The organism is Streptomyces sp. NBC_01508 (genome assembly GCF_045040315.1).
Taxonomy (GTDB): Bacteria; Actinomycetota; Actinomycetes; order Streptomycetales; family Streptomycetaceae; genus Streptomyces.
Genome location: NZ_CP109419.1, coordinates 7,540,125 through 7,655,467, shown reverse-complemented (window position 1 = coordinate 7,655,467; position 115,343 = coordinate 7,540,125). Strand labels below are relative to the sequence as shown.

General features: G+C 70.5%; 86 protein-coding genes and 7 pseudogenes (2 of these 93 cut by a window edge). 35 read left to right on the top strand and 58 right to left on the bottom strand.

The genetic code is table 11. The features are described from left to right. The 9 genes and pseudogenes from OG700_RS35325 to OG700_RS35285 form a co-directional block, all read right to left on the bottom strand. Window positions 1-502 carry the 5' portion of an AMP-binding protein gene (locus OG700_RS35325; protein WP_405620808.1) on the bottom strand. The gene continues 41 nt to the left of window position 1, outside the view, so only the first 502 of its 543 coding nucleotides appear in the window; the start codon lies at window positions 500-502; its stop codon lies beyond the left edge, outside the window. A gap of 50 nt (window positions 503-552) precedes the next feature. Beyond that, a pseudogene (locus OG700_RS35320) lies at window positions 553-891 on the bottom strand (AMP-binding protein); the annotation flags it as partial. A 250-nt stretch (window positions 892-1,141) separates the two neighbouring features. Further along, a pseudogene (locus OG700_RS35315) lies at window positions 1,142-6,130 on the bottom strand (amino acid adenylation domain-containing protein); the annotation flags it as partial. Window positions 6,131-6,253: 123 nt separating this feature from the next. Further along, entirely contained in the window at window positions 6,254-6,700 is a 447-nt protein-coding gene (locus OG700_RS35310) for an AMP-binding protein (protein WP_405620806.1), read from the bottom strand. A gap of 53 nt (window positions 6,701-6,753) precedes the next feature. Further along, window positions 6,754-18,516, bottom strand: a complete 11,763-nt coding sequence (locus OG700_RS35305; protein WP_405620804.1) for an amino acid adenylation domain-containing protein — start codon at window positions 18,514-18,516, stop codon at window positions 6,754-6,756. 267 nt (window positions 18,517-18,783) lie between these two features. After that, window positions 18,784-19,269, bottom strand: a complete 486-nt coding sequence (locus tag OG700_RS35300; protein WP_405620802.1) for a hypothetical protein — start codon at window positions 19,267-19,269, stop codon at window positions 18,784-18,786. 170 nt (window positions 19,270-19,439) lie between these two features. Further along, window positions 19,440-20,633 (bottom strand): ABC transporter permease, encoded by a 1,194-nt coding sequence (locus OG700_RS35295; protein WP_405620800.1) that lies wholly within the window; start codon window positions 20,631-20,633, stop codon window positions 19,440-19,442. Then, window positions 20,630-21,340, bottom strand: a complete 711-nt coding sequence (locus OG700_RS35290) for an ABC transporter ATP-binding protein (RefSeq protein WP_405620798.1) — start codon at window positions 21,338-21,340, stop codon at window positions 20,630-20,632. The genes OG700_RS35295 and OG700_RS35290 overlap by 4 nt, the downstream gene beginning before the upstream one ends. After that, window positions 21,337-22,365: an efflux RND transporter periplasmic adaptor subunit gene (locus tag OG700_RS35285; RefSeq protein WP_405620796.1), complete on the bottom strand. Its 1,029-nt coding sequence runs from the start codon at window positions 22,363-22,365 to the stop codon at window positions 21,337-21,339. Before OG700_RS35285 ends, OG700_RS35290 begins: the two co-directional genes overlap by 4 nt. A 569-nt stretch (window positions 22,366-22,934) precedes the next feature. Between OG700_RS35285 and OG700_RS35280 the strand changes: the two genes are divergently transcribed. Both OG700_RS35280 and OG700_RS35275 read left to right on the top strand, forming a co-directional pair. Beyond that, window positions 22,935-24,854, top strand: a complete 1,920-nt coding sequence (locus OG700_RS35280) for an ABC transporter ATP-binding protein (protein ID WP_405622203.1) — start codon at window positions 22,935-22,937, stop codon at window positions 24,852-24,854. A gap of 30 nt (window positions 24,855-24,884) precedes the next feature. Then, window positions 24,885-25,832 (top strand): TauD/TfdA family dioxygenase, encoded by a 948-nt coding sequence (locus tag OG700_RS35275; RefSeq protein WP_405622201.1) that lies wholly within the window; start codon window positions 24,885-24,887, stop codon window positions 25,830-25,832. 48 nt (window positions 25,833-25,880) lie between these two features. On the opposite strand, the gene OG700_RS35270 is transcribed toward OG700_RS35275, so the two are convergent. After that, window positions 25,881-32,336, bottom strand: coding sequence for an amino acid adenylation domain-containing protein (locus OG700_RS35270; RefSeq protein WP_405620794.1), 6,456 nt, complete (start codon window positions 32,334-32,336; stop codon window positions 25,881-25,883). A gap of 285 nt (window positions 32,337-32,621) precedes the next feature. Between OG700_RS35270 and OG700_RS35265 the strand changes: the two genes are divergently transcribed. From OG700_RS35265 to OG700_RS35255, 3 genes are read left to right on the top strand one after another with little or no spacing between them, the layout of a single operon-like run. After that, a complete protein-coding gene (locus tag OG700_RS35265) occupies window positions 32,622-33,872 on the top strand; it encodes a cytochrome P450 (RefSeq protein ID WP_405620792.1) in 1,251 nt (416 codons plus the stop codon). A gap of 48 nt (window positions 33,873-33,920) precedes the next feature. Beyond that, a complete protein-coding gene (locus tag OG700_RS35260; protein ID WP_405620790.1) occupies window positions 33,921-35,642 on the top strand; it encodes a fatty acyl-AMP ligase in 1,722 nt (573 codons plus the stop codon). Window positions 35,643-35,680: 38 nt separating this feature from the next. Next, entirely contained in the window at window positions 35,681-35,959 is a 279-nt protein-coding gene (locus tag OG700_RS35255; RefSeq protein WP_405620788.1) for an acyl carrier protein, read from the top strand. An 84-nt stretch (window positions 35,960-36,043) separates the two neighbouring features. Here the strand turns inward: OG700_RS35255 and OG700_RS35250 are convergent, their stop codons facing one another. Then, the gene (locus tag OG700_RS35250) at window positions 36,044-36,721 is read right to left on the bottom strand and encodes a uracil-DNA glycosylase (RefSeq protein ID WP_405620786.1); all 678 of its coding nucleotides are present in this window, start codon (window positions 36,719-36,721) and stop codon (window positions 36,044-36,046) included. Between the two features lie 245 nt (window positions 36,722-36,966). Between OG700_RS35250 and OG700_RS35245 the strand changes: the two are divergent. The 3 genes and pseudogenes from OG700_RS35245 to OG700_RS35235 form a co-directional block, all read left to right on the top strand. Then, window positions 36,967-37,128 (top strand): annotated as a pseudogene (locus tag OG700_RS35245) (uracil-DNA glycosylase); the annotation flags it as partial. Continuing rightward, the gene (locus OG700_RS35240) at window positions 37,125-38,123 is read left to right on the top strand and encodes an N-acetylglucosamine kinase (RefSeq protein ID WP_405620784.1); all 999 of its coding nucleotides are present in this window, start codon (window positions 37,125-37,127) and stop codon (window positions 38,121-38,123) included. The pseudogene OG700_RS35245 and the gene OG700_RS35240, both read left to right, overlap by 4 nt. Before the next feature lie 95 nt (window positions 38,124-38,218). Next, window positions 38,219-39,136, top strand: a complete 918-nt coding sequence (locus tag OG700_RS35235; RefSeq protein ID WP_405620782.1) for a sirohydrochlorin chelatase — start codon at window positions 38,219-38,221, stop codon at window positions 39,134-39,136. A gap of 73 nt (window positions 39,137-39,209) precedes the next feature. On the opposite strand, the gene OG700_RS35230 is transcribed toward OG700_RS35235, so the two are convergent. Beyond that, on the bottom strand, window positions 39,210-40,283 hold the full coding sequence (locus tag OG700_RS35230) for a lactonase family protein (protein WP_405620780.1): 1,074 nt from the start codon (window positions 40,281-40,283) through the stop codon (window positions 39,210-39,212). Window positions 40,284-40,587: 304 nt separating this feature from the next. Here OG700_RS35230 and OG700_RS35225 point away from each other — a divergent pair, with 304 nt between their 5' ends. Further along, complete coding sequence (locus tag OG700_RS35225; protein ID WP_405620778.1) at window positions 40,588-41,319, top strand: HAD family hydrolase; 732 nt, start codon at window positions 40,588-40,590, stop codon at window positions 41,317-41,319. Here the strand turns inward: OG700_RS35225 and OG700_RS35220 are convergent. Together OG700_RS35220 and OG700_RS35215 are read right to left on the bottom strand one after the other, a co-directional pair. Then, window positions 41,264-42,610 (bottom strand): sensor histidine kinase, encoded by a 1,347-nt coding sequence (locus OG700_RS35220; protein WP_405620776.1) that lies wholly within the window; start codon window positions 42,608-42,610, stop codon window positions 41,264-41,266. The two genes, OG700_RS35225 and OG700_RS35220, sit on opposite strands and share 56 nt — an antisense overlap. Then, window positions 42,591-43,244, bottom strand: coding sequence for a response regulator transcription factor (locus tag OG700_RS35215; RefSeq protein WP_405620774.1), 654 nt, complete (start codon window positions 43,242-43,244; stop codon window positions 42,591-42,593). The genes OG700_RS35220 and OG700_RS35215 overlap by 20 nt, the downstream gene beginning before the upstream one ends. Window positions 43,245-43,332: 88 nt before the next feature. Between OG700_RS35215 and OG700_RS35210 the strand changes: the two genes are divergently transcribed. The 4 genes from OG700_RS35210 to OG700_RS35195 are packed head-to-tail and all read left to right on the top strand — an operon-like array spanning window position 43,333 to window position 47,175. Continuing rightward, window positions 43,333-43,884, top strand: a complete 552-nt coding sequence (locus tag OG700_RS35210; RefSeq protein ID WP_405620772.1) for a hypothetical protein — start codon at window positions 43,333-43,335, stop codon at window positions 43,882-43,884. After that, window positions 43,881-45,209 (top strand): peptidoglycan-binding protein, encoded by a 1,329-nt coding sequence (locus tag OG700_RS35205; protein ID WP_405620770.1) that lies wholly within the window; start codon window positions 43,881-43,883, stop codon window positions 45,207-45,209. Before OG700_RS35210 ends, OG700_RS35205 begins: the two co-directional genes overlap by 4 nt. Next, window positions 45,206-45,943, top strand: a complete 738-nt coding sequence (locus OG700_RS35200; protein WP_405620768.1) for an ABC transporter ATP-binding protein — start codon at window positions 45,206-45,208, stop codon at window positions 45,941-45,943. The genes OG700_RS35205 and OG700_RS35200 overlap by 4 nt, the downstream gene beginning before the upstream one ends. Then, entirely contained in the window at window positions 45,940-47,175 is a 1,236-nt protein-coding gene (locus OG700_RS35195; RefSeq protein ID WP_405620766.1) for an ABC transporter permease, read from the top strand. Before OG700_RS35200 ends, OG700_RS35195 begins: the two co-directional genes overlap by 4 nt. A 108-nt stretch (window positions 47,176-47,283) precedes the next feature. Here the strand turns inward: OG700_RS35195 and OG700_RS35190 are convergent, their stop codons facing one another. The 7 genes from OG700_RS35190 to OG700_RS35160 form a co-directional block, all read right to left on the bottom strand. Then, the gene (locus OG700_RS35190; protein ID WP_405620764.1) at window positions 47,284-47,763 is read right to left on the bottom strand and encodes an SRPBCC family protein; all 480 of its coding nucleotides are present in this window, start codon (window positions 47,761-47,763) and stop codon (window positions 47,284-47,286) included. Next, a complete protein-coding gene (locus tag OG700_RS35185; RefSeq protein ID WP_405620762.1) occupies window positions 47,760-48,128 on the bottom strand; it encodes an ArsR/SmtB family transcription factor in 369 nt (122 codons plus the stop codon). Before OG700_RS35185 ends, OG700_RS35190 begins: the two co-directional genes overlap by 4 nt. Window positions 48,129-48,179: 51 nt before the next feature. Continuing rightward, complete coding sequence (locus OG700_RS35180; RefSeq protein ID WP_405620760.1) at window positions 48,180-48,656, bottom strand: VOC family protein; 477 nt, start codon at window positions 48,654-48,656, stop codon at window positions 48,180-48,182. Between the two features lie 120 nt (window positions 48,657-48,776). Continuing rightward, complete coding sequence (locus OG700_RS35175) at window positions 48,777-49,625, bottom strand: carbohydrate ABC transporter permease (RefSeq protein ID WP_405620758.1); 849 nt, start codon at window positions 49,623-49,625, stop codon at window positions 48,777-48,779. After that, window positions 49,622-50,497 carry a carbohydrate ABC transporter permease gene (locus tag OG700_RS35170; RefSeq protein ID WP_405620756.1) on the bottom strand — a complete coding sequence of 292 codons (876 nt, stop codon included), beginning with the start codon at window positions 50,495-50,497 and terminating at the stop codon, window positions 49,622-49,624. The genes OG700_RS35175 and OG700_RS35170 overlap by 4 nt, the downstream gene beginning before the upstream one ends. After that, window positions 50,487-51,842, bottom strand: a complete 1,356-nt coding sequence (locus OG700_RS35165) for an extracellular solute-binding protein (protein WP_405620754.1) — start codon at window positions 51,840-51,842, stop codon at window positions 50,487-50,489. The genes OG700_RS35170 and OG700_RS35165 overlap by 11 nt, the downstream gene beginning before the upstream one ends. A 146-nt stretch (window positions 51,843-51,988) precedes the next feature. Beyond that, window positions 51,989-52,408 carry a molybdopterin-binding protein gene (locus OG700_RS35160; RefSeq protein WP_405620752.1) on the bottom strand — a complete coding sequence of 140 codons (420 nt, stop codon included), beginning with the start codon at window positions 52,406-52,408 and terminating at the stop codon, window positions 51,989-51,991. Window positions 52,409-52,547: 139 nt separating this feature from the next. Here OG700_RS35160 and OG700_RS35155 point away from each other — a divergent pair. Then, a pseudogene (locus OG700_RS35155) lies at window positions 52,548-53,175 on the top strand (Dyp-type peroxidase); the annotation flags it as partial. Continuing rightward, window positions 53,170-53,658 (top strand): annotated as a pseudogene (locus tag OG700_RS35150) (FTR1 family protein); the annotation flags it as partial. The pseudogenes OG700_RS35155 and OG700_RS35150, both read left to right, overlap by 6 nt. On the opposite strand, the gene OG700_RS35145 reads toward OG700_RS35150, so the two are convergent. From OG700_RS35145 to OG700_RS35135, 3 genes and pseudogenes are all read right to left on the bottom strand, one after another. Next, window positions 53,592-54,014 (bottom strand): cold-shock protein, encoded by a 423-nt coding sequence (locus OG700_RS35145; RefSeq protein WP_405620750.1) that lies wholly within the window; start codon window positions 54,012-54,014, stop codon window positions 53,592-53,594. The pseudogene OG700_RS35150 and the gene OG700_RS35145 overlap by 67 nt on opposite strands. Before the next feature lie 144 nt (window positions 54,015-54,158). Further along, window positions 54,159-54,700, bottom strand: a pseudogene (locus OG700_RS35140) (dihydroxy-acid dehydratase); the annotation flags it as partial. Window positions 54,701-55,221: 521 nt separating this feature from the next. Continuing rightward, a complete protein-coding gene (locus OG700_RS35135) occupies window positions 55,222-55,797 on the bottom strand; it encodes a TerD family protein (RefSeq protein ID WP_405620748.1) in 576 nt (191 codons plus the stop codon). A 274-nt stretch (window positions 55,798-56,071) separates the two neighbouring features. On the opposite strand from OG700_RS35135, the gene OG700_RS35130 reads away from it, so the two are divergent. Further along, window positions 56,072-56,530 (top strand): ATP-binding protein, encoded by a 459-nt coding sequence (locus OG700_RS35130; RefSeq protein ID WP_405620746.1) that lies wholly within the window; start codon window positions 56,072-56,074, stop codon window positions 56,528-56,530. 136 nt (window positions 56,531-56,666) lie between these two features. Next, complete coding sequence (locus OG700_RS35125) at window positions 56,667-58,163, top strand: phosphoesterase (protein WP_405620744.1); 1,497 nt, start codon at window positions 56,667-56,669, stop codon at window positions 58,161-58,163. Window positions 58,164-58,228: 65 nt separating this feature from the next. On the opposite strand, the gene OG700_RS35120 is transcribed toward OG700_RS35125, so the two are convergent. From OG700_RS35120 to OG700_RS35100, 5 genes and pseudogenes are all read right to left on the bottom strand, one after another. Then, the gene (locus OG700_RS35120; protein WP_405620742.1) at window positions 58,229-60,142 is read right to left on the bottom strand and encodes a helix-turn-helix domain-containing protein; all 1,914 of its coding nucleotides are present in this window, start codon (window positions 60,140-60,142) and stop codon (window positions 58,229-58,231) included. Window positions 60,143-60,205: 63 nt separating this feature from the next. After that, window positions 60,206-61,654 carry an MFS transporter gene (locus tag OG700_RS35115; RefSeq protein ID WP_405620740.1) on the bottom strand — a complete coding sequence of 483 codons (1,449 nt, stop codon included), beginning with the start codon at window positions 61,652-61,654 and terminating at the stop codon, window positions 60,206-60,208. A gap of 93 nt (window positions 61,655-61,747) precedes the next feature. Continuing rightward, a complete protein-coding gene (locus OG700_RS35110) occupies window positions 61,748-62,500 on the bottom strand; it encodes a 3-hydroxybutyrate dehydrogenase (protein WP_405620738.1) in 753 nt (250 codons plus the stop codon). Between the two features lie 128 nt (window positions 62,501-62,628). Continuing rightward, complete coding sequence (locus tag OG700_RS35105) at window positions 62,629-63,987, bottom strand: 3-hydroxybutyrate oligomer hydrolase family protein (protein ID WP_405622199.1); 1,359 nt, start codon at window positions 63,985-63,987, stop codon at window positions 62,629-62,631. Between the two features lie 196 nt (window positions 63,988-64,183). Continuing rightward, window positions 64,184-64,365: pseudogene (locus tag OG700_RS35100) on the bottom strand (hypothetical protein); the annotation flags it as partial. 453 nt (window positions 64,366-64,818) lie between these two features. Here OG700_RS35100 and OG700_RS35095 point away from each other — a divergent pair. Beyond that, the gene (locus OG700_RS35095) at window positions 64,819-65,520 is read left to right on the top strand and encodes a beta-glucanase (protein WP_405620736.1); all 702 of its coding nucleotides are present in this window, start codon (window positions 64,819-64,821) and stop codon (window positions 65,518-65,520) included. A 38-nt stretch (window positions 65,521-65,558) separates the two neighbouring features. On the opposite strand, the gene OG700_RS35090 is transcribed toward OG700_RS35095, so the two are convergent. From OG700_RS35090 to OG700_RS35080, 3 genes are all read right to left on the bottom strand, one after another. Further along, complete coding sequence (locus tag OG700_RS35090; RefSeq protein WP_405620734.1) at window positions 65,559-66,413, bottom strand: hypothetical protein; 855 nt, start codon at window positions 66,411-66,413, stop codon at window positions 65,559-65,561. 63 nt (window positions 66,414-66,476) lie between these two features. Further along, entirely contained in the window at window positions 66,477-67,457 is a 981-nt protein-coding gene (locus tag OG700_RS35085) for a serine hydrolase (RefSeq protein ID WP_405620732.1), read from the bottom strand. Continuing rightward, on the bottom strand, window positions 67,454-68,410 hold the full coding sequence (locus OG700_RS35080) for a LysR family transcriptional regulator (RefSeq protein ID WP_405620730.1): 957 nt from the start codon (window positions 68,408-68,410) through the stop codon (window positions 67,454-67,456). The genes OG700_RS35085 and OG700_RS35080 overlap by 4 nt, the downstream gene beginning before the upstream one ends. 102 nt (window positions 68,411-68,512) lie before the next feature. Between OG700_RS35080 and OG700_RS35075 the strand changes: the two genes are divergently transcribed. Together OG700_RS35075 and bla are read left to right on the top strand one after the other, a co-directional pair. Further along, entirely contained in the window at window positions 68,513-69,607 is a 1,095-nt protein-coding gene (locus OG700_RS35075; protein WP_405620728.1) for a D-alanyl-D-alanine carboxypeptidase family protein, read from the top strand. Window positions 69,608-69,961: 354 nt separating this feature from the next. Further along, on the top strand, window positions 69,962-70,921 hold the full coding sequence (gene bla / locus OG700_RS35070; protein WP_405620726.1) for a class A beta-lactamase: 960 nt from the start codon (window positions 69,962-69,964) through the stop codon (window positions 70,919-70,921). On the opposite strand, the gene OG700_RS35065 is transcribed toward bla, so the two are convergent. The 14 genes from OG700_RS35065 to OG700_RS35000 all read right to left on the bottom strand — a co-directional run bounded on the left by OG700_RS35065 (window position 70,905) and on the right by OG700_RS35000 (window position 84,785). Next, the gene (locus tag OG700_RS35065; protein ID WP_405620724.1) at window positions 70,905-71,639 is read right to left on the bottom strand and encodes a DUF6390 family protein; all 735 of its coding nucleotides are present in this window, start codon (window positions 71,637-71,639) and stop codon (window positions 70,905-70,907) included. The genes bla and OG700_RS35065 overlap by 17 nt on opposite strands. Beyond that, a complete protein-coding gene (hypE, locus tag OG700_RS35060; protein ID WP_405622197.1) occupies window positions 71,640-72,632 on the bottom strand; it encodes a hydrogenase expression/formation protein HypE in 993 nt (330 codons plus the stop codon). Window positions 72,633-72,829: 197 nt separating this feature from the next. Further along, window positions 72,830-73,933: a hydrogenase formation protein HypD gene (gene hypD, locus OG700_RS35055; protein WP_405620722.1), complete on the bottom strand. Its 1,104-nt coding sequence runs from the start codon at window positions 73,931-73,933 to the stop codon at window positions 72,830-72,832. Next, window positions 73,930-74,226 (bottom strand): HypC/HybG/HupF family hydrogenase formation chaperone, encoded by a 297-nt coding sequence (locus OG700_RS35050; RefSeq protein ID WP_405620720.1) that lies wholly within the window; start codon window positions 74,224-74,226, stop codon window positions 73,930-73,932. Before OG700_RS35050 ends, hypD begins: the two co-directional genes overlap by 4 nt. 69 nt (window positions 74,227-74,295) lie before the next feature. Further along, complete coding sequence (gene hypF / locus OG700_RS35045) at window positions 74,296-77,001, bottom strand: carbamoyltransferase HypF (protein WP_405620718.1); 2,706 nt, start codon at window positions 76,999-77,001, stop codon at window positions 74,296-74,298. Continuing rightward, entirely contained in the window at window positions 76,947-77,486 is a 540-nt protein-coding gene (locus OG700_RS35040; protein WP_405620716.1) for a hydrogenase maturation protease, read from the bottom strand. The genes hypF and OG700_RS35040 overlap by 55 nt, the downstream gene beginning before the upstream one ends. A gap of 6 nt (window positions 77,487-77,492) precedes the next feature. After that, window positions 77,493-77,735: a hypothetical protein gene (locus OG700_RS35035; protein ID WP_405620714.1), complete on the bottom strand. Its 243-nt coding sequence runs from the start codon at window positions 77,733-77,735 to the stop codon at window positions 77,493-77,495. Window positions 77,736-77,764: 29 nt separating this feature from the next. Beyond that, window positions 77,765-77,884: a DUF6893 family small protein gene (locus OG700_RS35030; RefSeq protein ID WP_405620712.1), complete on the bottom strand. Its 120-nt coding sequence runs from the start codon at window positions 77,882-77,884 to the stop codon at window positions 77,765-77,767. Then, on the bottom strand, window positions 77,881-79,371 hold the full coding sequence (locus tag OG700_RS35025) for a hypothetical protein (protein ID WP_405620710.1): 1,491 nt from the start codon (window positions 79,369-79,371) through the stop codon (window positions 77,881-77,883). The genes OG700_RS35030 and OG700_RS35025 overlap by 4 nt, the downstream gene beginning before the upstream one ends. Continuing rightward, window positions 79,368-80,066: a DUF6084 family protein gene (locus OG700_RS35020; protein ID WP_405620708.1), complete on the bottom strand. Its 699-nt coding sequence runs from the start codon at window positions 80,064-80,066 to the stop codon at window positions 79,368-79,370. Before OG700_RS35020 ends, OG700_RS35025 begins: the two co-directional genes overlap by 4 nt. Continuing rightward, window positions 80,063-80,827, bottom strand: coding sequence for a DUF5947 family protein (locus OG700_RS35015; protein WP_405620706.1), 765 nt, complete (start codon window positions 80,825-80,827; stop codon window positions 80,063-80,065). Before OG700_RS35015 ends, OG700_RS35020 begins: the two co-directional genes overlap by 4 nt. Further along, complete coding sequence (locus tag OG700_RS35010; RefSeq protein WP_405620704.1) at window positions 80,824-81,837, bottom strand: NifU family protein; 1,014 nt, start codon at window positions 81,835-81,837, stop codon at window positions 80,824-80,826. The genes OG700_RS35015 and OG700_RS35010 overlap by 4 nt, the downstream gene beginning before the upstream one ends. Before the next feature lies 1 nt (window position 81,838). Continuing rightward, entirely contained in the window at window positions 81,839-83,611 is a 1,773-nt protein-coding gene (locus OG700_RS35005; protein WP_405620702.1) for a nickel-dependent hydrogenase large subunit, read from the bottom strand. 118 nt (window positions 83,612-83,729) lie between these two features. Then, window positions 83,730-84,785, bottom strand: coding sequence for a hydrogenase expression protein HypE (locus OG700_RS35000; protein ID WP_405620700.1), 1,056 nt, complete (start codon window positions 84,783-84,785; stop codon window positions 83,730-83,732). Window positions 84,786-84,975: 190 nt separating this feature from the next. Here OG700_RS35000 and OG700_RS34995 point away from each other — a divergent pair, with 190 nt between their 5' ends. Together OG700_RS34995 and hypB are read left to right on the top strand one after the other, a co-directional pair. Further along, window positions 84,976-85,305, top strand: coding sequence for a hydrogenase maturation nickel metallochaperone HypA (locus OG700_RS34995; RefSeq protein WP_405620698.1), 330 nt, complete (start codon window positions 84,976-84,978; stop codon window positions 85,303-85,305). 142 nt (window positions 85,306-85,447) lie between these two features. Beyond that, window positions 85,448-86,104, top strand: coding sequence for a hydrogenase nickel incorporation protein HypB (gene hypB, locus OG700_RS34990; RefSeq protein WP_405620696.1), 657 nt, complete (start codon window positions 85,448-85,450; stop codon window positions 86,102-86,104). Between the two features lie 57 nt (window positions 86,105-86,161). Here hypB and OG700_RS34985 read toward each other — a convergent pair whose 3' ends face one another. After that, window positions 86,162-88,669: an alpha-L-fucosidase gene (locus OG700_RS34985; RefSeq protein ID WP_405620694.1), complete on the bottom strand. Its 2,508-nt coding sequence runs from the start codon at window positions 88,667-88,669 to the stop codon at window positions 86,162-86,164. A gap of 383 nt (window positions 88,670-89,052) precedes the next feature. On the opposite strand from OG700_RS34985, the gene OG700_RS34980 reads away from it, so the two are divergent. The 4 genes from OG700_RS34980 (at window position 89,053) to OG700_RS34965 (ending at window position 93,958) form a co-directional block, all read left to right on the top strand. Continuing rightward, on the top strand, window positions 89,053-89,673 hold the full coding sequence (locus tag OG700_RS34980; protein WP_405620692.1) for a hypothetical protein: 621 nt from the start codon (window positions 89,053-89,055) through the stop codon (window positions 89,671-89,673). 166 nt (window positions 89,674-89,839) lie between these two features. Beyond that, the gene (locus tag OG700_RS34975) at window positions 89,840-90,682 is read left to right on the top strand and encodes an SAM-dependent methyltransferase (RefSeq protein ID WP_405620690.1); all 843 of its coding nucleotides are present in this window, start codon (window positions 89,840-89,842) and stop codon (window positions 90,680-90,682) included. Between the two features lie 398 nt (window positions 90,683-91,080). After that, entirely contained in the window at window positions 91,081-92,247 is a 1,167-nt protein-coding gene (locus tag OG700_RS34970; protein WP_405621376.1) for an IS701 family transposase, read from the top strand. A gap of 289 nt (window positions 92,248-92,536) precedes the next feature. Beyond that, a complete protein-coding gene (locus OG700_RS34965) occupies window positions 92,537-93,958 on the top strand; it encodes an IS1380 family transposase (protein ID WP_405608350.1) in 1,422 nt (473 codons plus the stop codon). 137 nt (window positions 93,959-94,095) lie between these two features. Here OG700_RS34965 and OG700_RS34960 read toward each other — a convergent pair whose 3' ends face one another. Together OG700_RS34960 and OG700_RS34955 are read right to left on the bottom strand one after the other, a co-directional pair. Beyond that, window positions 94,096-95,004 (bottom strand): helix-turn-helix domain-containing protein, encoded by a 909-nt coding sequence (locus OG700_RS34960; protein ID WP_405620688.1) that lies wholly within the window; start codon window positions 95,002-95,004, stop codon window positions 94,096-94,098. A 92-nt stretch (window positions 95,005-95,096) separates the two neighbouring features. Continuing rightward, window positions 95,097-95,324 carry a DUF397 domain-containing protein gene (locus tag OG700_RS34955; protein ID WP_405620686.1) on the bottom strand — a complete coding sequence of 76 codons (228 nt, stop codon included), beginning with the start codon at window positions 95,322-95,324 and terminating at the stop codon, window positions 95,097-95,099. A 259-nt stretch (window positions 95,325-95,583) separates the two neighbouring features. On the opposite strand from OG700_RS34955, the gene OG700_RS34950 reads away from it, so the two are divergent. The 3 genes from OG700_RS34950 (at window position 95,584) to secD (ending at window position 98,886) form a co-directional block, all read left to right on the top strand. Continuing rightward, window positions 95,584-95,844 carry a hypothetical protein gene (locus OG700_RS34950; RefSeq protein WP_405620684.1) on the top strand — a complete coding sequence of 87 codons (261 nt, stop codon included), beginning with the start codon at window positions 95,584-95,586 and terminating at the stop codon, window positions 95,842-95,844. 133 nt (window positions 95,845-95,977) lie between these two features. Beyond that, window positions 95,978-96,475: a hypothetical protein gene (locus OG700_RS34945; RefSeq protein ID WP_405620682.1), complete on the top strand. Its 498-nt coding sequence runs from the start codon at window positions 95,978-95,980 to the stop codon at window positions 96,473-96,475. 74 nt (window positions 96,476-96,549) lie between these two features. Continuing rightward, on the top strand, window positions 96,550-98,886 hold the full coding sequence (secD, locus tag OG700_RS34940; protein WP_405620680.1) for a protein translocase subunit SecD: 2,337 nt from the start codon (window positions 96,550-96,552) through the stop codon (window positions 98,884-98,886). A 90-nt stretch (window positions 98,887-98,976) separates the two neighbouring features. Here secD and OG700_RS34935 read toward each other — a convergent pair whose 3' ends face one another. The 3 genes from OG700_RS34935 to OG700_RS34925 form a co-directional block, all read right to left on the bottom strand. Continuing rightward, a complete protein-coding gene (locus tag OG700_RS34935) occupies window positions 98,977-100,188 on the bottom strand; it encodes a S8 family peptidase (protein ID WP_405620678.1) in 1,212 nt (403 codons plus the stop codon). A 478-nt stretch (window positions 100,189-100,666) separates the two neighbouring features. Next, window positions 100,667-101,497 carry an endo alpha-1,4 polygalactosaminidase gene (locus tag OG700_RS34930; RefSeq protein WP_405620676.1) on the bottom strand — a complete coding sequence of 277 codons (831 nt, stop codon included), beginning with the start codon at window positions 101,495-101,497 and terminating at the stop codon, window positions 100,667-100,669. Between the two features lie 263 nt (window positions 101,498-101,760). Beyond that, on the bottom strand, window positions 101,761-102,768 hold the full coding sequence (locus OG700_RS34925) for an aldo/keto reductase (RefSeq protein WP_405620674.1): 1,008 nt from the start codon (window positions 102,766-102,768) through the stop codon (window positions 101,761-101,763). A 90-nt stretch (window positions 102,769-102,858) separates the two neighbouring features. On the opposite strand from OG700_RS34925, the gene OG700_RS34920 reads away from it, so the two are divergent. The 4 genes from OG700_RS34920 to OG700_RS34905 all read left to right on the top strand — a co-directional run bounded on the left by OG700_RS34920 (window position 102,859) and on the right by OG700_RS34905 (window position 108,158). Continuing rightward, complete coding sequence (locus OG700_RS34920; protein ID WP_405620672.1) at window positions 102,859-103,749, top strand: AraC family transcriptional regulator N-terminal domain-containing protein; 891 nt, start codon at window positions 102,859-102,861, stop codon at window positions 103,747-103,749. Window positions 103,750-103,928: 179 nt separating this feature from the next. Beyond that, the gene (locus tag OG700_RS34915; RefSeq protein WP_405620670.1) at window positions 103,929-105,377 is read left to right on the top strand and encodes a hypothetical protein; all 1,449 of its coding nucleotides are present in this window, start codon (window positions 103,929-103,931) and stop codon (window positions 105,375-105,377) included. A gap of 172 nt (window positions 105,378-105,549) precedes the next feature. Next, a complete protein-coding gene (locus OG700_RS34910) occupies window positions 105,550-106,848 on the top strand; it encodes an AAA family ATPase (RefSeq protein WP_405620668.1) in 1,299 nt (432 codons plus the stop codon). Then, window positions 106,845-108,158 carry a DUF2201 family putative metallopeptidase gene (locus tag OG700_RS34905; RefSeq protein ID WP_405620666.1) on the top strand — a complete coding sequence of 438 codons (1,314 nt, stop codon included), beginning with the start codon at window positions 106,845-106,847 and terminating at the stop codon, window positions 108,156-108,158. Before OG700_RS34910 ends, OG700_RS34905 begins: the two co-directional genes overlap by 4 nt. A gap of 64 nt (window positions 108,159-108,222) precedes the next feature. Here the strand turns inward: OG700_RS34905 and OG700_RS34900 are convergent, their stop codons facing one another. The 3 genes from OG700_RS34900 to OG700_RS34890 all read right to left on the bottom strand — a co-directional run bounded on the left by OG700_RS34900 (window position 108,223) and on the right by OG700_RS34890 (window position 111,722). Beyond that, window positions 108,223-108,837 (bottom strand): hypothetical protein, encoded by a 615-nt coding sequence (locus tag OG700_RS34900; protein WP_405620664.1) that lies wholly within the window; start codon window positions 108,835-108,837, stop codon window positions 108,223-108,225. A gap of 570 nt (window positions 108,838-109,407) precedes the next feature. Then, window positions 109,408-110,406 carry a type I glyceraldehyde-3-phosphate dehydrogenase gene (gap, locus tag OG700_RS34895; protein WP_405620662.1) on the bottom strand — a complete coding sequence of 333 codons (999 nt, stop codon included), beginning with the start codon at window positions 110,404-110,406 and terminating at the stop codon, window positions 109,408-109,410. Window positions 110,407-110,747: 341 nt separating this feature from the next. Continuing rightward, the gene (locus OG700_RS34890; protein WP_405620660.1) at window positions 110,748-111,722 is read right to left on the bottom strand and encodes a GlxA family transcriptional regulator; all 975 of its coding nucleotides are present in this window, start codon (window positions 111,720-111,722) and stop codon (window positions 110,748-110,750) included. Between the two features lie 34 nt (window positions 111,723-111,756). Between OG700_RS34890 and OG700_RS34885 the strand changes: the two genes are divergently transcribed. Continuing rightward, complete coding sequence (locus OG700_RS34885) at window positions 111,757-112,320, top strand: hypothetical protein (RefSeq protein WP_405620658.1); 564 nt, start codon at window positions 111,757-111,759, stop codon at window positions 112,318-112,320. Here OG700_RS34885 and OG700_RS34880 read toward each other — a convergent pair. Beyond that, window positions 112,304-112,726, bottom strand: a complete 423-nt coding sequence (locus OG700_RS34880) for a YjbQ family protein (protein WP_405620656.1) — start codon at window positions 112,724-112,726, stop codon at window positions 112,304-112,306. The two genes, OG700_RS34885 and OG700_RS34880, sit on opposite strands and share 17 nt — an antisense overlap. 83 nt (window positions 112,727-112,809) lie before the next feature. Between OG700_RS34880 and OG700_RS34875 the strand changes: the two genes are divergently transcribed. Next, window positions 112,810-113,910 carry an NAD(P)-binding domain-containing protein gene (locus OG700_RS34875; protein WP_405620654.1) on the top strand — a complete coding sequence of 367 codons (1,101 nt, stop codon included), beginning with the start codon at window positions 112,810-112,812 and terminating at the stop codon, window positions 113,908-113,910. Window positions 113,911-113,997: 87 nt separating this feature from the next. Here the strand turns inward: OG700_RS34875 and mltG are convergent, their stop codons facing one another. Both mltG and OG700_RS34865 read right to left on the bottom strand, forming a co-directional pair. Continuing rightward, complete coding sequence (mltG, locus tag OG700_RS34870) at window positions 113,998-114,843, bottom strand: endolytic transglycosylase MltG (protein ID WP_405620652.1); 846 nt, start codon at window positions 114,841-114,843, stop codon at window positions 113,998-114,000. A gap of 391 nt (window positions 114,844-115,234) precedes the next feature. After that, window positions 115,235-115,343, bottom strand: partial view of a NovA family novobiocin export ABC transporter gene (locus OG700_RS34865; RefSeq protein WP_405620650.1) — the final stretch only. The gene runs 1,733 nt beyond the window's last position; the window shows 109 of its 1,842 coding nt (coding positions 1,734-1,842); its start codon lies beyond the right edge, outside the window; it ends in the stop codon at window positions 115,235-115,237.

Sequence of the window (115,343 nt, the reverse complement as noted above, 5' to 3'; positions counted from 1 at the left end):
CCCCACACCCGCCGACATACAACTCCCCCACCACACCCACCGGCACCGGCCGCAACACCTCATCCACCACAAACACCGACACCCCCGCCAACCCCCGACCCACCACACTGCCCAACACCCCATCACCCACACCCACCCGCCGATGCGACACATGCACCGTCGCCTCCGTAATCCCATACATATTCACCAACGCCACCCCACCAGCACCCTCCCGACCCCACCAACCCGACAACCGCACCACATCCAACGCCTCCCCACCAAACACCACCAGCCGCAACACCCCCACCACAAACCCCTCCACCGCCAACAGCTGATACATCGCCGACGGCGTCTGACTCAACACCGTCACCCCCTCCCGCACCAACAACTCCGCAAACCGCCCCGGCGAACGCGAATCCTCAAACGACACCACCACCACCCGCGCCCCGAACACCAACGCACCCCACAACTCCCACACCGACGCATCAAAATCGAACGCCACGCGAACTGAAAACAACTCCACACATCCCCGGCCCCAGACCCATCACAGGACCCACCCGCCGACCCCAACAGCCCCACCACATTCCGATGACTGACCACAACCCCCTTCGGCCGCCCCGTCGAACCCGACGTATAAATCACATACGCCGCCTCATCCACCGACACCACACACCCCACCACCGAACCATCCAACCCCGCCAACACCCCCTCCACCACCGGATCATCCACCACCACCAACACCACACCCCCAGACACACACCCCTCAACCCACCCAACACACGCCACCGACGTCACCACACCCACCACCCCAGCATCCGCCAGCACAAACCCCACCCGCTCCACCGGATACCGCGGATCCACCGGCACATACCCCGCCCCCGCCTTCAACACCCCCAACAACGCCACCACCATATCCACACCACGCTCCAACACCACCCCCACCAACGACCCCACGACCCACACCCCGACCCATCAAATACCGCGCCAACCGATTCGCCCGCACATCCAACTCCCCATACGACAACTCCACACCCTCACACACCACCGCCACCACACCCGGACCAGCCACCACCCGCTCCTCAAACAACCCCACCAACGACCCACCCAACACACCCAACCCCGGCTCATTCCACCCCAACAACCGAACCCGCTCACCCACACCCAACACATCCACCACATGCAGCCGGACATCAGGCACAGCCGTCACCTGCTCCAACACCCGCACCAACCAGCCCATCAACCGCTCAGCAGTCCCCACATCGAACAGATCGGCAGACGCGATCAACGACCCCCGCAACCCGGCCGGACGCGCCTGATCGTCCAGCACCTCCGACAACGACACATCGAGGTCGAACTTCGCCGAGCCGGTGGCCGATCGATCCGCGACCTGCGAATCCCCTCCCACAGGCTCCACGTTCTGCAGGGTCAGCATCACCTGGAACAGCGGATGCCGCGCCAGCGACCGCTCCGGCGCCAACTCCTCCACCAGCCGCTCGAACGGCACATCCTGATGCGCCAACGCCCCCAGACTCGCCTCCCGCACCCGCCCCAACACCTCCCGGAACACCGGATCACCCGACAGATCCGTCCGGACCACCAACGTATTCACAAAGAACCCGACCAGATCGTCCAACGCCTCATCAGTACGACCCGCAACCGCCACACCCACCGGAACATCCGACCCGGCCCCCAGCCGCGACAACGTCACCACCAGCGCCGCCTGCACCACCATGAACACCGTCACACCCTCGACCCGCGCCAGCTCCACCATCCGCCGATGCACCTCAGCCGACACCCGCAACGGCACCCGATGACCAAGGTGCCCAGACGTCGCCGGCCGTGTCCGGTCCACCGGCAACGCCAGCTCCTCCGGAACCCCGGCCAGCACCCCGCGCCAGTAACCCACCTGTGCCGCCATCAAACTGTCCGGATCCGACTCCTCCCCCAGCAACTCCCGCTGCCACAGGGTGTAGTCCGCATACTGCACCGGCAACGGCACCCAACCCGGGGCCTCACCACGCGACCGAGCCGCATACGCCACCGAGAACTCACGCCGCAGCACACCCAACGACCACCCATCGCCGGCAATGTGATGCACCACCACGACCAGCACCCGCTCATCCGGCCCGGCCTCGAACAACCACGCCCGAACCGGCAACTCCACCGACAGATCAAACGCATACCGCGTCGCCTGTCCCACAGCCGCGCCCAGCTCGCTCAGCCTCGCGACCTGCGACACCTGCAGGTCCCAGTCGAGCTCGCGCGCATCCATGATCTGCTGATACGGCTCACCGTCCACCGCCGGGAACACCGTCCGCAGCGACTCATGCCGGACGATCACATCACGCAACGCCGCACCCAACGCGGAGACATCCACCTCGCCGCCCAGCGACACCACCATGGGAATGTTGTACGTCGGACTCGGCCCCTCCAACTGCCCCAGGAACCACAACCGCCGCTGCGCGAACGACAACGGCACCCGCCCCGGACGCACCTCCACCGCCCGCAACGGCATCCGAGCCCGCCCCACACCCTCATCCAGACGGGCCGCCAACCCGGCCACCGTCGGCGCCTCGAACAACGCCCGCAACGACAGCTCCACGCCGAGCACGACACGGATCCTCGACACGAGCCGGACCGCGAGCAGCGAATGCCCACCCAGCTGGAAGAAGTCACCGTTCACCCCCACCGACTCCAGCCCGAGGACATCGGCGAACAGTCCGCACAGGATCTCCTCCCGCACCGTCGCCGGACCCCGACCCCCACCCGTGGCGTACTCCGGCGCGGGCAGCGCCTTACGGTCGAGCTTCCCGTTGACCGTCAGCGGCAACTCATCCAGCGTCACGAACGCGGCCGGCACCATATAGTCCGGCAACCGCGCCCCCGCGAAGCTCCGCAGAGCCTCAAGATCCAGACCACCATCACCACCGGCCGCGACCACATACGCGGCCAGCCGCACATCTCCCGGCGTGTCCTCACGCGCCACCACCGCGACCCGCGCAACGCCCGGATGATCCGCCAACACCGCCTCGACCTCACCCGGCTCGATCCGGAAACCCCGAACCTTCACCTGATCATCCGCACGCCCGACAAACACCAACTGACCATCCGCCGTCCACCGCGCCAGGTCCCCCGTCCGGTACATCCGCTCACCACCCGACCCGAACGGGCACGCCACGAACCGCTCACCCGTCAAACCCGCACGACCCACATACCCCCGCGCCACCCCCACACCCGCCACATACAACTCCCCCACCACACCCACCGGCACCGGCCGCAACACCTCATCCACCACAAACACCGACACCCCCGCCAACCCCCGACCCACCACACTGCCCAACACCCCATCACCCACACCCACCCGCCGATGCGACACATGCACCGTCGCCTCCGTAATCCCATACATATTCACCAACGCCACCCCACCAGCACCCTCCCGACCCCACCAACCCGACAACCGCACCACATCCAACGCCTCCCCACCAAACACCACCAGCCGCAACACCCCCACCACAAACCCCTCCACCGCCAACAGCTGATACATCGCCGACGGCGTCTGACTCAACACCGTCACCCCCTCCCGCACCAACAACTCCGCAAACCGCCCCGGCGAACGCGAATCCTCAAACGACACCACCACCACCCGCGCCCCGAACACCAACGCACCCCACAACTCCCACACCGAAAAATCGAACGCCACCGAATGAAAACAACTCCACACATCCCCCGGACCCAGACCAAACAACCCACCCGCCGACCCCAACAGCCCCACCACATTCCGATGACTGACCACAACCCCCTTCGGCCGCCCCGTCGAACCCGACGTATAAATCACATACGCCGCCTCATCCACCGACACCACACACCCCACCACCGAACCATCCAACCCCGCCAACACCCCCTCCACCACCGGATCATCCACCACCACCAACACCACACCCCCAGACACACACCCCTCAACCCACCCAACACACGCCACCGACGTCACCACACCCACCACCCCAGCATCCGCCAGCACAAACCCCACCCGCTCCACCGGATACCGCGGATCCACCGGCACATACCCCGCCCCCGCCTTCAACACCCCCAACAACGCCACCACCATATCCACACCACGCTCCAACACCACCCCCACCAACGACCCCACACCCACACCCCGACCCATCAAATACCGCGCCAACCGATTCGCCCGCACATCCAACTCCCCATACGACAACTCCACACCCTCACACACCACCGCCACCACACCCGGACCAGCCACCACCCGCTCCTCAAACAACCCCACCAACGACCCACCCAACACACCCAACCCCGGCTCATTCCACCCCAACAACCGAACCCGCTCACCCACACCCAACACATCCACCACACCCAACGCCACATCCACCCCACCGCCCAGCACGCCGGCGAACGCGTCGACCACGTTCTCCATCGCGGTGCACAGCAACTGGATGATCGCCTGCGGATCGAGCGTGTCGACCGTCTGCACGCTCAGGCTCAGACCGCCCAACCCACGATCGTTGACCGACACCACCACCGGATAGTTGGTCCGGTCCTGGACGGTGATTCTCTGGATGCCCTCGATCCGCCGCTGAGCGTCCTCTTCCTCACTTATCAGGCTCTCGGCGGCGCCGGTGATGTGCCGGTAGTTGAACAGCGAGGTGAACAGCGGCGCATTGTCGGTGATCCCGCTGGCCTGCTGCGCCACCGCCAGCGGCGCATGCTCATGCTCCAGCAACCCCGCCAGCTGATCCCGCATCCCCTCGACCGCAGCACGTATCCCCACCTGGCCGATCCGCACCCGCACCGGAAGCGTGTTGATGAACGGGCCCAGCACCCGGACAGCACCCTCACCGGCATTCATCCGGCCGAACAGCACCGTCCCGAACACCACATCATCCCGACCCGACACTGCCGCCAGCACGCGCGCCCACACCACATGAAGCACCGTCGCCGCGCTGACCCCCAACTCCCGCGCCACCCGCCGCAAACCCTCTGCAACCTCATCGGCGACAGGCAATGCCGCCGATTTCACGGCACCGCCGTCGCCGCGTACATCGAGCACCCCGTACGGGGCGGTCGGCTCGGTCACATCAGACAGCAGCTCGGCGAAGTACCGCTCATGCTCCGCCCGAGGCACCGCCCGCGTCTGTGCCACGAAATTTCGGAACGGCAACGCCGGCGCCAACCGATCCGCCTGGCCTGTGAGCACCGCTCTGAGCTCGTCCAGCAGCACGTCCATGCCCATGTGGTCATGCAACATGTGATGCATCCGCACCACAGCCAGCCAACGCCCCTCCGGCACCTCGGCCGCATGCACATCCACCAACGGCGCACGCCCCAGATCCATCACCGACCCCGCCAGGGCGGTCAAGCCCTCCACCCGCTGCGCAGACTCGCCGGAATCAACCTCAAGCACGTGCTCGACGACCGGCAGTACGGCCCGACGCCACACCACCTGCACCGGCTCGCGCAACCCCTCCCACACCACACCCGTGCGGTAGATGTCATGCCGGTCCATCACCTGCTGCAACGCCCCGGTGAACGTCTCCAGCCGGGCCCGCGAGTCGAACTCCACCACACGCGCGGTCAGATAGACATCCCCACCCTCACCCGCCATGAGGTGATGAAAGAACAAACCCTCCTGCAGCGGAGCCAGCGGATAGACGTCCGCCACATTCACCGCTCCGCCGTCGACCGCCGCAACCACCCGGTCGACCTCCGCCTGCGACAACTCCACCAGCGGCAGCATCCCCGGCGTGATCCGCTCCGCACCAACCGGAATCAGATTCTCCGGCACCTCCACAGAACCGACACCCGCCGCCGCCCTCGCCAACCCGGCCGGCGTCGACGCCTCGAACAGTGTTCTGATCTTGACTTCTGTACCCAGCCTGGCCCGGATCCGGGAGAGCAGCCGGATCGCGAGCAGGGAGTGCCCGCCCAGCTCGAAGAAGTTGTCGTCGACCCCGACCGTGTCCAGGCCGAGGACCTGGGCGAAGATCTCGCAGAGCGCGGCCTCGGTCTCGTCCGCCGGCTCTCGGCCGGGGTCGGTGCCCGTGGCATCGCTGGGCGCGGGCAGGGCCTTGCGGTCGAGCTTGCCGTTGGCGGTCAGCGGCAGCTCGTCCAGCGTGACGAACGCGGCCGGGACCATGTGCTCGGGCAGCCGCCGCATGCGGCGAACGTCCCGTAGCGCCGCCACGTGTCCGCATCCTCGGCAGTCGGCAGCCGCCGGGACCAGGTAGGCGACCAGCCGCTTGTCGCCCTCGGCGTGTCCTCACGCGCGATCACCACAGCCCGGGCCACCTCCGACGATGCGCCGACAAGCACCGCCTCGACCTCGCCCGAGCTCGACACGGAACCCGCGGATCTTCACCTGCTCATCCGCACGGCCGGCGAACAGCAACTGCCCGTCCGCCGTCCACTTGGCCACATCCCCGGTCCGGTACATCCGCTCCCCCGAACCGGTCCCGAACGGGCACGCCACGAACCGCTCACCGGTCAGCGACGCACGCCCCACATAGCCACGCGCAAGCTGCGCACCCGCCACATACAACTCCCCCGCCACACCCACCGGAACCGGCCGCAACACCTCATCCAGCACATACAGACGGGAGTTGGCGATCGGCCGCCCGAACGGCACCTGACCCCCGCCGCCGCATCCGCAGTCCAGCTCACCCCGATCGCCACGATCGACCGTCGCCTCGGTCGGCCCATAATGCATTGAACACCAACCGACCGCCACCAGCCGACCACCACCAACGCGCGCACCCAGCCTCACCGATCGGCCTCAGCACCCACCACGATCGCCTCAACCCGCGCCAGATCCCCCGGCTCCAGCACCCCCAGCAACGACGGCACCACACTCGCCGCCCGCACCCCCTCCAACTCCCCAAGCCGCCGCGGCTGCTCCCGCTGCCCCTCAGACGCCACCCACAACACCGCCCCCGACGACAACGCCACCGCCACATCCAACACCGACGCATCAAAACCAAACGACGCAAACTGCAACACCCCAACACCCGGACCCACACCCATCACAGGACCAAACACCGACACCAAATTCACCAACGACCCATGCGACACCCCCACACCCTTCGGCCACCCCGTCGACCCCGACGTATAAATCACATACGCCAACCCCACCGGATCAACCACCACCCCCGGCGACACATCCGAACACCCCGCAGACAGCACCAACTCCTCAGACCCCACCACCACACCCACACCAGCATCCGCCAGCATGAACTCCACCCGCTCCACCGGCAGCCCACCATCCACCGGCACATACGCAGCCCCCGCCTTCCACACACCCACAATCCCAACCACCATCTCCACACCACGCGGCAGACGAAGCCCCACCACCGACTCACGGCCCACACCCCGACCCATCAAATAGCGCGCCAACCGATTCGCCGACGCGTCCAACTCCCCATACGACAACTCCACACCCTCAAACACCACCGCCACCCCACCCGGATCAGCCACCACCCACTCCTCGAACAACCCCAGCACCGACGAGCCAACTACCTCCAACCCCGTGTCATTCCACTCCGACAGAACCCGATCCCGCTCTCGTGGATCGAGGATGTCCACCTCGCGCAAAGCGACCCCCGGGGCGGCACCGTCGAGTGTCTCGGCGAGCGTGGTGACGGTGTTCTCCACGGCGGTCCGCATCAGACGGGCTACCGCACCGGGGTCGATGGAGCCGTACGACTGGACGCTGATGATCATCTCCTCGCGGGTGATGTCGTCCACCGACACGGCCAGGGGATAGTTGGTCCGTTCCTGGACGAGCACACTGCGGACGCCCTCAAGCGCCTGCCGTCCGGCGTTGTCTGCTCCTCGCCATAAATGCCGATAGTTGAACAGCGAGGTGAACAGGGGTGCGTCGCCCGCGATACCGCTGGCGCGCTGGGCGATCGCCAGCGGAGCGTGCTCGTGCTCCAGCAGCGCCGCCAGTTGCCGGCGCATGTGCTCGACCGCCGTCCGAACGCCCAGCCGACCGGTCTGGACGCGTACGGGCAGGGTGTTGATGAACGGGCCCAGCACCCGGTCGGCGCCCTCACCGGCGTTCAGCCGTCCGAGCAGCACGGTCCCGAAGACCACGTCGTCGCGGCCGGACAGCACTCCGAGGACCCGCGCCCAGGCCACGTGCAGCACCGTGGCCGGGCTGACTCCGAGACGTTGTGCGACGTCCCGCAGCCGAAGGACGACCTCGCCATCCACAGGGGCCAGCTCAGTGATCGCGTCGGTGCCGCTGCTCCGCACGTCGAGCTGCCCGTACGGTGCGGTCGGCTCGGTGACGTCGCTGAGCAGTTCAGCGAAGAAGCGCTCGTGATCGGACCTGGGGATGCCCCGGGTCTTGGCGACGACATCGCGGAAGGGCATCGGCGGGTCGAGCCGGTCCGCCCGCCCGGACAGCATCGTCCGCAGCTCCTGGAGCAGCATGTCCAGGCTCAGGCGGTCTTGAACGAGGTGATGCATCCGCACCAGGCCCAGCCACCGGCCCTGCGGCAGCGCGGCCACATGCAGGTCCATCAACGGAGCACGGCCCAGGCTCAGCACCGAGCCGGCCGCGGCGAGCAGAGCGGCGGCCGGGTCGCCGTCGGCCGGGTCCAGGGCATGCTCGACAACGGGCAGGACGGCGCGGCGCGACACCACCTGTACGGGCTCGCGCAAGCCTTCCCACACCACCGCTGTGCGATAGATGTCATGGCGGTCCACGACCTGCTGCAACGCGCGCGCGACCGAGTCCAGCCGGTCGCGTGTGTCGAACTCCACCACCTGTGCGGTGACGTACACGTCGATGCCGTCATCAGCCAGCAGATGGTGGAAGAGCATGCCTTCCTGCAACGGCGTCAGCGGGTACACATCGGCGACGTTGACCGCGCCGCCCTCCACCGCCGTGACCACTCGATCGATTTCCACCTGGGAGAGCTCGACCAGCGACAGCATGTCCGGCGTGATCTGCTCGGCGTCAGCCGGGATGAGGTTCGCCGGCGTCACGAATGCCTCGACATCGGCCGCGCCGGCCAGGCCCGCCGGGGTCGGCGTCTCGAACAGCGCCCGCACCGGTATGGTCACGCCCCGCGCTCGCAGCCGCTCGACCAGCCGTATCGCCAGGAGTGAGTGTCCACCCAGCCGGAAGAAGTCGTCGTCCATACCGACCGCGTCCAGCCCCAGCACCTGCGCGAAGGCCCCGCACAGGATCTCCTCCCGCACCGACGCCGGACCCCGGCCCCCACCCGTGGCGTACTCCGGAGCCGGCAGCGCCTTACGGTCCAACTTCCCGTTCACCGTCAAAGGCAGTTCCGCCAGCGTCACGAACGCGGCCGGCACCATGTACTCCGGCAACCGCGACGCGGCGAACTCCCTCAGTCCCCCGGCCTCCTGGCCAGTGGGAACCACATACGCGGCCAGCCGCACATCTCCCGGCACGTCCTCACGCGCCACCACCGCGACCCGAGCAACGCCCGGATGATCCGCCAGCACCGCCTCGACCTCACCCGGCTCGATCCGGAAACCCCGAACCTTCACCTGATCATCCACCCGCCCGACAAACACCAACTGACCACCCGCCGTCCACCGCGCCAGGTCCCCGGTCCGGTACATCCGCTCCCCGGAACCGCTCCCGAACGGGCACGCCACGAACCGCTCACCCGTCAAACCCGCACGACCCACATACCCACGCGCCAACTGCACCCCGGCCAGATACAACTCCCCCACCACACCCACCGCCACCGGCGCCAGACACCCGTCCAGAACAAACACCCGGGTATTGGCCACCGGCACCCCGATCGGCACCGGCCCCTCCACCTGCCCCCGATCACACACCCACGCCGTAACATCCACCGCCGCCTCCGTCGGCCCATACAAATTATGCAACTCCACCCCCCCGAACACCTCGAAGAACCGGACCTGCGTCTGCAGCGACAACACCTCACCACTGCACACCACATGCCGCACACACCCCACACCACCCGGATCCGACAACAAGAACGCATCCAGCATCGACGGCACAAAATGCAGCACACTCACACCCTGCTCACGCACCACCCCCGCCAGATAACCCGGATCCCGATGCCCCCCCGGCCGCGCCACCACCAACGCCGCCCCCCACACCAACGTCCCGAGCAACTCCCACACCGACACATCAAAAACAACCGGCGTCTTGTGCAACACCCGATCCCCCGCACCCACCCCCAAACGATCCCCCATCCACACCAGCCGATTCACAACACTCCGATGCGAAACCACCACACCCTTCGGAACCCCCGTCGACCCCGACGTATAAATCACATACGCCGCCTGCCCCGGATCCACCACCGGCAACGACACCTCACCCCCAACACCAACACCAACACCGTCACCATCAACAGCCGACAACCGCGCCACCAACCCGGCATCGTCCAGCACCACCACCGACCCCGCATCCTCCAACAACCATGCGATCCGCTCCGCCGGATACCCCGGATCCACCGGCAGATACGCCGCCCCCGCCTTCAACACCCCCCACAACGCCACCACCAACTCAACACCACGATCCAGCACCACCCCCACCACCGAACCCACACCCACACCCCGACCCACCAAATACCGCGCCAACCGATTCGCCCGCGCGTCCAACTCCCCATACGACAACTCCACCCCCTCAAACACCACCGCCACCCCACCCGGATCAGCCACCACCCGCTCCTCGAACAACCTCACCAACGACGCACCAGCCATACCCGAGGCCGTGTCATTCCACTCCACCAAAACCCGATCCCGCTCACCCGCACCCAGCACATCCACCCCATGCAGCCGGACATCAGGCACAGCCGTCACCTGCTCCAACACCCGCACCAACCGCCACACGATCGCCTCGACCGAACCCACATCGAACAGATCCACCGACGCGACCAACGAACCCCGCAACCCAGCAGCAAGCCCCCGATCGTCGAAGACCTCGCGCAGGTGAACTTCCAAGTCGAACCGTGCCGCGTTCCCTGACCCGTCGAGCGCCTCGGCGTGGACGCCGGGCAGGTCGAGGGTGGCGCTCTGAACGTTCTGCAGGGTCAGCATCACCTGGAACAGGGGATGCCGGGCCAGCGACCGCTCCGGAGCCAGCTCCTCCACCAGCCGCTCGAACGGCACATCCTGATGCGCCAACGCACCCAGACTCGCCTCCCGCACCCGCCCCAACACCTCCCGGAACACCGGATCACCCGACAGATCCGTCCGGACCACCAACGTGTTCACGAAGAACCCGACCAGATCGTCCAACGCCTCATCAGTACGACCCGCGGCGGCCGAACCGATCGGAACGTCGGTTCCCGCACCCAGACGGGAGAGCAGCACCGCCAGGGCAGCCTGCACCACCATGAACACCGTCACACCCTCGGCCCGCGCGAGATCGACGACCCGCTGATGCACCTCAGCCGGCACCCGCAACGGCACCCGATGACCGGCCTGCCCAGCCACCGCCGGACGCACCCGGTCCACCGGCAACGCCAGTTCCTCCGGCGCACCGGCCAACACCCCGCGCCAGTACCCCACCTGCTCCGACAGCAGACTCCCCGGATCCGACTCCTCCCCCAACAACTCCCGCTGCCACAGGGCGTAGTCCGCATACTGCACCGGCAACGGCGCGAACACCGGAACCTCACCACGCAACCGCGCCGCATACGCCACCGACAGATCCCGGCCCAGCGGGGCATGGGACCAGCCGTCGGTAGCAATGTGATGTACGACCAGTACCAGGGCCCGCTCGTCGGCTCCCAGATCGAACAGCCATGCCCGGATCGGCAGCTCCGCCGACAGATCGAACGCATAGCTCGCTGCCTGCGCGGTGGCGTCGGCCAAGGCATCGGGCTGCACGTCGGTCACCGTGAGGTGCCAGTCGAGTCCGTCCGGATCGAGGATCTCCTGGTACGGCTCGCCGTCGGCGGAGCGGTAGACGGTGTGCAGCGGCTCGTGGCGGGCGATGACGTCCCGCAGCGCCGCCGTCAGCACGGGGACGTCCAGCGCGCCCGTCAATCGGATGGCGAGGGGAATGTTGTACGTCGGGCCAGGTCCCGCTATCTGGCCCAGGAACCACAGGCGTTGTTGCGCGAACGACAGCGGAACGCGCTCGGGGCGCGGCCCCGCCCGGAGCGGGAGGCGGGCCCGGTCGTGCCGGGGTCCGGCGATCCGTGCCGCCAGGTCCGCCACCGCCGGCGCCTCGAACAGCGTCCTGATCTTTACTTCCGCGCCCAGCCTGGAGCGGATCCGGGAGAGCAGCCGGATCGCGAGCAGGGAGTGCCCGCCCAGGTCGAAGAAGCTGTCGTGCACTGCGACCTGGTCCAGATCGAGGACCTCGGCGTAGATCTCGCAGAGGGCGGCCTCGGTGGCGCTCGCCGGTTCCCGGCCGGGGTTGGTGGCCGTGATGTCGTCGGGGTCGGGCAGCGCCGCACGGTCCAGCTTGCCGTTCGCGGTCAGCGGCAGCTCGGGGAGCACCACCTCGGCCGCGGGCACCATGTACTGCGGCAGCCGCGCCGCCACGAACTCCCGCAAGTCTCCGTCGACGGACTGGCCTTCGGCGAGCACGACATAGGCGACGAGCCGGTCACCGCCCGCGCCTTCCTCACGGGCGACCACTGCGGCGCGGGAGACGGCCGGGTGCTCCACCAGGACGGCCTCGATCTCGCCGGGTTCGACACGGTAGCCGCGGATCTTCACCTGGGCATCGGCACGGCCGACGAACACCAGATTGCCGTCGGCGATCCTCTTGACCAGGTCGCCGGTGCGGTACATCCGCTCCCCGGGTGCGTCGCCGAAGGGGCACGCCACGAAGCGTTCTCCGGTCAGCCCGGGCCGTCCCAGGAAGCCGCGCGCCAGCGGGGCACCGGCGACGTACAGCTCGCCGACGACGCCCGTCGGGGCTGCGGCCAGCACGTCGTCGAGCACGAACAGGCGGGTGTTGGCGATGGGCGTCCCGATCGGGACCACGCCCTCGGCGACGGCCGCGGGCGAAAGCTCGGCGGTGGCCACTCCGATGGTGGTCTCTGTCGGTCCGTAGTGGTTGAACACGCGTCGGTCCCCGGCCGCCCCGACCAGGTCACGTATCCAGGCGGCCGGTGCGGCCTCCCCGCCGAGCACCAGGGAGCGGGTGGGCAGCACGGCGTTCAGCCCGGCGTCCGCGGACAACGCGGCGAGGTGTGACGGCACCGCCTTCACGTAGTCGATCCGCTGCTCACGCAGATACTCGGACACGGCGACCGGATCGGTCACCGCCTCGCTGTCCAGGACGTGCAGTTGCCCGCCGGTGGCCAAGCTGATGAAGACCACGGTGTTGCCCAGGTCGGTCACCTGCGGCTGCAGCAGGCCGAACCGCGAGCCCTCGCCGGCCCAGTCCAGCCGCCCGGAGACTGAGGCCACGTAGTTGGCCAGCGACCCGTGGGTGACCGCGACGCCCTTCGGCGTGCCCGTCGAACCCGAGGTGTACATCACGTAGGCCAGGCCCGCGGGATCCGCCACAACCGAGACGGCGGGCTCAAGCTCGGCGAGCTCCCCGGCGTGCCGTGCCTCGTCGATCCACACCACCGGCACACCCGCCGATCCGCCGGCGGTCCCGGAATCCGATTCGTGGTCCGCCAGCACCGCCTGCGCACCGCTGTCGGCGAGCATGAACGCCACCCGGTCGGGAGGCAGATGACCGTCGATGGGCAGATAGGCCGCGCCGGCCTTCCACACACCCAGAATCGCCGTGATCATCTGGATGCCGCGCGGCAGGCACAACCCCACCACGGACTCGAGCCCCACGCCCAGGTCGCGCAGGTATCGGGACAGCCGGCGGGCAGCCGCGTCCAGCTCCCGATAGGTCACCTCGGCGCCGTCGGCCACGAGGGCCGTCGCGTCCGGGGTCGCGGCCACCTGGTCCTCGAACAGGCGGATGACGGCCGGGCGCGCGTCGGGCACCGTGGTGTCGTTCCACTGGTGGAGCGCCCGGTCCCGCTCGTCGGCGTCGAGTACCTGAATCGCGTGCAGCCGTACGTCCGCGGTCTCGGTCACCGTCTCCAGCACTCGGACGAACCAGGCAGCCATCCGTTCCGCCGTCTCGGCGTGGAACAGGTCGTCGGACAGGGTCACCAGCGCGCGGAGTCCTGCGGGGCGACCCTGGTCGTCGAAGGTCTCTCCGACGGTGAAGTGCAGGTCGTAGCGCGCCGCAGGCGCTGCCGCCGCGTCCACGTCGCTCGTGCCGGCACTCACGTGCACGCCGGGCAGGTCCAGTTCGGCGCGCTCGACGTTCTGCACGGTGAGCATCACTTGGAACAGCGGGTGTCGACCGAGTGATCGGGTCACGGTCAGTTCCTCGACCAGCCGCTCGAACGGCACGTCCTGATGCGCGAGGGCCCCGAGGCTCGCCTCCCGGACCTGCGCCAGGAGCTCCCGGAACTCCGGATCCCCGGACAGATCGGTGCGGATCACGAGGGTGTTGACGAAACTTCCGACCAGATCCTCCAACGCCGCGTCGGCGCGGCCGGCGACCGGAATGCCGATCGGGATGTCATGGCCGGCGCCGAGCCGGGAGAGCAGTACCGCCAGGGCGGTCTGCAAGGCCATGAACGAGGTGACGCCCTCGGCACGGGCGAGATCCACCAGCCGTTGGTGGACGTCGGTCGGCACCCGGAAGGGCACCCGGTGCCCGCGGCGGCTCGGCACCGCCGGGCGCGGCCGGTCCGTCGGCAGCGTCAGCTCTTCCGGAGCGCCGGCGAGGGTTCGCCGCCAGTACTCGATCTGCGTCGCCAGCAGGCTGTCCGGGTCGGACTCGTCCCCCAGCAGGTCGCGTTGCCACAGCGCGTAGTCGACGTACTGCACCGGCAGCGGCTCCCACAACGGCGTCTCGCCCCGCACCCGCGCCGCGTAGGCCGCCGACACGTCACGCCCGAGCGGCGCCAGCGACCATCCGTCGCTGGCGATGTGGTGAACGACGAGTACCAGCACGTGGTCGTCGTCCGAGGTCTGGAACAGCCAGGCCCGGAAGGGCATCTCTTCGGCCAGGTCGAACGCGTGCCGGGTCGCCCGCGCCACGGCCGCGGCAACGTCGTCCGGGTCGACCTGACGCACCGCCAGGTCCCAGGACTCCACCTCCCGCGTGTCGAGGATCTGCTGGTACGGCTCGCCGTCGGCGGTCGGATACACGGTGTGCAGCGGCTCGTGGCGCACGATGACGTCCCGCAGCGCCGCCGTCAGCGCGGGGACGTCCAGCGCGCCCGCGAGGCGGATCGCGGCGGTGGTGTTGTAGGTCGGGCTGGGGCCTTCGAGCTGGCCGAGGAACCACAACCGGCGCTGCGCGAACGACAGCGGCGGCCGTTGTGGACGGGCACCCGCCGACAACTCCAGCCGCACCCGGTCCGTGTGCGTCCCGGCGAGCCACTCGGCGAGCCCGGCCACCGTGGCCTGTTCGAACAACACCGACAGCGGCAGCTCCGCACCCAGCAGGACACGGATGCGCGACAACAGCCGAACGCCGAGCAGGGAGTGCCCGCCGAGCTCGAAGAAGCTGTCGTCCAACCCCACCGTCTCAATACCCAGCACCTCGGCGAACGCCCCGCACAGGAGCTCCTCCTGGACAGTCGTCGCCGTACGCCCGGCACCGGCGCCACTCGCGTAGTCGGGGGCCATAAGCGCCTTGCGGTCGAGCTTGCCGTTGTCGGTCAGCGGCAGGTCGTGCAGGACCACCACGGCCGTCGGCACCATGTAGTCCGGCAGCTGCCGCGCGACCGTCTCCCGCAGGGCATCGCCGTCGAGTGCGTCGCCACCGACGCCGTCGTCGGGGACGCCGTCGTCGGGGACGACATAGGCCACCAGTCGCACGTCTCCGGGGGTGTCCTCCCGCGCGATGACCGCGACCCGCCCCACTCCGGGGTGGGTGTGCAGGACCGCTTCCACCTCGCCGGGCTCGATCCGGAACCCGCGGATCTTCATCTGGTCGTCGGCGCGGCCCAGGAACACCAACTCGCCGTCCGCGGTCCACTTGGCCATGTCCCCGGTCCGGTACATCCGCTCACCGGCACCGGGCCCGAAGGGGCAGGCCACGAACCGCTCACCCGTCAGCCCCGCCCGGCCCACGTAGCCACGCGCCAGGCCCGATCCTGCGACATAGAGTTCTCCTGGCACCCCGACCGGCGCCGGGGCGAGCCCGTCGTCCAGCACGTACAGACGAGTGTTGGCGATCGGCCGCCCGATCGGCACCGCGCCTTCGACTCGCTGACCGGACCGCACCTCGTGGATCGAGCAGCCCACCACCGTTTCGGTCGGACCGTACTCGTTCACCACCACCGCGTCCGGCGCCGCCTCCAGCCAGGACGAGACCTGCTGCCCCGACAGCGCCTCCCCGCCGACCACCCAGCGCCGCGCCGCTCCCGCCAGCCGCTCGGCGGGCAGCAACTGCGCCAGCATCGGAAGGTGCGCCGGGACGACCTTCACCAGGTCGAACCCGCCGCCCGAGCGCAGTACCTCGGCCAGCCCTTCGACACCGCCGTCGTTGCTGACCGTGACCGCCGCGCCTGCCACGAGCGGCACCAGCAGGCTGGTCACCGTCAGGTCGAACGCCGGCGACGAGTACAGCACGGCACCGCCGCGCCCCACCTCATAGGCCCCGGCCGCCCAGTTCACGTAGTTGGCGAGCCCGCCGTGCGTGACCGCGACGCCCTTCGGCCGACCCGTCGACCCTGACGTGTACATCACATACGCCAGTTCCGTGATGCCTGGCGAGACAGGCCCGACGTCGCCCACGACCGACGTGTCGAGGCCGTCGACGGCGATCACGGGCACGCGCACCACCGGCAGGGCGTCGAGAATGTCCTCGGTGCCGACCAATGCCACCGCCCGGCTGTCGGCCAGCATGAACCCGACCCGCTCGGCCGGATTGGCCGGATCGATCGGGAGGTAGGCGGCTCCTACCTTCCACACCGCCAGGACGCCCGCCACCGCATCAACGCTCCGCGGCAGACACAGCCCCACCACGGCGCCGGAGCCGACGCCGAGCCCGGCCAGCACTCCCGCCAACTGCCTGGCACGCGCGTCCAGTTCCGCGTAGGTGACCGTGCGGTCGTCGTCGACGACGGCGTCGGCGTCGGGTGCGTCCACGACCTGCCGCTCGAACGACGCGAGGACCGAGCCGCCCGGCAGGTCCGTCGCGGTGTCGTTCCACTCGACGAGAAGGCGGTCGCGCTCCTCGGCGTCGAGCACGTCCACCGCGTGCAGGGGGACGGCCGGGTCGGCGGCAACCGTCCGCAGCACCCGCTGGAGCCGATCCGCGATCCTGGCCACCGTCGACGCTTCGAACAGGGTGTCCGCTCCGATGACGACGCCGGCCAGCCCGTCGGGGCGGCCACGCTCGTCGAATACCTCCTCGATCATCACATCGAGGTCGAACCTGGCCACCGACATGCTCGACGGCAGCAGCTCGACGGCGACTCCGGGCAGATCCAGCACGGCGTCGGCCGTGTTCTGCACGGTCAGCATGACCTGGAACAGCGGGTGCCGGGTCAGCGACCGCTCCGGCGCCAGCTCCTCCACCAGCCGCTCGAACGGCACGTCCTGATGCGCGAACGCGTCCAGGCTCGTTCGGCGGACCCGGGCCAGCACCTGCCGGAAGTCCGGGTCGTCCGACAGATCCGTGCGTATGACGAGGCTGTTGACGAAGAACCCGACCAGATCGTTCAGCGCCTCGTCGGTGCGCCCGGCCACCGCCGCACCAATGGGAATGTCGTATCCGGCGCCCAGCCGGGACAGTGTCACCGCCAGCGCGGCCTGCACCACCATGAACGCCGTCACGCCCTCGCCGAGCGCCAGGTCCGCCAGGCGCGCGTGCGTCCGCGCCGGAACCCGCAGCGGGATCCGGTGGCCCAACTGGCCCGGCGCCACCGGACGCGGCCGATCCGCGGGCAACGCCAGTTCCTCCGGCGCCCCCGCCAACGTCCGCCGCCAGTAGTCCAGCTGGACCGAGAGACGGCTGCTCGGGTCGGCGCTCTCGCCGAGCAACTCCCGTTGCCACACGGCGTAGTCGGCGTACTGCACCGGCAGTGGTTCCCACAGCGGCGCCTCGCCACGCGCCCGCGCCGCGTACGCCGTCGACAGGTCGCGCCCCAGCGGACGATGGGACGAGGCATCGGTGGCGATGTGATGCACGACCATGATCAGCACATGCTCGTCCGGCGCCACGGCGAGCAGCGACGCGCGGATGGGCACTTCCGACGACAGGTCAAAGGCGGATCGGGCCGCCTCCGCCCGGGCCTCGGCCACATCCTCGGGCGCTGCCCGGCGTACGTCCAGCTTCCATTCAAGCTTCCTCGGATCGAGGATGCGCTGATACGGTTCGCCCCCCACGGAGGGAAACACGGTGCGCAGCGACTCGTGGCGCCCCAGTAGATCCCGTAAAGCCGCGCTCAGCGCCGCGACATCCAACGGGCCACGTATCGCCAAGGCGATGACGTTGTTATAGGTGAGGCCCGAATTCTCCAGCTTGGCCAAGAACCAGAGCCGACGCTGCGCGAACGACAACGGGATCATCGATGCCTCTCCCCAGGTGTTCGAATTCCACGCCGTACCTCCACCCAGGCGCATGCCCCGCCCCAGCCGGCTCGGCCATTCCAACTCATCCGCGGAATATGGGCAAGGTATGTCCGAATGGGCCCTGCGGCCTTTGTTCAACCGAGCGGAATCCGCAGTTGAACAGACCCGCGCCGGGCGCGGCGCCGAGTGGGGATGTGGCGGCTCGATGCCGGACATGGCGACGCTCCGCCCGGTCGGTTCGGGCGGAGCAGTGGCCGTCGAGGGTCAGCCCTGGGCGGCCCCGACCTTCTTGTTGCAAGTGGCGAAGGCCTTGACGAGCTTGTCGTTGTCCACGGCGCCTTCGACGGAGACGTCAAGTGTCCCGGGCTTGGGATCCTTGGCATTGATGCCTTGCTCGCGCAGGCACTCAGCCTTCTTCAGCGCCAGGTCCTTGTCGGCTTCCGTGATGTCCTCGTTGAGGTCGTCGCTGGGGGCGTACTTCGCGCAGGCCGCCCGTGCCGCTTCGGCCGCCGCCTGGGAGCCGCCTTCGGGCTTCTCGACGCTGCTGTCCCCGCCCCCGTCCGCGGGAGGCTCCGGAACGTCGAGTCCCTGCTTCTTCATGCACTCGATGAACTGCTGCATCCGGTCGTAATCGGCGTCACCGTTCGAGGGCGCAGCCTTATTCGGTGACTCCTCGTCAGAGCACGCGGTCATTCCGAACATGGCGGCGGCCGTCAGAGTCACCACGGCGGCGAAAGTGAGTTTCTTCATGCTCACCAGCATGGCCGCCGAGAGGTTTCCACCCGGTGACCGTCGCCGTTAACCGAACTCTTACAGAGGTTGGTGGGACCCGGGGAAACACACGGAAATGAGGTGCCTCCGCGCCCATGAGCGGACGCGGAGGCACCCCTGACGACCAGCCGGGGGTAGCGGGTCGCCGGTCAGGTGGTGGCGAGGGCCTCGGTGGGGGTGAGGCGGGCGGCGCGGCGGGCGGGGTAGATGCCTGCGACGGCGCCGATCGCGACGGCGGCCAGCGCGCCTCCGGCGATGGCCTGGCCGGGCAGGGTCAGGGGCCAGTCCCGGTAGAGGGCGTAGCCGAGGCAGGTGCCCAGCCCGATGAGTACGCCGGCGGCCCCGCCGAGTGTCGACAGGCTCACCGACTCGGTGAGGAACTGGAGCCGGATCTGTCCGCGGGTCGCGCCCAGCGACCGTCGCAGCCCGATCTCCTGCCGGCGCTCCAGCACCGAGATCACCATGATGTTGGCGATACCGACGCCGCCGGCCAGCAGCGCGATGGCACCGAGGCCGAAGAACAGCGCGTTGAATGTCTCCTCCGCGGCGGCCTGCGCGGTGAGCGCGTCAGAGGGGCGGCTGACCTGTACCTCCTCCGGGTTCTTGGGGTTGATGGTGCGCCCCAGCACTTCGCGCACCGACGACACCGCCGCATCCGTGGACCGCTCGTAGAGAGCGGTGGTGTGCCCGTCGAACCCGAGACGCTCGGCGTAGGACCAGCCGATCAGGGCCGAGCGGTCGATCTCGGGGGCGAGCGGCAGCTGATCGAGGACGCCGACGACCAGGAACCACTGACCGCCGATGAAGACACTCACGTCGGCGCGGTCGACGCCGAGCCGGGCAGCGGCGTCGGAGCCGAGCACCACCGCCGGGTACTGGCTGGTGGCGGCATTGAGGAAGGCGCCGGATCGCACCGTGCCGCTGAGCGTGTGCAGCAGGTCGGTTCGGGTGGCCTGCACGGCGACGCCGCTGGTCTTCGACGAGGGGATCCTGTCCGTGCGGCGGACGGTCGCGTCCGCCACCAGGCCGGTCCCTGACACGCCGGTCACGCCGGGGATGCGGGAGACCATGCCCTCCGCGTCCGTGGGTAGCTTCGCGGTGTCACCGGACAGCGTCGTACCGGGCTTGGCGGTGAGCAGATTGGTGCCCATCTGCTCGATCTCGGCCATCAGCCCGGCCCTGCTGGCGCTGCTGAGGCCCACCAGCGCGACCATGGCGGCCACCCCGATGGCGATGCCCAGCGCGGACAGCACGGCCCGCAGCGGCCGGCCACGCAGTCCGTCCAGGCCGACCGCGGCCAGGTCGGTCCCGCGAAGCCGGGACGGGTCCGGTAGCGCTCTCATGTCAACACCCCTGTATCGGCGTGAACCTTGCCGTCGCGGATCTCCAAACGCCGCGGCAGCGCGGCCGCGACATCCAGATCATGGGTGATCACCACGACCGCTGTGCCATCGCGGTTCAGTTCGCCCAGCAGCTCAAGTACCCCCGCGCCGGATTTCGAGTCGAGGTTGCCGGTCGGCTCGTCGGCGAGCAGCAGCGGCGGATTCCCCACCACCGCCCGGGCGATCGCGGCTCGCTGCTTCTCTCCGCCCGACATCTGCTGCGGACGATGGTCCAGGCGGTGGCCGAGGCCCACACGCTCCAGCGCCACCTTCGCCCGCCGGCGGCGCTCCCGGGGCGGCAGGCCGTGATAGAGCAGGCCGGTCGCGACGTTGTCCAGGGCGGACAGGTGCGCGGTCAGGAAGAACTGCTGGAAGACAAACCCGATCCAGTGCGCCCGTACCGCGGACAGCCGCCGATCAGGCAACTTGGCCACGTCGTGCCCGTGGATCAGGACCCGTCCGGAGCTCGGCTTGTCCAGCGTCCCCATCAGGTTCAACAGCGTCGACTTGCCCGATCCCGAGGGACCCACGATCGCGACCAGCTCACCGGCCTGGATGGAGAGCGAGGCCCGGCGCAGTGCCCACACACTGCCGGCGTAGACCTTGCTCGCCTCCTCCACCGCGATCACCGCGACCGGCTCATCCGCGGCCTCGCTCCCAGCGGTCATGAGCGCGGCACCTGTACTTTCATGCCCTCGCGGAGGTCGCCCTTCACCTCGACGTCGTCTCCGTCGAAAATGCCGAGCTCGACCCGCACCGAGCGCGTCTCCCCCTGGGCACTCACCACTATCACCCGGTAGCCGCTGCCGGCGGCCAGCAGCGCGTTGATCGGCACCGTCAGCACGTTCTTGTGCTCGGTGCTGGTGAACCCGACCGTCGCCGGAGCGCGGTCCAGGTCCCCCGCACTGCTCTGTTTGTCCAGCTCGATGTAGACCGGAATGGTGGCGTCCTGTGTGCCCTGCCCGGTCTGCGACTGGGAGTTGCTGGTGCCCGCGGTCGCCACCTTGCCGACCGCGACGATGTGCCCTTCGGTGGTCTTCTTGCCCGGCAGCGTCACCCGCACCTTCGCGCCCTTCTTGGCGATGTCTTGATCGCTGACCGGCACGTCCACCGTGATCCGCCGCTCGGTGCTACTCGCGGTCAGCACGTTGCCCGAGGCCGGGGCACCCAGGAGCGCCTTGACCTCGGTCACCCGGATCGCCTTCCGCTGCACCACCACGTCACCCGGCTTGACCACGCCGTTCTCGGTGACGTTCAGGGCGTCCTGCCACGCCTTCACAGCCGTCCTGGTCGCCGTGCTGAACGTCTGATCCACCGTCAGGTAGCTGCCGTAGCCCAGTGCTTGCAGATTGCGCTCCAACTGCAGCACGTCGCGTCCGTCGGACATCCCGAGCTTCAGCTCCCGCCACAGCGGCACCGACCCGTAGAAGAGCGGAACAGCACGGCCGTTCACCTCGAACACCCGCTTGCCCTGCCTGATCACATCGCCACTTCCGGGCAGCCACGTGAGCCGTCCGGAACTCTCGGCGAGCACCGTGTAACTGCCTCGATAGCTCAATGCCCCATCGATCTCAGTGGTGTTGACCACATCCGTACGGACCACCGACTTCGTCGGCAACGACGACTGCTGTTCTGCCTGCGGCGTGGTGCCGTCATCGTGCTGCACCGCATACACCGCGCCCGCGGAGCCCACTGCCAGCACCACAGCCCCGCTCAGCAGCTTCCAGGGCCGACGTCGGCGCGCGGCCGGCGCTACCGGCGTCTCCTCGTCCCCCTGATCCGGCTCCTGGTCCGGCTCCTGTTCCGGAACCCGCGCCTGGGCCGTGCTCTCAGTCTCAGACTCGAACATGACTCAGCCTCCACGTGTGCCCCTCGACGCCGCACGTCGGGCCGGGGCACGGGACGACGGGCGTCGTGGCCACGGGAATTGAAAGTATCTGCATGCCATACAGAGTGGATTACGGCAGGTTTCCCGACGGTTAGCGGGAACCTTAACCGCCGCCTTATCCGGCGGCGCTCAGCCTCGGTTCCTGGTGTTCAACTGTGGCCGCGCCGAAGTTGAACAGCGCCGGCGACCGAGGCACTGACCGGTACCCGGCCTCCGCACAGGCTTTCACACGCTTCGGCTTCACGGGTACGGTCACTGACGCATTGGCCCCTGCCCCTCAGCGCGTATTCCACCAGCGCTGGATTTCCCCAGACGCCCGAGCGGCTCGGGACGGCGGCAACTCGGGACGGCGACAAGAGGAGGAATTCGTGGCCATGATGGGCGGCCCGCGCATGGGTCCGATGTCGCTCGGCGCAGACAGGTCGATCACCAAACAGAAGATCAAACCGGGCACGGTACGGCGCATCATTCCCTATGCCCTGCGATATCGCTGGTCACTGACGGTGGTCATGCTGACGACGGTCGCGGGTTCGGCCATCACGGCGGCGAGCCCGCTGGTGCTCAAGATGATCATCGACGACGGGATCGTACCGCGCGAGGAAGGGACCGTGGTGGGCCTCGCCCTGCTCGTGGCCGCCCTGGCGCTGGTGGAAGTAGTGGCCGCGTTCACCCAGACCTGGTTCTCCGGGCGGGTCGGCCAGGGCATCGTCTACGACCTGCGCTGCCAGGTGTTCGAACATGTTCAGCGGCAGCCACTGGCATTCTTCACCCGTACGCAGACCGGAGCCCTGGTCAGCAGGCTCAACACCGACGTGGTCGGCGCACAACGAGCGATCACGACGCTGCTGTCGCAGACGGTGTCGACCCTGCTGACCCTGGTGCTCGTGCTCGCCACGATGATCTTCCTGTCATGGCAGATCACCCTCGCGGCGCTGGTGATGATCCCGTTCTTCCTGGCTCCCGCCATATTCGTCGGCCGCAGGCTGCAGCGGCTCACCCGCGAGGGCATGGTCCTCAACGCCGACATGGGCTCGATGATGAACGAGCGGTTCAACGTGTCCGGCGCGATGCTGGCCAAGCTCTACGGCCGGCCGGACGAGGAGTCCGAGGGGTTCGCGCACAAGGCGGCCGAGGTCCGGGACGTGGCGATCAGGACAGGGGTCTGGGGGCGCGTGCTCGTCCTCATCGCCACGCTGATCGCCGGGATGACCACCGCGCTGGTCTACGGCCTCGGCGGCGTGCTGACCATCAACGGCACGCTCCAGATCGGCACCCTCGTCGCCATGGTCGCGCTGCTGCTGCGGCTGTACGGGCCGATCAACCAGCTGTCGACCATGCAGGTCAATATCATGATCGCGCTCGTCAGCTTCGACCGCGTCTTCGAGGTGCTCGATCTCAAGCCGCTCATCGCCGAACGACCCGCCGCCCGACCGCTCCCCGCCGTCGACGGCACCTCCCCGGACATCGAGTTCGACCGGGTCTCCTTCCGGTATCCGGCCGCCGAAGAGGTGTCCCTGGCCTCCCTCGAATCGATCGCGCGGCGCGCGCCGGCCAAGGGTGACAACGCCATGGTCCTGGACGAGGTGAGTTTCCAAGCTCCGGCCGGAAAGCTCACCGCGCTGGTGGGCCCTTCGGGCGCCGGCAAGACCACGATCACCAACCTGGTCCCCCGGCTCTACGACACCACCTCCGGGACAGTGCGCGTCGGCGACCACGACATACGCGATCTGACCATACGTTCCGTGCACGACACGATCGGCGTCGTCACCCAGGACGCGCACCTGTTCCACGACACGATTCGGACCAACCTGCTGTACGCCCGGCCGGGCGCCAGTGAGAAGGAACTGGTCGAGGCATGCGACGCGGCCCGGATCTGGGAGTTGATCTCGTCGCTCCCCGACGGCCTCGACACCGTGGTCGGCGACCGCGGCCACCGCCTCTCCGGTGGCGAGAAGCAACGCATCAGCCTCGCCCGGCTCCTGCTCAAGTCACCGCCGGTCGTCATCCTCGACGAGGCCACCGCGCACCTGGACTCGGAGTCCGAGGCGGCGATCCAGCGCGCGCTGAAGATCACGCTGGCGGGCCGTACATCCCTGGTCATCGCCCACCGTCTTTCGACCATCCTGGAAGCCGACCAGATCCTCGTTCTCGACGGCGGCCGGATCCGTGAACGCGGCACCCACCTGGACCTGCTCGAAGCCGGCGGCCTCTACAGCGAGCTCTACCGCACTCAATTCGCCACCCAGAACACCAACGGCACGCGCGTGAATGTCACCAAAGAGGCGAGCGGCTGACCCTGCCCGCAGCCCGGATCGGAGGACGTGTTGGACACCGTTGAGTCAGGCAGTGGCACCTGGCGGCCACACGAGACAGCCGGCGACGGGGCCGGTACGCCCGGCCTCGTCGACTGGCTCGACGAACTGGGCCCGCAAGGGCTGGCCGACCTGCTCACCGAGCGCAAAGCGCTCGTCTTCAGGGGCTTCGGCGTCTCGCCCGAGGCCATCGAGCCGGTACTCGCCCGGCTGGTGCCGGACCGCCTGCCGTACGTGCACGGCAACTCGCCGCGCACCAAGGTGGGCGGGAACCTCTACACCTCGACCGAGTACCCGCAGAAGTACACCATTTCCATGCACAACGAGCTCAGCTACGCCTATCGCTGGCCGACCCGGCTCACCTTCTACTGCGAGAAGGCGGCCGAGACGGGCGGCGCCACTCCGGTGCTCGACGGCCAACTCTGGCTCGACGCACTCGACGCCGAGGTCCGCGAAGCGTTCGCCGGCGGCATCCGCTACGTCCAGAACCTGCACGACGGGTACGGCTTCGGAAAGAGCTGGCAGGACACGTTCGAAACCGACGACCGTACGGCGGTCGAGGAGTTTCTCCGGGAGTCGCGGGCCGAGTGGGAGTGGGGCACGGACGGCCTGCGCGTCATCCAAGTCCGGCCCGCGACCACCAAGCACCCGGTCACCGGTGCCGAGGTCTGGTTCAACCAGGCCGACCAGTGGCACCCGGCCGGGCTGGGGGACGAAGCCTCGGCCGAGCTGTACGACATCCTCACGCCCGACGAGTTCCCGCAGTACGTGACGCTTGCCGACGGCACCCCGATCCCTGACGCCTACGTCGAGCAGATCATCAGCCGTGGGCTGGAGAGCGCCGTCGATGTCGACTGGCGCGGCGGCGACGTGCTGCTCATCGACAACGTCCTGCTCGCCCACGGCCGGCGCCCCTTCGAAGGGACCCGGCGCGTCCTGGTGGCGATGTCCGACACCTGACCAAAATCCCCGGACCCGACCGGGCCGCGGCCCGACCGACTGCCCGCGCTATCGCGCCCGCATCGGTCGCAGCCGCGGCCTGGTCTGCTTCTCGTCGTCGGCCCGGGTCGCCAGCCAGGCGGCGAGGGCGGCGGGGGTGGGCTTGTCGAACAGCTCGTGGATCGGAAGTTCCTCGCCCAGCACCACCCGCACCCGGCTGACCAGTTGGGTCGCCAGCAGCGAGTGCCCGCCGAGGACGAAGAAGTCGTCCCGCACGCCGACCGCGGGCAGGTCGAGGATCTCCGCGAACGCCCTGCACAGCGCCGCCTCCCGCTCGTTGGCCGGTTGCGGTCCCGCCCCCGCGGCTGCCGCCCGGTCCGGCTCCGGCAACGCACCGCGATCGAGCTTCCCGTTGCCGGTCAGCGGCAGCCCGGCCAGTGGTACCACCACGTCGGGCACCATGTGCCGCGGCAGGTTCTCCTGGGCGAAGCGCCGCACCGCCTCGGTCAGCGCACCGGCGGCGCCGGCACTCTGATCCGCCGGCACGACGTACGCGGCCAGGCGCTTGTCACCCGGCGTATCCTCTCGGACGATCACCGCGGCCTGCGTCACGGCCGGGTGTCTGGCAAGCACCGACCGGACCTCGCCGGGTTCCACCCGGAACCCGCGAATCTTGACCTGCTCGTCCGCCCGCCCCAGGTACTCCAGGAATCCGCCGTCGGACCAGCGGGCGCGGTCCCCCGTCCGGTACATCCGCGTCCCGTCCCCGAACGGGCTGGCCACAAAGCGCTCCGAGGTCTGGCCGGGGTGGCCCATGTAGCCGCGCGCCACCTGCGCCCCGGCCACGTACAGCTCCCCTGCCACCCCCGCGGGCACCGGCCGCAGCGCGTCGTCGAGCACATGCACCGCCGTGTTGGCCACCGGCGTCCCGATCGGTACCGTGCCGGCGATCACGGGCGCGCGGTCGAGCCGTGCGGTCACGACACCGATCGTGGTCTCCGTGGGGCCGTAGTGATTGAACACCGGCAGGTCCCCGGCCGCCTTGAGCAGCTGCGCGACCCAGTCGGTGGTGGCCGCCTCGCCACCCAGCACCAGCGCGCTCCGCGGCAGCAGCCAGCTCAGGTCGCCGCTGGCGCCGAGCGCGGCCAGATGTGAGGGCACCATCTTCACGAAGTCGATCCCGTGCCTGGCCAGATACCCGGCGACCGCGACCGGGTCCGTCGCCGCCCCGGCGTCCAGGATGTGCAGCTCACCGCCGGTGGTCAGGCTGGCGAACATCACCGTGTTCCCCAGGTCCGTCACGGCCGGCTGCATCAGCGCGTACCGCCCGCCGGCGGCTCCGAACCCCACCCGCCGCGGCACGTGGATCACATAGTTGGCCAGGTTCCCGTGAGTGACAGCGACGCCCTTCGGCCGCCCGGTGGATCCGGAGGTGTAGATCACGTACGCCAGTTGGTCGGGCCGCACGCCGGTCTCGGGGGCCGTCGCGGGCTGCGCCGCCAGTGCCGACACCACCGCCGGGTCGTCCAGGTCGAGGGTGCGGACCCTCCCCGTCGCTGGCATGTCGTCAAGGACCTCGGTGGTGCCGACCACCACCGATGCCCGGCTGTCGGCGAGCATGTAGGCGATTCTGGCCGCAGGATGGGCCGGGTCCAGCGGCAGGTAGGCCGCCCCGGCCTGCCACACGGCGAGGATCGCGGTCACCATCTCGATGCCGCGCGGCAGGCACAGGGCCACCACCGACTCGGCTCCGACACCGATGTCGCGCAGCTGGCGGGCCAGCCGGGCGGATCGCGCCCGCAGCTCCAGGTATCCGACCTCGACGCCTGAGCAGACCAGGGCGACGTTCTCCGGGGTACGCGCCACCTGTGCGGCAAACAGCCCCGGCACCGTCCGGCCCGACGCCGTCCGGCCCGGTACCGGCGCCGCGGTCCGGTTCAACTCGTCGAGGAGTTGCCGTCGCTCGGCCGGGTCGAGGGTGTCCACCGCGGCGAACGGGGTACCCGGGGCATTGGTCAGTGCCGTGACCAGGTTGTCCAGGCAGGTGTGCAGCAGTGCGCTGATCCGGGTCGCGTCGGCAGGCGCCAGCGCGTCGACGGTGACGTCGAACGCGGACCCGGTGTCGCGGACGATCAGCGTCACCGGGTAGTTGGTGCGTTCCCTGGCGGAGCGCAGTGTGACTCCTTCAAGACCGATGTCGGACTCGTCGGCGGACAGGTCGCGCCGGTAGTTGACGATGGAGGTGAACAGCGGTCTGCCGGCGGGCACGGCGCTCGCCTTCTGTGCGAGTGCCAGCGGCGCCTGTTCATGCTCCAGCAGCTCGGCCAGCTGGCGCCGCAGCCCGGCCAGCGCGTCGGCCGCACCACGCCCGTCGACACCCACCCGCACGGGCAGGGTGTTGAGGAACAGGCCGGGCACCCGGTCGGCACCGGCCCCCGCGTTCATCCGGCCGGCCAGCACCGTGCCGAACACGACGTCATCGCTCCCCGACATCGCCGCGAGCAGGCGGGCCCAGGCCAGGTGGAAGATCGTCGCCGGGCTCACCGCGGACGTCGACGCCACGTCGCGTATCCGCCCGCCGAGCCGGTCTTCGACCGGTCCGCCCGCGCGTACCACCGCGGCGCCGTCACCGTGCACGTCGAGGAGTCCGAAAGGAGCGGTCGTCTCCGTGACGTCACCGAGCAGAGCGGCGAAGTGGCGCGCGTGTTGCGCCGCGGGCGTGCCCAGTCGCGCCTGGACCACGAAGTTCCGGTACGGCAGCGGCGCCGGCAGCCGGTCGCCCCGCCCCGCCAGGAACTCGCGGATCTCCTGGATGAGCACCCGCAGCGTCGTGAGGTCCTGCACCATGTGATGGATGCGCAGTACGGCCAGCCAGCACCCGTCGCTCGGCTCGGTGAGGACGTGCGCCCTCAGCAGCGGTGCCCGGTCAAGATCCATCCACGATCCGGCCGCGGCCAGCAACTGCTCCACCGGGTCCTGGCCGGGATCTCCCACGACCTTCTCGACCGGCAGCCCGACCCGGCGCGAGACCACCTGCACCGGCTCGCGCAGACCGTCCGACACGAACGCGGTGCGGTAGATGTCGTGTCGGTCCATCACCTGCCGCAACGCGTCGAAGAACCCGTCGCGTCGCTCCTGTGAGTCGAACTCCAGCACCGCCGACCGCAGGTAGACGTCGGGGTCGCCCTCGGCCCGCGCCAGATGGTGGAAGAGGATCCCTTCCTGCAACGGGGCCAGGGGGTACACATCCGCGACGTTGGCCGCTCCGCCCTCGACATGGGCAAGCACACGCGCGAGCTCCGTCTCGTCAAGGTCGACGAGCGGCAGCATGCCGGGAGTGATCCCGGTCGCCCCCTCGGGTATCCGGTTCGCCGGCACCGCCACCTGCTCCGGGCCGGAGACCTCGGCCAGCCTCGCCGGAGTCGGGGTGAGGAACAGGGCGCGTACCGAGAGGGAAATCCCGCGCGTGCGCAGGTCCTCCACCAGGGCCACGGCCACGAGCGAGTTGCCGCCGAGGGCGAAGAAGTCCTCGTCCGGTCCGACCGTGGCCCGGCCGAGCACGCGGGCGAACGCCTCGCAGAGGAACTCCTCCTCCGCACTCGCCGGTGCGCGGCCCGCGCCCGGCACGCGGTCCGTCGCCGGCAGCGCCTTGCGGTCCAGCTTCCCGTTCCCGGTCAGCGGCAGTTCGCCGAGCACGACGACCGCGGCGGGGACCATGTGGTCGGGCAGCCGGCCCGCCAGGTGTTCCCGTACCCGGTCCGCGAGTCCGTCCTCGGCCATCGGGTCGTGGGGGACGACGTACGCGACCAGATCCGCCGCTCCGGGCACACCCTGCCCGCCGCCGGGCGCGTGCTGCCGGACGACGACGGCGGCCCCGGCCACCTCGCGATGGGCGGCGAGGGCGCTCTCGATCTCGCCGGGTTCGACCCGAAAGCCCCGGATCTTGACCTGGTCGTCCGCGCGGCCCGCGAACACCAGCCGCCCGTCGCGGCGCCAGCGGGCCCGGTCTCCCGTCCGGTACATCCGCGTCCCGTTCTCGAACGGGCAGGCCACGAACCGCTCGCCGGTGAGCCCGGGCCGGTTCACGTAGCCTCGTGCCAGTGCGTCGCCCGCCACGTACAGCTCACCGGTCACTCCCACCGGTACCGGACGCAGCGAACCGTCGAGGACGTAGACCCGTGCGCCGTCGATGGGCGCGCCGATCGGGACGTCGCCGTCCGCGACGTCGTCGAAGGACAGCCGAGTGGTGGTGACCCCGATGGTGGTCTCGGTGGGGCCGTAGTGATTGAACACCCCCTGCTCCCCTGCCGCGTCCAGCACGGCGCGGACCCAGTCCGGCGCCGCCGCCTCGCCGCCGAGGACCAGCGAGCGGGCCGGCAGTACGCCTTCGGGACCCACCTGTGCCGTGAGCGCCGCCAGATGCGACGGGACGGCCTTGAGGTGGTCGATCCGGTGGTCGGCGAGGTAGCCGGAGACCGCGGCCGGGTCGAGCACGGTGTCGGGGTCGAGGACGTGCAGTTCCCCGCCGGTGGCCAGCGAGCAGAAGACCATCGTGTATCCCAGGTCGGTCACCTGTGGCTGGAGCACCGCGTACCGGGCGCCCTCGCCGCCGAGATCGAGCCGCTCGCGCACCGATGCCACGTAGTTCGCCAGGGAGCGGTGGGTCACGGCGACGCCCTTGGGCGTGCCGGTCGAGCCCGAGGTGTAGATGACATACGCAAGACCGTCCGGTTCCGGCACGGTCGCGGCAAAGGGGGCGCCGGACGTGGTCAGGTCGTCCACCGAGACGGTGCGTACGCGTCCGGCCGGCAGGTCCTCCAGCAGCTCGTCGTTGGCCACGAGCAGGGCGGCTCGGGCGTCGGCGAGCTGGAACGCGGTCCGCTCGACCGGCTGCCGCGGATCGATGGGCAGGTAGGCGGCGCCGGTCCGCCAGACGCCCAGGATCGCCGCGATCATCTCCGGGCCCGACGGCAGGCAGAGCCCGATCACCGACTCCGGGCCCACCCCCGACGCGGCCAGGTGCCGTGCGAGCCGTTCGGCACGGGCGTCCAGTTCCGCGTACGCCATCGCGCCGTCGGCCGAGACGACCGCGGTGCCATCCGGGGTACGCGCCGCCTGCGCGTCGATCAGCCGCGGTACGGTCACCCGCGGCAGGTCGGTCGCGGTGTCGTTCCAGCCGCGCACGACCTGCGACCACTCGTCCTCATCGAGGATTTCCGCGTCGCCGACCGGGGTCCGCGGCGCCGCCGTCACCATCCAGTCCAGGATCCGGCGGAAGCGGAGCAACAGATCGCCGGCGGCGGTCGGCCCGTTCCGGCCGCGGTCGGCGTCCACGTCGATCTGGACCGGCGACCGGTCCGAGCGGTCGTAGACCGCCAACCGCCGGTCCGTGGTCGGCCCTTGGGTGAGATTGCGGACCGTCGCCTCCGCGTCGCCGAACCGCGTGGGGTAGCCGAAGCTCATGACGTCGACGATCAGTGCGCACAGCGGGGTTCCGTCGCTGATCTGCAGGTCCCGGATCATGTCCGCGTAGCGGTACCGGTGGTGCCGCAGTCCTCGGCCGATCGACCGTCCGGTGCGGCGGATGATCTCCGCGACGGACGTCTCGGGCGTGACATCCAGCCGCACCGGCATGACGTTCGCGGTCATGCCCGGGGCCTGCCGTTCGCGCCGCCCGACGCGGCCGGGTACGGACACCCCGAGGACGATGTCCCGGGCCCCGGTGGTCCGATGCTCGTGGACGGCCGCCGCCGCGATGACAAGGACGGCGAGGCTCGTCTTCAACCGGCGGGCGGCGTCCCTGAGTTCGGCGCCGCGATCCAGGTCGAGTTCGGCACTGGCGCGCGACGGCGTCCCCGATCCCCCCTGGCCGTCCGATCCCCCCCGGCCGTCCGGTCCGGCCGGGTCGGCCCGATCCGGCAGACCGTCCAGGGCGGCGAGCCAGTACGCCTGGTCCGAGCCGAGGTCCGGAGACATCCGGTACTCCCGATCCGCCTCAACCAACGCCGAGAACGGCTCGACCGCGTCGCCCCCGCCGGGGTCCGCACCCGCCGACAGCGAGGAGTACGCGGCAGCCACCCGGGTGGCGATCAGCGCCCCACTGTGCGCGTCCATGATCAGGTGGTGGGCACGGTGATACCAGAGCAGGTGACCCTCTCCCAGGGAGAGTACGGCGCAGGCGAACAGGGGTTCCTGGCCCGCCAGTTCGACCGGCCGGCGCAGCTCCGCCCGCATCCATCGTTCCGCGGTGGCCCTCGGGTCGGACTCGGCACTGACGTCGATGACGCGAACGGGGACATCGGCGGTGATGTCGACGTAGTGCCGCGGCTGCCCGTCCACCACGCGGAAACGCAGACGGTACGCGTCGACGTCGGCAAGCACCTGCCGCACGGCCCGCACGAATACGTCCAGATCCACGCCGCCGTCGATCTCAAGACATTCGGCAATGTTGTACGGAGTGTCATCCGGCGCAATCTGCTGGGAATACCAGATGCCGAGCTGAGCCGATGTCAACTCTCCCAGCACGGCATCTCCATCGGATTCTCCGTCGGAACCGACCAGCGAAATGGACACAGTCCGTTCCCCTTCGGAGGATGAATGAGCCTCGGCCGCAGCGGTGTTCCGGATCATTTCGGTACGCCATCCTCACCAGTCGCCGAACGGGCGTCAAATGACAGTCCACACCGTTCAGGTGCGGGGCCGACTGTTCAACTGCGGCATTTCAGCGGTTAAACGCCGCACGACATTCCCGGGTTTCCGGCGCACGGGTACTGTCGGCGATCGTCGGTCTCTATGAGAATGGATTCGGTGATGGTCTCAACCGCCGGTGAGAATGAGGAATCGACACGGTCGGGCCGTCCCGCGCTGCCGGCGGAGATCGCCGACCTGACCGATCCGGGCAACCGGGAGAACCCGTACCCCTCTCTGGAGAAACTGCGCCGGCGCTCGCCCTACGCGCCTTTCGACGGTCTCCTCGTGGTGGGGCGGCACGACCAGTGCTCGGCCCTGCTCCGTGACCAGACGATGAGCGCGGCGCGGGACCGGGCCCCGCTCTCCCCGACTCCGCGAGGGCCGCGGACGCGGAACTTCCTCCATCTCGACCCGCCGGACCACACCCGCTACCGCCGGTTGGTGACCGGCGCGTTCACGCGGCGGAAGGTCGACGGCATGGCGCCGTGGATCCGAGAGATCGCGACGGACCTGTTCCGGGCCGCCGCCGAGACCGGCACTCTCGAAGTCGTCGACGACCTCGCCTATCCGCTGCCGCTGCGGGTCATCTGCGAACTGCTGGGCGTCCCGTACGAGGATCGCCGGCTCCTGCAGGACTGGTCGTCCGAGCTCGCGACGGTGCTGGATCCGCCGCTGGGCACCATCGGACAGATGACGAGGGAGGCCGCGCGGGCCCGCGCCGGATTCGTCCACTACTTCAGGCGTCTGATCGAGGAGCGCCAGAGCACTCCCGGGCAGGACCTCATCTCGCACCTCCTGCGGGTCGAGGAGGACGGGCACCGTCTCGACGAGGACGACGTCCTGGCAACCTGCGTGCTCCTGCTCAACGCCGGTCACGAGACGACCGTGAACCTGATCGGCAACGCGGTTCTCGCCCTGTTGCGTCATCCCGGGCAGTTCGACCGGCTGCGGGCCGACACCACACTGGCACCGGCGGTCGTCGAAGAGGTTCTGCGCTACGACGCACCCGTGCAGATGACCACCCGGGTGGCCCGTGAGCACGGCGCGATCGGCGACGCCGAGGTCCGGCCGGGCGACACGGTGCTGTTCCTGCTGGGGGCCGCCAACCGGGATCCCTCCGTGTATCGCGACCCGGACCGGTTCGACATCGACCGTTCCCCTGCCGCCGCCCATCTGGCGTTCTCGGCCGGCGCGCACTTCTGCCTCGGCGCCGGTCTGGCGCGCCTGGAGGTGGCCATCGCCCTTGAGCTCTTCAGTACTTTCCTGGTGCGACCGCGGCTTCGGCCTGGCGGCGTCACCTACAAACGCAACCTGAACCTGCGCGGGCCGTCGCACCTCCTGGTCGACTTCGACGGCGTCCGCACCGGTTGAGGAGTCCGTCACCGTCCCGATCCCAAGCCAGTCGCGGAGGACGCTCTCATGTCGCAATCCCTGGCCGACGCACCCGACCTGGTGGCGCTGTTCCGTGAGCGGGTGGCGGCCCAGCCGGCCGCCGAGGCGGTCGCGTTCCTCGCCGACCCCGACGACCTCACCGGCGGCATGGTGCGCTGGTCGTACGCCCAGCTCGACGAGGAGGCGCGCAGCCGCGCCGCGTGGCTGCAGGGGAACGTCCCCCCGGGCTCCCGTGTGCTCCTGCTCCACCCCAACGGCCTTGAGTTCGCCGCAGCACTCTTCGGCTGCCTGTACGCCGGGATGATCGCTGTCCCGGCCCCACTCCCGGGCCGCCATCCGCACCATCGCAAGCGGCTCGCCGCGGTCGCCACCGACTCCGGCGCCGCCGCCGCGCTGACCACGTCCCGCAATCTGGACGAGGTTCACACGTGGATGAAGGACATGGACGTCACCACGATCCGCACCGCCGCCGGCGACGAGCCCGGATTCGGCGATCCACAGGGCTGGGCGCCCCCGCGGCTGGACCGGTCGACGACAGCCCTGCTGCAGTACACATCGGGATCGACCGGCACCCCCAAAGGCGCGGTGATCCAGCACGACCATCTCCTGTTCAACGCCGACGAGGGAATGCGAGCGCTCCGGTGGCACGGGCCTTCGGGCGGATGGCTGCCGCTGTACCACGACATGGGGCTCAATCTGTTCCTGTGGCCGCTGCTGGGCGGCGACAGAAGCGTGCTGATGGAACCGCTGGCGTTCATCCGCCGGCCCCTGCGCTGGCTGCAGCTGATCGAGAGCGAGGGTCTGACCATGTCGTTCGCTCCCAACTTCGCCTTCGAGCTGTGCACGCGAAAGGTCAGCGAGGAGCAGGCGGCCGCGCTGGACCTGTCTGGCTGGAGCCTGGCCGGCTGCGCCTCGGAGCCCATCGCTCCGGATATCCTCACCAGCTTCACCGCCAAGTTCGCGGCCTCGGGATTCCGCCCGGAGGCCCTGGTCCCCAGCTACGGACTCGCGGAGGCGACCGTGTTCGTCTGCGGGCAGCCGGGCCGGCCACCTGTGACCCGCGAAGTGGACCTCGACGCGCTCGCACGGGGCACCTTCACTCCTGCCGCCGGAGCGGCCCGGACACGCGCGATCGTCAGTTGCGGTATCCCCACCACCGCGGCGGAGCTCCGCGTGGTCGACCCGACGTCCCGGGAGGTGCTCCCGGAGGGCTCCCTGGGAGAGATCTGGCTGCGTGGCCGCAGCATCTCCCCCGGCTACTGGCAGCGGGACGACAACGCGGGGACCTTCGACGCCGTCACCGCGAACGGCGACGGCGGCTACCTCCGCACCGGCGATATCGGCGTGCTGCACGAGGGTGAGCTCTACGTGCACGGACGGCTCAAGGACGTGATCATCGTGCACGGGCGCAACGTCTACCCCCAGGACGTGGAGCAAGAACTGCGCGCCCAGCACCCGGAGTTGGGCAGCGTCGGCGTCGTGTTCGGCGGTCCTGGCTACGCCCAGGGTGACGAATCCATGGTCGTCGTCACGCACGAGGTGCGCCGCGTGCAGCACGACGGGTTGCCCGCTCTCGCGGCCGGCATCCGGCACACGGTGGGGCGCGAGTTCGGCATCAGCGTCGACAGAGTGGCTCTGCTCAAGCCCGGCAGTGTCCCGCGCACCACGAGCGGCAAGGTTCGCCGCGCGGCGATGCGGGATCTCTTCCACCAGGGTCTACTGACTCCCCTTTACCAGGACCCTCGTTAGGGCCACGAGGTACTGGTCCACACACCCGAAGGACTCACATGCGGAACACCGGAGCCGACGAGCACTACACCGAACTCCAGGACTGGCTCTGCGCCCGGCTGGCCGAGGAGCTGAGGCTGCCGCGGGGGGCAGTCGATCCGACTGAGCCGATGTCCGCCTACGGCCTGGATTCGATCAGGGCCATCACCCTTCTCACCACGATCGAAGACCACGTGGGCTTCGCGATCGACCCCAACGCCCTCTGGGAGTTCCCCACCGTGGCCTCCCTGGCCGAGTCGCTGGTCGGCCAGCTGGCCACCCGGTCCACGCAGAGTTGAAGTCAGCGGTCGAGTGTCTTGCGGGGCCGGTCACCGCCACCGCGGGCAACTCGAAACAGAAGTCACGCACCGCGGTAGCCGTGGCTACGGCAGTCGCCAGTCCACCAGTTCGGCCCCCTGCCGCGCCAGCAGGTCGTTGGCCCGGCTGAACGGGCGCGAGCCGAAGAAACCACGGTCCGCCGACATCGGCGAGGGATGCGAGGACTCGATCGACGGGAGATCCCCGAGGAGGGGCCGCAGGTTACGCGCGTCACGCCCCCACAGAATGGATACCAGTGGCTTTCCCCGCGCGGCCAGCGCCCGGATCGCCTGCTCGGTGACCTCCTCCCAACCCTTGCCGCGGTGCGCGCCCGGATTGCGCGGGGCCGTGGTCAATGCTCTGTTGAGCAGCAGCACACCCTGCTGAGTCCACGGCGTCAGATCCCCGTTGGACGGCCGGGGCAGCCCCAAGTCGGCGTGCATCTCCCGGAAGATGTTCTCCAAGCTCCCCGGCAACGACCGCACCTCCGGCGCCACCGCGAAACTCAACCCGATGGCCATCCCCGGCGTCGGGTAGGGATCCTGACCGACAATCAGGACACGGACGTCATCGAACGGCTGCTGGAAGGCCCGCAGGACATTCGCCCCGGCCGGAAGGTAGGTCCGGCCGGCTGCTATCTCGGCTCGGAGGAAGTCCCCCATGGCCGCGATGCGTTCGGCCGCAGGTTCGAGAGCCTTCGCCCAGCCTGCTTCAACGAGTTCATTCAAGGGTCGTGGTGCCACGGCGTCACCCTACCGGCACATAGCGGCACCCCGCACAAGCAGGGACGCCCCCGCACACGGGCCGCCCTCCGGCGCTACTCTTCTTCCTCGTCAAGGTCCTGTAGTCGGTCGAGCAGATCGCACAGCCGGTCACCTGGAAGGAGGGGAGCTTGTTGCGTTCAGTGGTCAAGCCACTCGGCCGTGGTCATCGTGCCTGGTCAGCCTTCCGCTCCCGATACCTGGAGCACGGAACTCCCGCGCATCCCCGTAATCTGCGCCCGCTCCTTCGCCCGTTGCCCGCGATCGAGTCGTCGCGCCCCTCCCCCATGTCGGCGGACCGGGGCTTCTTCGGCTCGCGCCCGTTCAGCCGTGCCGACGAACTCCTCGTCCAGCAGGGCGCGCGGCCGGTCGAACGGCGGCTGCCGTGAGCTGGGTGCTCGGCGTGGACTCGGGCGGGTCCGGCCTGCGGATCGCCCTCGGGTCGACGGACGTGGCCGGTTCGTCAGGCGGCGCCGCGTCGGTGCGGACGGCCGGCACCGCCGTGTCCACCGAGCCGGTCCGCACCGGCGGTTCGGGTATCGACCCCGAGCATCTGCTGAAGCAGTTGCTGCCCGCCGTCGAGACGCTGCTCGCACGCGCGGACACGCGGGCGCCGGAGGCGGTCGCGATCGGTGCCGCCGGCATGGCGACACTGGGCGACGGGCTCCGCGCCGAACTGCCGGCCGCGCTGGAAAGGGCTCTGGGGGTAAGGCGGTTGGCGCTCGCCGCTGACGGGGTCACCGCGTACGCGGGGGCGCTCGGCCAGCGTCCGGGCGCCGTCGTCGCCGCCGGTACGGGCATGATCGCGCTCGGCACCGACCTGGCGGGCTGGCAGCGTGCGGACGGCTGGGGGCACCTGCTGGGTGACTGCGGCGGCGGGGCCTGGATCGGCCGGGCGGGGCTGGAGGCGGCGATGCGCGCGTACGACGGCCGGCGTGGCGGTTCGGCCGCACTGCTGTCCCGGATGGAAGTCGTGTTCGGCCCCGGACCGGAGATGCCCGGCCTGGTCTATCCGCGTACCGACCGGCCCGCGGTGCTGGCCTCCTTCGCCCCCGAGGTGGCCCGCTGCGCGGCCCACGACCCGGTCGCAGCGGAGATCGTCAACGAGGCCGCGCGGCATGTCGCGGACGCGGCCGTCGCGGTGTGTCCGCAGGTCGATAGGTGTGAAGTCGCCCTGACCGGTGGGCTGTTCAAGATGGGCGATCCGCTGCTCGTACCGCTGCGGGCCGAGTTGGCCGACCGGCTGCCGCACGCCGTAACGGTGTCGGCTGAGGGTGATCCGCTGGCCGGGGCGCTGCGCATCGCGGCGGCCCTGGCGACCGGTTCGCTGCGACTGCCGCGCGACGGGCGGCTGTTGTCCGTTCCGACAGAGCGGGATGAATAAGCAGTAAGCAACATATCGAAAAAATATGGACAGATGACGCAGGAACGGACCCTCCCCGAACAGCCGACCCCACAAAACCAGTAACATTCGGCGCCATGAGCTCCCCCACTGGGCCGGCACCCGGCCTGCCTGTACGAATGCCCCGACCTCGACAGTCGGGGCGGCACCGCCGACCCGAGCCCGTGGCGGCGCCCGAGGGCGCGCCCACGCTTGTGCTGGCCATGCCCGGCAACCCGAGCGCGGAGGTGCGGAGCCTCGGCGAGGAAGTCGTCAGCATCGCCCGCTCCGAACTACCGGGCCTCGACGCCCGGATCGGCTATCTGGACGGCGACGACGAGTACCCCGCGCTGGACACCGTCCTGGCCCAGACCGCCGACCACCGGGTCGAGCGCTACGAGCTGGCGAAGGCCGCCGGCCGTGAGGTCAACGAGCCCGAGGGCATCTCGGCGATTGTCGTGCCGCTGCTCGCGGGTCCCGACAACTCCCTGATCAGGCGCATACGTCAGGCCGTTGTGGACAGCAAGGCCGTGGCGGAGATGACCGAGGTCCTGGGTCCGCACCCGTTGCTCGCCGAAGCGCTGCACGTGCGTCTGTCGGAGGCCGGTCTGGCCCGCGCCGACCGCGCGAGGCTCTTCACGGTGGCCACGGCCGCCGACGGCATCGTCCTCGCCACGGTGGGCGGCGAGGAGGCCGTCCAGGCCGCGGGGATCACCGGGATGCTGCTGGCCGCGCGCCTCGCCGTGCCGGTGATGGCGGCGGCGCTCGACGACGAGGGCGCGGTGGCGGCCATCGCCGAGCAGCTGCGGGACTCCGGTTCGACGCAGCTGGCGCTCGCTCCGTATCTGATCGGACCCGAGCTGCCCGAGGGCCTGCTCGACGTCGCGCTCAAGGAGGCCGACTGCGCCGCGTCCGAGGCGCTGGGCGCGTATCCGGCCGTCGGCAAGCTGGTGCTCTCGCAGTACACGAGCGCGCTGGGCATCTCGGCGCAGACGCAGGGGTCGCCGGCGCGCTGAGCGCCGTCCGCAGGCCGGTTCGCCCCGCCGCCGGACGGGCTGTCGGCCCGTCCGGCACAGCCCGGTGACCAGGTCAGCCGAAGATCACGCAGGAGGCGGCGGGCGCCTCGAACGAGCCCGCGCGGGACGGGACGCCGGTCGCCGGATCGATGTCGAACCAGGTCACGTCCCCGGAGTGCTCGTTGGCCGCGTAGAGCCTGCGTCCCGCCGGGTCCAGCGCGAGGTCGCGCGGCCAGCGTCCGCCGCAGTCCACCGTGGTGACCAGGACGGCCTTCTCGCGCGTCTCGTCGAGCGTCAGGACGGCGATGCTGTCGTCCCCGCGCACGGCGGCCCAGAGATACCTGCCGTCGTGCGAGACGACGATCTCGGAGGCGTAGCTCTTCTCCTCGGCGCCGTCCGGGAGGACGGGCGCCTCGCCGACCGGCTCCAGCGCGCCCTTGTCGGCGTCCCAGCGGCAGACCGTGAGGGTCGCCTCCAGTTCGTTGAGCACGTACGCGTGGGTGCCCGCCGGGTGGAAGGCGAGATGGCGCGGTCCCGTGCCGGGGCGCAGCACGGCCTCGGCATGCGGTGTGATGTCGCCGCTCCCGGCGTCGACGGTGCTCGTCCGTACGGAGTCGGTACCCAGGTCGACGGCGAGCAGCCATCGGCCGCTGGGGTCGGGCAGCACCTGATGGGCGTGCGGGCCCTCCTGCCGGTCGGCGTGCGGCCCGGTGCCCTCGTGCTGGAGGATTCCGGCGGCGGCGCCGAGGGTGCCGTCCGCGCGGACGGGCAGGACGGTGACGCTGCCGGAGCCGTAATTGGCGGTCACCAAGTGCCCGGCGGCGAGGGTGAGATGGGTGGGGCCGGATCCGCAGACCGGGACGGGCTCGCCGATCAGGCGCGGCGCCGAGGTGCCGCCCGACGCGCGGGGGGTGACCGCGAAGGCGGCGGCCGTGCCTTCCTCGCCCTCGGAGACGGCGTAGAGCACCGAGCCGTCGGGTGCGAGGGCCAGGTAGGAGGGGTCCGCCAGGGCGTCGGTGGCGCCGAGTTCCGTCAGCGCGCCGGTGTCCGCGTCGACGGTGGCGGCGATGATGCCGCGTCCGCCCGCCGAGGTGAACGATCCGATGAAGACCCGCCCGTCGCTCCTGCCGTGGCTTCTGCCGTCCACTGCTGTCCCCTTGTCGCTCGTTCGATCGCGCTGTACGTCCGGGAGTGGTGCGCGTGCCCCGCTCGCGGCTCTGTCGGGCCGACGGTAGCAGGCGGTCTAGACCAGCCGGCCGCGTCGGGTGCTGCCGCCTGAACTACCCAATCCGACGGCCGGTTCACCCTTTCGGACGAGGTGGAAGCACTTCGCCGCTCGGACAGCGTGCGCGGGGAGCGCGACGCCGGTGAGGTGGCGGGTCCCGTACGGCACTTGGCGGCGACGCGGGCCGCCCCGGCGGCAACGGGCGGGGCTTGGCATGCTGGAACCCATGAGCACCACGCGCACCGACTCCGACTCCGCCCTCTCCTCCACCACCGCCCCCTCCGTCATCTTCGATCTCGACGGCACCCTCGTGGACAGCGAGCCGAACTACTACGAGGCCGGCCGGCGGCTGCTCGCCCAGCACGGTGTGCCCGACTTCAGCTGGGACCATCACACCCGGTACATCGGTATCAGCACCCGGGAGACGCTGGAGGCGCTGCGCGCGGAGTACGGGATCGGGGCGCCGGTCGATGAGCTGCTGGTCACGAAGGACCGTCTCTATCTGGAGCTGGCGCGCGCCTCGACGGAGGTCTTTTGGGAGATGCGGACGTTCGTGGAGACGCTGTACGCGCGGGAGGTGCCCATGGCGGTGGCCTCCGGCTCGTCCCGCGCCGCCATCGAGGCGGTGCTCGGCGGCACGGGGCTGGCCCCGTACTTCACCGTCGTCGTCTCGGCCGAGGAGGTCCCGCACGGCAAGCCCGAGCCCGATGTCTTCCTGGAGGCGGCGCGGCGCCTCGGCGCCGACCCGGCCGACTGCGTGGTACTGGAGGACGCGGCGCCGGGTGTGGCGGCGGCACGCGCGGCCGGTATGCGGTGCGTCGCCGTGCCGTATGTGCCGGGCACCGCCGACGATCCGGCGTTTCGCGGGGCGGAGCTGCTGTTCCCGCGCGGCCAGGGCGAGTTCACTGCGCGGGCGGCCTACGCCTGGCTGACCGGGACGGAGCCGGGGGCGCGGTAGCCGCCGCTCGGGGTGCGCGGGCTCCGGACCGGCCCCGCGCGGGGAACGCCACCGCGATGTCCAGCCCGCCCTCCGGTCCCGGTACGGCCGTCACTTGCGCGCCGTGCGCGGTGGCGACCGCCGCGACGATGGACAGACCGAGGCCGAGACCGTCCGGGCCGCCCAGCCGGGACTCGTAGCGCTGGAAGGGCTGGAAGAGCGTGTCGATCCGGTCGGGCGGGATGGCCGGCCCGCTGTTGACGACTCGGAGCACCGGTCGCCCGCCCTCCGTGCCCGTGAACACCCGTATCCACGCCCCGGTGTCGGCACGGGCGCCGGCGCTCGCGTCGACGTTGTGGCGCAGCGCGTTGTCGACGAGGTTGGTGACCAGGCGTTCCACCAGGCGTGGATCGCCCGATGTCCAGGCCGGTGCGAGGGATCGCTCGATCCGTACCACCGCGGCCCGCTCGGGGCTCGCGACGCGCAGCGCGTCGGCGACGACGGGCGCGAGATCGGTCGGCCGGCGCCGCTCCAGGCCACGTTGGCTGCGGGCCAGCGTGAGCAGCGCCTCGATGAGACGTTCCTGCTGCTCCCCCGCCGCCAGCACCCGCTCGCACACGGTGCGCAGCGACCGCGCGTCCGCCGCCGGGTTGGACAACGCGACCTCGATCAGGGCGCGTTGGAGGGTGAGTGGGGTCCGCAGCTCGTGCGAGGCGTTGGCGACGAAGCGCTTCTGCGCGTCGAAGGCGCTGTCGAGGCGGGCGAGCAGACTGTCGAACGTGTCGCCGAGATCCTTGAGTTCGTCGGCGGGGCCGGTGACGGCGAGCCGTTCGTGCAGATTGCGTTCGGAGATACGGCGGGCCTTGTCGGTCATGGTCCGCACCGGGCGCAGTACGCGGCCGGCGGTGATCCAGCCGAGTACGACGGAGACTGCGGACATCAGGGCGAGGGCGACGCCGGACTGGACGAGCAACTGGTGCAGTGTCGCGTCCCGTTGGCCGTTGGCGTGGGCCTTGGCGGCGTTGCGCGTCGCCTCACTGTCTTTGGGGAGGAGCTCGCCTTCCGGGCCGGTGCCGACGAGGAAGAGGCGGGGCCTGCTGCCGTTGGCGACGAGGAAGTACGTGATGGCGAGGAGCGCGGCCCCCGAGACGAGGAAGAGCGCGCCGTAGAGGAGGGTGAGGCGGAGCCGGGCCGTCCACCGGATGCGGCGGAACGGCCGACGCGGGCACGGGACTCGGAGCCGACGAGGGGTGCGCGGGACTGGGCGCGGGCGCCGTGCTCGGCGCTCCCGTTCAGATGCGGTAGCCGGCATGCGGCACCGTTTCGATCACCGGCGGTTCGCCCAGCTTGCGGCGGAGTCTGCTGACCGTGACCTTGACCGTGTTGGTGAAGGGGTCCGCCGCCTGGTCCCACGCGCGTTCCAGGAGCTGTTCGGCGGAGACGGCGCCGCCCTGGGCCGCCAACAGCAGTTCGAGTACGGCGAGTTCCTTGGGCGACAGTTCGAGCCGGCGTCCGCCGCGCCGCGCGATGCGCCGGGCCGAGTCCAGCGAGAGATCGCCGTGGGTGAGGACGGGTGGTACGGCCGGCTGGGCGCGGCGTGCCAACGCCCGTACCCGCGCGATGAGTTCGGCGAAGGCGAACGGCTTCGGCAGATAGTCGTCGGCACCGATACCGAGGCCGTCGACCCGGTCCTCGATGGTGGCCGACGCGGTCAGCATCAGTACGCGGGAGCGGCCACCGCCCGCCACCAGGGCACGGCACACGTCGTCGCCGTGCAGGCCGGGCAGGTCGCGGTCGAGCACGACGACGTCGTACTCGTACACCGCCGTCATGTCGAGCGCCTGCGGGCCGTCGTAAGCGAGATCGACGGCCATGCCGTCCTGCCGCAGGCCGGCGCCCACGGTCTCGGCCAGTTCCCGGTGGTCCTCCACTATCAGTACGCGCATGTCACACAGCATGCAGGAGCAGGGGTTACGGCGACATAACAGCGTGCGTTCCCGCCCTGTAACCACCGGGTCGGTAGATGTTGTCGCCATGACCCAGTCGTACAGGCGCACCAGCGCGCGCATCCTTTCCCTCGTCCCGCTCCTGCTCGCCGGAGTGCTCCTCACGGGCTGCTCCGACGACGGTTCGTCCTCGGCCGACAGCGGCTCCGGGCCGGACGCCTCCCCCACCAGCACCGAGGAGCGGTCTCTGGCGTACGCCGAGTGCATGCGGGAGAACGGGGTGACGAAGTTCCCCGATCCCAGCGAGGGCGGCGGTATCAAGCTCGATCCCAGCAGCGGCGTGGACCCGGAGTCCGCGGAGTTCAAGAAGGCGCAGGAAGCCTGCGTGGATCTGTCCCCGCAGGGCCTGGGCGGCAAAGGCGGCACGCTCGACTCCGCCAAGGTCGCCGCGTGGGCGACGTGCATACGGGACAACGGCGTACCCGATTTCGCCGACCCGAAGATCAACGGCGGTTCCATGGAGATCACCATGGGCTCGGGGATGGACCCGGACGACGCCGCTTTCAAGAAGGCGCAGGACGCGTGCCGCGACAAGTTCCCCGGCGGCGGCGTCATGATGAAGAAGGGCTCCGGCTCGTGACCTCCCAGCAACCGGCCGACGGCACGCCGCCCGAAGCCTCCACCGACGGCACGCCGCCCGAAGCCTCCGCCGATGGCCCGCCCCAGGCCCCGGCGGACCCCGACCCCGCCACCGGCATCTCCTCGGGCGCCTCCACGCGGGAGCGCGGTGGCCCCCGGCGCCGCCCGTTGCGTGCCTCGCTCATCACCTTGGCCGCCCTGACGGTGGTCGCCGCCGGTGGCATCGGCGCGACGGGCGTACTGGGCGGCGACGGCGGCGAGTCCGCCGAGGCCGCCCCCTCCACGCCCGCGAAGTCGGCGACGGTGGACAGGACCACGCTCACCCGCAGCGAGACCGTGGACGGTGTGCTCGGATTCGGGGAGGCGGCGACCGTACAGGCGCCGGCCTCCGGTGGAGACTCCGGAAGTCAGGGGTCGACGGCCGCCGGCGCCGACAGCGGCACGGGCTCCGACAGCGGTTCCGGCACGGACTCCGACACGGGCTCCGGCACCCTGACCTGGCTGCCGGACGTGGGCGACGAGATCAAGCGCGGCGAGACCGTCTACAGCTCCGACGAACAGAAGTCGGTGCTGCTGTACGGCTCCACCCCGCTCTACCGCACGCTCGACGTCGGCGCGGAGGGCCGGGACGTCCTGATGCTGGAGCGCAACCTCGCCGCGCTCGGCCACACCGGCTTCACGGTGGACGAGGAGTACACCGAAACGACCGCCGACGCCGTACGGGCCTGGCAGGACGACGTGGGCCGGGAGGAGACCGGCGAGGTGACAGCCGACGACGCGGTGGTGGCACCCGGCGCCCGGCGCGTCGCCGAGGTCAAGGCCGCCCGGGGCGGCGCCCTCACCGGGGACATCCTCACCTGGACCGTCACCGGACGGGTGGTCACCGTCGATCTGGAGGTGCGGCTGGAAGGTCTGGTCAAGGACGGTACGAAGGCCAACGTCACGCTCCCCGACGGAACCATCGTCGCGGCGAAGGTGACGGACATCGGGACCGCGGCCACCGCGGCGGCGTCCGACAGCGGCGAGGACCCGAGCGCCGAGGACGCCACCCTGCCGGTCGAGCTGGGCGTCAAGGAGCAGAAGAAGCTGGGGCGTTACCAGGCGGCGCCGGTCGATGTGACGCTGACCGCGGAGAGCCGCACGGACGTGCTCGCCGTGCCCGTCAACGCGCTGACGGCTCGTCAGGGCGGCGGGTACGCCGTGCAGGTGATCACCGGCGACGCCGTCGAGAACCGCCCCGTGGAACTGGGCCTGTTCGCCGACGGCATGGTCGAGATCTCCGGCGCGGGCATCACCGAGGGGCTGCGCGTGGGGGTGCCCGGGTGAGGCGGACTCCGACCCGGCCCGTCGTCGAGCTGACCGGTGTCTCCAAGACGTACGGAGAGGTCGCCGCGCTCGCCGACGCCGATCTGACCATCATGAGCGGGGAGTTGCTGGGCATCGTCGGCCCGTCCGGCTCAGGCAAGTCCACCCTGCTGAACATCGTGGGCACACTGGCCCGCCCGACGGCGGGCACGGTGCGTATCGACGGGCACGCCGTGCAGGAGCTGTCCGACCGCGAACTGTCGGCGCTGCGCGCCCAGTCCATCGGATTCGTCTTCCAGTCCTTCCATCTCGCCCCCGGCGTACCGGCGTTGGACTCCGTCGCCGACGGCCTTCTCTACAGCGGCCGTTCGCGCGGGGAGCGGCGCGCGCTGGCCGAACGCGCCCTGCGCCGGGTCGGTCTCGGGCACCGGCTGTACAACGAGCCGCACCAGCTGTCCGGTGGGGAGAAGCAGCGGGTGGCGATCGCCCGCGCGGTGCTGGGGGATCCGCCGCTACTGCTCGCGGACGAGCCGACGGGCGCGCTGGACTCGACGTCCGGGGCGGTGGTGATGGAGCTGCTGCACGAGTTGCACCAGGCCGGTACGACGGTCGTGGTCATCACCCACGACCGGGACATCGCCGCCGCGCTGCCGCGTGCGGTACGGCTCAAGGACGGCCTGATCACGCCCGATCCGGCCGGGTACGGAGCGGCGGCGGACGTGACCGCTCCGGCACAGCGGGAGGTCGGCGTATGAGTACGGCCACGGCGTCACCGCCACGCCCCGCGCCACCGGCCCGCCCGCGTCCCGCCCGGCTCGGCCCCGCCGATGTCGTACGGGTCGGCGGCTCGGGCCTGCGCACGCGCCCGATGCGGGTGTTCCTCTCCGCGCTCGGCATCGCCATCGGTATCGCGGCGATGATCGGCGTCGTGGGGATCTCCACCTCCAGCCAGGAGGAGCTGAACCGGCGGATGGCGCTGCTCGGCACGAATCTGCTCACCGTCACACCGGGCCAGTCGTTCGGCGGTGATCAGGCGTCGCTGCCCGACGAGGCGGTGGAGATGATCGCGGCGACGGACGGGGTGGAATCGGTTTCGGCCGTCGGCCGGACCGAGGCCGGTGTCTACCGGACCGATCACATCCCGGAGGAACAGACCGGCGGGCTCGGCGTGTTCGCCGCCCGTATCGATCTGACGAGGACGGTACGGCTGGACGTCGTCGACGGCCGCTGGCTCAACGCGGCCAACGACCGGTATCCGTCGACGGTGCTCGGCGCGAAGGCGGCCCGGCAGCTCGGCGTCCTGGAGGCGGGCCCGGGGTCGAAGGTCTGGCTGGGCGACCAGTGGTTCACCGTCGTGGGACTGCTGGCTCCGAACGAGCTGGCACCGGAGCTGGACGCCGCCGCGCTCGTCGGCTGGCCGGCGGCCGAGGACGTCCTCGGATTCGACGGCCATCCGACGACCGTCTACACACGGGCGGAGGAGGCGGCGGTCGGCGACGTACAGGGCGTGCTGGGCGCCACGGCCAATCCGCGCAGTCCCAACGAGGTGGAGGTCTCCCGGCCGTCCGACGCGCTGGCGGCGAAGCTGGCGACGGACGACGCGCTCTCGGGTCTCCTGCTGGGTCTGGGCGCGGTGGCGCTGCTGGTCGGCGGCGTCGGGGTGGCCAACACCATGGTGATCTCCGTGCTGGAGCGCAGGGCGGAGATCGGGCTGCGGCGGTCGCTGGGGGCGACGCGGGGACAGATCCGTACGCAGTTCCTGTGCGAATCGCTGCTGCTGTCCGCGCTGGGCGGGGTCGGCGGTGTGTTGCTCGGCATCGGTGTCACGACCGGATACGCGGGGTACCAGGGCTGGCCCACGGTGGTACCGCTGTGGGCGATGGCCGGCGGGGTCGCGGCGACGCTGCTGATCGGGGGCCTGGCGGGCTTCTATCCCGCCGTACGCGCCGCCCGCCTGCCCCCGACGGAGGCGCTGGCGGCGGCCTGAACCACGGCGAACGGGGGGATCGATCGCCGGACGGACCGCGGGCGCGGTCCGTCCGGCGATCGGTGACAAGGCCGGGTCGCCGGATCACGGGGGCATCGAGTCACGGGGTCACCGCGTCGGCGCGCCCGTACGGGTCAGATACTCGCCCAGCGCGCCGAGCCAGGCGCCGGTGCCCTGCTCGCGCCACTCCGGCTTCTCCTGGCCGTCGAGGAAGCTGCCCTGCTCGGTGAGGACCAGCCGGGTGCCCTCCCCGTCCGGCTCGAACTCCACGGTGGTCAGCGAGGCGGTCATCAGGGTCTCCCCCGCGTGCAGGGTGGAGCCGTACACGACCCGCACGTCCGCGACGATGTCGTGGTAGACGGACTCGAACGTCATGAGCGTGCCGTCCGGCTGCCTGCCCCGGTTGATCTCCCGGCCGCCGACCCGGAAGTCCAGCTCGTGCGCGGGCTCCGGGCCCGCGAACCAACTGGCCTTCGCGGCGGGGTCGGACCAGGCGGCGAACACGCGGGCCGGCGATGCGGCATAGGCGCGCTCGATGGTGAACGTGGCGTGGGTGACGGTGTGGTCGGTCGAGGTGTGGTCGGTCATGACGTGCTCCCTTGCTCCGCTGCGGGTCCTCGCTCTGCCGGCTCCTGCTCCGACAGGCGGTCGCCGAGCCGGTCCAGGCGGTGCTCCCATTCGGTGCGCTGCCGCCCGGTCCACTCCTCGGCCATCCGTAGCCCGTCCGGCTCGATATGGCAGGTGCGGACCCGGCCGGTCTTCTCGGACCGGACCAGCCCGCACGCTTCGAGCACCTGGAGGTGCTGCATCACGGCGGGCAGCGACATCTCCAGGGGCCGGGCGAGTTGACTGACGGAGAGTGGGCCGCGGATCAGCCGCTCGACCAGCTCCCGCCGGGTCCGGTCCGCCAGCGCGTGGAACACCGCGTCCAACGAGCCTTCATAGTTAGGCATGTCTTTAACCATGCCAGCCGGACCCTCAACAGTCAAGGAGCTACTTAAGCATTAGGCGGTCCCGTCGGCCGCGGCGGTCAGCGCGGCGACATCGATCTTCTTCATGCCGAGCATGGCCTTCATCGCCCGCTGGCCGCCCTCCTGGTCCGGGCCGTTCAGCAGCTCGGCCATCCCGCCGGGCGCGACCTGCCAGGACAGTCCGTACTTGTCCTTCAGCCAGCCGCACGGACCCTCTTCGCCGCCCTCGGTGAGCTTGTCCCAGTAGTAGTCGATCTCTTCCTGGTCGGCGCACTCGATCAGGAACGAGATGGCCTCGTCGAAGGTGAACTGCGGGCCGCCGTTGATCCCGATGTAGGTCTGGCCGTCCAGCTCGTACTCCACGGTCAGCACCGTGCCGGCCGGCCCGGGACCGGCCTCGCCGTAGTGGGTGATGGCCGTGATCCGGGAGTTCGGGAAGATCCCGACGTAGAACTCGGCGGCCTGCTCGGCCTGGGTGTCGAACCAGAGATTGGGGGTGGTCTTCGGCATCGCTGTCTCCTGGTGTCGTTGCCGTCTTCTGTCCCTCCCTTCCGACTGTCGCACCGCCCGGAACTCATCGCAGAAGCAGAGCGGAGAGGAAGCGGACGGGGACGGGGACGGGGACGGGAATCAGCCCTTCATCGCTCCCTGGAGCAGCCCGGTCACGAAGCTGCGCTGGAAGAGCAGATAGACGACCATGATCGGCAGCATCACGATGACCGTGCCGGCCGCCAGCGTCGGTACGTCGGTGTTGTTCTGGCCCACGAAGAAGCCCAGACCCGCCGGGGCCGTACGCATGGTGGCGTCCTGGATCAGCACCAGGACCAGCAGGAACTGGTTCCAGGACCACATGAAGACCAGGACCCCGAGGGTCATCAGCGACGGGCGGGCCAGGGGCAGCAGCACCCGGAGCAGGATCGTGGCGGACGAGGCCCCGTCGATACGCGCCGCCTCCACGAGGGACGGTGGCGTGGCGCGGAAATGGGTCCGCATCCAGAACACCCCGAACGGCATGAACAGCGCGATCTCCACCAGGATGACGCCGAGGTAGGTGTTGGTCAGCCCCACCGCCCGCAGGTCGAAGTAGAGCGGCACCACGATCAGTTCGACCGGGATGGTGAGGCCGGCGACGAAGAACGCCGCGACCGCGTTTCCGCCCGGCAGCTTCATCGTGCCCAGCGCGTACCCCGCCAGGCTCGCGAGGATCAGCGACGCGGGTACGACTCCGACCGCGATGACCAGGCTGGAGCGGATCAGATCCGAGAAGCCGGCCACCGTCCAGGCCTGCCGGTAGTTGGCGAAGCTCCACCGCTCGGGCCACGCCAGTCCGGTGACCGCCTCGCCGGCGGGCCGCAGCGAGGCGAGGAAGACGCTCAGGAAGGGGACGACGACGGCGATCGCCATGACGGTCAGGAGCGCGTAGCCGGACCAGCGCTCCGCGCGTGAGGCCGTGGTGGCGCCCGTGGCGGGGGTTTTCATGGCTCGGACCTCGACAGACGGTTGACGACATAGACGAGCCCGAGAATCAGACAGCTCAGCACCACACCCAGCGCCGACGCGAGCCCCACGTCGCCGTCCGAGAAGGCCAGCCGGTAGACGAGCAGTCCGGGTACGGTCGTCTGCTCGCCGGGGCCTCCGTTGGTCGTGACGTACACGATGTCGAAGCTGGCGAGCGCGGCCACCATCGTCACGGTCAGCGCGATGGCCAGCTCACCGCGCAGCTGCGGCAGCGTGACGGACACGAACTCCCGTACCGGGCCCGCGCCGTCGAGCCGCGCCGCCTCGTGGAGGCTGGGGTCGACCTTCTGCACTCCGCTGAGGAAGAGCATCATGCACAGCCCGCTCAGCACCCAGGTACCGACGAGCCCCACGGCGATCAGCGCGGTGTCGAAGTCGCCGAGCCACGCGCGGGTGACACCGTCGAGCCCGATCGCGCGCAGGGTCTCGTTCACCAGGCCGTCGTCCCCGTACAGCCAGCGCCAGGTCACGCCGACGGCGACGAGCGGCACGACCAGCGGAAGCATGAACAGGAAGCGGTAGACCCCCATCCCCGGCCGCCGGTGCCGGGACAGCAGGGCGGTCATCAGCAGGCCGATCAGGAGGGGGAGGAAGGAGAAGAAGACCACCAGCGTTAGGGCGTTGACCACGGACCTCAGCAGCACCGGGTTCCGGAAGACCTCGCGGTAGTTGTCGAGCCCCACCCAGCTGCCGAGGGTGATGCCGTCCCAGTCGAACAGCGACAGATAGGCGGTGTGGAGCGCGGGAAGCACCGCGAAGACCACATAGACGGCGAGGGCGGGCAGTACGTAGAGGTAGCCGCGCGCCGCGCCGCGCCGGCGGCTACCTCGCACGGTGCTCCGCCCAGACGTCCTGGATCTCGCGCAGAAACCGGTCCGGTCCCGTGCGGCCGGCGATGAGCCTCTGTACGCCGGAGCGGAGCCGGTCGAGCATGGACGGCGCGGTGAAGTCGGGGAACTGGTTGGTGCCGTCGTCGGCGACCACTTTCCGGTGTGCGGCGGCTACTTCGCCCAGTACGCCCGTCTGTTCGGGCACGGCGTCGGGGTCCGGTGGGAGGAATCCGTTGGCCGCGACGATCGCGGCGGCCTCGGGCGAGGCCATGAAGTCGAGGAAGGCACCGGCCGCTTCCGGGTGCCGGGTGCGTGAGGAGATGGAGTAGGCGACGCTGAAGCCCGACGCCACGGACCGGGCGGACTCCTGGAGACCGGGCATGGGGAAGAAGCCGACGTTCTCGCCCATGGCGTCGACCAGTTGGCCGGCGGCCCAGTTCCCGTTGACCAGGAAGACGCTGTCGTCGCGGGTGAAGCGGGCGGTGGAGTCGACCTGCGCGGTGCCGTTGGCGGATGGGTCGAAGTAGCCCTTGCCGGCCCACTCGGCCACCAACTCCGCCGCTTTCAGGGCTCCTTCGGTCTCGATCGTGGCTCCCTCGCGGCCGTCCACCCAGGCCCGGTACTCCTCGGGCGGCATCATCACATTGACGAGGGCGGCCCACAGATGCAGACCGCCGGAGTCGAGCGCGCCGATGCTCAGTGGCGTCGCACCGGCCCGCTTCGCCGCCGCCAGTTGGCCCTCGAACTCCTTGAGCGTGCGCGGCGGACCGCTGATACCCGCCGCCGCGGCCAGCTTCCTGTTGTAGTAGAGCCCGGTCATGGACAGCCCGACGGGCACGCCGTACAGCGGCCGGTCATCTGACGCGTCGCCACCTCCGCCCGCGGTGAGCTGATTCAGGTTCGCCGCGGGGAATTCCTTCCGCCAGCCGTACGCCTCGCGGTAGGGCGCCAGGTCGAGGATGTCGCCGCGGCGCGCGAGGGCGTCCGTCCCGACGGCGTACTGCGCGAGGTCGGGCGCCGTGTCGGAGGTCATCGCGAGCTTGAGGCTCTTCACGTAGTCCGCGAACTGGGTGTACTCCGGGCGTACGTCGATGCGCGGGTGCTTCTTCTCGAAGGCGGCGGCGAGCGCGTCGACCATCACCGGCGCGTCCGCGAACGTGAGGCGGAGCGTGATGTCCTCGTCGGGTACGGCCGTGGCGGAGGGCACGGCCCTCGGCCGGCCGGTGTTCGCGTCGTAACCACTGCCCGGGGTGAGGGCACCACAGGCGGCGAGCAGAACGGACAAGGCCAGGACGGAGAGAGTGGCGCCGACGCGTCGATGCGCCGTGCCCCGTTCGGTGACCGCCATGGATACCTCTCCGGTGGGGGGCGAGGAGGTAGGACTGCCCGGCCACGCCTGCCCTCAATCGCGGACGGGCTCCCTGTGCGGCCCGTCCGGCGACCGAGGACGGACCGGCGGCCACCGGACGGAACCGGTGGACCTCGGACAGTGGCTCATACCGTGGCAAGCGCGATCTCCGTCGACTTGATCAGCGCGGTGACGCCGGTTCCGGGGGTGAGCCCCAGCTCCTCCACGGCTTCCCGGGTGATCACGGCGGTCAGCTCGGCGCCGTCCACGGCCACCTTGACGTTCGCCAGGGCGGCGCCGAGCACGATCTCGACGAGTGTGCCGGTGAGGCGGTTGCGGATGCTCAGCCCCTCGACCGGACCGGTGGCCAGGGAGACCTCGGTCGCCTTGGCCAGCACGTGTACCGCCGAGCCCACCTCGATGCCCAGTTCCTGAACGCCTTCCAGGGTGACGGCGGCGGTGACGTCCTGCCCGCCCGAGAGGTGGACCCCGACCGTCGCCATGACCTCGTCGGGAGTAATGGCCGTGACGGTGCCGGGGATCTGGTTGCGGATGCTCAGCTTCATGTGCGGTTCGGCCTCTCGCTGGTGGGGGCGTCGAGCGGACAGGGGTCAGGCCATTCAAAAGGATCGACAAAGGCAACTGACCCATTGACTCGGGTATCTTGCGATTTGCTCTGATTTCTGGCGAGTAAGGCTCGGCTAAGTTAGGCTCGCGCAGCACGGCTTCGGCAAGACCTCGTCGACCAAGCCCGAGGCGCGGACCCCGCGCAATCTCTTCGGCTTCAAGGGCGGCACCCGCAACGTCGCGGGCACCGACACAGCCGCGCTCGACCGGCATGTGCGGGTGTCCGCCAAGGCGGGACCCGCCTGGCTGGCCGGCGGCTCCTGTCTCGTGATCCGCCGGATCGCCATGCGGATCGAGTCCTGGGACCGTACCTCCCTGAGGGAGCGGGAGGACGTCTCCGGCCGGGACAAGGGCGAGGGCGCGGCGGTCGGCAAGGCCGAGGAGCACGACGAACCGTTCTTCAAGTCGATGCTGCCGACGTCACACGTCCGCCTCGCGCACCCCGGCTCAAACGGCGGGGCGCGGATGCTGCGGCGCGGCTACTCCTACACGGACGGTACGGACGGACTCGGCCGGCTCGACGCGGGACTGTTCTTCCTCGCGTACCAGCACGACGTGCGGGAGGCGTTCATCCCCGTACAGCGGAGTCTGTCGCGGGCCGACGCGCTCAACGAGTACATCCAGCACGTGGGTTCGGCGGTCTTCGCCGTGCCGCCGGGCGTCCGGGCGTCCGGACGCCCGGGACAGGGACGACTGGTGGGGGCGGGAGGGGCTGGAGACGGCGCGGTTCGTCTGGGCGTCGGTGCGGGCCGGCGGCGAGAGCAGGTCGGGGCCGCTGATCGGCGCACTGCTGGGGATCGTGGCGGCGGGCGTCCTCGCGTACGGCGTCCGCGACCTTCAGGAGGCGCGCTTCGTCGGCGGCCTGCGGAGCAAGGCGTTCGATGTCACCGGCGCGGTCCCGCCGGACAGTTGGTACGGCACGCTGCTGAAGGGCGTCTTCAACTTCCAGCCCGATCCGACCGTCGTCCAGGTGACGGTGTGGGCGCTGTGTCTCATCCCGACGATGATCTTCTTCCTCGCGCCGCGGCGCGAGGAAGGCAGGGCACGGGAAGGCGGCCCGCCCCGGCGACGCCGTCGAAGGCGTAGCCGGGTGGTGGGCGGTTCCCCGCCCACCACCTCCGCTCAGGATTCGAGCCAGCCGTGCGAGCGCGCCAGCTCGATCACCGACGTACGCACCCGCTTGATCTGATCACCGCTCAGGGTCCCGTCGGCCTGGAGCAGCGCCTCGGTCAGCTCGTTCCGCAGCTCCACCGGGGACAGCACGTCCGAGTAGTCGCCGTGCGGATCCACCTCCCCTTGTCCCTGTCCCGCGCCCGGCGCACCCCGGTGCGACGCCGGCGCGTGCACCAGCCTGATCTGTGACGCCTTGGGACCCTTGTCCCCCATCTCCAGGAAGTACTCGACCTCGCTGCCCGCCTTGTACTGGTACTTCTCATCCACCAGATCGTTGGCGTGCATGAACACGTCCTCGTCCCCCTCACTGGGGACGATGAACCCGTATCCGCGAACCTCGTCGAACCTCAGCACTCGACCTACGTGCAACACAGCCCCTACCTCCACTGCCTACCGCTACCTCGGCCACCTCTGCGGGGATCCACACCGGCCCCCCCGAGCAACCTCTCATATCCGCCCGCCCGCGAGAATCCGTTACCGGCAGATCAGCGCGATTCGGGGGCGCGGCGGGCACCGTCAGTGCGACTCACGCGACACTTCGTGGCCGCTCGACCCGACGAGGAAGTCGAGATCGGCGCCGGTGTCCGCCTGCGTGACATGGTCGACATAGCGACGTTCCCACCCGCGTGCCGGTGCGGCGAACGCCCCGGTCATCTCCTTCGCGGGGCGCCGCAGTTCGAGTTCCGCCGCCGTTGTGTCGACGTCGAGGCGGCGCCCCGCGCCGTCCAGCGCGATCCAGTCCCCCGTGCGTACGAGCCCCAGCGGGGCCGCCCGCCGCGGCCTCGGGTGCGACATGCGGCACGACCGTGCCGTACGCCGTGCCGTACGCCGTGCCGCTCATCCGGCCGTCGCAGATCCGCACCATGTCGCGCACCCCCCCGCTCCAGCAGCTTGGTCGGCAGCGGCAGGTTCGCCACCTCGGGCATGCCGGGGTAGCCCTTGGGGCCGCGGCCCCGGAGCACGAGCACCGATGTCGCGTCGACGTCGAGATCCGGGTCGTCGATACGGGCGTGCATGTCCGCGACGCTGTCGAAGACGACCGCCCGGCCCCGGTGGTTGGCGGGCGTACGGCCCGAGGGAGCGGGACCGGGACCCAAGATCCAGGTCGATCCCCAGCTGTGAGCGGGGCGGACCGCTGTGCGGGCCGGTGTCAGGCCAGTTCGATACGGACCGGTGGCGGCCCCGCGGACCGGCGGGCACGGTGTCGGCCCGGCGCCCCGTCCACGGTCACGGTCACGGCGGCGACGCGGGCGCAGCCCACCGGGTTCGAACCGACCGCCGACCGCCGCCGCGTGCCCCCACACGCCGACCTTCATCGGCCACACGATCACGTTGTGGCGGCCCGGCCGCGCGTCGTCGAAGCCGGGTGCGGTGGTGGTCACCAGGCGCGCTCGCACGGAGTGGAGGTCCGCGGCGTCTTGGCGGGGTGTCAACGAGGAGGGAGATCAGGGGTGTTCAAGCCGGGCGGCGGCGGATCTGTGGTCGGCCGCCGCCGTCCCGCTCGTGCTTGTTCCTACTTCTCCACACGCTTCTTCACTTGCTTCTTCACCTGCTTCTTCACTTGTCCTGGCGCTCGTTCTCAGATGTTGACGCCGAAGTCGGCGGCGATCCCGGCCAGTCCGGAGGCGTACCCCTGGCCGACGGCACGGAACTTCCACTCCGCGCCGTGCCGGTACAGCTCGCCGAAGACCATCGCGGTCTCCGTCGAGGCGTCCTCCGTGAGGTCGTAGCGCGCGAGTTCGGCGCCACCGGCCTGGTTCACCACGCGGATGAAGGCGTTACGGACCTGGCCGAAGCTCTGTCCACGCGATCCGGCCTCGTGGATGGAGACCGGGAACACGATCTTGTCGACGTCTGCGGGCACACCGGCGAGGTTGACCTTCAGCGACTCGTCGTCGCCGTCCCCCTCGCCGGTGAGGTTGTCACCGGTGTGCTCGACCGAACCGTCCGGGCTCTTCAGGTTGTTGTAGAAGATGAAGTGCTGGTCGGAGAGCACCCGGCCGGCGCTGTTCACCAGCAGCGCGCTCGCGTCGAGGTCGAAGTCCGCACCGGTGGTGCTGCGCGCGTCCCAGCCGAGGCCGACGAGCACGGCGGTCAGGCCGGGAGCCTCCTTGCTCAGCGAAACATTGCCACCCTTGCCCAGGGAAACTCCCACGATCTCCTCCTGCTGTTCGTGACTGAAAAGTGGATCAGAATCTATAACACCGGGGAACCAACGGTCCGGGTATCGACCAGGCTCGTACGGTTCGGCGCGACCCGGGATTCGGGGCGGGGTTCGGGGCGGGGCGCGAGGGACGGATGGGACGTCTCCGAGCGGCGCTCGTGGAATTCCGGCCACCGATGGGACTGGAGTGGCTGAAGCGGGGAAGGCGGTGACGTGGACGCAAGGACCCGCGCCGACGGGCCGCCACGGGGAACGGATCGCACTCATGGACCAGCGGGTGGAAGAGACCGAGGACCGCTGCCCGGGCACGGGCCGGGTGCTGAGGCGTGGCGCAGTGTTCGACGGGGAGTCGGGGATGATCGGCGAGGCGCGCCGCTTCGCGGCCGACTTCCTCGGGGGCGTACGGACCGACCGGGACCGGACGGTGCCGCCCCGCGTGATCGGCACGGCGCAGCTGGTCGTCAGCGAGCTGGTGACCAACGCGTGCAAGTACGCGCCCGGCCCGTGCCTCCTTGATCTGGTCTTCGACGGGGACACGGTGGAGATCACCGTGTGGGACACCGATTCCACCCTGCCGGTGCCGTGCGCCGCCGAGCCCGGCCGCATCGGGCAGCACGGGTTGGAGATCGTCATGGCACTGTGCGAGGGATACGACGTCCGCCGGGAGCCCGTGGGCAAGCGCATCAAGGTCCGTATCCCGGCCGGGGACGACGACGGGGCGTAGCCCCCGCGTTCGACGTCGCGGGCGGCGTTCGTTGTTCTCGACGGGCCTGGTCTGCGTTCACTCCGCGTTCGGTTCGCCCTCCGAGACTCTGCGGTTGGCACCCCCCGCGCCGGAAGTTGAACGAAAGGCTCCAACCGTGAAGGACAAGAACACCGAAGACCCCGAGCGCTCGGCACTCTCCCGGCGTCGGCTCGTCAAGTTCGCGGTCGTCATCGTCCTCGTCGCCGAAGGCGGCGCCGGCGCCGCCTTCGGCGACGAGGACGATGACGACCGCCGAAAGTCCGGTGGCTCCGGCGACTCCGGCAGACGCGCCTGGCGCGCCGGCGACCACCACGTGCACTCGGAGTACAGCGGCTCGTTCGACACCTCGAAGAACCCGCCCGTGTTCAAGAAGGGCGGCGACGCCGTCTACCCGATCGTGATTAACGCGATCATGGCGAAGAACTTCGGCCTGAGCTGGGCGATGTGCACCGACCACGGCGGTCCGACGCACTCGAAGGTGAATCTGGAGCAGGCCTACCCCGACCTGCTGCGCTCGCGTGTGCTCGTCCCCGAGGTGCTTCAGTTCTGGGGCATGGAGTTCGACGCCCCGGCGCTCGACCACCACACGCTGATGATCCCGCACCACACCGACGAGGTGCGGCAACTGTTCGAGCTGGAGCAGCGCTTCGCCAAGCTCGACCCCTTCCCCGCCGACCCCGGCCGTGACACCGAGGCCAAGATGGTGGAGTTCCTGAAGGCGGCGAAGAACATGCGCCGCAAACCGCTGGTGATCGCCCACCACGCCTCGCGCTCCGCGACCGGCCTCGGCGTCTACGGTCAGGACACGCCGCGCGAGTTCCGCGACGGCAACGACGCCGCGCCCGACATCTATGTCGGCTTCGAGGGCGCTCCTGGCCACCAGGCGGGGCCGTTGAACGGCGGTGCCCGCGGCGGGTACGGCAACTACCCGACACACGGCGGCTTCGACCAGATGACCGCGCGGGTCGGCGGCCTGTGGGACGCGCTGCTCGGCGAGGGCCGGCGCTGGTGGATCACCGCGACGTCCGACTCGCACGTGCACTGGACGCGCGGCGGCTCCGACTTCTGGCCGGGCGAGTACAGCAAGACGCATGTGCTGGCGCGGCAGGACTACGGCGACATCATGGACGGTCTGCGCAACGGCCGGATCTGGGTCGGCACCGGCGACCTCATCAAGACCCTGGACGTCACAGCGGAGAACAACGGCAGGACGGCGGCCGTCGGCGAGACGGTCACGGTCACCAACCGGGGCCGTACGGATGTCGAGATCGAGATCAGGTTCCGCCCGCTGGACGGCGAGAACGCCAACGGCGACCGTCCCGAGGTGCGTCGCGTCGACCTGATCGTCGGCAGGATCACCGGCAGGAGCGGCGACCGCGACTCCGACACCAACCCCACCACGAAGGTGGTGGCGCGGTTCGGCAGGCGCGACTGGCGCAAGCAGGGCAACGAGTACGTCGTCAAGCACACCCTGCGCGATGTGGACGGCGACCTGTACGCCCGCGTCCGCGGCACCGGCACGGACGAGGCCGAGCCGCTCGCGGACGGTCTCGAAAGCCCGTGGGACGACCTGTGGTTCTACTCCAACCCGGTCTTCGTCAAGGTCCGTTAGGGCGGCGACCGGAAGCCTCGACCGCCGGACGGGCGGATGCCGGCCCGTCCGCCGGTCGGTGCCGGCTACGACAGACCCGGGCTCCGCGTCAACCCGTGCAGCCGCAGGGCCAGTTGGATCTCCAGCGTGCGGGCCGGGGAGTTCCAGTCCTGGCCGAGGAGCCGACCGACCCGTTCGAGGCGCTGCACGACCGTGTTCACATGGACGTGCAGCGCCGTCTTGGTCCGGGTGAGGCTCGCACCCTCGGCGAAGTACGCGTCGAGCGTCCCCACGAGGTCGGTGCCGCGCTCGGCGTCGTAGTCCAGTACGGCCCCGAGCGTGGCGCGTACGTAACCGCCGAGGTCCGCCCGGTCGCCGAGGAGTACGCCCACGAAGCCGAGGTCGTCGGTGGCGCCGCCGTGTCCGGTGTGGCCCAGGACGCGCAGGGCCGACAGGCAGCGGCACGCCTCGGTGTGGGCGGTGGGCAGTTCGGCGGGACCGGCGGCCGGTCCCGCGGCGCCGACGGTGACCGGGGAGCCGACGGCCTGGCCGAGTTCGGCGGCGAGCTTGCGCGCGCTCGGGCCTGGGGTGTCGGTGGGCGCGACGAGCACCACGTGTCCCTGGTGGAGGCCGGCCAGGCCGTTGCCGGCCTGGGCGTGTCTGGCGGCCACGGCCAGCAGTCGGTGGCGGTCCGCCGTCTCGCAGTCCGCGACGAACACGCAGTGTCTGCGGGCCAGGTCGACGCCCAGCCGCCGGGCTCGCGCGAACAGGGCGTCCGGATCGCCGGAGCGGGAGAGCAGGTCGCCCAGCAGTTCGCCGCGTACCCGGTCCTCCGCCTCGGCGACCGAACGGCGCAGCAGCAGGAGCAACGCCGTGACGACTCCGGCGCGTTCGAACAGCAGCCGGTCGACGTCCGCGAGGTCGGGACGCCCGGTGAGGGCGATACTGCCGAGGAGTTCCGGGCCGGCGAGGACGGCGCAGACCCAGGTGCCGTCCAGGGGGACCGCCCGGCCGCTCGCCCTGGACGCGGCGACCGCCGGGGTGAGCGGAGGCAGTGATTCGGTACGGGCGCGGGCGAGTTCGGCGCCGTCCGCGTCGTGGATGAGGATCCCGCCGTCGAGGATGTCGGCGATGGCCGCGGCCACGTCGTCGGCCCCGCCGCCCCGCAGCACGAGGTCGGTGAGCTGGTCGTGCGCCTCCTCGGCGCGGCGCATCTGACCGCTGTGCGTTCTGATCGTCTCCGAGGCCGAGTTGAGGTCGACCAGCGCGGCCCGCGTCTCCTCCAGCAGCCGCGCGCCGTCGATGGCGATGGCGGCGTGGTCGGCCAGCGAGGAGAGCAGGGCGACCTCTTCGGCGGCGAACTCGCGGGGCGCGCGGTCGGCCGCGTACAGCACTCCGATGATCCGGGCGCCGACGCGCAGCGGCACGCCGAGGATCGCGCGCAGGCCCTCGTCGAGTACGGCGCTGTCGATGGTGGTGGTGTGGTGGAAGCGGGTGTCACGCTGGTAGTCGCCGGTGGCGTACGGGCGGGCGGTCTGCGCGACGAGTCCGCCCAGGCCCTCGCCCATCCCGAGCCGTACCTGCTGGAACGTGGCGGCCACGCAGCCGTCGGTGACCCGCATGTAGGTGTCGCCGGCGAGTTCGTCGTTGAGGGACAGATAGGTGACGTCCGTGCCGAGCAGCAACTTGGCCCGGTGGACGATGGCGCGCAGCACGGCGTCCAGATCCCGCAGTGCGGCCAGGTCGCTCGCGGTGTCGAAGAGCGCGGTGAGCTGTGCCTCGCGGCGCCGGTGCTGGCTGAGGGTGCGCCTGATGCGCAGGGCGACGTCGGTGGCGTCGTTGATCGCGGCCAGTTCGCCGCCCCGCACGCCGGCCTCGCGGGCGTCGGCGGCGGGGCGGGAGAACTCCTCCGTGGGCGCGCCCCGCGCCAGCAGGTCGAGGAGCCGGCACAGGGCGGCCACGGAGTGCCGGGTGCCTGGAGCTGTCACGTCGGCGAGCATACGGTGATCACCTCCAGGTGGGCATGGGTGCGACGGTACGGCCCCGGGGCTGGGCGCCGCCGCTCAGCCGCCGAGGCGGGCCGAGTCCTTGGCGCGGCTCGCCGCTCGCGGCTCCGCCGCACGCTCCACACCGGGCGCGGGCACGGACCCGACCAGCCCGTCCTTGGTCAGGTCACGGCCCCGCGTCTCCTTGGCCACCCACACGGTCAGGACGGTGACGAGCGCGGCGGCGCTGAGGTAGATGGACACCGGCACGGACGAGTCGTGGTCCTTGAGCAGTTCGACCGCGATGAGCGGCGCGAGCGCGCCGCCGATGATCGAGGCGAGCTGGGAGCCCATCGAGGCGCCGGAGTAACGGACCTTGGTGTCGAACATCTCCGAGATGAAGGCCGCCTGCGGCCCGTACATCGCCCCGTGGAACAGCAGACCCACCGTGACCGCGAGGGCGATGACCGGGAACGACCGGGTGTCCAGCAGGGCGAAGAACGCGAACGACCAGCCCACCATGCCGATCGCGCCGATCTGGGTGACCGGGCGCCGGCCGAGCCGGTCGGAGAGCGCGCCCCACATCGGGATGGTGACGAAGTGCACCGCCGAGCCGATCAGGACCGCGTTGAGGGCGTCGCTCTTGGGCAGTTCGAGGTGCACGGTGACGTACACGAGCACGAAGGCGGTGAGGATGTAGTACGAGACGTTCTCGCCGAACCGGGTGCCGATCGCGACCAGCACCTCGCGCCAGCTCTTGCGGAACACCTGGACGACGGGGGCGTCCTGCTTGACCGCCGGTACGCCGCTCGTGGCAGCGGTCCCGGCCGCCTCGGCCGCCTCCTCGGCCGCCTTCCGCCGGGCCTCCAGGAAGACCGGCGACTCCTCGACCGAGATCCGTATCCACAGGCCGATCACGACCAGCACACCGGAGAGCAGGAACGGGATGCGCCAGCCCCACGCGAGGAACGCCTCGTCGGACTGGATCGCGGCGAGCAGCGCCAGCACACCGGTGGCCAGCAGGTTGCCGCCGGGTGCGCCCGCCTGCGGCCAGGAGGCCCAGAAACCACGGCTCTTGTCGCCGCCGTGCTCGGAGACGAGCAGGATCGCGCCGCCCCATTCGCCGCCGAGCGCGAAGCCCTGGACGAGCCGCAGCACGGTCAGCAGGATCGGCGCGCCGACGCCGATGGTCGCGTGGGTGGGCAGCAGGCCCATGGCGAAGGTGGCGCCGCCCATCAGCAGGAGGCTGAACACCAGGAGTTTCTTGCGGCCGATCTTGTCCCCGTAGTGACCGAAGACGATGCCGCCGAGCGGGCGGGCGGCGAAGCCGACGGCGTAGGTGAGGAAGGCGAGCAGCGTGCCGACGAGCGGGTCGCTGCTGGGGAAGAACAGGGTGTTGAAGACCAGCGCGGCGGCGGAGCCGTAGAGGAAGAAGTCGTACCACTCGATGGTGGTGCCGACGAGGCTGGCCGCGACGATGCGGCCGATGCTGGCTCGGCGGGGTGGTGCGGAGCTGGGGACGCTCATGGTGAAGTCACCGCGATTCGTTGGGCGGGCAGGGACGGGAGGTGGATCGGAGCGGGAGCGTTGCTTCGAGGTGGTCGGGAGCGGACGGGTGGGTCAGGCGGCGCTCCACCCGCCGTCGACGGGGAGCGAGGAGCCGGTGATGTAGCCGGTGTTGGGGCCGCAGAGCCAGACGCAGACCGCGGCCACCTCGGCCGGCTCGATCAGCCGCTTGATCGCGGAGCGGTCCAGCAGTACGTCGCTGACGACGTCGTCCGGGGGGATCCCGTGGGCGGCGGCCTGGGCGGCGATCTGCCCTTCCACCAGCGGAGTCCGTACGTAACCGGGGTTGACGCAGTTGCTGGTCACCCCGTGTGGCGCGCCTTCGAGAGCGGCCACCTTGCTCAGCCCCTCCAGGCCGTGCTTGGCGGCGACGTACGCGGACTTGAAGGCGCTGGCGCGCAGTCCGTGCATGCTGGAGATGTTGACCACGCGCCCCCAGCCGCCCGCGTACATGTGCGGCAGGCAGTGCCGTATCAGCAGGAACGGTGCCGTGACCATCACCTTCTGGATCAGTTCGAACCTGTCGGGCGGGAAGTCCTCGATGGCCGCGACGTGTTGCAGCCCGGCGTTGTTGACCAGGATGTCCACATCGGCGGGGAGCCGGCCGATCGCGCAGGAGTCGGCGAGGTCCACGGTGTGGCTCACGCCTCCGATGCCGGCGGCGACGGTCTTGGCCGCGTCGGCGTCGCGGTCGACGATGTGGACCAGTGCGCCGGCTTCGGCCAGTGCCTCGGCGCAGGCGCGTCCGATGCCGCCGCCACCGCCGGTCACCAGGGCGGTGCGACCCTTGAGTTCCCTGCTCTTCATGGCCGGAACGGTAGAGACACCTGACCTGACATCCCATGTGACGGTTCACCACACTGGATGCCGGTCGGATGTCGCCGTACACCACATGCCTGACCGAGAGCGGTATGCCATGACGTTACGTGACCACCTCACCCGCCGAGCGGGCACCGGGTGAGTGATGTGGCCGGATCCGCCCCCGCGCCGGGCATCGGCAGCGTACGGCTCGAAGGCGGGCGGCGGCCGTCGTTCAGCCAGCGCTCCAGCCCGGTGACGGCCGAGCGGTGGCACGGCACCAGCGGCCGGAGCCGGTCGGGGAAGGTGTCGAAGAGCGAGTCGACGTGGGTGCCGCCCTCGACCCGGTAGTAGCGGTGCAGCGAGCCTCGGCCCTCCTGGCGCACCATCCGCGCGTATGTGTCCGAGGTCTTGGAGATGGGCAGCAGCAGGTCCAGCGTGCCGTGGAAGCTGATCAGTGGTTTGCCGATCCGGCCGGTCAGCGCGATCCTCCCGACGGCGTCGCGGACCGCGTCCGGCCTCGCGTCGTAGTCGTAGTCGGCGTCACAGGCGGGCGTGCCCGGCGCGCAGAAGGGCGTCCCGGCCTCGATCGCGCCGTCGTACTGCGGGTCCAGTTCCTCGCGGTAGATGCGCTGGGTGAGATCCCAGTAGTACTCGTGGTGGTACGGCCAGAGGAATTCCGAGCCCGCCGGGAATCCCGCGTCCACCATCTGCCGGTGTGCCGCGCCGGCTCCCGCGCCACCGGCGGCGTAGGTGGGGTAGGCGCGCAGGGCGGGCGGCAGGAAGGTGAGCGGGTTCGGGTCCTCGGTACGCCAGAGAGTGCCCTCCCAGTCGACGCCCCCGTCGTACAGCTCGGGGTGGTTCTCCAGCTGCCACCGCACGAGATAGCCGCCGTTGGACATGCCCATCGCGAGGGTGCGGGACACCGGCCGCTGGTAGCGCTGGGCGGTCACCTTCCGTGCCGCGACGGTGAGTTGGGTGACGCGGGTGTTCCATTCGGCGAGGGCGTCACCGGGCGCGGAGCCGTCGCGGTAGAAGGTGGCGCCGGAGTTGCCCTTGTCGGTGGCGGCGAAGGCGTAACCACGGGCGAGCAACCAGTCGCCGAAGGCCCGGTCGTTGGCGTACTGCTTGCGGACCCCGGGCGATCCGGCGATCACCAGGCCGCCGTTCCAGCGGTCGGGCAGCCGGATGACGAACTGCGCGTCGTGGTTCCAGCCGTGGGTGGTGTTGGTGGTGGAGGAGTCGGGGAAGTAGCCGTCGAGCTGGATGCCCGGTACGCCGCTCGGGGTGGCGAGGTCCTTCGGCGTCAGCCCCGCCCAGTCGGCCTCGTCGGTGTGGCCCGAGGCGACGGTCCCGGCGGTGGTCAGCTCGTCCAGGCAGTCGGCCTGTTGGTGGTCGGCGCCGGGAACGACGAGCGCGTTCATCCCGGCGCAGTGGCCGGGCCGGCCGGAGTCCGCGGCGGAGACCGAGGCGGCCGGGGCCGCGCCCACCACCATCAGGGCCATCGCGGCGAGGCAGGTGGCGCGGATCCACCGGGCGCGGTTCCGCTCGACGGTGCCGCCGGGCGGAACAGGTGGGACGTCCTGCGGGACGTTAGGTGGGTCGTTCGGTGGGACAAGCGGCATGGGCCATCACTCCGTTGCAAGGACACGACACGCGACACGTACGGGGCTGCGGGACGCTACCCACCCGTCAGGGGCAGCGAGCGTCGGCGAGACGTAATAACCCGTCGGGGACTCCTTGAGCGTGTGGGTAACGAACATGTTGTTGAGGCCCATGTTCTGGTTCGAACCCTTCGCGGACACGTAACCACCGCTGGTGGCCGCGCGCCCGGCACGTACGTGCTCGTAGTTGTTCGCCGTCCAGCAGGTCGCCGCCGCCCGTCGGTGCCGGCCGCGCCACTCGCGTACCGCCCCGGTAGGGCGACACGGCGCAGACGCCCGCGCCGGGCGGCGCGCCGTGGTCTGGGTCGTGGAGTAGGTCGTGCCGGACGGGACGGCGACAGGTGCGACATCGTGACCTCCGGTGGGGTGCGGTCACCGTAGGAAGCGGCCCGTCCGCGACGGAATGTGTCGGCGCTCCACAACCGGGCCGCCGCAGGGGGGCCACCACCTGTTGCGGCGAGCGCGGGGCAGTGCTAACGCTCGGCGATCGAGGACAACCAGACCACGGCGGCGGACCACACAACTGTGCGGGCTTTTATGGCGTTTCGTCGGCCACCCCGGCAGGTACGTATCCCAAGGTCACCGTCCCGGATCCGGGTCCGAATCCGGACCGTGGATGCCTGGTGCGCTGCGGTGCGGTGCGAGATCGAGGTGGTCGACGGCATGTTCGGATCCAGCGGTACGGCGGACGGGTCCGCCAACTCCCCCTCCCCCCACGGCCGCCCGGTGTTCAGCGCCGACTTCGCATCGCCGGACCAGTGGGTCGCCGGCCGTTCCTGGGCCTATCCCGACAGCGGCCCGACCAACCCGGACGACGACAAACTGGACCACCTCACCGCGGACCCCGCGTACAGCAGGAGCGGTGTCTTCCGCGCCACTCGTATGCCCCAAGGCACCTGGTACACAGGGCTGTTGACCACGGAAGGCAGCGCCGACGACTTCATGGCCCGCACGGGCGACATCCTTGAGGCCCGGGTCCGCCTCCCCCGCGAGCAGGGTGCGTGGCCGGCGATCTGGACGTGGCTGGACGGCGGCAACGAGATCGACGTGTTCGAGTACCACCCGGACAACCCGGACCTGCTGGAGCTGTCCAACCACGTGAACGGCGGCCGCCGTTACTACCGCGACCGGGCGATCCGCCCCGGCGCCTGGGTGGAATTCGAGATCCACTTCGGCGCCCGCTCGGTCGTCTGGTACGTCAACGGCACCCGCGCCTTCGCCGACCGCACCGGCGTGGGCAAGGAGTGGCGGGCCCACCTCATCGTGAACCTGTCGGTCTGCGCGGGCCGTTACCACCCGGCGCCGGACCCGGCCACCTCGAAAATGTCCTACGAGGTGGCCAGACTGCGCGTGTACCGCCCCTGACGCCCGTACGGGGCCATGGGCGACAGCCCCGCGGCCGATCAGCCGCCGAAGAGGCCCCCGAGAAGTCCGCCGAGCGGATCGGGGTCGTCCGACGGAGGGTCGGTCGGCTCGTCGGGAGCTGTGGGCGTACCGGATCCCGCACCGCCGTCGCCGGCCCCGCCGGTGGGTGACTGCGGGGGCGTGGTCTCCGGCGCGGTCGGGCTCCCCGACGTCGCGGACGGCGATACGGCGCCGGTCTCCGTCGGGGCGGGTTGGGGTGAACCGCCGCCACCGGACCGCGCGCCGACCGAGGGTTCCGGGGTTCCCCCGGTCCGCGCGGCGTCTCCCGACCTCGGTACACCGCGCTCGCCAGGTGCGGTCTCCGCCCCACCTGGGTCCGAATCCGCCGGAGCAGGCGTGGGGTTCGCCGGATCCTCGTCCCGGCTCTCCGTGATCCCCGGTATGGACAGCCAGGGCGGCGCGGAATCCCCGCCGATCAGCATGCCGCCGAGCACGACGACACCACAGGCACAGGAGCCCGCCAGGACCCAGCCGAGCCGTCGTAGCCGCTTCCCGTTTCCGCGAAGAACGGTCGTGTCCTCGTCGTACGGCACCGACTCGTCGTACGTAGCGGGGGCGGGGGCGGGGGAAACGGTCTCCTCCGCTGTCTCTTTCTCGACTTTCTCGACCTCGACCAACTCGACCGTCTCTGCGGGCTCTGCGGGCTCTGCGGGCTCGGCGTCCACCGCTTCCGTCTCTACCGCCGCCCCGGAGCCCCCTCCACGCACCGCCACCTCGGCGGCCATCCCGGCGACCACCCGCTCCAGCCGGCCGAGCCGGTCGCTCAGGTCCGACGCGTCGTCGCGGGGTGCCTCCCCCCGCCCGGCATCACCGTCTGCCCCGTGCTCTTCCACAACCGCCCCGCTCAGTGCGTCCCAGCCGTACGACGGATATCCACGTCGCCAATGAGACTAGTACTACCGCGCGGAGGGTCCGCCCCGTCCGCTCCGTCCGCCCTGTCCGGCTCTCGAACCGCGCAGCGCGTCGACCGCGATGCGCGCCGCGGTGCCGATGACGGCGTCCGCCGCGGGCAGCGTGGCGGCGGGACTGGCCGCACGGGTGAAGACCGCGACGGCGTAGCGGCCGTGGTCGGGGTATTCGACGACGCCGACCTCGTTACGGAGGGTGGGCGCGCTGCCCGTCTTGCCCGCGACATGGACGTCGTCGAAGGGGAATCCCGACGCCAGACGGTGGGGCCAGACCTGGAGACCGAGCAGGCGGCGTACCGCGGCGCCGTGTTCGGGGGTGCACGCCTCGTCGCGCCAGATCGCGCCGAGCAGGCGCGTCATGTCGCGCGGGGTGCTGCGGTTGGTGCGGGCGGGGTCCAGGGCACGCAGCCGGGCGAGGACCTGCGGGTCGGCCAGGGCCTGCGGGCCGCCGTGTCCGGCGTCCTCCCTGATCATGACGAGGAATTCGCGGAAGGTCTGGACGGCGTGGGTGCGGGTCAGGCCCAGCCGTTCGGTGGTGTCGTTGACGGCGTCGAGGCCGACGCGCGCCAGGAGCAGGTCGGCGGCGGTGTTGTCGCTGACGGCCATCATCAGGTAGGCCGCGTCACGCAGGGAGACACGGGCCGGGTCAAGCATGGCGGAGAGTCCGGTGGGCCCGGCCGTACGGCCTTCCGGCGGGCACTCGGTCTGGTCGGTCAGCTCCAACCGCCCTGTCTCGGCGTGCTGATGGAGCGCGACGAGCAGGCAGAGTTTGTGGACGCTCGCGGTGACGACGGACCGGTCCGCGTCCAGGTCGATCTGGGCGCCGGAGTCGATGTCCACGGCGTGCAGCCAGCCGGTGACCCCGGCTTCGGCGAAGGCGGCGCGAATCCGGTCGCGGGGGTGGGTGCGGGGGTGGGTGCGGGGGTGGGTGCGGGTGCCGGCCGGGAGGCGGGCGGGGGGCTCGGTCATATCCAGTACTCCGCCGCCGGGCGCAGCCGCAGCGGACCGGCGGACAGGTCGGGGCCGGCGGTGGCGGTACGGCCCAGGGCATCGGTGACGGTATCGGCGAAGGCCCGTACGGCGGCGTCGCCCCGCCCCCGGAGCCAGGCCGCCGAGTGACGCCGGGCCAGCGGCGCGCCGGTCAGCGGGCGCCAGGTGAGGTCCCGGTCCGTGGCGTGGTGGGCGTCGCGCGGGCCGAAGGCGATGGCGCGACTGGACAGGAGCAGGCCGCGGATGAAGCTCGGTCCCTGGCCGTGCCGGACCGCGGCGGGGGTGTAGCCGTGGCGGGCGCAGGTGGTGAGGAGGTCGTCGTGCAGGGCCGGGGCGTGGGCGCGGGGGAAGAGGATCAGGTCGTATCCGCTGAGCGCGGCGAGCGGGACCGTTTCGAGCCGCGCCTGCTCGGCGTCGTGCGGCAGCAGGACGCCCAGTTCGTGGCGCAGGACAGTGCCCAGCTCCAGCCCGGACACGTCGCAGGGGTGGTGGATGAGCCCGACGTCCAGGTCGTGCGAGGCGAGTTGGGCGAGTTGCTCGGCCGTCGGCAGCTCGTGCAGTTCCAGCTCGACCCCGCTTTCGCGCTCCTGGAAGCCGGCCAGGATCGCGGCCACGGTCTCGCCGGTGATGTCGGGCGGCAGGGCGGCGCGCAGCAGCCCGCTGTGGCCGTCCTGGATGCGGCGCGCCGTGGCCATCAGCGCGTCGGAGTGGGCCAGCAACTGGCGGGCCTCGTCCAGCAGGAGTGTGCCGCCCTTGGTGATGGTCACCCGTCGGCTGGAGCGCTCGAAGAGCCGTACACCCAACTCCCGCTCCAGGCGCTGGATGCGCTGCGACAGGGGTGGTTGGGCCACGCCCAGGCGCTGGGCGGCGCGGCCGAAATGTAACTCTTCCGCAACAGCCACAAAGCATTGCAGATGTCGTATCAGGTCCACGACCAGCGACCATATCGTAAATGAATCAATCCATGAGCCATATCGGTCTTGGACGTGAACGGGTGGGCGTTGTTCTCCTCTGGTCGAAGGAGGTACGGAACGTTGACGCACGAATCCCCCGCCGAACAGGCCCTGGGGCCCGCCCCGGACCAGCCCGTGGAGCTGCCCCGGGTACTGCCCTCGGACCAGCCCGTGGAACAACCCCCGGACCAGCCCAAGCCACGGACACTCAGGATCCGGCCGGCGGTATGCGCCCTGCTCGCGCTCGGCCTGGTCCTGGTCATCGCGGTGGTCCAGGCGGTACGGCCCCTGCCCTCTCCCGCCCTGAGGATCGACACGGCCCACGCCTCGTTCACCCTCCCCGGGCACTTCACCGTGCCGTGGCCGCAGCAGGGCCAGGCCGCCGTCACGGTGCCCGGTTCAGGCAGCGTCGGCACCCACGGCGCGCAGCGGCCGGTGCCGATCGCGAGCGTCGCCAAGGTGATGACCGCCTACGTCCTCCTTACGGAGCGTCCGCCGAAGAAGGACGAGACGGGCGGCCCCATGATCGAGGTCGACGCCAAGGCCGTGGCGGACGGCAACGCCAAGCACGAGTCGCGCGTCGAGGGGCTGACCGTCGGCCAGAGGTTCAGCCAGCGGGACATGCTGAAGATGCTGATGATCCCCTCGGGCAACAACATCGCCCGGCTGCTGGCCCGTTGGGCGACGGACAGCGACTCCGAGGCCGCCTTCGTACGGAAGATGAACGACGCCGCCAAGAGGCTGGGCATGAAGGACACGACGTACACCGACCCCAGCGGCCTGGACGCGAAGACCGTGAGCACCGCTGTCGACCAGCTGAAGCTGGCGGAGGCGGTCATGACGTACGACGCGTTCCGCGCGGTCGTCGCCCTGCCCAGCGCCACCGTGAGCGGCCTGGACTCGCCCTTGATCAACAACATGGGCGCTACTGCTGGCCGGCCTCAGCGTCATAGGCATCAAGACCGGATCCAACACACCGGCGGGCGGCACCCTGATGTGGGCCGCCTACAGGACCGTCGGCGACCGGACGCCACTGATCCTCGGCACGATGCTGGACCAGCACGCCGACGGACCCGACCCCAACGGGGCCACCAGCCTCACCCTGGTCAAGAAGAACAGCGGGCAGGTCGTCGAGGCCGTCCGCGACGCGCTCACCTCGGTCACCGCCGTACGTAAGGGTCAGATCGTCGGGTACGTGGACGACGGTCTCGGCGGGCGCACACCTCTCGTCACCACCACCGATCTCACCGTCATAGGCGTGCCGGGCCAGCGGGTCGACCTGCGGATCACCCCGGACGGCAAGGAGCTTCCGCGCTCCGCGAAAGCGGGAACGAAGGTCGGCGGCGTGAGCGTCGGCAGCGGCCCGGACGCGGCACGCGCCCCGCTCACCCCGCGGCACGATCTCAAGGCCCCGCCCCTCGTCTCGAAGCTGACCCGGCTGGGTTAGAACCCGGGCCGCGCCCCACCCGCAACATCGGAACCATCCGAACCACCCGAACAGAGCGCTCCCGAAAGGACATCCGCCACCCCATGTCCCCCCGTACCCGTGTCCCCCGCCGTGCCGCACTCGCCACCCTGACCGGCCTCACGGCCGTCCCCCTCATCGGATGCGGCTCCAGCACCCCGGACGACACATCATCGTCCCGCCCCGGCTCCACATCGCCGTCGCCGTCGACATCGACGCCGCCCACCAAGAACACCCCTCAGACAGAGCGCGCGTTCGCCGGGCTGGAGCGGAAGTTCGACGCCCGGCTCGGCGTCTACGCGATCGACACCGGCAACGGCCGGTCCATCACCCACCGGCCCGACGAACGCTTCGCCTACGCCTCCACCTGCAAGGCGCTGCTCGCCGCCGTCATGCTGGACAAGAACTCCCTGCGGCAGCTCGACCGGCTCGTGCGGTACGACCGCGACGACCTCGACGGCGCCGGCTACTCGCCGATCACCGAGAAGCACCTCGACACGGGCCTCACCCTGCGCGAACTGTGCGACGCCACCGTCCGCTACAGCGACAACGGCGCGGCCAATCTCCTCTTCCGCGAGATCGGCGGCCCCCAGAAACTCGAAGACGCCCTCGTCTCGATCGGCGACCGCGTCACCCGGTGCGACCGCTACGAGGACGCGCTCAGCGAAGCCCTCCCCGGTGACCTCCGTGACACCAGCACACCCCGCGCGCTCGCCACCGACCTGCGCGCCTACGTCGTCGACGACGCCCTCGCCCCCGCGAAACGAGCCGTGCTGACGGACTGGCTCAAGCGCAACACCACCGGCGACAAGGTCATCCGGGCCGGCGCCCCGGACGGCTGGCGGGTCGGCGACAAGACCGGCACCGGCGGCTACGGCACCCGCAACGACATCGCCGTCGTCTGGCCGCCCAAGGCCGCCCCGATCGCCATCGCCGTCCTGTCCCGTCGCGATTTCAAGGACGCCGAGCCGGACGACGCCCTGATCGCCGAGGCCGCCAGGGTCACCCTCAACGCCCTGGCATAGCCGCGCCGGCGCACGCGGTCCGCACGGCGAGCCGGCGGGCTTCCGTCGATTCGACGCGTGCCGCCTGCGACTGCGTCAGGACGTCGCACACCCAGTCCCAGTGCAGCGCCACGAGGTCGCCGGGAGCGAGCCCCGCGATCAGCGACCGGCCTCCCGTCGACCAGCGGACGGACTCCCGGCGGGGCGGTCCGGGAGTCAGGGCCGTACCCGTCCAGGTCAGCGGGCGGGACTCGACCGTGGCGGACTCGCCCGTGACCGCGTGGACCACGCCCGTCCGGATACGGCACCGGTCGAGTACCGACAGCGCCGTCGGATGGCCCGACGCGCGCAGCAGTTCGGCCCAGGGGTAGACGTCGAAGACCTGGAAGCTGTGGTGGGCGAGCGCACCGTCTGCCGCGTCGCGCCACGTGCCGCCCGACTGGCCCCGGAAACGGTCACGCATGCGGTCCAGCAGGGCCGCCGGGTCGGCCCGGTCCAGGAGGTCGTTGCCGATCCAGTACGCCTCGACGACCCGCTCGTCGAGCGGGTCGTCGAGGCCGGCCGACTCGGCGAGGAATTCGAGATAGCACCAGGCGCCCTCGAACTGGCGGGCACCGCGCTCGATGCCCTCGGGGTCGGCAGGGCGCAGCAGCGCCCCGGAGTCGGCCGGGCCGCAGTAGCCGAGTTCGTTGGGCGGGTAGGCGTATCGCGCGAAGAGGATCGCGCCGCGCTCGCTCATTCAGCAGATCCTCGGGAGCTGTTCGCCGACTGGCAGGCCGACGACCCGGGAGCCGCCGAGTCCGGTCGTGGCGACCACCATGCCGGGGTGCTCGGGCACGCAGGTGCCGATCCGGCGGGCCGCGCGGCCCAGCGGGTGCCCCGTCAGGGCCGCGAGGACCCGGTCGGCGGATTCGGCGGGCACGATCGCGATCAGCTTGCCCTCGTTCGCGACCTGGAGCGGGTCGAGGCCGAGCAGGCTGCACGCGTCGCGCACGGTGTCCGGTACGGGCAGGTCCCGCTCGACCAGTTCGACGCCGACCGCCGACGCGGTGGCGATCTCGTTCAGTGAGGCGGCGACGCCACCGCGCGTGGGGTCGCGCAGGACGTGCAGGTCGGCGCCGGTGGCGAGCATCGCGGCGACCAGGGAGTGCAGGGCGGCGGTGTCGCTCTCGACCGTCGTACCGAAGTCGAGGCCGTCGCGGCAGCTCATGACCGCCACGCCGTGCACCCCAATGTCGCCGCTGATCAGCACGGCGTCCCCGGGCGCGGCACGGCGCGGGCCGATGTCGACCCCGGCGGGGATCACGCCGATGCCGGAGGTGTTGATGTAGACGCCGTCCCCGCTGCCGCTGTCCACGACCTTGGTGTCACCGGTGACCAGCCGCACCCCGGCGGCCCGCGCCGCCGCGCCCATGTCCTGGGCGATCCGGCCGAGTTCGGTGAGCGCGGTGCCTTCCTGGAGGATGAACGCGGACGACATGAACAGGGGCGTCGCGCCCGACATCGCCAGGTCGTTGACGGTTCCGTTGACGGCGAGGTCCCCGATGGAGCCGCCGGGGAAGAACATCGGCTTGACCACGAACGAGTCGGTGGAGAAGGCGAGTCGGGTGCCTTCGCCGACGGTGAGGACGGCGGAGTCGCCCAGTTCGGCCGCGGCGGCGGAGCCGTACGCGGGCAGGAACAGGTGCTCGACCAGCTCGGCCGACATCGCCCCGCCGCCGCCGTGGCCCATGACGATCGCCGGGGTCGCGCGCAGGGGTACGGGGCAGGCCCAGCTCTCGAAGTCGAGGCCGTTGCCGGGGAGGCGCGCGGGGGCGGGTACGTGGTTGGCCGTCCCGGTCCCAGTCCCGGTCCCGGTCTTGGGCTCGGTCCCGGTCTTGGGCTCGGTCCCGGTCTTGGGCTCGGTCCCGGTCTCAGTGTTGGTCTCGGTCACTTCGCATCGACCAGTTCCAGTCGGCGGTAGGTGAAGTACGCGGCGCACGCGCCCTCGGAGGACACCATCGTGGCGCCCAGCGGATTCCGCGGGGTGCACTCCTTGCCGAACGCGGCGCACTCGTGCGGCTTGATCAGCCCCTGGAGTACGTCGCCCGACCGGCACAGCGACGACTCGGCGGTACGGATGCCTGCCACGTCGAACCGGCGCTCGGCGTCGAACTCCGCGTACTTCTCGGACAGTCGCCACCCGCTGCCCGGGATCATGCCGATGCCACGCCAGGTCCGGTCGGTGACCTCGAAGACGTCCCGCAGCATCTCCATGGCGGGGAGGTTGCCCTCGTCGCGTACGGCGCGAGGGTAGGCGTTCTCCATCTCGTGGCGGCCCTGTTCGAGCTGAAGGACCGTACGGCGGACACCTTCGAGGATGTCCAGCGGTTCGAACCCGGTGACGACGATGGGGACTTGGTACTTCTCCGCCAGCGGCGGGTACTCGGCGGTCCCCATCACGCTGCACACGTGCCCGGCGGCGAGGAACGCCTGGACCCGGCAGGTCGGGGACTCCATGATGGCGGCGATGGCGGGCGGAACGAGCACGTGCGAGACGAGCAGGGAGAAGTTCCGTACGCCGAGCCGACGGGCCTGATGGACCGTCATGGCGTTGGCTGGAGCGGTCGTCTCGAAGCCGATGCCGAAGAAGACGACTTCCTTGTCGGGGTTGTCGCGGGCGATCTTCAGCGCGTCGAGCGGGGAGTACACGACGCGTACGTCGCCGCCCGCGCTCTTCACCGAGAACAGATCCTGCCCGCTGCCCGGCACGCGCAGCATGTCGCCGAAGGAACAGAAGATGACGCCGGGGCGGGCGGCGATCGCCAGTGCCCGGTCGATGATCTCCAGCGGGGTCACACAGACGGGGCAGCCCGGCCCGTGGATCATCTCGACCCCGTCGGGGAGCAGTTGGTCGATGCCGTGCCGGATGATCGAGTGGGTCTGCCCGCCGCAGACCTCCATCATCGCCCAGGGGCGGGTGGTGGCCGCGTGGATCTCGTCGACCAGCCGCTTGGCGAGGTCGGGGTCGCTGAACTCGTCCAGATACTTCACTGTCCGGTGCCTTCCACTGATTCCCGCTGCCTGGCGGCGAGTTCGAAGCCGTCACCGAACTCCTCCGCGAGGAGTCCGAGCTTCTCGAAGTTCGCCAGCGTCTGCTGTGCCGACGTCTCGTCCAGCCGCTGGATGGCGAAGCCGACATGGACGACGACGTATTCGCCGATCTCCGCGTCGGGGATGTACTGGAGGCAGACCTCCTTACGTACGCCGCCGAAGTCGACCTGGGCCATCAGCGCGCCGTCGACCTCGGCGGTGCTGAGCACCCGCCCGGGGACTGCCAGACACATGGTGCCTCTTCCTTCTCTCTGGATGGTGTGACGCTGAAGCCGGGTCAGCCGGTCAACCGGGTGCGCCGATCAACCGGACGCCGCGACCAGCAGTTGCCCGAAGGCGATGCCCCCGTCGTTGGGCGGCAGCAGTACGGGGCGCAGAACGGTGAAGTCCTTTGCCCGCAAGGCCCGTTGAGTCGATTCGAGCAGAACGGCGTTCTGGAAGACCCCGCCGCCGAGAGCCACCACACCGAGCCCGGTCCGGTGCCGGCACAGCTCCGCGAGGTCGACGGTGAGGGCCGTGACGGCCGCGTGGAAGCGCGCGGCGATCAGCTCCGGCGGGACACCCGTACGTACGTCGGCCACCACCGCCCGGATCACCGGGCCGGGGTCGGCGACGACCGGCCCACCGGTGTCGGGCTCCCCCGGGACACCGAAGGCGTAGGCGCTCCCGGCGGGCTCCCCCGCCGCCGCTCTGGCCAGCCCCTCCAGCGCGATCGCCGCCTCCGCCTCGTACGCCACCTCGTGCCGTACACCGGCCAGCGAGGCCACCGCGTCGAAGAGCCGGCCCATGCTCGATGTCGGCACACAGCCGAAGTCCGTCGCCAACTGGTGGGCCAGCACGTCGCGTTCCCTGGCCGGGCAGGCGGCCACGGCGGGCAGCTTCTCGTCCCAGGCGATCCCGGCCGCGCGCAGATGCGCGAGCGCCATGCGGTAGGGCCGCAGCACGCTCGCGTCACCCCCCGCGAGCGGCACGTACGCCAGATGCGCCGCCCTGCGGTACGACTTGTAGTCGGCGATCAGCGTCTCGCCGCCCCACACCGCGCCGTCGGCGCCGTGGCCGGTGCCGTCGTAGGCGAAGCCGATGACGCTCTCACCGGGGCCGATGCCGTGTTCGCCCATCACGGACGCGATGTGCGCGTGGTGGTGCCGCACGGTGCGTACGGCCCGGCCCTTGGCGTGTGCGCGGGCCCAGGCGCCGGATCGGTAGCCGGGGTGCGCGTCGGCCACGAGCTGTTCGGGTTCGACACCGGTCAGCAGCCCGAGGTGGGCCGCCGTACGGGTCAGCGCGTCGGCCGTGGCGAGGTCGTCCATGTCGCCGATGTGCTGGCTGACCCAGGCGTAGCCGCCCTCGCCCAGCGCACAGGTGGTCTTCAGGTCGGCGCCGGTCGCGAGCAGCGGCGGGATGTCGAAGGGCAGCGCGAGGGGCAGCGGCGCGTAGCCGCGTGACCTGCGTACGGGCAGTTCGGCGCCCGCGACGAACCGGCTGACCGAGTCGTCGCACGGCACCTGGATCGGGCGGTCGTGGCGCAGCCAGGCGTCGGCCAGCGGGGCGAGTTCGGTCAGCGCCCGCGCGTCGTCGGTGACGATCGGCTCACCGGCCCGGTTGCCGGAGGTCATCACCAGCGCGTCGGGGCCGGGGGTGTCGTCGCCGATGCCGAAGAGGAGGGTGTGCAGGGGGGTGTACGGGAGCAGCACACCGAGGTCGGGGTTGCCGGGCGCCACGGCGGCGGCGAGTCCGCCGGCGACGGGCGGCGTGCGGCGGGGCAGCAGCACGATCGGCTTTCTGGTGCCGGTCAGCAGCGCCCGCTCGCCGTCCGTCACCGTCACCAGCCCTTCGGCGACGTCGAGGTCGGCGACCATGACGGCGAAGGGTTTGCCGCCGCGCCGCTTGCGGCGCCGCAGTTCGGTGACGGCCGCCTCGTCGCGGGCGTCGCACGCGAGGTGGTAGCCGCCCAGCCCCTTGATCGCGACGATCTTTCCCTCCGCGAGCAACCGCCGTGCGGTGCGCAGCGCTTCCTCCCCGTCGCAGATCATCCGGCCGTTCTCACCGACGAGTTCGAGACGCGGCCCGCAGGCGGGACAGGCGATCGGCTGGGCGTGGAAGCGGCGGTCGCGCGGGTCGTCGTACTCCGCGCGGCAGTCGACGCACATCTCGAACGCCGCCATGGTCGTCGCCGCGCGGTCGTAGGGGATGCCGGTGACGATCGTGAAGCGCGGACCGCAGTGGGTACAGGTGATGAAGGGGTGACGGTGGCGCCGGTCGGCGGGGTCGCGCAGCTCGGCCAGACAGTCCCGGCAGGTCGCGATGTCGGGCGAGACCAGGGTGCGGACCCGGTCGGTCGTGCTGGAGTCCGCGATGACGAACTCCGCTCCCCCGGTGGGTGGTTGGTCGGTCTCGGTCACGGACTCCACGACCGCGAGCGGGGGTGGGTCGGCCCGCAGCCGGCGGCCGAACTCCGCGACGGCGTCCGGGTCGCCCTCCACTTCCGCGACGACACCGGAGCCGGTGTTGGTCACCGAGCCGGTGAGTGCGAGTGCGGCGGCGGTGACGTAGACGAACGGGCGGAATCCCACGCCCTGGACCACGCCACGCACCTCGAACCGGCGCCGCACGCGCGGCTGTTGGGCCGCGTCCGTCGCACGCCCGTCCGCTTCGTCCGCCGGACGCCCGTCCGCCTCGCTCGTGGCACGTCCGTCCGCCTCGCCGCCCTGCGTCTCGCGGGCGCCGCTGCCCATCATCTCCAGTCCCGACAGCGCCTGCGCCGCCTTCGCCTCGTCGATGATCTCCAGCGCGAAACCCATGTGCAGCAGGACCCAGTCGCCGGCGGCCGGCGGCGCGTCGAGCATGCCGACGTTGATACGGCGCCGGGCGCCCTCCACATCGACGAGGGCGAGTTGGTCCGCGTACCCCTCGACGATTTCCACGACTCGCCCGGGGATGCCGAGACACATGATCAGGACCTCCGGGTCCGGGCGGGTGCTGGTGCGGGTTCCGTCGTGGGTGACCACGGCGCGGGTCCGGCGGCCGACAGCCGTCGGACCAACGCGTGCACCTCCGCCACCGCTTCGGGTACGGCGGCGGCGACGGCCTCACTGAGGCCGATGCCCTCCTCGACGTCGGCGGGGGTGCACCCCACAACGTGGGTGAGCGGAAGCGTACCGCCCAGTTGGCCCAGATTTGCCAGTACAGATACCGGATTCATCACGTGTGCGTCGAATTCCCCTGTCCCGAGATCGTCCGGGCCGACCTCCAGAACCGTCAGCTCGCCGGGCGCGCCACCGCCCGGGTACGCGTCGACCAGCACGAGCGCGTCGTACCCGTCGAGCAGGTCGTACGCGAGGTGCATGCCCCGGATGCCGTAGTCGACGGCCCGGACGCCGGCGGGGAGCGGCGACCGGGGGTCGGCGGTGAGCCGGCGTACGACCTCCGGGCCGAAACCGTCGTCGCCGAGGAAGAGATTGCCGATGCCGGCGACGAGCACGCCTGTGGTCACGTCGTGTCAGTTTCCGCCGGACCGGAGGTTCGGCGAGTCCGGGTCGATGGGCTTCCGCGGCTTGACGGAGGTGTCCGACTTCTCGTCGGAGCGACCGGCCGGCCGGTCGACGGGACCGCCGGAGGGCCGGTCGGATCCGGTGTCACGGGACCCCTTCGGGCCACGCTCCTCCTGCGGCTCTTCCTTGTGATGTCCGCGTCCGTCTCCGCGTCCGCGTCCGTGTCCGTGTCCGCGTGTCTTGTCAGTCATCGGTTGCTCTCCTCACTCGTGCGACGCGCTCACATCGAGCGCATACGGACGTACCTGCGAATGTCGGGGATCGAGCGCACGCCCACGGCGACGGCGACGACCGCCACGGCCGCGGCCACACCCGTGGTGATCATTCCGAGGATTCTCACGAGAGGTTCTCCTTCCGGTGTTCCGGTGAATCGGGGGTGCCGGGGATATCGGGCAGGGGTTCGAGCTCGTCCGGGGCGAAGTAGAAATAGCGGCCGTACCAGTCGTGCATGTCGGCCGCCGGGTCGTCGACCAGGACGAGGGCGACATGCACGCCGCCGTCGACGTCCGAGAGCACGGCGGTCACCCGTGCCACCTGGCCGGCGAAGAAGAGATCCTGCGCGTCGGCGCGGCGGGACGGGTGTACGCGGACGAGGCTGCCCTTGGCGACGGCGACCCCGTCGATCACGACGGCGTCCGAGCCGGGCGACACGGCGGCGTCGGCCGCCGGGTCCCACCAGGGCGCGCCGCCGGTGTCGAACGCGGCCGGCTCGGCGTCCCGCAGGTCACCGGGAGGGGCCGCGGCGGCGGCCGGAGCCGTGCCGGCGGCGCCCGGTACCGGGGCGGGGCCGTGCGGGTCGCGGAGCAGCCCGTGGAGTTGCTGGAGATCGCCCGCCGACATCGCGTCGCAGCGGTCGATGATCTCGCGGGCCCGGGGGTCGGTGGCCCGCGCCTCCGTCTTCTCCTGCTCCGTCATGGTCATCACCCGGAGCGTCAGGATCTCGTCGATCTCGGTGGAGTCGAACAGGGCGCCGGGGCTCTGTTCGGCGATCTCCGGGTGGTCGTAGAGGATGATCGGCGCGCCCAGCACGGTGTCCCTGGAGCCCTTCGCCCCGGCCAGGACCGGCCAGCACCTGCGCTGTTCGCACCGGGCGGCGGCGCGGGCCGCCGCCTCGGGTGGCTCGCGCAGGGAGACGAAGTCGGCACCGTGGGCCTGGAGGAGCAGGTGCGTGCCGATGAGGGACGCGCGGATCGCGGCGTCCTTGTCGGTGGCGGTCCCGGTGTGCTCGTTGTCCACCGACACCGAGAGCCGCAGGTAGCCGTCGTCCCGTTCCGTACGGGTACGGATGCGGGCCGCCAGCGGTTCGCGGCGCCGTACGACGCGGCCGACCGTCCTGCCGTGCTCGTCCGTCAGTGGCTCGGTCTCCTCGCCGCCGGGAACCGTGCGCAGCTCGTCGGTCGAACCGGCCTGGCCGACCAACGGGACCGCGCCCAGGTCGACTTCGCACTCGACGGCCTCGTCCCAGCTCAGAACGGACACACCGGCGACGGTGAGTTCACCGACGGCGGTGTGGCTTCCGTCCTCCTCCCGCCGCTGCACCTCGCGCACCTGGAGCTGGAGGAAGCGGAGCCTGACGGTCACCTCGGCGGTCGCCGCCGACGCCTCGTCCGGGTCCGCCAGCAGGGCCTGCATCGCCATGCCGGGCTCCTCGGCGAAGCTGCCCGGCGCGGCGCCGGGCGGGCCGAGCACGCCGAACTGCCAGCGCGACTGGTTCTTGTGGGAGCTGGCGCGGTAGGGGTACAGCAAGTAGCCCTCGTACAGGACCGCGTCGGCGATCGTGCGGACGTGGTCGAGCCCCACGGGCGTGGCGGGCGTCACCGGGGTCATGTGACCACCTCACCGATCTCGTCCGCGGCGGTCCGCGCCCGCGCGTCCGCCAGCAACGTGGTCACCGTCTCGTCCCAGCTGATCAGTCCGCGTCGCTCTCGGTAGTCGGCGAAACGGGCGAGCACGTCGTGATCCAGCCTGATCCAGCCGGAGTTGGGGAAGTGGGACGCGATCATCCGCCGCCACACGGCGACCGGCAGCTGATACCGCGCCTCGCAGTCCCAGGGCACCTGTCGCACCCCGAAGCCCGAACCGCCGCCGCTGCCGCCGCCCTTGGTGAAGACGGTGCCCGAGAAGAGCAGGCTGACGGGCACCGTGCCGTCCCCGAGCGCGTGCAGATAGCGGGAGCCGATGACGTCGAAGTCGTAGGTGCAGGGCAGCGCGAGGTCGACCTCGGTGGAGCCGGTGAAGCCCTGCACGGTCGTGTGGCACTGCATCCACTGGAACGGCCGCAGCGTGTCCGACCAGCGCTCGCGCTCCCCGAACAGGCCCCGCAGGGCTTCCTGTTCGGCCTGGCCGTAGTGGCGGCGCTGCGGTTCGATACGGACCTGGCAGCGCAGCACGATCGCGTGGATCCGCTCGTCCGAGCCGTCCTCGATCCGCAGTCGCGCGGTCAGTTGGGGCGCGGCGGTGTACGGCTCGGCGACGATGTCCCGTACGGAGAACTCCAGGCCGGGGGAGGCCGGGCCGCTCATGAGGAGCCGCCGGCGCCGGAGGAACTGTCCACGGCCGAGGGGGCGTTCCCGGTCGACGGGCCGTGCGTGCCCGCCGGTGCGGGATCCGCGGGCCTGCTGCGGGTCCGGACGTGCTCGAAGAAGTCGTCCATCGCGGTGTGCGCCTCCCGGCCGCCGTCGAAGCCGCGCCACAACGTGCGCAGTCGGCCGACGAGTTCGTAGCACGCGTCGATCGGGACCAGATGGCAGGAGGCGACCGACTCACGCCCGCCAGGGCCGCCCGCCTCGGTGCGGCGTACGAGCAGTGCCTCGACGTCCGGCCGCAGCACGGCCAGCCCGGGGTTGGCCTCGACGATGGTCGCCCAGGCGTCGAGGGGCAGTTCGGACTCGGTGGCCCCGGCCGGACCGGGGTAGAACGCGATGGTGCGGTCCTGCACGGAGTTGCGGAACAGGAAGGCCAGACCCACCGGGATCTGGAGCTCGTCCCAGGTGCGCGCGTCCAGCGGGAGCCCGTCGAAGCGCAGATACCGGTCGGGCACGGCGCGGTAGCGCAGTTGGGCGCCCTCGTCCGTGAACAGCAGATAGCAGGCCCGGCAGCCGCACATCAGACTGCGGCTCTCCAGATTCACCACATGCTGGTGCTCCTCGCCGATCGGCGCGGCGCACATCTCGCAGCGCTCGCCGGCGACCGGCCCTGGACGGCTGCGGCTGACCCGCAGCAGCGCGGCGACCGGGGACGCGGCACGGCCCGTGGGCACCGTACGCCCCTGGGGCGCGCTCATGTCGCGACCACGGGCGAGGCCGGTACGGCAACCGGGACCGGTACGGCGACCGAGACCGACGCGCCGTCCGCCAGCAGCGGCAGCGGGTCCAGATGCGCTCCGTCGGCCTCCGGATCGAGGCAGGCCCCGGCGCGCCGCACGTCGTAGTGCGCGCGGCAGGCGGAACAGCGCAGCACCCCGTCACCCGAGCCACCGCCCAGCCGCCGGGCCAAGGTGGCACCCTCCAGGGGGCGTTCGCACCGGGCGCAGCGGTCGCGGAAGGCGAACAGGTCGGGGCCGATCCGGCAGGCCACCACCGGCAGCCCGCCGGCCTTCAGGCGCGCGACGGCGCCGGACTCCAGGGCGAGCAGCGCCGGGACCGGCTCCCAGGTCGCGCCCGTGCCGCCGTCGCCCTCGCCGCTGAGGGGGTCCGCGTCGTGCAGCCGGGAGAACAGGGCGTCCACCGGCACCAGCGGGCCCGCGGCCTCGGCCGCCGTCTCCTCGGCGGCCTCGACCTCGATCGAGGTGATCTCCGGTGCCGCCGCCTCCACCGCGCCCTGTACGGCGAGCGTGAGGGTGGCTGAGGACGACGGGCAGCCGTCACAACTGCCCAACAGCCGCAGCCGTACGGCCCCTTCGTCCGTGACGCCCAGCAACTCCACGTCGCCGCCGTGCGAGCCGAGATACGGCCGCACACTCTCCAGCGCGTTCTCGACCCGGGTGGCCACGCTGTACGGGTGCAGTCCGTGCACCAGCAGCACACTGGCCACCAGGTCGTCCTCGGCGAGGGCGGCCAGCAACTCGTCGTCCAGCCGCCCTTGTTCGTGGACGAGGTCGAGGAGGCGCTCCAGGCCGGCGCCGTAGAAGTCGGTGACGAGCCGCACCAGTTCCTCGCTGCGCTCGCGTGCCACCACACCGCCGGCCGCGCTGGCGGTGATCAGGGTGTCGATACGCTCCCCGGTCGCCCGCCACTGCTCGGACCCCGGGGGCTCATCGGCGGGCCGCTCCGCCGTGTCGCGGACCTCGGCCATGTCACTCACTGCCCGCGGACTGCGTGGGCGAGTGCAGCAGCTCCAGCTTCTTGCCCTCACCGAGATACATGTGCACGCCGCAGGGCAGACAGGGGTCGAAGCTGCGGACCGTACGCATGATGTCGATGCCCTTGAAGTTCTCCCGGTCGTTCTCCTCGAAGATCGGCTGACCCTGCACCGCGTCCTCGTAGGGTCCCGGCGTCCCGTAGGTGTCGCGCGGGCTCGCGTTCCACGGGGTCGGCGGGTACGGGTGGTAGTTGGCGATCTTGCCGTCCTTGATCACCATGTGATGCGAGAGCACGCCGCGTACGGCCTCGGTGAAGCCGCAGCCGACGGCCTCCTCCGGGACCTCGAACTTCTCCCAGGTCTTGGTGCGCCCGGCCCGGATCTCCACGAGCGCCTTCTCGGCGAAGTGCAGCGCGCAGGCCGCCGCGTACGCCTGGAAGTAGGTGCGCGCCCGGTTGCGCTCGATGGTGTTGCTCCAGCGCGGGACGTGCCACTCCAGCTCGACCGGGCCCTTGAGCGCGGTCTTGGGGAGGTTGATCTTCACGCTGTTGCCGGTGGCCTGGATGTAGCCGATGTCGACGAGACCGGCCAGCGCGGTCACCCACAGCCGGGCGAGCGGTCCGCCGCCGGTGTCGAGCGCGAGGTAGTCCTTGCCGTCGAACCAGCGCGGCGACATGACCCAGCTGTACTTGTCGCCCAGGTCGCGCTTCTGCGGCTGCGGGTTGGTGTGCTGGTTCCACGGGTGCCGCTTGTCGACCGGGTTGCCGAGCGGGTCGTGGGTCACGAACATCTCCTGCTCGTCCCAGTCGTTGTAGTACGACGAGCCGAGCAGGATGCGGATGCCGAGGTTGATCTTCACCAGGTCGGTGGTGACGAGCTTGCCGTCCACGACGACGCCGGGGGTCACGTACATCTTCCGACCCCAGTCGGTCATGTCCTTGTACTCGAAGTTGCAGTGCTCCGGGTCCTGGAAGGAGCCCCAGCAGCCGAGCAGGATACGGCGGTTGCCGACCTGTTCGTAGCCGGGCAGCGCCTCGTAGAAGAAGTCGAAGAGGTCGTCGTGCATGGGCACGACCTTCTTCATGAACTCCACGTAGCGCTGGAGGCGGGTGATGTAGTCCGTCATGAGCTGGATGGTCGCCACCGTGCCCACCCCGCCGGGGTAGAGCGTGGAGGGGTGCACGTGCCGGCCCTCCATGAGGCAGAACATCTCCCGTGTCATGCGGCTGACCTGGAGGGCCTCGCGGTAGAACTCGCCGGTGAAGGGGTTCAGCGAGCGCATGATGTCGCCGATGGTCTTGTACCCGTGGTCCTCGGCGTGCGGCGACGGCGTGCGGTTGGCCTGTTCGAGTACGCCGGGATTGGTCTCGGCGACCATTTTCTCGCAGTAGTCGACCCCGACCAGATTCTCCTGGAAGATATTGTGGTCGAACATGTACTCGGCGGCCTCGCCGAGATTCACGATCCACTCACCCAGATGCGGCGGCTTCACGCCGTACGCCATGTTCTGCGCGTAACAGGAACAGGTGGCGTGGTTGTCACCGCAGATTCCGCAGATCCGGCTGGTGATGAAGTGGGCGTCGCGCGGGTCCTTGCCCTTCATGAAGACCGAATAGCCGCGGAAGATCGAGCTGGTGCTGTGGCACTCGGCGACGACCTTCTGCTTGAAATCGATCTTCGTGTAGATACCCAGACTCCCGACGATTCGGGTGATGGGATCCCACGCCATCTCCACCAGTTCGTCTTTACCCTGGCTCGTCGCCGTCATGGGTCCGCCTCTTCTTTCCGTTGCGCATTGTCTGGAGCGATGAGTTGCTGGAACGGTGAGTTGCCAGATGAGTGCCCCATCGGCCGGTGGATCTCGGGCCGATGGGGCATTCGCCGGATTACCAGGTGCGGGTGGCTCCGGTGGTGAGTTCCTTGCCGCGTCTACGCCATTTCGGCTCGCGGTCGAGCGTATGTGTGGTGATGTGGCGCAGGCGCCGCATCGTCGACCCGTACACTCCGACGGCGTTCGTGGAGAGCTTCCCGCCCGGCGGCTCGTCCATGAACGGCATGAATTTGTCCGGGAATCCGGGCATGGTGCAGCCGATACAGATGCCGCCGACGTTGGGGCAGCCGCCGATGCCGTTCATCCAGCCGCGCTTGGGCACGTTGCACTTCACCGTGGGACCCCAGCAGCCGAGCTTCACGATGCACTTGGGCGAGCCGTACTCGGTCGCGAAGTCACCCTGCTCGTAGTAGCCGGCCCGGTCGCAGCCCTCGTGCACGGTCTGGCCGAACAGCCAGGTCGGACGCAGCGCGTCGTCGAGGGGGATCATCGGGGCCTGGTCGGTGGCCATGTAGAGCAGGTAGGTGAGCGTCTCCGAGAGGTTGTCCGGCTGGATGGGGCAGCCGGGGACGCACACGATGGGGATCCCGGCCTTGGACTTCCAGTCCCAGCCCAGGTAGTCGGGCACACCCATGGCGCCGGTGGGGTTGCCCGCCATGGCGTGGATGCCGCCGTACGTGGCGCAGGTGCCGACCGCGACGACCGCCGTGGCCTTGGGCGTCAGCCGGTCGAGCCATTCGCTGGTGGTCATCGGCTGTCCGGTCGCGGGGTCGTTGCCGAAGCCCGACCAGTAACCCTCGTTGTGCAGCTTCTCGTTGGGGATCGAGCCTTCGACGACCAGGACGAAAGGCTCCAGTTCCCCGCGGTCCGCCTTGAAGAACCACTCCAGGAAGTCGTCGGCGCCGCCGTTGGGTCCGCACTCGAAATCAATCAGCGGCCAGTGCACGGCGATCTGCGGAAGGCCGGGCAGCGCACCGAGTGCGATCTCCTCGATGCTGGGCTGGGTCGCGGCGGTCAGGGCGACCGAATCCCCGTCACAGCTCAGTCCGGCATTGATCCAGAGAACGTGAATCAGCGTGTCCTCGGCTTTTTTCGCCGCTTCTGTCGGCATAGCACCGCTGCCTTCCGGGATTGCCCCACCCGATACCCATGGATGTCATGGGTGTGGCGTCGATCACATTGCTACCATCTAGGATCCGGCAGAGTGTTCTGTCAACACGAGTTTCGCCCGGGCGGCTCCCCTTTTCCGCCCGGGCGAGTCTGCGCCAATTGGGTGACGCGCGGGGAAGGCTGGACCGTCGATGCATGAATTGTCGATCACTCAGAGCATTGTCGACGCGGTATGCGAGCGCGCCGCGGGAAGGCCGGTACACGCCGTCAGTGTCCGGGTGGGAACGCTGACCGCGGTGGTCCCCGATTCCATGCGGTTCTGCTTCGATCTGACCACCGCGGGCACGGTCGCGGAGGGCGCGTCGCTGGAGATCGAACAACCTCCGGGGACGGCGCACTGTCGGGCGTGTTCGCGGGACTTCACCCTGGCCGATCTTGTATTGCTGTGTCCGTGCGGGAGCGCCGACGTGCGGATCACGTCGGGACAGGAACTACAGATCATCTCCATGAGAGTGGGCTGACCTTATGTGCGGTACGTGCGGTTGCTCCGGCGGAAGCGAAGGGGGCGGCGGGACGCGCGTCGCCGTACCCCCCGCGCCTCCGCACGCCGACGATCACGATCACGGCCATCGCCACGATCACGACCACGACCACGACCACCGCGTGAGCCTCGGTGGCGAGACCATCACCCTCGAACAGCGGGTCCTCGCCAAGAACGAGGACCTGGCCGCCCGCAACCGCGCCTGGCTCGCCGAACAGGGCATCGTGGCGGTCAACATGATGAGCTCGCCCGGCGCCGGCAAGACCACCCTCCTCGAACGCACCATCCGCGACTTCGTCGGCCACCGCCCGGTCGCGGTCATCGAGGGCGACCAGGAGACGATGCTCGACGCCGACCGGATCAGGCGGGCGGGCAGCGCCGTCGTCCAGGTCAACACCGGCGCGGGATGCCACCTCGACGCGGAGATGATGCGGGACGCGCTCACGACCCTGACACCGGGGACCGGATCCCTCGTACTGGTCGAGAACGTGGGCAATCTGGTCTGCCCCGCCCTCTTCGACCTCGGGGAGCGCAGCCGGGTCGTGATCATCTCGGTCACCGAGGGCACGGACAAGCCGCTCAAGTACCCCTACATGTTCGCCGCCGCTGACCTGGTGATCATCAACAAGATCGACCTGCTGCCGTACGTCGACTTCGACGTGGCCCGCTGCGAGGAGTACGCCCGCTCGGTCAACCCGGGTGTGCGGGTGCTGACCCTGTCGGCGACCACCGGCGAGGGAATGCGGAGCTGGTACGACTGGGTGGCCGAGCAGTACTGAGCCGTACGGTACGGGGCCGGGGTCGCCGCGAGCCTGCGGCGACCCCGGCCCCGGCGGTCACCGGGCCCTGACGGCGACCTCGGTCAGGGACAGCGGATCCGTCGAGGAGGCCAGCTGGACGCGTACGTAACGGCCCTTCGCCCCGTCGAGTGCGACGGCGGTCGGGCGTTGCGCCTGGTCCTTGCGGTGGACGGCGGTCACCCCCGGTGCGGAGCGCGCCTCCTCCAGCGAGTCGGCCGTGAACGGGGTGTCGGAGACGAGCACCCAGTAGTCGGCGAGGCGTTCAGCGCAGCAGTCGGTGCGGTTGAAGATCTCGACGGTGTCGATGCCGCGGGACCGCTCAAGATCGACCTGCCACCACGCCTGGTTCGAGGGTTCCGCGGTGTGGGTCGTGGTGTTGTCGCGCAGATAGTCCCCCGCTGTGTCGCCGTCGACGGCGCGGCTCGCGACCCCGTCCCAGGCCGTGCTCGACTGGGTCGCCGTCCTGCCGCGCGCCACGTTGGGCAGCACGGCCTCGGTCTCGTCGGTGATGTCCAGGACGCGTCGTCCGGCACCGGTCACGACGGCCGTGAGCGCGGCCGGGCCGGTCGCGGCCTGTGCCGGCACCGACAGCGGGAGGGTGGCGGTGTGGGTGCGGCCCGTGGCCAGGGGGCCGAACCTCTCTCCCCCGCCCGTGGTCCACCCGCGCGGGGCCCGCAGCGCGAGCGTGCCGCGCGCCGTGCCGTGGCCGAGGTTGGTGACATGGACCGGGATGTCCGTGACAGTGCCGGTCGTGACCTGGTCCGGCGCCTGGGACCAGGAAACGATGCTGCCGGTGGGTGCGACGAGCACCCCGTCGAGGCGCAGCCCGAGGTCTTCTCCGGCGTGTTCCGGCCGTGCGAGGGTGAGCGTGACGGGGGTGACCCTGCCGGGCCGTACGGGGAAGGGGCCGACGGCCTCGCGGGTCAGCTTCTCGCCCGTCACCAGGCGGGACCGCTCCCCGACCTGGAGGCGGTAGAGCGCGTCGGGGCGGGCCTGTCCCCGTACGGCCAGGGACAGTTGCCCGGCGCGGCCGGCGGTGATGTACCCGGTGTGGCGCACGGTCGTCCGCCGGGTGCTGGGGTAACTGCCCTCGTCGGCGTAGCTGTAGCCGTTCTCGAAGTCCCCCGCGCCCAGGACGGCGGCGCCGTTGCCGCCGGTGTCGTCGAGGCCGAGGGAGACGGTGTTCGCCGGGATGATCCGGAGTTCGCCGCCGATTTCGACCCTGACCACGGGCAGTACCGGGTCGGCCGTCGTGTCGGGCAGCGTGACGACGAGGTCGTCCCCGTCCCAGCGCCAGTCGAGCTGTTCCGCCGCTCCGTCCTCGCGCACCTGCCGTACGGAGGTGGCCAGGCCGGGCAGGCGCAGTTCACCGGACTCCGGCCGGTCGGTGACGTGCAGGAACAGGTCGCGGCCGTTGACCGTCACCTCGCCCCACGGCTGCCCGCCGAAGCGGGTGGCGGACGCGTCGAGCACGGCGTCGGGGTGGCGTCGGAGCCAGTCGCCCATCCCGCGCAGGACGTCGGCCTCGAACTCGACCACCGAACCGTCGCCGCGCGGGCCGATGTTGAGCAGATAGTTGCCGCCACGGGCCCGTACGCCGGTGAGTCCGACGACGAGGTCCCGGATCTTGCCGGGCAGGTCGTCACGTACCTGCCAGCTGCGGTAGCCCCAGGTGGCGTGGTAGATCGACGCGGGTGTCTGCCAGGCGCCGTCGAGCGCGACGGAGGGGATCTCGTTGTCGCCGAGCGTACGGAAGTCGCCCTCGTTGTTCCACACCCGGCTGTTGACCGCCGCCTTCGGCTGGAGTTCGCGGACGATGCCGGCGAACTCCTCGCTCTGTGTGCCGGTGGGCGACGACATGTCGAACCACACCTCGGCGATGTCACCGTAGTTGGTCATCAGTTCGCGGATCTGCGCCTTGATCACGGGTTCCATCGAGGCGGGGATCGGGTTGTTGTTGCCGCCGTCGAAGTCATGGCCCTGGTGCCAGTCCACGAGGGAGAAGTAGAAGCCGAACTTCAGTCCCTGGCTTCGGCATTCGTCGGCGAGCGCCTTCATGGGGTCCTTGCCGTAGGGCGTCGCGTCCGTCACGTCGTAGTCGGTGGTGGCGGTGTCGAACATGGAAAAGCCGTCGTGGTGCTTGCTGGTGATGACGACGTAGCGCATGCCCGCCCGCTTGGCGAGCGAGCAGATCTCGGCGGGGTCGAAGCGGTCCGGCCGGAAGCGGGCGGCGACGTCCAGATACTCCTCCTCGGAGATGTCGGCCCACATCTGGATCTGTTCGCTGTACCCGGAGGTGACCGGCTCGCCCTTCCACACGCCGCCCAGCTCGGAGAAGAGGCCCCAGTGGATGAACATCCCGAACTGGAGCCGCTGCCAGGCCGCGAGGTCCTTGTCCGCACTGAGATCGATCGCGCCCGGTATGCCGCGGACCGGTGGTCCGCCGGGCCGGTCGGCCGTGGTGGCGACCGCCGCGGGAGGGCTCGTCGCCACTGCCCCGACGGCGAGCAGCAACGCGAGCATGAGGCCGATCACCTTGCGCATTCCGACACTCCTTCGCGAGCGGTCCGGTGGAGACATCCGACCCTGAAGCCTCAATTGGGCACTTTGTGGCCCGACTTGGCCGACGACTGGGTCAACACATCGGATGTTAGAGGCGAGTTGGCCTGACGTCACCCCCTCCGACACCACCCCTCCGGCACCGTCCCTCCGACACCGCTCCTTCGACACCGTCCGCCCGGATCGCCGCCGACACCCCGCACGAAAGAAGCGTGCGGAATTCGAATTGAGTTGCGAATTCGAGAGCGAAAAATACCCGCCGGCACGCCTTTGAAAATCTGACTTTGCACGAGAGGTCATTCACCGTAGCCGTGGAGTGACACACGGTACGGTCGTTACAGCTCCAAGTAAGGGGCCCGCCCCGGGGAATGGATACCAGCCAGACTCCGGGGTGCGAAGCGATCAAAAGCGGAGAGCCGATGCTTGACCTATTTCGCCGAGAGTGGACAAATCCGCCCTCCGGGCAATTGCACGATATCAGCGCGGTCAGTATTTCCGCAGCGATTACCGATACGGAGACCGTCGACCTGCCCACGGATCAGCACAGCCTCCTCGGCCTCGCCGCCTTCGTACAACTGCACCGCCTTCACTACCTGGAATACGCGCGGGCCCGGCTGGTCGACGAGTCCGCGAGCCGGGCCGCCGTCGAGGCGACCATCGCCGCCGTCACCGGCCGGTGGAGCGACTTCCTGCAGAACGCGCGCCCCGCGGCGGACGCGTGGCAGCAGTTGCGCGCGCAGATCCGGACCGCGAGCGGCGGCGCCGACGCCGGCGCGCCGGATCCGGCCGTCGAGCTGCTGTACGGCGCCCTGCCCCCGGACACGGCGGACACCGCTGTGCTGCGATGGCGGCTGGCCATGACCCCCGAGGCCATCGCCGATCTGATGGGCACCGACCCTCCGGCGGTCGCCGCTTGTCTGCTGACCGTCCGGCGGCACTTTTCCGCCGCGACACTCCAACAACTGGAGCAACAACCTTCCCGTCCGTGACACAGCTGCCACCCCCGCGCGTGAACGGCCGTCCGCCGAGCGCCGTGTTCGCGCCATCGTTCGCCGTCATCACCCTCCCAAGTGGTGGTGCGCCCAGGGCCACCCTCCTAGGATGGGCTCGCATTCCCTGGCGAGATCGGGGCTCGAACCGGGAGGGGTCTGTCCGTTGGCGGACAACAGGCGTGTCGATTTATCCGTTCCCAGTGCGGCGCGAATGTACGACTGGCTGCTGGGCGGCCACTACAACTACGAAGTCGACCAGAGAGCGTCCGAGCAACTTCTGAAGGTCGCACCGACCACGAAGGAGCTGGCGCGGAACAATCGCTGGTTCCTGGAACGCGTGGTGCGCGTCATGGCCGCGGAGCACGGAATTCGGCAATTCGTCGATTTCGGATCCGGTCTGCCGACGCAGAACAACGTTCACCAGATCGCGCAGGCGGTCGATGCCCGCTCACGTGTCGTCTATGTCGACGACGACCCCGTGGTGCTCGCGCACGGTCAGGCGATCTTCGACGAGAACGACCAGAGCGTGGTCATCGCGTCGGACATGCTGGAGACCGAATACATCGTGGAGCACGCCGACTTCAAACGTCTCATCGACCTTGATCAGCCGGTCGGCGTCCTGTTCAACTCCGTGCTGCACTGCATTCCCGACGCCGCCGGGCCGGGCGACCTCGTCACCCGCGTCGTGGATCTTCTGGGCCCCGGCAGCTTCGTGGTGATCTGCCAACTGGTCAGTGATGACGCCGAGTTGCGCCGGCAGGTGACGGAGATGATGCTGGAACAGACCCACGGCCGGTGGGGCCGGGTGCGCGAACCGGCAGAGGTGGACCGGTACTTCGACGGTCTCCTGATCCAGGAACCCGGGCTGGTCGACGTCACGGACTGGCGTCCGGACTCGGAGCTCCAGCGACGGCAGCGCAGTATCGAGTGGACGGAGTACGGCGGTCTGGCCGAGGTGCCACCGAGTCGCCGGGGCGCGGTTCCCAGGGGCAAGACGCCCCCCTAGGGCCTCTCGTTTGGATCTTGCCGGGCTCGCGGTCCCTGGCACCGCGCCTCGCCGCGTTGACGGCGGAAGGGCAGGCACGGCTCCCGCCATGCCTCCCTCCTCCGCCTCGCGATCCACGGCACCAGACCCCGCTCCCTCATCCGGCCCGATCCAAACGAAAGACCCTAGGGCATGTTGCGAAAGTCCCGCCTGGCCGACGACGCCTGGCACGCGCACTCGCCGCGTTGTCGGAATCATCCAAGTACGCCCAGTACGAGAACGATCCTCCGCCTTGCGATCGCACGCACCAGACGCCGTCGACCCCGCCCTTCGGGCGGACGGCGCTACTTTCGCAACACGCCCTAGTACTGCAACCGCGTTTGCAGTGACGACGTGACGTCGTGGTCGTTGTGCTTGTCATGGGTGGGGACCTCGAAATCGGTGACGTGCGGCGGTGGGCGGTGGGGCTGGAAGAGGTGCACGAGCGGTTTGTGCACCGTTTTCAGCGTTCGGAGCCCCGCGAGTCGGCGCTGGCTTACATGCGCGGGTTGGTGTCGTCGCTGGAGCGGAAGAACGCGTGGACGGTCGCTGAGCGCGCGGGGCATGACCGGCCGGACCGTTTGCAGAGGCTGCTCAATACGTGTGACTGGGATGCCGACGAAGTCCGCGACGATGTGCGGGAGTTCGTGATGGAACATCTCGGTGACCGGCAGGCGATCCTGGTCGTGGACGACACCGGGTTCTTGAAGAAGGGGGTCCGCTCGGCCGGTGTCCAGCGCCAGTACACGGGCACGGCGGGCCGGATCGAGAACAGCCAGGTCGGCACGTTCCTGGCCTACGCCACCGAGGTCGGCCACACGCTGATCGACCGGGAGCTGTACCTGCCCGCGTCCTGGACCGAGGACCGGGACCGCTGCCGCACCGCGGCGATCCCCGACGAGGTCACCTTCGCCACGAAGATCGAGCACGCCAAGGCCATGATCGAACGGACCCTCGCAGCCCGGGTGCCGTTCGCGTGGCTGACGGCCGACGAGGCATATGGGCAGGTCAAGGGGTTGCGCTACTGGCTGGAACAGCGTGGGGTGTTCCACGTGCTGGCCACCCGTCGGACCGACACTGTCGTAACCGCCTCCCGCATGGACCATGTCGTGGAGGAACTGGTGGCGGGCCTGCCCCGACAGGCATGGAAACGCCGCTCGTGCGGGTCGGGCGCCCACGGCGAGCGGGTCTACGACTGGGCCCGGGCACCGATCCGGCCCTGGCGTGAGGAGGGCGTCGAGCACTGGGTTCTGGCCCGTCGCAGCGTCACCGATCCCACCGGGATCGCCTACTACGTGTGCTTCGCACCCGAGGGCACCACCTTGAACACACTGCTGGTGGTGGCCGGCCGCCGGTGGACGATCGAGGAATGCTTCCAGACCGCGAAGAACGAGTGCGGCCTGGACCACTACCAGGTCCGCAAGTACCACGCCTGGTATCGGCACATCACGCTGGCCATGGCGGCCCACGCCTACCTGGCAACGGTCCGTGCGCAGGAGCTGAAAAAGGGGGCTCACGATCCGCTGACCAGTACCTTGTCCCACTGAGCCTGCCCGAAATCCGCCGCCTGACCGCCCACCTCACCGCACGCCTCCTGCCCTCACTCGCCCAGGTCCTGCACTGGTCCCACTGGCGGCGACGAGCACAGCACCGAGCACGCGTCAGCCACTACAAACGACGAGGCCACAGCCCGTGACTAAACCATCGTCACAGCAAACACGGTTGCAGTACTAGCCTCGCCGTTTCAGTTGGCGTGCGACCAGTTGCTGGCCGTGAACGCGAAAGTGCCTTCCGAGCTGGGACGATGAACCTTGTCGAGGGGTTCTGTCGGTCCAGGTGGAAGGCACTTTCTGCGTGCAGGGTATCGGTTCGCGTCCCAGGCTTCATGTCTCTGCTGACGGGGCGGGGGTGATCGGTCATGCCGGGGCACGGCTGCTGGCTGATCTCGCCGATGTCACCGGACTGACCAGCGCGTACTCCACCGCGCTCGGACCGCTCCGGCCACGCGGTACTGGTCATGACCCGGGCCGGATCGCGACCGACCTCGCGGTGATGGTGGCTGCCGGCGGCGAGACCATCACGGATCTGGCCGTCCTGCGCGACCAGCGCGAGGTGTTCGGCCCCATCGCCTCGACACCGACTGCCTGGCGGGTGCTGGCCGCCGTCGATGAACGCGTACTGGGCCGCCTGCGCTCAGCCCGGGCTCAGGCTCGGGAAGTGGCCTGGCTCCAGGCATCCGAGACCCGCTGCGGCATACCGGCGGCGAAAGCCGGCGGGCGGGAAGTGCCCGGACTGGTCCTGGACATCGACGCCACGCTGATCACCTGCCACTCGGAGAAGGTCCAGGCCGCACCCACCTACAAAGGCGGCTTCGGCTTCCACCCCCTGCTGTGTTTCCTGGCCAACACCGGCGAGGCCATGTCCGGGCGCCTCCGGCCCGGAAACTCCGGAGCCAACACGGCCGCGGATCACATCGCGGTTCTGGACGACGCTCTCGCGCAGATCCCCGACGCCCACCGGCACGGCACCGACATCCTGATCCGCACCGACAGCGCCGGATCCGCGAAAGCGTTCCTCAGCCACATCCGAGACCTGCGAACACGCGGAATCCGCACCTTCTTCTCAGTCGGATACGCGGTCACCGAACCAGTCCGCCGCGCGATCCGGGCCCTGCCCGAGCAGGTCTGGCACCCCGCCCTGGACCAGGACGGCACCCTCCGCGAGTCCGCCGAGGTCGCCGAACTGACCGGCATGACCGACCTTGCCGGCTACCCGGACGGCACCCGCATCATCGTCCGCCGCGAACATCCCCACCCCGGAGCCCAGCTCTCACTCTTCGACCAGGACGAAGGCATGCGGCACCAGGTCTTTCTCACCGACACCCCGTTCACCTCCGGCTCCGCCCAGTTCCTGGAGGTCCGCCACCGCCAGCACGCCACCGTCGAAGACCACATCCGGTGCGGCAAGACCACCGGCTTCGGCCGCTTCCCCTCCCGCCGCTTCGGCGTCAACGCCGCCTGGCTCGAACTCAGCCTCGCGGCGATCGACCTCCTTGCCTGGACCCGCACCCTCCTCCTGGACGGCGAACTCGCCACGGCCGAACCCAAGAAACTCCGATACCGGCTCCTGCACGTCGCCGCCAGAATCACCCGGGGCAGCCGCCGCCTCCGCCTCCGGATATCGGCGACCTGGCCCTGGCGACACGAGCTCACGGCCGCATTCCACCGACTGGCCGCACTACCCCGCCCCGCCGGCTGACCCACCACCCCCGCCCACCTCAACCCAAGGACCTCGGAGAACCCGACCCCGCGTCGGGCCCTCACCATGCCCACCGGCCGACCCAGCCTCAAACAACCTCGCTCAGCCGCCCAGCAACCCCAACTGAAACGGCGAGGCTAGGCCTCGTACCGCTTGATGGCGTCCAGCAGTATGGCCCGGCTGTGCCGCCAGGTGGCGGCCGCTTCGTGGCTGAGGCGCAGCATCAGCTCCACGCGCCGCTCCACATCGTCCGGCTTGACGTAGTACGTCGCGTCGTCGTCCCCCTCGACGTACACCATGGCGGGTGGCCCGAGGGGGCCGAAGCGCAGGTGTGCCATGGAGCCGTGGTTGGAGACGACGCTGCTGGTCAGCGGTACGAACTGGATGGTGACGCCGGGCCGGTCGCTGTAGTCCAGGAGTTTGCGCAACTGCTCGGCCATGATCCGCCGGCTGCCGACCTGGCGGAGCAGGACGGACTGGTCGAGCAGGAAGACCCCTTTGGGCGGGTCCGGCTGGTCGAAGAACCGGCGCTGCCGCTCCCCCCGCAGTTCGACGCGCTGCTCCACCTGGTCGCCCTCACCGACGCGGAGGCCGTCGCTGATGATCTGCCGCGCGTACGCGGCGGTCTGGAGGAGGCCGGGCGCGATCCGTGCCTCGTAGGCGCAGAAGTACACGGCCTCCGACTCCAGCGCGATCAGCCGCTGCATCCAGGAGGCCGCGTAGTCCGAGTAGCGGTCGAACCACTCCGGTTCCACCGCGCGGCGGGCGAGGCTCTTCAGATCGGCGCGCCCGGCGGGCGTCGCCCCGTACTTGCCGGCGAGCATGTCGACGTCGCGCGCATCCGGCGGGCTCTCCGCCCGCTCCAGCCGACTCACCTTGGAAACGGACGCGTTGATCAATCGCGCGGCGGCGGTCACGGTGATTCCGTGCGCCTCGCGCATTGCGCGCAGTTCCGCGCCGAGCACGATTCCGGCCGCGGTCGGATTCAGGCTCGATGGACGAACGGGGCCGGAGAGCGGGACCGGGCTATCTGGTGGATGGGACACGCGTGCTCCGTTCATGAATAAGCGTGGCTCATCATGGCACGGCGAAAGCTCGCATGTCCCACGGAACTGGTATTCAAACCAGACCAGTTGAACTACAGCGCGTCGAACTCGCCTTTCCGCGCGCCGTCCAGGAAGGCGTCCATCTCAAGCGCCTCGAAGATCAGCGCCGGCCCGTCGGGATCGGTCGAGTTGCGCATCGCCACCTTGCCGCCGGGCAGGGCCGCCAGTTCCACGCACTGACCGTTGGCCGTACTTTTCGCGCTCTTGATCCAGTCCGCCGTGATGGACCCCGCGGAGACACCGTTGCGATAGCCGTCCATACGCTTCTCCCTAGCTGTGTGTTCGACAATCCGACTTCCCGCCGACCCCCCGCCCACCGGGAGGCGTCACCGCGGACAGGGAGGCCGCGCAATCCCGTCATGCAATTGCACGGGCGGGAACACGGCGATACTAGACCGGGACACTCGAACGGAGCTGTCCCCCTGAAGAGTGATCGCGCGGGAGTGTCGGGCTCGACATCAGCCCACAGAAACACATTCGATTACAGCGGCCGGTACACCCTCACCCTCAGGAGCGGACATGACCACCGAGCAGGAAGCCCACGACGCCATCCATCACGCCTTCGGCGACAGCGCGCACGCCGAGGTGACCACCTTCCCGGCGGGCAACGTGTCGATCACACTCACCAAGGGTGAGCACGCGGCGACCATCGACGGGCATCCGGAGAGCGGCTGGGGCTGGACCGTCGACCCCGGCGACGACGACGGATTCAGCGGGCACGAGAACACCGCCGACACCCTCGACGAAGCGCTCGCCGACGTGCGCGCCGCCCTCATCTGACCCAGGTGCCGGCCCGGTCCGGATTCCGGGCCGGCACCCGACCGGCGCGGGCGACGGGTACCTTGAGACAGTGACTGTCCAGGCACGGAAGCCGCGCGATGACCGCGCGAGGCCGGCGCCGGCGAACTCACGGGTGCGACGGACCGCTTGGGGTGTCCGGCAGCGTGCCGCGGGGGTGCTGTCGGCGCTGCTCCTCGGCGTCCTCACCCTCGTCTCACCCGCTCCGGCGTCGGCGCTCGGCGCCACGGGCACGGGCGCCGCGGCGGCCGTACCCGCCCAGCGGGCACTCTCCCCGCACGCCGACCGGCCGACGCACTCCGAGCGGTCCCGCGACTTCCGGCGGGACTCCCCCCGCGCCGCCCACACCTCCGCGGGAGCGCCGACCCGGCCGGCGGCCACCGGTGTCTGGACACCCGAGCGCACACAGCACCACCCGGCGCAGCCCGACACGGGCGCCCTGCCGCTCCTCGCGGGACTTCCCGTCCCGCACGCCGTCGTGGAGTGCGGCCCCCGTCCCGGCGTCGGCGCACCGACGGCCGGACCCTCGGGCCTGCCCGACGTCCGCGGTCCTCCCTCCGGGAGCAGTCATCCGCACTGTCCCGTTTCCGCGCCGGTGCACCGCCCTCGGTAGAGGTGGGCGGGCCTGAGGTCAGGCCCGATTCCCCCGTGGGGCGGCGCGTTCCGGTGCCCTCCCGGAGGATTTCCATGACTCGCGCCACCACGGTGCGGGCAGTTCTGGCCGCGGCCGTCCTGCTCGTATCGCTCTTCGTCACGCTCACCATGAGCCCCAGACTCGGGCTCGATCTGCAAGGCGGCACCCGGCTGGTGCTCCAGGCCCGCGACTCCGCGACCGCGACCGCGGACCGGGAGAGCACCGACCGTACGGTGGAGGTTCTGCGTCAGCGGATCGACTCCCTGGGCGTTTCGGAGCCGACCGTCACACGCTCCGGCGAGAACCGTGTCCTCGTCGAACTTCCCGATGTCACCGATCCGCGCGAGGCCGCGGAGGTGCTGGGCCGGACCGCCCAACTGTCCTTCCACCCCGTCAACGGTCTCGCCGACGACAGCGCCGCCGACGCTCCCGGCCCGGACCGGCCGGAGTCCGAAAAGTCCGGGGAACTGGTGCTCCCCGACGAGAGCGGGCGCGAACTGAGGCTCGGCACCTCCGAGCTGTCGGGCGCCGGGGTGAAGGAAGCCCGCGCGGAATTCGACGGGCAGCAGGGAGCCGGCTGGTTCGTCTCCCTCGACTTCCGTGACGACGCGTCCCGCGCGTGGACACGGCTGACCGCGGACGCCGCCTGCCATCCGCCCCAGGACGAGCGGCGCCGGGTCGCGATCGTGCTGGACGACCAGGTGATCTCGGCGCCGCAGGTGAGCCCTTCGGTGGCCTGCGGGGCCGGACTGCCGTCCGGTACGACCCAGATCAGCGGGTCCTTCTCGGCCGATGAGGCCAAGAATCTGGCGCTGCTGATCAATGGCGGGGCGCTGCCCGTACCGGTCGACGTCGTCGAGCAGCGCACCGTGGGTCCGACGCTGGGTGCCGAGGCGATCAGCGCCAGCACGCGGGCCGCGGTGATCGGCGCCGGCCTGACCGCCCTGTTCATCACCTTCGTGTACCGCCTCTTCGGTGGCCTCGCCTCGCTGGCCCTGGCCGGGTACGCGCTGATCTCGTACGCCGCCCTGGTCGCCCTCGGTGTCACGCTGACGCTTCCCGGGCTGGCCGGCTTCGTGCTCGCCATCGGTATGGCCGTCGACGCCAATGTGCTGGCCTTCGAGCGGGCGCGGGAGGAGTACGCGGGCCGTTGCGGCCGCACCCTGCGCTCCGCTCTGGGCGCCGGGTTCCGAAACGCCCGCAGCGCGGTCATCGACTCCAACGTGACGACGCTGCTCGCCGCCGGCCTCCTGTTCACCCTTGGATCGGGGCCGGTGAAGGGGTTCGGCGTCACGCTCGCCATCGGCGTACTCGTATCGATGTTCTCCGCCCTGGTCATCGCGCGGACACTGACCGAAATAGCCACAGGATCCCGCTTTGTCAGTGATTTCCCGAAGGTCAACGGAATCGGTCTGCCGGGCCGCGTCCGTACGTATCTGGCCCGCCGCGCCCCTCAGCTGTTCCGCAGGTCGCGGCGGTGGCTGGTGGTCTCCGCGGCGGTGCTGGCCGTCGCCGTGCTGGGGGTCGTGCTGCGCGGGGTGAATCTCGGCGTGGAGTTCACCGGCGGGCGGCTCATGGAGTACGCGACGAGCCGGCCGGTCGACGTCGACACGGCTCGCACGGCGCTGGCCGACGCGGGCTTCGCGGACACCGAGGTCACCACGGCGGGCGAGCGGGAGCTGTCGGTGCGCACCGGCGACACGGGCGAGCCGGCCGAAGCCGCCATCCGGAGCGCGCTGAGCGAGGAGGGCGGACCGACGACGAAGGTGCGGGACGACCTGATCGGGCCCAGTCTCGGGGACGAGCTGAGGCGCCATGCGCTGATCGCGCTCGCGATCGCCGTCGCGGCCCAACTCCTGTATCTGGCGGTGCGGTTCCGGTGGTCGTTCGCGGTGGCGTCGGTGACCGCGATGGTGCACGACGTGGTGATCCTCGTCGGGGTGTTCGCCTGGCTGGGCCGCCCCGTCGACGGGATCTTCCTGGCCGCGCTGCTCACCGTCATCGGCTACTCGGTCAACGACTCGGTGGTGGTCTTCGACCGGGTGCGTGAGCTGTGGGCGAAGAGGCCCGGCAGTCCCCTGTTGCCGGCCGCGCGAACCGCCGTACTGCAGACGGTGCCCAGAACGGTGAACACGGGTACGGGCGCGCTGTTCATCCTCACCGCCCTGGCGGTGCTCGGCGGGGACTCGCTCCGGGACTTCGCGCTGGCCCTGCTCATCGGTATCTGTGTGGGCACGTACTCCTCCGTGTTCACGGCCGTGCCGGTCGCGCTCGCGATGGAGGCGCGCGGCAAGGGAAGTCCGCCGGCGCGGAAGCGCCGTGGTGGCGGAGGCCGTACGGAGCCGCTGCCGAGGCGCGGTCGGGCGGCCGACAACGGGGCACGGGTGTGACGCGGGTCGGGGACCCGGGCGTGGGAGGCGTTCCCACGCCCGGATCCCCGGCCGTCGCGCGTCGTGCGTCGTGCGTCGTGCGGTGGTCCCTTACGGGACGATCTTGAGCAGCTTGTTCGGGGAGCCGGCTCCGGCGCCCGTGATGACGTTGGGCGTCGCGCCGTTCACCAGCGCGGTGGCGACGGCCGCCGGACTGGCGCCCGGGTGGTTCGTCAGATAGATCGCAGCCGCGCCCGAGACGTGCGGCGCCGCGAAGGAGGTTCCGTTGCCGGTGTAGGTGGCGCTGTCGGAGGTGTTCCAGCCGGCCGTGATGTCGGAGCCCGGCGCGAAGATGTCCACGGTGGGGCCGTAGTTGGAGTACGTGGCCTTCGCGTCGGTGCGGGTGGTGGCGCCGACGGTGACGGCGGTGGCCACCCGTGCGGGTGAGTAGTTGGACGCGAGCGCGCCCGAGTTGCCGGCCGCGATGGAGTACGTGACGCCGGACGCGATCGATCTGCGCACCGCGTCGTCCAGGGTGGTGCTGGCCCCGCCGCCGAGCGACACGTTCGCCACGGAGGAGGCGACATGGTTGGCGGTGATCCAGTCGACACCCGCGATGACCCCGGCAGTCGTACCGGAACCGTTGTTGCCGAGGACGCGCACGGCGACGATCTTCGCCTTCTTCGCCGCGCCGTAGGTGGTGCCGGCGACGGTCGTGGCGACGTGCGTGCCGTGACCGTAGCCGTCCTGGGCGATGGCGTCGTTGTCGACGAAGTCCCAGCCGTACGAGGCCCGGCCGCTGATCTCCTGGTGGGTGATGCGCACGCCGGTGTCGAGGACGTAGACGGTGGTGTCACCGCCCGCCGAGTCCGGGTAGGTGTACGTGCCGCTCAGCGGGAGGTTGGCCTGGTCGACGCGGTCCAGACCCCAGGGGGCGTTGGTCTGGGTGGCGGTCGAGTGGACCTTCTGGTCCTGCTCGACCGTCGCGACCGCCGGGTCCGCGGCGAGCCGCTTGGCCTCGGCGACGCCCAGTGTGGCGGCGTAGCCGTTGAGCGCCGAGGTGTAGGTGCGCGTGATCCGGCCGCCGTAACCGGATATCAGCTCCCTTCCCTGGGCTGTCGACGCCTTGAGTCCGGCGGTCGGCTTCAGGGTGACGAGGTAGCTTCCGGGCACCGCCCCGGCTGCCCCGGCGTGCAGGATCCTGCCTTCCGCCGGGGCGGCCTGGGCGGGTGCGGCGAGGCCCGCGCCGAGTACCGCCGCCAGGGTCGCCGCGGTGGTGATCGCCACGGTGATCCGCCGCTTGGTGTTACGCACTGCTTCCATCGAGAGGGTCCTCCTCGAACGGTGGCGCGCCGGATTGGCACGCGCCCAGTGGGGTGCGGCGTACGGGGTCGTACGCCGCACCACGACGATGACCTGGGGCGTTCGGGCGGAACAAGCGATTCCCGGTTGATGTCATGGTCGCGACATGGAATTGACACTCCGTCAACTCCCCGCCACACAGAGGCAACACGCCCGTCGCGGGATCTTGGGCGGATACGGCTCCGCCACTCATGGTTTGCGTTAAGTCAGTCGATTGACCCGTCAATTGATCTCGGATTGACTGCGCGGACCGCAGCGACCGGCAGAGGGACCACAGGTATCCCCCCGCACCTTCCCCGTCCGACGACCCGACCGCAGGATCCGGCCCGAGGGCAACACCCAGTTACGACGCCGAGGCCACGGAGCGGCACTGGGCGGCCCTGCTCGACCTGTTCGGCCGAACACTCTGACGGCACGTCAAGAGTGTGGCGAGGGGCGGTCAGAGGTCGGAGCAGGTCTGGCGGATGTGGCCGTCGCCGCCGGCGGGCCGGACGTCGATGTCGCGGCGGACGATGCTGAGCCGGTCCCGCCGGCCCGCGCACGCGGTCGCGAGCCCCTTGGACGTGTACTCGATGACGATCACGTTGTCACCGAAGTACTCGGTGAAGGCGTCGCACTCCTCGTACTGCCCGCACTCCTCGACGACGGCGAAGTCGAGCCCGGTGTCGTCACGGAACTCGGCGAGATCGGCGGTGTTCTTCTGGCCGATCGCCAGGCCCTTGTCGTGCGCGTGCCGCGAGAGCAGGGTGATGAAGGCCCTGGCGGCGGAGGTGCCGAACCGGCCCCGACTCCGCTCGTAACTGTCGTAGTTGTCGGGCTCGACCGCCTGGAAGCCGCCGCTCGCGCAACCGTCGATCCAGCCGTTCACCTTGTCCGCGATCCGGTCCCGCTTGGCGGGAGTGCCGATGTCGAGGATGGCCTCGTCCCACTCCTCGTCGATGATGACGTCGCCGTTGGCGTCCCGGAGCAGCAGATCGGGCGCCCACTCGTCCAGTTCGTCGGGCTGGACCTGGAAGGCGTTGACGTAGCAGATGTTGTACAGCCCGGCCGCCGGGGAGTCCTCACGGTCGCGGCTGACCACACTCACCCCGGCGGGCGGCGGGTACCCGCCGCCGATCTGGTAGTCGAACCCTGCGTGGGCCGGGGGAAGGGGTGCGGCGGCGGCCGAGGCACCCACGGGGGACGAGGCGAGGAAGGGGGTGGTCAACGCTGCGGCGAGGGCCGCGACCGCGGTGAGGAACCGGCGGGAACGGGCACGTTCGATGCTCACTGTCGAGCTCCGGAGAGATGGAGGGTACGTCCCCGCCTCGGACCCTGGAGCGGTCCTGGCGACTCAGTCCGGGCTTGCGGGCCGCGGGCGGCCCGTCCACCGGCTAGGCGTACCTCTGGCGCCGGGTGCTCAGCTCTGGTGGCCCAGCCACGGCGTTGCGAGGAGTAAAGCGAGCGGGGCCTTCGCGTGTCAACCGACCGCGATGCCGCAGGCGGAGGCACCCGCTCGGGCCGGTCACGGGCGCGCCGGTCAAGCCCGGGCCGTTACCAGGTGGGCATGATCGCCTCCGGGTAGCGGGATCCCGCCGCTCCGCGCGGAAGGATCTCCTGGACACGCGCGAGGTCCGCCGGCGAGAGAGTGACGTACGCCGCCGCGGTGTTCTCGGCGACGCGCGACGGGTTACGGGTCCCCGGGATCGGCACGATGTCGTCGCCCCTCGCCAGCAGCCAGGCCAGCGCGAGTTGGGTGACCGTGATGTCCAACGATCCTGCGAGCGCGCTCAGTTCACCGATCGCGGCCAGGTTCTTCTCGTAGTTGCCGGGCTGCCACCGGTCGTCCCAGCTGCGCATGTCGTCGGCGGGGTACTCCGCGGCCGGTTTCACCGTACTGGTGAGGAAGCCCCGGCCGAGCGGGGAGTACGGCACGAACCCGATGCCCAACTCCCGTACCACCGGCAGTACATCGGCCTCCACGGCTCGCTCGAACACGGAGTACTCCGTCTGGAGCACGGACACCGGGTGGACGGCGTGCGCTCGCCGGATGATGTCGGGTCCCGCCTCGCTCAGTCCGAGGTAGCGCACCTTGCCTTCGGCGATCAGTTCGCCGACCGCTCCCGCCACGTCCTCGATGGGGACATCCGGGTCGACGCGGTGCTGGTACAGCACATCGATGTGGTCGGTGCCGAGGTGGCGGAGGCTGTTCTCGGTGACCTCGCGGATATGTTCCGGCCGGCTGTCCAGGACGGTTCCGATCCGCTGCGGATCACTCAGGTCGAAGCCGAACTTGGTGGCGATCACGATGTCGTCGCGGAAGCCCTTCACCGCGCGGCCCAGCAACTGCTCGTTGCTGCCAGTGCCCATTCCGTACAGCTCGGCGGTGTCGAAGAGCGTCACCCCGAGTTCGTACGCCCTGTGGATGGCGGCCGTGCCGCCGGGCGCGTCGCCGGCACCGTACGCCATGGTCATGCCCATCGTGCCGAGGCCGATCGCCCCGACCTGGAGGCCCTGCGTGCCGAGGGCGCGTCGCGGAAGGTTCTCACCGTGCTGTGTCATACCCCCGACGTTAGTGACAGCGCCCCGGAAGATCATGGGGCACGGGTCGCGTAGAATTGCCTGATCCTCTCATCAAGGAGTGCGTGCGCCATGTTGGACCAACTGGGTCAGCTCGCCGCGGCCGTGGCCCGGCACAGCGACGGGCTGTGGGGCGACAGTGCCGTGCCACGCCAGATCCTGGTCGCGATCGACGAGCCCATCGCGCCCACCGACCTGCTGTACGAGCCGATGGTCTGCTTCATCGCCGAGGGGGCCAAGAGCGCCACGGCGGGCGAGCGGAGTTGGGTGACCGGGCGCGGTGAGATGTTCTTCAACCCCCTCGTACTGCCGGTCACCGCCGCGTTCCGCCAAGTGCCTTACCGTTCGACGGTGTTGCGGCTCGACGGGCGGGTACTCACCGATCTCCTGCTGGAACTCGACGGCGCGGAGCCCCGTACGTCGCCCGGTCCGGACGGCCGGATCACCGCCCCCATGACGCCGGAGATCGTCGACGCCGTCACCCGGTGGGTGCGACTGCTGGACACCCCGGACGACATCGGCCCGCTGGCGGCCCGGTTCGAGGCCGAGATCCTGTACCGCCTGCTGGGCAGCCCGCTCGGCCCGATGCTGCGTCAGTTCGCGCCGGCCGATTCCGGTACGGCCCGGGTGCGCGCCGCCGCCGCGTGGATCGCCGCGCACTACACCGAGCCGTTGAGCGTCGACGCGATCGCGGCGGTGGCGCAGATGAGCACGGCCACCCTCCACCGCCACTTCAAGGCCGCCACCGGAATGAGCCCGCTGCGCTTCCAGAAGAAGCTCCGACTGCAAGAGGCACGACGGCAGTTGGTCGCCGGTAACACCACGGCGGTGCTCGTCGCCGAAGCGGTCGGGTACGTGAGCGCGACACAGTTCAACCGGGAGTACCGGCGCGTCTACGGCCTGCCGCCCGCCACGGACGCGGCTCGGCTGCGCGGCCGGCTGGCGGGCGCCCGTCAGCCGTGAGGGTGACGTGGCGTGCGGCTCTGTCCGGTGGGGTCCGGTGGGGTCCGGTGGGGTCCGGTGGGGTCCGGTGGGGTCCGGAAAGAATGGATCTGGCAGATCGGGGTCAGGAGCGCTATGGTCACCGCGATGACTACCTACTCTGCTCGATTGGGGGACCCGTCCACGCAAGGTGAGTGCTGATGCTCACTGAGACCGCGAACGGGATTTCCCGCTTTCCCCGATTCACCTTCTGGCCGCGCGTGCGTGAGTTCGCCGTGCCGCCGTCCATGATCGAGACTGCGACCGCCCGCCGCCACGTCGGCGACTGGGCGGGGGCGTGCGCCGCCGCGGGCATCGATGTCGATTTCAATCCGCGCTCCGTGGCACGCGTCCACGGTCGCGAAGTCGCGGCCCAGCTCCGGGCCGATCTCCGCCAGTTGGCACCTGACCTGCTGCGCTGGCACATGCCGAGGATCGCTCCCGACGGCCTGCTGCGGCCGGGGCTGACCGTCGCCCTGGCCCGGTACGGGGGTGGCGAGGGGCATGACGTCGCACGGCGTGACGGCGCCGGTCCTGTGCACCTCGTGGTCCGGACTCCGCCCGCCTGGGCGGATGCCGGTCAGCGGATCAGCCTCGCCCTGTGGGACGGATCCCTCGACGATCCCGGCGCACGCCGTCATCCGCATCCCCATCCCGACCGGCGGTTCCGGCTCGACCTGCACCGCCATCTGTGGGACGCGCGCAGGACCGCGGAACTCGCGGTCCGGGCCGGGGCCTGCGGGACCAACTCGCCTTTCCACGAAGGCCGTTCGCCGCTGGATCCGGCCGTCCTGAAGCGGCTGCCGCCGGAGCGGCGCTGTGCCGTCGACCGGTGGGCGGCCGAGGCCGGGATTCTGCTCCGGGCCGAGGGGCTGTCCACGGGCGCCGTCACCGTACGGCTCGGGGCCCGGCGGCGGCTGGACCTGGAGCTGGCCGCGGACGAGGGCGGCGCCGGGCCGCCGGTCCTGCGGATCGCGGCGCCGAAAGGGACCGGCGGGGCTCCCGCGCCACCGCTCCTGCCGGACGCGGCGACCTGGGTACTGCCCGACCTGGAGCTGATCCGTGCCGGTGCGATCGAAGCCGATCGACTGCACCCGCTGGTCGCCTCGGCACTCGTCCCGAACCACACGCCGCCGCCCGGCCCGTCCCGGATTCCGGAACCGGCGGGAGCGCCACGCGTCGTGGAGTGCCGGGGAGCGCGGCACCGGATAGCCCTGGTCGACGGGGTGTTGGCGCCGCTGGACCACGACCCGGCCGAGATCCGGCGGGAGGAGTTGCTGGCCGCCCTGTCCGGTGCTCCGCTCGCCTGTCTGCGGGCGATCGACGAGGCGCACCGGGATCCGGCCTGCCTCCCCGGTGTCCGTGAGCGCCTCGACCACGGCGACGCCGCCGGTGCGCTGGCCGTCGTCGAGGGCCTGTTGGGACCCGAAGCGATGCTGCGCGACGGCACGCTGCGGGACGAACTGGAGGACGCCGCGCGACGGCGGATCGCCCACGGCCTGTTCCGGGCGGGCATGGTCGGGTTCGGACCGCCGTCCGACCGCGACCTCCCGCGCGGCCGGCGTCCTCGTGGTCACCGCTCGCGCCCGCGAGACATGTCCACCCGCTGACGCGGGACCGATCGACCCGGGGTCCGCGTCCCCGCGTTCACTCCGCTCGCCGGCTTCTCCGACTCCTGCGATTCCTGCGACTCCTGCGACTTCATCAGCTTTTTCGGCTCCTGCGACTTCATCGGCCTTCTCTGCTTCTTCGACTCTTCAACGAACCCAAAGGTGATGCCACTTGTCCACACGCACCCCGCTCGCGCGCCCCGACGTCACCTCAGACGCGGATTGCGCCCCCTTCCCCGACTCCTCCCCCGGCTCCGCCACCACGACCCAACTCGACGTGGCCGGAGACCTGTTGGGGCTGCTGCGCGACACAACCACCGAGCCGCGCCCCGACGACCAGTTGGAGGCCCTGACCCTGGCCGTCGCCGCCGACCTGCCCGTACTCCTGTGGGGTGAGCCGGGAATCGGCAAGACCGCCGCCCTGACACAGCTCGCCGAGTCGCTTGACCTTCCGCTGACCACGGTGATCGCCAGCGTGCACGAGCCGTCCGACTTCTCGGGCCTGCCCATCGTCGGGGACGATCCCGCCGAGCAGGGTGTCCCGATGGCGCCGCCGGACTGGGCGGTTCGACTCGTACGGGCGGGGCGCGGGCTGCTGTTCCTGGACGAGTTGTCCACCGCGCCGCCCGCTGTGCAGGCCGCCCTGCTCCGTCTCGTACTCGAACGGCGCATCGGCGCCCTCCAACTGCCGCCCGGCGTAAGGATCGTGGCCGCCGCCAATCCGCGCTCCTCGGCGGCCGACGGGTGGGAGCTGAGCCCGCCGCTGGCCAACCGGTTCGTTCATCTTCAGTGGATCCACGACCACGAGGTCGTCGTACGCGGCCTCGGCGGGACATGGCCGCGGGCGACCCTGCCGCGGCTCGCCCCCGAACGGCTGCCGGGCGCCGTGGACTTCGCCCGCCGCGCCGTGTGCGGGCTGCTGTCCGCCCGCGCCGCCCTCGTACACCGGCTGCCCAGCAACGAGACGCGGCAGGGCGGCCCTTGGCCGTCACCCCGAAGCTGGGAGATGACACTGCGCCTGATCGCGTTCGCGACCGCGGCCGGCTCGTCCCGCGACGTACTCTCCCTGCTGGTGAGGGGCACCGTGGGCGACGGGCCGGGGCTGGAGCTGCTGGCGAGCCTGGACCGGATGGACCTGCCGGACCCCGAGGATCTTCTCGCCGACCCGGCGGGTGCCGTACTGCCCGAACGGGGGGACCTGCGCCAGGCCGTGCTCGACGGGGTGGTACGGGCGGTACGCGAGCGCCCGGAAAGGTCCCGTTGGGACGCGGCGTGGGCGCTCCTGGTGCGGGCGATGGAGACCGGGGCCGCGGACCTGGTGGTCGTGCCCGCGACCACGCTCGCCTCGCTGCGGCAGGAGGAGTGGGACGTCCCGGCGTCGATCGACCGGCTCGCCGGGGCGGTGTCACTCTCCCGGCGGGCGGATCGCGCGGCGGCCCGCGCGGCGTCTGTCGCGGGTGCCGGCCGATGAGCCACGAGACCGGGACCCACACACGCAGCGAGACACGCACCGACACAGGCGCGGGGGTGGCCGCAGACGCGGGCGCGGATGCGGATCAGCCGGGGAAACTCGACCTCGACAAGCTCTTCGCCGCCCGACTGCACGCCGTTCGGGTCCGTCCCTTCATGGCGACGGCGCTGTTCGCCCTGCACGTGGTGGAGTCGCGGCAGGTGCCGACGATGGCCGTCGACCGGCACTGGCGGTGCTACGTCTCGCCGGCGTTCGTGGCCCGGACCCCGGTGGAGGAGCTGGCCGGGGTCTGGGTCCACGAGGTGTCGCACCTGCTGCGCGACCACCACGGTCGCGGTGACCGGGTCGCGCGGGCGCGCGGGCTCACCGGACCGGGGGAACGGCTGCGGATGAACATCGCGGCGGACTGCGAGATCAACGACGATGTGTTCGGTGACGGGCTGGTCCCACCCGAAGACATCGTCCGGCCAGGGTCGTTGGGGCTCCACGAGGGGGAGCTCATGGAGGACTACCTGGGGCAGTTCCGGCTCGGACCGTACACACAGGGCATGGTCTGGCTGGACTGCGGCAGCGGCGCCGACGGCCTGGAACGGGAGTGGGACCTCGGGCCGGACGGCTCGCACGGTCTCAGCGCGCAGGAACGGGACGCCGTCCGGTTCCGGGTGGCACAGGGCATCAAGGGCCACCCGGGACATTCCCCGAAGGGGTGGCAGCGGTGGGCGGAGGAGGCGTTCCATCCGCCGCAGCCCTGGCGGGAGTTGCTGGGTGCGGCGGTCCGCTCGGCGACCACCGGCTCCGGCGCGGGCGAAGACTACACGTACGGCCGGCCGTCACGCCGCTCGGCCGGGGTGCCCGGCGCCGTACTGCCCAGCCTGCGGCGCCGACCACCCCGCGTCGCGGTCATCATCGACACGTCCGGGTCGGTCAGCGACGCCGAACTCGGCAGCGCGCTCCACGAGGTCGCCGCCATCTCCCGTGCCCTGGGCGGACGTCGGGACCTGATCACCGTGCTGCCGTGCGACGCGGCGTCCGAGATCGTGCACCCGCTGTGCCGGGCCGCCGGGATTCCACTGGTGGGTGGTGGGGGTACGGATCTGCGTACGGGCTTCGCCAGGGTGCTCCGGAAGGGGCCGCGACCGGATGTCATCGTGGTCCTGACCGACGGGCAGACCCCCTGGCCCGACGCCCGGCCACCGTGCCGGACGGTGGTGGGCCTGTTCGATCGGTCCGCCGGACCGTACGACGAGGACAATCCCGATTACGTGCCGGACTCACCGCCCGCGTGGGCGCGCGTGGTCTCCATCGGATAGGCGCTCACCGCGCGGTGGGCGCCTTCGGGACGCCACGACGGCGCTCGGCTCAGCTGTCGTGGCGTCACGGAGGAGAGACGCCGGCGCGCTGCCCCGCCACCGCGTCCTCGATCGCCCGCTCGATGAGGTGGGTCCGGTGCGCCGCCGGGGAACCGCTCTTGAGCAGGGCTCCCATCCGCTGGGCCTCCTCGGTGGTGGGCAGGAACCCCACCAGGAGGGCGGGCAACAGCAGTCGCCGTCCGAGGAGTTCGTTCGCGGAGGTGACCTGCGGCCGGCGTACGACGGAGACGTTGACCCGGACGGCGTGTTCGTTGCCCCTCGGGACACCCGGCCGGTCCGTCTCGATCGCGGCGTAGCGAAAGCCGTGCGCCTGGTCGCAGCCGAGGCAGCCCATGGGACCGCGGCTGAGTCCGGCACCGCAGTGGGCGCAGACGAGCCGGTCGAGCGCGGCGTCCACCACCCGCCAGTCGTGCCGGTCGGGTTCGGCCACCACCATCTCGGCGAGGGTTGTCTCCTCGTCACGGCCGGCGTCCCACAGGCGCAGGAAACGGGACCATTCGTCTTCCACGATGCCGTCCACCAGTTCGCGGCAGACCGAACAGGCGGGCGCGCCGCCGTACTCGTATCCGCCGCACTCCGCACAGCGGCGCGGGGCCGCTCCAACCGCGGGTCTCGCCATGCGCGTCCCCTCCCCCGAACACCGTCACACTCCGTTGTACGCCGTCGCACCAGCCCCCGGCAACCCGACTTCCTCCCGGTCGGTCCGCGTGGAGGACGGCGATGCCGGCCTCGCCCGCGTCGACGCGGGCGATCAACTCCGCGAGCGTGGCCGAGCCGTCGTGGCCGACGAGGAGCAACGGCTGTTTCTCGCCGTCCCGTTCGGCGGAGAGCGGGTCTGGAATGACCAGCCCGACGCTGATGGTGCCGTGTCTGACCAGACCCCGGCGAACCGGCTCGGGCGGTATCCCAGCGCGAGGCCGCGTCGAGCACCCGCTGTTTGGTGGAGCCGTGGATCTCGCCCTTGTCGTTCAGGGCCGTGACACGGTCAGCCGGGACACCCCGGCGGACCGGGCCACATCGTGGATCATCACCCTGCGGGATTCGGTCCCCGACGGCGCCATCGCCCACCTCCCCGCGGCTGACGGCACAGGCGCGTCGGCGGGGGTCCGCACCATGCCCCGGCCGGGCGCGGCGGCACGATGCCGTACGACGTACTCACGCACGCTTCGAGCGCCGTCGACGGGGTCGGTCAGTGGGCGGCGAGGAGTTCCAGCGTGTCGATCAACCGGTTCGAGAAACCCCACTCGTTGTCGTACCAGGCGACGACCTTGACGTGCCGGCCGTCGACCCGGGTGAGGGCCGAGTCGAAGATCGCCGAGGCCGGGTTGCCGGTGATGTCCGACGACACGAGAGCGTCGTCCGAGTACTCAAGGATGCCGGCGAGCGGCCCTTCGGCCGCGGCGCGGTAGGCCGCCAGTACGTCGTCGCGCGACACGTCGCGGGCGACGGTCGTGTTGAGTTCGACGATCGAGCCCACCGGCACCGGTACGCGGATCGAGTCGCCCGACAACTTGCCGTCGAGGTTCGGCAGGACGAGGCCGATCGCCTTGGCGGCGCCCGTCGTGGTCGGCACGATGTTGACGGCGGCTGCGCGGGCGCGGCGGGCGTCGCGGTGGGGTGCGTCCTGGAGGTTCTGCTCCTGGGTGTAGGCGTGCACCGTCGTCATGAAGCCGTGCTCGATGCCGGCGAGGTCGTCGAGCACCTTGGCCAGCGGCGCGAGGGCGTTGGTCGTGCACGAGGCGTTCGAGATGATCGTGTGCGTGGCCGGGTGATACGCCTCGGTGTTGACCCCGTACGCGACCGTGGCGTCGGCACCGGCCGACGGGGCGCTGACGAGCACCTTCTTGGCGCCCGCGGTGAGGTGGGCGCGGGCCGCCTCGGCCGAGGTGAAGCGGCCGGTCGCCTCCAGCACGATGTCGACGCCGAGTCCGGCCCACGGCAGGCTGGCCGGTTCGCGCTCGGCGAGCACGGTGATACGGCGCCCGTCCACGACGAGGGCGTCCGCGTCGGCGGTGACCGGGCGGCCGAGCCGGCCGGCCGTCGTGTCGAAGGCGAGCAGCCGCGCGAGGGCGGCGGGCTCCGTGAGGTCGTTGACGGCGACGACTTCAAGATCGCTGTCGCGCTCCAGCAGTACGCGCAGCGCGTTGCGTCCGATGCGGCCGAATCCGTTGATGGCGATGCGAGTCATGAGTGATGTCCTTTCGGGTCCCCACCAGGCTCGCAGGGCGGTGTCCGTCCGTGACGACGGCGTGAACGCCATGGTTCGAAAGGATCACGCCAAGTGGCGGTGCCGCCGGGCAGGCCGAGGGCGTGTTGCGAAAGTGGGCTGTCCGCCCGGAGGGGGGGGCGGGGCCGACGGCGCTTGGTGCGTGCGATCGCGAGGCGGAGGACCGCTCTCGTACCGGGCGTACTCGGATGCCTTCGAAAACGCTGTCAACGCGGCGAGGGGGCACCTCCCATGCCCCCTCGGGGCTACGGGGGAGAGCGTGCCGGGCGTCGTCGGCCAGGCGGGACTTTCGCAACCCGCCTCTACTCGCCCTGCTCGCCCTGGGCGCCCTGGGCGAAGGTTCGCCGGTAGGCGGTCGGTGTGGTGCCGAGGGTGGACTGGAAGTGCAGCCGCAGGTTCGTACCGGTGCCGAGTCCGACGTCGGTGGCGATCTGCTCGATGCTCCGCTCGGACCGTTCGAGCAGTTCCCGGGCCGCGTCGACGCGGGCGCGCATGACCCACTGCATCGGCGTGTACCCGGTGTCCTCGACGAAGCGCCGCGAGAACGTGCGCGGCGACACGGCCGCGTGCCGGGCGAGTGCCTTGAGCGTCAGGGGCTCGCCGAGCCGGCGCAGTGCCCATTCGCGGGTGGCGGCGAACCGCTCGCCGAGCGGTTCGGGCACCCGGCGCGGTACGTACTGCGCCTGGCCGCCGCTGCGGTACGGGGCCGCGACCAGCCGCCGCGCCGCGTGGTTCGAGGCTGCCACGCCGAGATCGGCGCGCAGGATGTGCAGGCACAGGTCGATGCCGGAGGCGGCCCCGGCCGATGTCAGCACGCTGCCCTCGTCCACGAAAAGCACGTTCTCATCGACACGGACGAGCGGATGCTTCGCCGCGAGCGCCCGCGCGTAGTGCCAGTGCGTCGTGGCGCGCCTGCCGTCGAGCAGGCCCGTGGCGGCGAGCGCGAAGGCGCCGGTGGAGATGGCGGCGAGCCGGGCGCCCCGCTCATGAGCGGCGATCAGCGCGTCGATGATCTCCTGCCGCGGGTCGTCACGGTCCGGGAACCGGTAGCCGGGGATGAAGACGATGTCGGCCCACGCGAGCGTGTCGAGCCCGTGGGCGACGTGGTACGACAGCCCGTCCCCACCGGCCACGAGACCGGGCGCGGCACCGCACACCCGCACCTCGTACGGCATGCTCGCGCGGGTCGTGAACACCTGCGCGGGAATCCCGACGTCGAGTGGCTTCGCCCCCTCCAGCACAAGGACGGCGACGTGATGTAGGTGGGATGCCGGCACGCGGAACAGCCTACGCGTGGGAGGGTTTCGGTTCATGGCGGCGGTGGACGCGATGCTGGAGGAACTCCGGGGCCTCGTCCCGTTGACGCCCGAGGGCGCGGCGGCGAGGTTCGCGGTCCGGGAGTGGGCGCCCGGGGGCAGGCTCCGCGACGGGGTGGAGACGTCCTGGCGCAGGGACGGCGTCCAGGGCTGGATCCAGGCGTTCGGCGGCGGGGAGGTCGACGTCTCGTTCGCCGTCTGGATCCGCGATGTCGACGAGTCGGGTTACTTCGACGACGTGGAAGCCGTCTACGCCGAGGGCGAGCGGGTGCTGGCCGGGTTCCTGTCGGAGATCGAGGAATCTCCGCTCGCCCGGCACCTCGCCGAGGCCGGGCGGACGGCGGCAGCGGCAGCGGCAGCGGATGCGGCAGCGGATGCGGATGCGGATGCAGACGAGGACGGGGACGGGCACGGAGACGAGTTCATCGCGGTGCGGAGGTGGCTCCTGGCCGGCCGGGTCCTGACCGTCGGCGTGCTCCAGCACGACACCGATCTCCCGGTCATGGTCGTGGCCGCGCTGCGGGAGCCGGCTCCCGTCTCCGTCACCCGAGGAAGCTGAGCCGCACCGTCCGGTCCGGGTTGTCGGTGTTCGTGTCGACCAGGCAGACCGACTGCCAGGTGCCCAGTTCCAGCCGGCCCGCGATCACCGGGAGGGTCGCGTGGGGTGGGACCAGGGCCGGGAGGACGTGGTCGCGGCCGTGGCCCGGGGAGCCGTGGCGGTGCTGCCAGCGGTTGTCCGGCGGGAGAAGGGTGCGCAGCGCGGCGAGCAGGTCGTCGTCGCTGCCCGCGCCCGTCTCGATGACGGCCACCCCGGCCGTCGCGTGCGGCACGAAGACGTTGAGGAGGCCGTCCCGGCCCGCCGCCGTCTCGCGGAGGAACTGTTCGCACACGTGCGTCAGGTCCGTCACGGTCTCGTCGGTGCCGGTGGCGATGTGCACGGTCCTGGTGGTGAAGGCGTCGGACATGGGTCCATCCTGCCGTCCCCCGGACGCGTTCGCGTCCGGGACGGTCCGGGATGATCCGGGTGTCCCCGGCTGTTGGTAGAAACGTGAACGACTTCGGGGTGGCGCAGGCGCGGAAAGTACGGGACGTGGACGTCGTGGTCATCGGCGCGGGGCAGGCCGGGCTGTCGAGCGCCTACCATCTGCGGCGCTCCGGGCTGGTGCCCGACCGGGACTTCGTCACCCTCGACCATTCCCCGCGCCCCGGCGGCGCCTGGCAGTTCCGGTGGCCCTCACTCACGTACGAGAAGATCCACGGGATGCACGCGCTGCCCGGCATGGAACTGACCGGCGCCGACGGGTCACGGCCGTCGTCCGAGGTGATCGGGGGCTACTTCGCCGCGTACGAGGAGCGGTTCGGCCTGCGCGTGCACCGGCCCGTGGACGTGGCGGCCGTCCGTGCGGGCGACGGCGGGCGGCTGCGGGTCGAGACGTCGGACGGCGTCTGGTCGACGCGGGCGCTGATCAATGCCACGGGCACCTGGGACCGGCCCTTCTGGCCGCGCTATCCGGGCCAGGAGGCCTTCCGGGGCCGCCAGTTGCACACGGCGGGCTATCCCGGTCCCGGCGAGTTCGCCGGGCTGCGGGTGGTCGTGGTCGGTGGCGGGGCCTCGGGGACACAGCATCTGATGGAGATCGCGGACGTGGCCGCGGAGACGACCTGGGTCACGCGCAGGCCGCCGGTCTTCCGGGAGGGGCCGTTCGGCGAGGAGCAGGGGCGGGCGGCCGTCGCGCTGGTGGACGAGCGGGTACGGGCCGGGCTGCCGCCGCGCAGCGTGGTGTCGGTGACCGGGCTGCCGGTGACGGAGGCGATCACGCGGGCGCGCGAACGGGGGGTGCTGAGCCGGCTGCCGATGTTCGACCGGATCACCGCGTCCGGTGTGTCCTGGGACGACGGGCGGCGCGTCGACGCCGATGTGATCCTCTGGGCCACCGGCTTCCGCCCGGTGATCGACCATCTGGCGCCGCTTCGGCTGCGCGAGCCGGGCGGCGGGATCCGGGTCGACGGCACGCGTGCCGTACGGGACGAGCGCGTCCATCTGGTCGGGTACGGGCCTTCGGCCTCCACGATCGGTGCCAACCGGGCGGGCCGGGCGGCCGTACGCGAGATCCGGGCGCTGCTGGAGCACGAACCCGTTCCGGTCTGAGACCCACAGGCTTCAGGGCGTGGCGTCTCGGGGCATGGTGTCTCAAGGCGTGGCGCCTCAAGGGGTGCCGCCTCAAGGGGTGGCGCCTCAAGGGGTGGCGCTTCTGTTCGCGTTGAACTCCTCGACGTTCGCCCGGTGTTCCTCGTAGTCGGCGGTGAAGCGGGTGTCGCCCGGCGCCACCGTCACGAAGTACAGCCAGTCGCCCCGCGTCGGGTTGATCGCCGCGTTCATCGCCTCCTCCCCCGGATTGCCGATCGGCGTGGGCGGCAGGCCCCTGAACTCGTAGGTGTTGTACGGGCTCGCGGTCTTCGTGTCGGAGTGCGTGGTGTCCAGCGTGCTGCGGTTCAGCGCGTAGTTGAGGGTCGAGTCCATCTGGAGCGGCATGTCCCGGGCCAGTCGGTTGTGCACGACGCGCGCCACCCGGCCCATGTCGGCGGCCGTGTCGGCCTCGGCCTGCACGATGCTGGCGATCGTCACGGTCTGGTAGACCGTGACGCCGTTACGCCGCGCGCCCGCGCTGATGCGGTCGGCGCCGAAGCGCTGACGCGCGGTGTCGACCATGTAGCCGAGCAGGCCGGCCGGGGTCGCGCCGGCCTCGACCGGATAGGTGGCCGGGAACAGGTATCCCTCGGGGTTGCGCCGGGCGGCGTCGGGGAGTTCCAGCCGGGTTCCCGTCGCGGCCTTCGCGGTGGTGCCGGACGGGACGTCGAGGACTTTGTCGACGGAGGCGTACACCTGGGTGGCCCGCCGCCCCTCCGGGACGAGCAGCGACACCGTCTTCTTCTCGGCGTCGGGTGGTCCCCCGGTCAGCAGCAGCGGCACGAGCACGGCCGTCGCGACGGCGACCACGGCGCTCGTGATCAGGGCCAGTCGGCCGCGGCGGGTGAGTCGGGGCCTGCGCCCGGATGTCGCACGCGGGGGCTCGTTCGTCATGCGGGCACGCTAACCCGGACAAAGCGCGGATTCCGGCACCTCGCAGACGGTGACGCCGAGCCCCGCCGGGCGACAGGAACACACGAACGTGGGAGCGGGTGTTCGCTGGAACGTGTGATCGCAGCGGGAATCCCGCCCCCAACTGCCCTGTGACAACAGATGCTTACGGTGCGCAAGCGACGGGCTGCAGACCGCGACTGCGCTGTCCCAGCTACATGCATGCATCTCTGTGCATCATCACGAGGAGAACGCACCACTATGAACGTCATCACCGACCTGCTCGCCGGCCTCGTCCACTTCGTCGGCTGGCTCGTCTGACGCACCCCCACAACCGGCGCCGTCGCTTCCCGTCCCAGGGAGCGGCGGCGCTGCCGTGTGCCGGGCGGCGCGGTCAGACGGCGCTCACGCGCTCATCCTGCGCGGGCACGGGCGCCGCCGCGCCGTCCCTGCGGACGAGCGCCGCGTACCGCCCGTCGCGGTCGATCAGCTCCTCGTGCGTG

What these genes read in the sequence shown, in the direction of transcription:
- OG700_RS35260 (WP_405620790.1), top strand. Translation starts at nt 33,921, where the DNA reads ATGTCGCAATCCCTGGCCGACGCACCCGACCTGGTGGCGCTGTTCCGT.
- OG700_RS35115 (WP_405620740.1), bottom strand. Translation starts at nt 61,654, where the DNA reads ATGAGCGTCCCCAGCTCCGCACCACCCCGCCGAGCCAGCATCGGCCGC.
- OG700_RS34970 (WP_405621376.1), top strand. Translation starts at nt 91,081, where the DNA reads ATGGGTGGGGACCTCGAAATCGGTGACGTGCGGCGGTGGGCGGTGGGG.
- OG700_RS35195 (WP_405620766.1), top strand. Translation starts at nt 45,940, where the DNA reads ATGAGTACGGCCACGGCGTCACCGCCACGCCCCGCGCCACCGGCCCGC.
- OG700_RS34880 (WP_405620656.1), bottom strand. Translation starts at nt 112,726, where the DNA reads ATGTCCGACGCCTTCACCACCAGGACCGTGCACATCGCCACCGGCACC.
- OG700_RS35225 (WP_405620778.1), top strand. Translation starts at nt 40,588, where the DNA reads ATGAGCACCACGCGCACCGACTCCGACTCCGCCCTCTCCTCCACCACC.
- OG700_RS35120 (WP_405620742.1), bottom strand. Translation starts at nt 60,142, where the DNA reads ATGCTCGCCGACGTGACAGCTCCAGGCACCCGGCACTCCGTGGCCGCC.
- OG700_RS35025 (WP_405620710.1), bottom strand. Translation starts at nt 79,371, where the DNA reads ATGACCCCGGTGACGCCCGCCACGCCCGTGGGGCTCGACCACGTCCGC.
- OG700_RS34920 (WP_405620672.1), top strand. Translation starts at nt 102,859, where the DNA reads ATGTTGGACCAACTGGGTCAGCTCGCCGCGGCCGTGGCCCGGCACAGC.
- OG700_RS35210 (WP_405620772.1), top strand. Translation starts at nt 43,333, where the DNA reads ATGACCCAGTCGTACAGGCGCACCAGCGCGCGCATCCTTTCCCTCGTC.
- OG700_RS34935 (WP_405620678.1), bottom strand. Translation starts at nt 100,188, where the DNA reads ATGGAAGCAGTGCGTAACACCAAGCGGCGGATCACCGTGGCGATCACC.
- OG700_RS35220 (WP_405620776.1), bottom strand. Translation starts at nt 42,610, where the DNA reads ATGCCGGCTACCGCATCTGAACGGGAGCGCCGAGCACGGCGCCCGCGC.
- OG700_RS34955 (WP_405620686.1), bottom strand. Translation starts at nt 95,324, where the DNA reads ATGGACGGCTATCGCAACGGTGTCTCCGCGGGGTCCATCACGGCGGAC.
- OG700_RS35280 (WP_405622203.1), top strand. Translation starts at nt 22,935, where the DNA reads ATGATGGGCGGCCCGCGCATGGGTCCGATGTCGCTCGGCGCAGACAGG.
- OG700_RS35160 (WP_405620752.1), bottom strand. Translation starts at nt 52,408, where the DNA reads ATGAAGCTGAGCATCCGCAACCAGATCCCCGGCACCGTCACGGCCATT.
- OG700_RS35035 (WP_405620714.1), bottom strand. Translation starts at nt 77,735, where the DNA reads ATGACTGACAAGACACGCGGACACGGACACGGACGCGGACGCGGAGAC.
- OG700_RS35010 (WP_405620704.1), bottom strand. Translation starts at nt 81,837, where the DNA reads ATGGCCGAGGTCCGCGACACGGCGGAGCGGCCCGCCGATGAGCCCCCG.
- OG700_RS34885 (WP_405620658.1), top strand. Translation starts at nt 111,757, where the DNA reads ATGGCGGCGGTGGACGCGATGCTGGAGGAACTCCGGGGCCTCGTCCCG.
- OG700_RS34915 (WP_405620670.1), top strand. Translation starts at nt 103,929, where the DNA reads ATGCTCACTGAGACCGCGAACGGGATTTCCCGCTTTCCCCGATTCACC.
- OG700_RS34905 (WP_405620666.1), top strand. Translation starts at nt 106,845, where the DNA reads ATGAGCCACGAGACCGGGACCCACACACGCAGCGAGACACGCACCGAC.
- bla (WP_405620726.1), top strand. Translation starts at nt 69,962, where the DNA reads ATGTCCCCCCGTACCCGTGTCCCCCGCCGTGCCGCACTCGCCACCCTG.
- OG700_RS34950 (WP_405620684.1), top strand. Translation starts at nt 95,584, where the DNA reads ATGACCACCGAGCAGGAAGCCCACGACGCCATCCATCACGCCTTCGGC.
- OG700_RS34995 (WP_405620698.1), top strand. Translation starts at nt 84,976, where the DNA reads ATGCATGAATTGTCGATCACTCAGAGCATTGTCGACGCGGTATGCGAG.
- mltG (WP_405620652.1), bottom strand. Translation starts at nt 114,843, where the DNA reads ATGACGAACGAGCCCCCGCGTGCGACATCCGGGCGCAGGCCCCGACTC.
- OG700_RS35130 (WP_405620746.1), top strand. Translation starts at nt 56,072, where the DNA reads ATGGACCAGCGGGTGGAAGAGACCGAGGACCGCTGCCCGGGCACGGGC.
- OG700_RS35290 (WP_405620798.1), bottom strand. Translation starts at nt 21,340, where the DNA reads ATGACCGCTGGGAGCGAGGCCGCGGATGAGCCGGTCGCGGTGATCGCG.
- OG700_RS34900 (WP_405620664.1), bottom strand. Translation starts at nt 108,837, where the DNA reads ATGGCGAGACCCGCGGTTGGAGCGGCCCCGCGCCGCTGTGCGGAGTGC.
- gap (WP_405620662.1), bottom strand. Translation starts at nt 110,406, where the DNA reads ATGACTCGCATCGCCATCAACGGATTCGGCCGCATCGGACGCAACGCG.
- OG700_RS35165 (WP_405620754.1), bottom strand. Translation starts at nt 51,842, where the DNA reads ATGGCGGTCACCGAACGGGGCACGGCGCATCGACGCGTCGGCGCCACT.
- OG700_RS35185 (WP_405620762.1), bottom strand. Translation starts at nt 48,128, where the DNA reads ATGCCTAACTATGAAGGCTCGTTGGACGCGGTGTTCCACGCGCTGGCG.
- OG700_RS35000 (WP_405620700.1), bottom strand. Translation starts at nt 84,785, where the DNA reads ATGCCGACAGAAGCGGCGAAAAAAGCCGAGGACACGCTGATTCACGTT.
- OG700_RS35110 (WP_405620738.1), bottom strand. Translation starts at nt 62,500, where the DNA reads ATGAAGAGCAGGGAACTCAAGGGTCGCACCGCCCTGGTGACCGGCGGT.
- OG700_RS35190 (WP_405620764.1), bottom strand. Translation starts at nt 47,763, where the DNA reads ATGACCGACCACACCTCGACCGACCACACCGTCACCCACGCCACGTTC.
- OG700_RS35065 (WP_405620724.1), bottom strand. Translation starts at nt 71,639, where the DNA reads ATGAGCGAGCGCGGCGCGATCCTCTTCGCGCGATACGCCTACCCGCCC.
- OG700_RS35095 (WP_405620736.1), top strand. Translation starts at nt 64,819, where the DNA reads ATGTTCGGATCCAGCGGTACGGCGGACGGGTCCGCCAACTCCCCCTCC.
- OG700_RS35300 (WP_405620802.1), bottom strand. Translation starts at nt 19,269, where the DNA reads ATGAAGAAACTCACTTTCGCCGCCGTGGTGACTCTGACGGCCGCCGCC.
- OG700_RS35215 (WP_405620774.1), bottom strand. Translation starts at nt 43,244, where the DNA reads ATGCGCGTACTGATAGTGGAGGACCACCGGGAACTGGCCGAGACCGTG.
- hypE (WP_405622197.1), bottom strand. Translation starts at nt 72,632, where the DNA reads ATGGGCCACGGCGGCGGCGGGGCGATGTCGGCCGAGCTGGTCGAGCAC.
- OG700_RS34985 (WP_405620694.1), bottom strand. Translation starts at nt 88,669, where the DNA reads ATGCGCAAGGTGATCGGCCTCATGCTCGCGTTGCTGCTCGCCGTCGGG.
- OG700_RS35310 (WP_405620806.1), bottom strand. Translation starts at nt 6,700, where the DNA reads ATGCATTATGGGCCGACCGAGGCGACGGTCGATCGTGGCGATCGGGGT.
- OG700_RS35015 (WP_405620706.1), bottom strand. Translation starts at nt 80,827, where the DNA reads ATGAGCGCGCCCCAGGGGCGTACGGTGCCCACGGGCCGTGCCGCGTCC.
- OG700_RS35180 (WP_405620760.1), bottom strand. Translation starts at nt 48,656, where the DNA reads ATGCCGAAGACCACCCCCAATCTCTGGTTCGACACCCAGGCCGAGCAG.
- OG700_RS35175 (WP_405620758.1), bottom strand. Translation starts at nt 49,625, where the DNA reads ATGAAAACCCCCGCCACGGGCGCCACCACGGCCTCACGCGCGGAGCGC.
- secD (WP_405620680.1), top strand. Translation starts at nt 96,550, where the DNA reads ATGACTCGCGCCACCACGGTGCGGGCAGTTCTGGCCGCGGCCGTCCTG.
- OG700_RS35235 (WP_405620782.1), top strand. Translation starts at nt 38,219, where the DNA reads ATGAGCTCCCCCACTGGGCCGGCACCCGGCCTGCCTGTACGAATGCCC.
- OG700_RS35295 (WP_405620800.1), bottom strand. Translation starts at nt 20,633, where the DNA reads ATGAGAGCGCTACCGGACCCGTCCCGGCTTCGCGGGACCGACCTGGCC.
- OG700_RS35085 (WP_405620732.1), bottom strand. Translation starts at nt 67,457, where the DNA reads ATGACCGAGCCCCCCGCCCGCCTCCCGGCCGGCACCCGCACCCACCCC.
- OG700_RS35255 (WP_405620788.1), top strand. Translation starts at nt 35,681, where the DNA reads ATGCGGAACACCGGAGCCGACGAGCACTACACCGAACTCCAGGACTGG.
- OG700_RS35265 (WP_405620792.1), top strand. Translation starts at nt 32,622, where the DNA reads ATGGTCTCAACCGCCGGTGAGAATGAGGAATCGACACGGTCGGGCCGT.
- OG700_RS34925 (WP_405620674.1), bottom strand. Translation starts at nt 102,768, where the DNA reads ATGACACAGCACGGTGAGAACCTTCCGCGACGCGCCCTCGGCACGCAG.
- OG700_RS35105 (WP_405622199.1), bottom strand. Translation starts at nt 63,987, where the DNA reads ATGGTGGTGGGCGCGGCCCCGGCCGCCTCGGTCTCCGCCGCGGACTCC.
- OG700_RS35020 (WP_405620708.1), bottom strand. Translation starts at nt 80,066, where the DNA reads ATGAGCGGCCCGGCCTCCCCCGGCCTGGAGTTCTCCGTACGGGACATC.
- OG700_RS35050 (WP_405620720.1), bottom strand. Translation starts at nt 74,226, where the DNA reads ATGTGTCTGGCAGTCCCCGGGCGGGTGCTCAGCACCGCCGAGGTCGAC.
- OG700_RS34980 (WP_405620692.1), top strand. Translation starts at nt 89,053, where the DNA reads ATGGATACCAGCCAGACTCCGGGGTGCGAAGCGATCAAAAGCGGAGAG.
- OG700_RS35305 (WP_405620804.1), bottom strand. Translation starts at nt 18,516, where the DNA reads ATGATCCCGTTGTCGTTCGCGCAGCGTCGGCTCTGGTTCTTGGCCAAG.
- OG700_RS35005 (WP_405620702.1), bottom strand. Translation starts at nt 83,611, where the DNA reads ATGACGGCGACGAGCCAGGGTAAAGACGAACTGGTGGAGATGGCGTGG.